Origin of the sequence: Pseudomonas sp. P129, assembly GCF_020312195.1 — a bacterium.
Taxonomy (GTDB): domain Bacteria; phylum Pseudomonadota; class Gammaproteobacteria; order Pseudomonadales; family Pseudomonadaceae; genus Aquipseudomonas; species Aquipseudomonas fragariae.
The window spans coordinates 1-115,343 of sequence record NZ_JAGPYS010000014.1 but is presented as its reverse complement, the minus strand read 5'-3'; the positions used below and the strand labels follow the sequence as shown (position 1 = coordinate 115,343).

Genomic DNA, 115,343 nt, shown 5'->3' with positions numbered 1-115,343 from the left:
CCGCGTGCAGCCGGGTCGGCAACTGGTGTTCGAGCGGGTCAAGGATTACTGGGGCAAGGACTTGCCGGTCAACCGCGGCAAATACAATTTCGACCGCGTCGAGGTCGAGTTCTACCGCGACAGCGACGTGGCGTTCGAAGCGTTCAAGGCGGGTGAATTCGACATCTACATCGAGCATCAGGCCAAGAACTGGGCCAATGGCTATGACTTCCCTGCAGTCGCCAACGGTCAGGTGATCAAGGCGCAGATTCCGCACCGCATACCGACCCAGACCCAGGGCCTGTTCATGAACACGCGGCGCGCCGCCTTCGCCGACATCCGCGTGCGCGAAGCCCTGGGGCTGCTGTTCAATTTCGAATGGACCAACCGCACGCTGTTCAGCGACGCCTATGACCGCTCGACCAGTTACTACCCCAACAGCGAATTTTCCGCGACGGGCCTGCCGACCGGGGCTGAATGGCTGCTCCTGGCGCCCTACCGTGATCAGTTGCCTGCCAGCCTGTTCACCCAGCCGTTCGCCCCGTCGAAAACCGATGGCGGCGGGATCCCGCGCGAGACCTTGCGCAAGGCCCTGAAGCTGCTTGCCGAGGCAGGCTGGACGCTCTCGGACAAGGGTTTGCTCAATGCCGACAAGCAACCGTTGCGCTTCGAGATTCTGCTGGTCAACCCCAACCTTGAACGCATTCTGCAACCCTACATCGAAGACCTGCGCCGCCTGGGAATCAATGCAGGACTGCGTACCGTCGACCGCGCCCAATACAAGCAACGCCTGGACCGTTTCGATTTCGACATGATTCTGATGACCCTGCAACAGACCCTGAGCCCCGGTCTGGAGCAGTGGCAATACTTCCATTCCAGTCAGGCCGCGATCAACGGCAGCAAGAACTACGCGGGTATCGCCAACCCCGTGGTCGATGCCCTGCTGAACAAACTGCTGGCCGCGCAGACCCGCGACGATCAGGTCGCCGCGGCGCGGGCGCTGGACCGCGTACTGCTGTCTCAGCACTACAGCATTCCCAACTGGTATCTGAACAATCATCGGCTTGCCTATCGCAACCGATTCGCCATGGTCACTACCCCGCCCTATACCCTGGGGCTGCGTGCGTGGTGGCTCAAGACTCTGGAGAAGCCCCGATGAACCCTCTGCACTCCCTGCGCTCGCAGGCAGCCGGCCTGCTGCTGGCCAGCCTCGCCTGCACGGTACAGGCTGCGCCTCAGCATGGCGTGACGCTGTACGACGAAGCGCCGAAATACCCGGCTGATTTCAAGCATTTCGACTACGTGAACCCGGATGCCCCCAAGGGCGGCACGCTGCGCCAGGCAGGCTTCGGCGGTTTCGACAGTCTCAACCCGTTCATCAACAAGGGCGTACCGGCAGACGACATTGGTCTGATCTACGACACCCTGGCCCGCGCTAGCCTGGACGAACCCTTCAGTGAATACGGGCTGGTTGCCGGCAAAATCGAGAAAGCGCCGGACAACAGCTGGGTGCGCTTCTACCTGCGGCCTGAAGCACGCTTCCATGACGGCCACCCGATCCGCGCCGAAGATGTGGAATTCAGCTTCAAGACCCTGATGGAACACGGCTCGCCCATGTACAAGGGCTACTACGCCGACGTCGATCAGGTCGTCGTCGAAGACCCGCTGCGGGTGCTGTTCAAATTCAAGCACAAGGGCAGCCGCGAAATGCCGCTGATTCTTGGCCAGTTGCCCGTGCTGCCCAAGCACTTCTGGGCCGACCGCGACTTCAGCAAAGGCAACCTGGACTTCCCGCTGGGCAGCGGGCCGTACAAGGTGGTCGATGTAAAAGCCGGGCGCTCGGTGAGTTATGAGCGGGTCAAGGATTACTGGGCAAAGGATTTGCCGATCAACAAGGGTTTCTACAACTTCGATGTACTGACCACCGACTACTACCGCGACAACACAGTAGCGCTGGAGGCCGGCAAGGCCGGGCAGTTCGACTACTGGATAGAGACCAGCGCCAAGAACTGGGCGACCGCCTACAACACCCCGGCAGTTCGCGATGGCAGGCTGGTCAAGGAAGAGCTGCCCAACGGTAACCCGACCGGTATGCAGGGGTTCGTTTTCAACTTGCGCAAACCGGTATTCCAGGACGCGCGGGTGCGCGAAGCGCTGACCTTGCTGCTGGATTTCGAGTGGACCAACAAACAGCTTTTCAACGGTGCCTACAGCCGTACCAAAAGTTATTTCGACAACTCGGAAATGGCCTCAAGCGGCCTGCCCTCTGCCGAGGAACTGAAAATCCTCGAACCGCTGCGCGGCAAGATTCCGGATCGGGTATTCACCGAGGCTTTTCAGTTACCGGTTAACGACGGCAGCGGCATGATTCGCCCACAACAACGTCGGGCATTCCAGCTGTTGCAGGAAGCGGGCTGGAAGATCGTCGACGACAAGATGGTCGACGCGCAGGGCAACCCGGTAAAACTGGAGTTTCTGATCGCCCAGACCGAGTTCGAGCGCATTCTGCTGCCTTACAAGCGCAACCTGAGTGACCTGGGTATTGAACTGGTGATCCGCCGGGCCGACGTGTCGCAATACATCAACCGCCTGCGCTCGCGGGACTACGACATGATCGTCACGGGCTATCCGCAGTCCAGCTCGCCCGGTAACGAACAGCGCGTGTACTTCGACTCCTCCAGCGCCGACAACCCGGGCAGCCGCAACTTCATGGGCCTCAAGGACCCTGCGGTGGACTCTCTCGTCAACGGCCTGATCAACGCCGACTCACGGCAAAGCCTGATCACCCATACCAAGGCGCTGGACCGCGTGCTGCTGTGGGGCTTTTACGTCGTCCCGAACTGGCACATCAAGACTTGGCGGGTGGCTTACTGGAATCACCTCGACCATCCCAAGGCCGAAGCGCTTTCCGATATCGGCCTGATGACCTGGTGGGCCAAGCCGGATGTCAAACCGGTGACCGCGACCCCGTCAGCCCCTGATCAGGCCAAGCCTGCGAACGCGGAGCAATAAACATGCTGGCTTATATTCTGCGACGGCTGCTGCTGATCATCCCTACCCTGCTGGGCATCCTGATCATCAACTTCGTCATCATTCAGGCCGCCCCCGGTGGCCCGGTCGAACAGATGATCGCCAAGATCGAAGGCTTCGATGGCGCCACCAGCCGGATTGCCGGAGGCGGCGCCGAAGTATCGGTGGCAGGCTCCAACTACCGCGGCGCGCAAGGCCTGGACCCGGCACTGATCAAGGAAATCGAACGCATGTACGGTTTCGACAAGTCGGCGCCGGAACGTCTGTGGATCATGATCAAGAACTACGCCACGCTGGATTTCGGCGACAGCTTCTTTCGTGATGCCAAGGTCATCGACCTGATTGTCGAGAAGATGCCGGTGTCCATTTCCCTCGGGTTGTGGAGCACCCTGATCATGTACCTGGTGTCGATCCCGCTGGGGATTGCCAAGGCCACCCGCCACGGCAGCCAGTTCGACGTATGGACCAGTTCGGCGATCATTGTCGGCTATGCCATCCCGGCGTTCCTGTTCGCCATTCTGCTGATCGTGGTGTTTGCCGGGGGCAGTTACTTCAACTGGTTCCCGCTGCGTGGGCTGACCTCCAACAACTACGACGAACTGAGCACGCTGGGCAAGGTATTCGATTACTTCTGGCATCTGGTATTGCCGGTCACCGCGCTGGTGATCGGCAACTTTGCCACCATGACGCTGCTGACCAAGAACAGCTTTCTCGACGAAATCAGCAAGCAATACGTGACCACGGCCAAAGCCAAGGGTCTGAGCAACCACAAGGTGCTCTACGGCCATGTGTTTCGCAACGCCATGCTGCTGGTCATCGCTGGCTTCCCGTCGGCGTTCATCGGCATCTTCTTCACCGGCTCGCTGCTGGTGGAAGTGATCTTTTCGCTGGACGGCCTGGGCCTGATGAGCTTTGAAGCCGCGATCAACCGCGACTATCCGGTGGTGTTCGGCACGCTGTTCATCTTCACCCTGCTGGGGCTGGTGGTGAAGCTGATCGGCGATATCACCTACACCCTCGTAGACCCGCGCATCGACTTCGAAAGCAGGAAGCATTGATATGAAGCTGTCTCCTCTCAATCGCCGTCGCTTCGAACGCTTCAAGGCCAACAGGCGTGGCTGGTGGTCATTGTGGCTGTTCCTGATTCTGTTCGGTCTGAGCCTGGGCGCCGAACTGATCGCCAACGACAAACCACTGGCCGTGCGTTATGACGGCAGCTGGTACTTCCCGGTATTCGAGCGTTACCCGGAAACCACCTTCGGTGGCGAATTCCCGCTGGAGGCCAACTACAAGAGCCCGTACATCAAGGAACTGCTCGCCGCGAAGGATGGCTGGACCCTGTGGGCGCCCATCCCGTTCAGCTACCAGAGCATCAACTACGACCTGAAAGTCCCTGCCCCGGCGCCACCTTCACGGGAGAACCTGCTGGGCACCGATGATCAGGGCCGAGACGTACTGGCACGGGTGATCTACGGTTTCAGGATTTCGGTACTGTTCGCCCTGACCCTGACCATCCTCAGCTCGATCATCGGCGTCATCGCCGGTGCCTTGCAGGGCTTCTATGGCGGCTGGGTCGACCTGCTGGGCCAGCGCTTCCTCGAGATCTGGTCGGGCCTGCCGGTACTGTATCTGCTGATCATCCTCGCCAGCTTCGTACAACCCAACTTCTGGTGGTTGCTGGGCATCATGCTGCTGTTTTCCTGGATGAGCCTGGTGGACGTGGTACGCGCCGAGTTCCTGCGTGGCCGCAATCTGGAATACGTAAGGGCCGCGCGGGCGCTGGGCATGGAAAACGGCGCGATCATGTTCCGCCATATCCTGCCCAACGCCATGGTGTCGACCATGACCTTCCTGCCGTTCATTCTCACCGGGGCCATCGGCACCCTGACGGCGCTGGACTTTCTGGGCTTCGGCCTGCCCGCCGGCTCACCGTCACTGGGCGAGCTGGTAGCGCAGGGCAAATCCAACCTGCAGGCGCCCTGGCTGGGCATCAGCGCCTTCGCTGTACTGGCCATCATGCTGAGCCTGCTGGTGTTCATCGGCGAGTCCGCCCGCGATGCTTTCGACCCAAGGAAATAAGATGAACAATGACAATCTGATCGAAATCCGCGATCTGGCGGTCGAGTTCGTGACGGGCGACTCGCGGCAACGCGTGGTCGAGAACATCAGCTTCGATATTCGTCGCGGTGAAACGCTTGCGCTGGTCGGCGAAAGCGGTTCGGGCAAGTCCGTCACCGCGCACTCGATCCTGCGCCTGCTGCCCTACCCCATCGCCAGCCACCCGAGCGGCACGATTCACTACGCGGGTGAGGACCTGCTGAAAGTGGAAGAGAAAAAACTGCGCACGATCCGTGGCAACCGGATCGCCATGATCTTCCAGGAGCCGATGACCTCGCTCAATCCGCTGCATTCGGTGGAAAAACAGATCAACGAGGTGCTGGGCCTGCACAAGGGCCTGACCGGCAAGGCGGCCACCGAGCGCACGCTGGAGCTGCTCGATCTGGTCGGCATCCCTGAGCCGCACAAACGCCTCAAAGCATTGCCACACGAGCTGTCAGGCGGCCAGCGGCAGCGGGTCATGATCGCCATGGCCCTGGCCAACGAACCTGAGCTGCTGATTGCCGATGAGCCGACCACCGCGCTGGATGTGACGGTACAGCTGAAAATCCTCGAATTGCTCAAGCAGTTGCAGGCTCGCCTGGGCATGGCACTGCTGCTGATCAGCCACGATCTGAACGTCGTAAGGCAAATAGCCAACCGAGTATGTGTCATGCAGCGCGGTTGCATCGTCGAACAGGCATCGTGCGAAGAATTGTTCCGTTCGCCGCAACATCCTTACACCAAAGTGCTGCTCAGCGCCGAGCCCAGCGGCGGTCCTTCGACCAACCCCGCAGGTGCTCCGCTGCTTGAAATCGAGGACCTGAAAGTCTGGTTCCCGATCAAAAAAGGCCTGCTCAAGCGCACCGTCGACCACGTCAAAGCGGTGGACGGCATACGTTTCAGCCTGCCGCAAGGGCAAACACTGGGTATTGTGGGTGAAAGCGGGTCGGGCAAATCGACGCTGGGCCTGGCGATTCTTCGACTGATCGGCAGTCAGGGCACCATACGGTTCAAGGGCAACGCGCTAGAATCCCTGTCGCAACAGCAGATCCGTCCGCTGCGCAGGCAGATGCAAGTGGTTTTCCAGGACCCGTTTGGCAGTTTGAGCCCGCGCATGTCAGTGGCTGAAATCGTTGGCGAAGGCTTGCGAATCCACGGCATGGGTACGCCCGCCGAACAGCAGACGGCGATCATCGAAGCACTCAGGGAGGTTGGTCTGGACCCGGATACCCGGCACCGCTACCCTCACGAGTTCTCCGGTGGCCAGCGCCAGCGGATCGCCATTGCACGTGCGCTGGTCTTGAAGCCGGCGCTGATTTTGCTGGACGAGCCGACCTCGGCCCTCGACCGGACCGTACAGCGTCAGGTCGTCGAGCTGCTTCGCTCGCTGCAAACCAAGTACAACCTGACGTATTTGTTTATCAGCCATGACCTGGCTGTCGTCAAAGCGCTGAGCCACCAGTTGATGGTGGTCAAGCAAGGCCAAGTGGTCGAACAGGGTGCAGCGCAGGATATCTTCGCCGCACCGCAACATCCTTATACACAGCAGCTGCTGGAGGCCGCCTTCTTGGCGCCGGTAGCTGTCGATTAACCTGAAGAGGAACAACACATGGGTTTTCTCGCCGGTAAGCGCGTCCTGATCGTCGGTGTCGCCAGTAAACTGTCCATCGCATCCGGTATTGCCGCCGCCATGCATCGTGAAGGCGCAGAGCTTGCCTTCACCTATCAGAACGACAAACTCAAGGGTCGTGTCGAAGAGTTCGCCGCAGGCTGGGGTTCAGGCCCTGAGCTGTGCTTCCCTTGCGACGTGGCCAGCGACGAAGAGATCAACAAGGTCTTCGAAGAGCTGAGCAAGAAGTGGGACGGCCTGGACGTGATCGTTCACTCGGTGGGCTTCGCGCCTGGCGACCAGCTCGATGGCGACTTCACCGAAGCCACCACGCGCGAAGGTTTCCGCATCGCTCATGACATCAGCGCCTACAGCTTCGTGGCCCTGGCCAAGGCCGGTCGCGAAATGATGAAAGACCGTAACGGCAGCCTGCTGACCCTGTCGTACCTGGGCGCAGAGCGCACCATGCCCAACTACAACGTCATGGGCATGGCCAAGGCCAGCCTGGAAGCCGGCGTTCGTTACCTGGCCGGCAGCCTCGGCCCGGAAGGTACTCGCGTCAATGCTGTATCGGCCGGCCCGATCCGCACCTTGGCGGCGTCAGGCATCAAGAACTTCCGCAAGATGCTGGCTGCCAACGAAGCGCAGACCCCTCTGCGCCGCAACGTCACCATCGACGAAGTCGGCAACGCCGGCGCGTTCCTGTGTTCCGACCTGGCGTCGGGCATCAGCGGTGAAATCATGTACGTCGACGGCGGCTTCAACACCACCGCGATGGGCAGCATGGACGAGTAATACGGTAAACGCCGCTCCTCGCGAGCGGCACTTTCCCGGACTTAAAAAGAAGGCCGCTCAATGAGCGGCCTTTTTGTTGTCCTGAATTATCCGACTGCTTCGCCTTGCCCTTTCACGCTTTGGCAAAAATGGATGAAACTCCACATCAGCTATGAAAATGCCCTTTCGCTGATCCGCGATATCGCTGGAACCTCTGCTGTGATCATTAACCGATTTCCAGTGCACTGATCAGTCCGTCAGTCACTGCGAAGCTGAACCTCACCACGGCAGGGCTTCCAGGAAATGTTCCGCTAAGCCTTACCTTCACGATAACCAGTCCATCGCTTTCCAGGCTCTCGACAGGCTCGACGGTATATTGATATTTGTGTTTCGCCGCTCGCTTCCACGCCTTGATCGCTTCAATCCCGCAGACCGTCACTCCCTCGTCAGTGACGCGGGCGTCATGGGTGAACAGGTCCTCCAGCACGTCCACGGCTGTGCCTGCTTCGCTGGCAAAATATGCTTCAATGACCGGGTACCGAGTGATATTCATCGAGATGCCTCATTATCAAATGACGAGACACTCATGATCATCGCCAAGGGGTAACCCCACAAGAACGCACGAAAAAGTAAGTGACAGCAATGAGCCATCGAACGTTGTATACACCGGACTCTGCTGCCGAAGACGTCAACAGCGTACTCGCGCTGTTGCGCGGCAGGTGGAAACTGGTGATTTTGTTCCACCTGTTCGACGGGAAGATTCAGCGCTTTTCAGATCTCGAACGCCGAGTGACAGGCATATCGCAAAAAATGCTCGCTCAACAATTACGTAGCCTGGAAAGCGATGGGCTGGTCATTCGAACCCTCCACGACTTCAAACCCCCTCAGGTTGATTATCGCCTTACGCCATGGGGACAACGGCTTTGTCCAGTGCTGGACAGCATGCTTGGATGGTCAGAGTCTCGTGAGTGAATACGAGTCATGACTTACCCTGACGCAGGTACGTAACTGGCCCACCGCCATCCAAAAAAAAGGCCGCTCAATGAGCGGCCTTCTTTGTTTGCGCGTTTCGAGATTAGAACTTCTCGATCTTCGCCTTGCTTTCCAACTGTGCACGGTACGCCGCGAAATCCTGTTGCCCCTCACGCGAGGAGAGGAAGCGACGGTATTGCGCCTTCTCGGCGTCAGTCGGTGCAGCCGCCTGATTGACGCCATTGAGACGGACGATCACGAAGCTGCCATCCGAAGCAGTGATGCTGGCGAATTCCGGCTTGTCCTTACCTGTCGGCTTGGGCATGCGGAACAGCGTCTGCAGCACTTGAGGGTCAACCCCTTCCTGACTGCGCGTGACCGCTTCCATCACCTTCCAGTCACGACCTTCCTGCTTGGCAGCCAACGGGATCTTGCCGTCACGCAGACCGGCCAGCAGCGCCTCGCCCTTGGCCTTGGCAGCGGCCGAAGCATGTTCCTTGACCAGTTGAGCGCGAATCGAGCTGGCAACGCTCTCAAGTGGCAACTGCTGCGGCTGCAGGTGCTCTTTGGAGCGCACCACCACAACGGTTTCCGGATCCAGCTCCAGCGTATTGCTGTTGGCGCCCTCTTCCAACACTTCAGGGCTGAATGCCGCCTGGATGACCGCACGGTTGGCCGTCAGGCCTTCGCCGCCTTCACGACCGAACGGTGCAGTGGTCTGAACCTTCAGGCCCAGGTCCTGTGCCGGCTGGGACAGGTCGGACGATTCGAACGCCGAGTCTTCCAGTTGCTTGGTCACTTCGACAAACTTCTGCTCGACCAGCTGCGATTTCAAATCGTTGGTCAGCTTGCCTTTCAGACTGGCAAAGCTCGGCACCGAAGGTGCTTCAACGCCCAGCAGCTTGATCAGGTGCCAGCCGAAGTCGGTGCGCACCGGCTGCGAAACCTGGTCCTTGTTCAAGGCATACAGCGCCTCTTCGAAAGCCGGGTCATAGACACCCTTGCCTGCGTAGCCCAGATCACCGCCCTTGTTCGACGAACCAGGGTCCTGCGAGTATTCCTTGGCCAGTGCCGCGAAATCCTCACCCTTGGCCAGACGCTGTTGAATTTCTTCAATCTTCGCCTTGGCCTGCTCGTCATTCAGCTTGTCGTTCACTTCGATCAGGATGTGTGCTGCACGACGCTGTTCGGACAGATTGGCGATTTCCTTCTGATAAGCCGCCTGCAAGTCCTCGTCCTTGACCTGCACCTTGTCGAAGAAGGACGACTTCTTCAATTCGATGTAGTCGAGTACGACCTGCTCAGGGCTCATGAACTCCTTGGCATGCTCGTCATAGTGAGCCTTGACTTCGTCATCGGTCACTTTGACCGCCGAGGTATCGGCAGGCAGGGTCAGCGAAGCGAAATCACGGGTCTGCTTTTCGAGGCGTGCAAAGGCTTCAACCTGTGCGTCGGTTACAAAGGCGCTGCCGGCAACACCAGCACGCACCTGACCGATGAGCATTTCCTGACCCAGCATCTGGCGGAACTGCAGACGGCTGTAGCCTAGCTGGCGAATCACCTGATCGAAACGGTCTGCGTTGAATTTGCCATCCACCTGAAACTCAGGCGTCTGCAAAAGCTGCTGATCCAGTGCCGCGTCGGAAAACGAGAACCTGGCATCCGCCGCGCCTTGCAGCAGCAGCTTGCGGTCGATCAGGCCTTTGAGGGCTGATTCGCGCAACAGTTTCTCATCCAGCATGGCCGGATCGAAATCCTTGCCCAGCTGTTGCGAGAGCTGTTGAGCCAACTGACGGCGCTGCATGTCCACGGCCTGGCTCAACTCATTCTGAGAGATGTCCTCGCCGTTGACTTCAGCTGCGTTCTGTTTGTTGCTGGTAGCGGTAAACATCGCTTCGATGCCGGTGAAGGCCATCAAGGCGATGATGAGTCCGATAATTGTCTTGGCAATCCAGCCTTGTGAATTGTCCCTGATGTTCTGCAGCATTGCGTCCCCCAAAACGGTTGTACTGACTAACCAACCGCGGAGCGTGGGTAGAAAGCGGATAGAAGAAAGGCGCATCCGAGGATGCGCCTTCTCGTAACTGACGAAGCGGTAGGGCTCGAACCCCTCGGTGTCGCAACCGAATGCACCACCGCTCCGCTACTGGATCAGGACAGGCCCGATCCAGCGGGCAAAGGCATCGAGAGGCTTAGTTGACAGCTTCTTTAAGGGCTTTACCGGCTTTGAAACCTGGTTTCTTGGCAGCAGCGATTTCCAGCGTCTTGCCAGTCTGAGGGTTGCGACCGATGCGAGCGGGACGATCAGTCACGGAGAACGTACCAAAGCCAACCAAAACAACCGAGTCGCCAGCCTTCAGAGCGCCAGTGACGGATTCGATCACTGCGTCCAGCGCACGGCCAGCAGCAGCTTTCGGGATATCAGCAGATGCAGCGATAGCATCAATCAGTTCCGACTTGTTCACTCTAAGTCCCCTTATCTCTATATTGAGTATGTTTCTAAGTTTTAGGTGTTAAGCAAAACGAGCGCTGGAAGGCTTGCCGGTGATTGCTTTAAAGAGCCGCTTTATAACAAGGGCTCCAAAAAGCTGTCAAGGAAGCCTGCCCAGACTTAATGCGTGCTAATTCTGTCCTTAGAGTCAGACTCGCGCTTTTCTTCCTTGGCGACCAGATCTGTAGCCACGTCCGGCAAAGGCTCCGGCGCGTATTGCAGCGCAATTTGCAGGACTTCGTCAATCCATTTAACGGGCTTGATCTGCAGATCCTGCTTGATATTGTCAGGAATCTCCTTCAAATCACGCACGTTTTCTTCTGGAATGATCACCGTCTTGATTCCACCACGGTGTGCGGCCAGAAGTTTTTCCTTCAAACCACCAATCGCCAGCACTTGACCACGAAGGGTAATTTCGCCCGTCATTGCCACATCTGCCCGCACCGGAATCTGTGTAAGCGCCGAGACAAGTGCAGTGCACATGCCCACGCCAGCACTCGGCCCATCCTTCGGCGTAGCACCTTCCGGCATGTGGATATGCGTGTCGTGCTTCTCGTGGAAATCAGCTGGAATGCCCAGGCTGCGCGCACGGCTGCGAACCACGGTCTGGGCTGCGGTAATGGATTCGACCATCACATCACCCAGCGAACCGGTCTTGATCAACTGGCCCTTACCCGATACGACAGCCGCTTCGATGGTCAGCAATTCACCGCCCACCTGGGTCCACGCCAGACCGGTCACCTGACCAATCTGATCCTGCTGCTCTGCCAGCCCGTAGCGGAACTTGCGCACGCCCAGGAAGTGCTCGAGCATGTCGGCCGTGACCTGCACCGCAAAACGTTTTTCCATCGCGTGCTCTTTGACCGCCTTGCGGCAGACCTTGGCAATCTGACGCTCAAGCCCGCGCACGCCCGCTTCACGGGTGTAGTAACGAATGATGTCGCGGATCGCTTCCTCGTCAAAGCTGATCTCGCCTTTCTTCAAGCCATTGGCCTGAATCTGCTTGGGCGAGAGGTATTTGACCGCGATGTTGATCTTTTCGTCTTCGGTGTAGCCCGGCAGGCGAATGACTTCCATCCGGTCCAGCAACGCTGGCGGAATGTTCATCGAGTTCGACGTGCAGAGGAACATCACGTCCGAAAGATCGTAGTCGACCTCAAGGTAGTGATCGTTGAAATTGTGGTTCTGCTCGGGATCAAGCACCTCGAGCAACGCCGACGCCGGGTCGCCACGCATGTCGCTGCCCATCTTGTCGATTTCGTCAAGCAGGAACAGCGGGTTGCGAACGCCCACCTTTGTCATCTTTTGTATCAATCTTCCTGGCATCGAACCGATGTAAGTCCGGCGGTGACCACGAATTTCAGCCTCGTCACGCACGCCACCGAGTGCCATACGCACGAATTTGCGATTGGTCGCGTTGGCGATGGACTCGGCCAGGGAGGTTTTACCCACCCCCGGCGGACCTACCAGACACAGCACAGGGCCGCGAATCTTCTTCACGCGCTTCTGCACGGCGAGGTATTCGAGGATGCGTTCCTTGACCTCGTCCAGACCATAGTGGTCGGCATCGAGAATCGCTTCGGCACGCGCAAGGTCCAGACGTACTTTGCTCTGCGCCTTCCACGGCACCTGAACCAGCCAGTCGATGTAGGAGCGCACCACGGTCGCTTCAGCCGACATCGGCGACATTTGCTTGAGCTTGTTCAGCTCGGCATTCGCCTTGGTCAGAGCATCCTTGGGCAGGCCCGCAGCGTCGATACGCTTTTTCAGCTCTTCGATTTCGTTGTGGCCTTCGTCGCCATCGCCGAGCTCCTTCTGAATGGCCTTCATCTGCTCATTCAGGTAGTACTCGCGCTGGCTGCGCTCCATTTGCTTTTTCACACGACCGCGAATGCGCTTTTCGACCTGCAGCAGGTCGATTTCGGCATCCAGCAAGGCCAGCACGTGCTCGACACGGGCTGACAGGTCGATAATCTCGAGGATTTCCTGCTTCTGCTCGATTTTGAGCGCCATGTGCGCAGCCATGGTGTCAACCAGGCGACCCGGCTCATCAATGCTGTTAAGCGACGACAGGACCTCTGCGGGGACTTTCTTGCCCAGTTGCACGTACTGCTCGAACTGAGCCAGCAGGCTGCGCACGAAGACTTCGGATTCACGGTCCGGCGCATCGATTTCTTCGATCAGCGCGACGTCTGCGCGGTAGTGGCCATCGACTTCGATGAAACGCTCTACCGAACCGCGCTGCTCGCCTTCGACCAGCACCTTGACGGTGCCATCGGGCAGCTTGAGCAACTGCAATACGGTGGCGATGGTGCCGACGCTGTACAGAGCCTTTTCATCAGGATCGTCGTCAGCCGGGTTTCTTTGCGCGAGCAGCAGGATCTGCTTGTCGCCTGTCATTGCCGCTTCAAGGGCTTCGATAGACTTCTCGCGCCCCACGAACAGCGGGATCACCATGTGCGGATAAACCACGACATCACGCAATGGCAAGAGAGGCAATTCAATAGTGGTCTTCATGATTTCGCCTCTACGGCGGCCCATTGGCCGGGACAGATGGAATTAGCTTGAAGCCAAGATGGGGGTAGCGTCCAAAAAAAACAAGCTCTAGAGGCGCGACCCGCCAAGATCAGTTTCTTCATACCAAACGAATGAACGACTTAAAAATGCAAAAGGGGACCAAAAAGGCCCCCTTCAGTATTACTTCACACGCCTATGAACATGCGTTTATGCGTCGGGAGCAACCTTGGCAGGCGGCTCGCTGTTTTCGTATATCAACAGCGGCTTGGACGTGCCATCGATGACGCTTTCGTCGATCACCACCTTGCTCACATCGCTCTGCGACGGGATTTCATACATGGTGTCGAGCAGCACGCCTTCCAGAATCGAACGCAGGCCACGGGCACCGGTCTTGCGCTCCAGCGCGCGACGGGCGACCGATTTCAGCGCATCGGTCCGGAACTCGAGGTCCACACCTTCCATCTCGAACAGCTTGGCATACTGCTTGGTCAGTGCGTTCTTCGGCTCGGTGAGGATCTGTATCAAAGCAGCCTCATCCAGCTCGTCCAGCGTTGCCAGCACCGGCAGACGGCCCACGAACTCGGGGATCAGACCGAACTTGACCAGATCGTCAGGCTCGACTTCACGCAGCGACTCGCCAACCTTCTTGCCCTCCTCCTTGCTGCGAACCTCGGCGTTGAAGCCGATGCCGCCACGGGTGGAGCGGTTCTGAATGACCTTTTCCAGGCCCGAGAAGGCGCCACCGCAGATAAAGAGGATATTACGCGTGTCCACCTGCAGGAATTCCTGCTGCGGGTGCTTGCGACCACCTTGCGGCGGAACGGAAGCCACGGTGCCCTCGATCAGTTTCAGCAAGGCTTGCTGCACGCCTTCACCGGACACGTCACGAGTGATCGAAGGGTTGTCGGATTTGCGCGAAATCTTGTCGATTTCGTCGATGTAGACAATACCCATCTGGGCCTTCTCTACATCGTAATCACATTTCTGCAACAGCTTCTGGATAATGTTTTCGACGTCCTCACCCACATAACCGGCTTCGGTCAGGGTGGTGGCGTCAGCGATGGTGAACGGTACGTTGAGCAGGCGGGCCAGTGTTTCGGCCAGCAGCGTCTTGCCGGAGCCCGTAGGGCCGATCAGCAGGATGTTGCTCTTGCCCAACTCCACATCGTCGTTCTTCTTGTCACGCTGGTTCAGACGCTTGTAGTGGTTGTACACCGCTACTGCGAGAACCTTCTTGGCACGTTCCTGACCGATTACGTACTGGTCAAGGATGCCGCTGATTTCTTTGGGCGAAGGCAATTTATGCGCGCTGCTTTCGGCCTGGGCTTCCTGCACCTCCTCACGGATGATGTCATTGCACAGGTCGACGCACTCGTCGCAGATAAAGACCGAGGGGCCGGCAATCAATTTGCGCACTTCATGCTGGCTTTTGCCACAGAAGGAGCAATAGAGCAATTTGCCGTTGTCCTCGCCGTTGCGGGTGTCAGTCATTCGATCGATCCAATCCGGTAGGCTTGCAACACAAGATGAAGGCTATTGCGGGCTTTTTCAAGTCCGCAGGCGGTCGGTTGTGCCGACCCCCTACATTTTGAGCCGCTTAGGCAGGCATTTGACGCTTGTTGATCACCGAGTCGATCAGGCCGTATTCGGCTGCACGCTCTGCGCTCATGAAGTTGTCACGCTCGGTATCGCGCTCGATGGTTTCGAGGCTCTGGCCGGTGTGATGCGCCAGCAGCGAGTTGAGGCGATGACGAATGTGCAGGATTTCCTTGGCATGGATGTCGATGTCCGACGCCTGACCCTGGAAACCGCCCAGCGGCTGGTGAATCATCATCCGCGAGTTGGGCAGGCAATGACGCTTGCCTTCTGCACCGCCGGCCAGCAGGAATGCACCCATGCTGCAGGCCTGACCGATACAGATGGTCGAAACGTCCGGCTTGATGAACTGCATGGTGTCGTAGATCGACATGCCAGCAGTCACCGAACCGCCCGGCGAGTTGATGTAGAGATGGATATCCTTGTCCGGGTTTTCCGCTTCAAGGAAAAGCAGTTGCGCCGCGATAAGGTTGGCCATGTAGTCCTCTACCGGACCAACCATAAAGATGACTCGCTCCTTGAGAAGGCGCGAATAGATGTCATAGGCGCGTTCGCCACGGGCGGACTGCTCGATAACCATCGGGACCAGGCCGCCAGCGGCCTGGATGTCAGAGTTCTGCTGAATATAAGAATTGCGGGACATGTCCTGCATTCACTCCCAAATAGTCGAGTCTTGAATACGCACAAGCCAGCGCGAAGGCTGGCTTGTGGGTGTTTTCGCACGAAAAGAGAAATCAGTCGGCTTTTGGAGCTTCCACCGGCTTGACAGCTTCTTCGTAGGAGACCGATTTGTCGGTCACGCTAGCTTTCTGCAAAACAGTATCTACAACTTGCTCTTCAAGCACAACAGAACGTACCTCGTTCATTTGCTGCTCGTTCTTGTAGTACCAGGCTACGACCTGCTCAGGCTCCTGATAGGCGGAGGCCATTTCCTGAATCATTTCGCGAACGCGAGCATCATCAGGCTTGAGGTCGAACTGCTTGACGACCTCGGCAACGATCAGACCCAGCTCGACGCGACGCTTGGCCTGCTCTTCGAACAGCTCTGCCGGCAGCTGGTCAGGCTTGATGTTGCCGCCGAACTGCTGAACGGCCTGCACACGCAGACGGTTGACTTCGTTTTCCAGCAGCGCTTTAGGCACTTCGATCGGGTTGGCGGCCAGCAGACCGTCCATGACCTGATTCTTGACCTTGGACTTGATCGCCTGACGCAGCTCGCGCTCCATGTTCTTGCGAACTTCGGTGCGGAAGCCTTCGATACCGGTTTCCTTGATACCGAACTGCTTGAAGAACTCTTCGTTCAGCTCAGGCAGCTTTGGTTCGGACACGGTGTTGACGGTCACGGTGAACTCGGCAGCCTTGCCGGCCAGCTCGAGGTTCTGATAGTCCTCAGGGAAGGTCACGTTCAGAACGCGCTCTTCACCGGCCTTGGCGCCAACCAGACCGTCTTCGAAACCAGGGATCATGCGGCCGGAACCCAGAACCAGCTGAGTGCCGGTAGCGGAACCGCCAGCGAACACTTCACCGTCGACCTTGCCGACGAAATCGATGTTCAGCTGGTCTTCGTTCTGGGCAGCACGATCAGCCACTTCGAAACGAACGTTCTGCTTGCGCAGCACTTCAAGCATGTTGTCCAGATCGCTGTCGGCCACATCGGCAGACAGGCGCTCTACGGAGATGCTATCGAAGCCGGCAACGGTGAATTCCGGGAATACTTCGAACGTAGCCACGTATTCCAGATCTTTGCCTTTTTCGAACGACTTGGGCTCTACAGCAGGAGCACCGGCCGGGTTCAGCTTCTGCTCAACCACAGCTTCATAGAAAGTAGCCTGAATCAGATCGCCCAGTGCTTCCTGACGTGCGCCGTCCTCGTAACGCTGACGAATCACGCTCATCGGCACCTTGCCAGGGCGGAAGCCCGGGATCTTGGCTTTGCGCGCGGTCTGTTGCAGACGCTTGTTGACTTCAGTCTCGATGCGCTCGGCAGGTACGCCAATGGTCATGCGGCGCTCAAGAGCGGAAGTGTTTTCAACAGAAACTTGCATGGATATTCCTCGTTGCACAGACGTTAGCCGGCCGTTTCCGACCCCAGAATCAAGGGCATGCATTCTAGTGGGTCAAACTCAAGAAGTCACCCTACTGAAAAAGGGCGGGTTAACAAGAAGGAATCGGCCTACAGCCGGAGGAGAAAGGAAAACACCTCGCATCACTCGCGACGTGTCTGGCACGGCCCCTATATAAGGAAGCATCTGCACCGGACGATGACCGAATCCATCTGCATAGCACGCCTCACTCGACCGGCGGCAACAAGGTCGCCGGACCCGCGAGGCGATGGAACGAATACGCCAAAACAGAAAAAGCCGCACTAGGCGGCTTTCTTTTGTAGCTTTTTGCAACCGAAGCATTGATAGTCGGCTACATTTATCCTGGTGCGGACGGAGAGACTCGAACTCTCACACCTTTCGGCGCTGGAACCTAAATCCAGTGTGTCTACCAATTCCACCACATCCGCATTTCAGACTTTTAAAGCAAAGGCGCCAGACTATGAATCTGGCGCCCTTCTTAATATGGGGTGGACGATGGGGTTCGAACCCACGACCGCAGGAGTCACAATCCTGTGCTCTACCAACTGAGCTACGCCCACCATATTGCATGTGACGGTACAACTTACTTGCTGTGCCAAAGCTGCCTTGAATGGCGCACCCGGCAGGACTCGAACCTGCGACCATCCGCTTAGAAGGCGGATGCTCTATCCAGCTGAGCTACGGGCACTTATATAATTTGTATTCTTGCGATAACAAACTAAAAGGCTTTCAATCGATCACACCGAGCTGATTTGCAACTCTGCCTGACCGAATCAACCAGTGCTAGCTTAACCAGTGCAGGGCTCTGCCCGGCAAGTGCGACGAATCTTATAGACGGCCCCTGAGGTCGTCAACCTTTTTTTGAAAAAAATTCAGCTAGATAAAGGAGTTAGCTGAATATGCAAAGCAATCGCCTTTGCCCTCGCGCCATGTCATGAGAGAATGCGCGCTCATTTTTTTCCTCTCGATGGTTAATCACGCGTCATGACTGCAAAACTAATCGACGGCAAGGCGATCGCCGCCAGCCTGCGCCAGCAGATCGCCAAACGTGTCGCCGAACGTAGCCAGCAAGGTCTGCGTACGCCGGGCCTCGCGGTGATTCTGGTCGGCAGCGACCCCGCCTCCCAAGTCTATGTCTCTCACAAGCGCAAGGACTGCGAGGAAGTCGGCTTTATCTCCCAGGCTTACGACTTGCCCGCTGATACCACTCAGGCAGCACTGACCGATCTGATCGACCGCCTCAATGAAGATGCCGCCGTCGACGGCGTCCTGCTGCAACTGCCCTTGCCCGCGCACCTCGACGCTTCGCTGCTGCTGGAGCGCATTCGCCCGGACAAGGACGTGGACGGCTTCCATCCTTATAACGTGGGTCGCCTCGCTCAACGCATTCCGCTGCTGCGCCCGTGCACTCCCAAAGGCATCATGACCCTGCTGGAAAGCACCGGTGTCGACCTGTACGGCCTGGATGCCGTCGTCGTCGGCGCATCCAACATCGTCGGCCGCCCGATGGCAATGGAACTGCTGCTGGCGGGCTGCACCGTCACGGTGACCCATCGTTTCACCAGGGATCTGGCAGGCCACGTGGGTCGTGCCGATCTGGTGGTGGTTGCCGCCGGCAAGCCGGGCCTTGTCAAAGGCGAATGGATCAAGCCGGGCGCGATCGTCATCGACGTCGGCATCAACCGCCAGGAAGACGGCAAGCTGGTAGGCGATGTGGTTTACGAGACCGCCCTGCCCCGCGCTGGCTGGATCACTCCGGTTCCGGGCGGCGTCGGCCCCATGACCCGCGCCTGCCTGCTGGAAAACACGCTGTACGCGGCAGAAACCCTGCACGACTGATCAGGCTGTTCTGCTCCCATAAAAAACGGCACCTGAGGTGCCGTTTTTTCATTCCCGAAAAAACTTACTTCCTGGCTGCTTCCCAGCTTTTCAGCAAGTCCGCATAGGCGATGGTTTCACCCTTGGGTTTCTCGTTGGCCAGCTTGCGCTGTGGCGCGAGGAACTCGCCGTTGCTCTCTTCGGCCTTCTTGTACCAGACTTCCGCAGTGGTTTCCTTATTCATCTTCGGTGCACATTTGCTGGGTTCCTGCACCTCAGAACGCTGGATGCGCATCATGATCGCATCCTGGTCCTTGGCCAGACCGTCGAGGGCCTCCTGCGCAGTCTTCTCGCCAGTGACCGCCTCGGCCACATGGCTCCACCACAGCTGTGCCAGCTTCGGATAGTCAGGCACGTTGGTGCCGGTAGGCGACCATTGCACGCGGGCCGGGCTGCGATAGAACTCCACCAGACCACCCAGCTTGGGCGCCAGCGCGGTCATTTCCTTGGAGTTGATGTCCGACTCGCGAATCGGCGTCAGGCCGACGATGGTTTTCTTCAGTGAAACGCTCTTCGAAGTCACGAATTGCGCATACAGCCACGCCGCCAGACGCTTTTTCTCGTCAGACGACTTCAGGAAGGTCCACGAACCCACGTCCTGATAGCCGAGCTTCATGCCTTCTTTCCAGTAAGGGCCTTTTGGCGACGGTGCCATGCGCCATTTCGGCGTGCCATCGGCGTTCATGACAGGCAGACCCGGCTTGGTCATGTCGGCAGTAAAGGCGGTATACCAAAAGATCTGCTGCGCAACGTTACCCTGCGAAGGCACCGGACCGGATTCGGAGAAGGTCATGCCCGCCGCTTCCGGCGGTGCATAGGCTTTCAGCCAGTCGATGTATTTCTGCGTGGCGAACACTGCCGCTGGCCCGTTGGTGTCACCACCGCGGGTGATGCTGGAACCGACCGGATGGCAGTCTTCGACGCGAATACCCCACTCGTCCACCGGCAGACCGTTAGGCAAACCCTTGTCGCCGCTGCCCGCCATGGAGAACCAGGCATCGGTGAAACGCCAGCCCAGTGACGGGTCTTTCTTGCCATAGTCCATGTGCCCGAAGACTTTCTTGCCGTCGATCTCCTTGACGTCTTCGCTGAAGAATTTGGCGATGTCTTCATAAGCCGACCAGTTGACCGGAACACCCAGCTCGTAACCGTATTTGTCCTTGAATTTCTTTTTCAGATCAGGACGCTCGAACCAGTCGGCACGGAACCAGTACAGGTTGGCGAACTGCTGATCGGGCAATTGGTAAAGCTTGCCGTCTGGAGCAGTGGTAAACGAAGTGCCGATGAAGTCTTTCAGGTCCAGCGTCGGCGAGGTGACTTTACTGCCTTCCGGACTGGCCATCAGGTCGGTCAGAGACAGGGCCTTGCCGTAGCGGAAGTGCGTACCGATCAGGTCCGAGTCGTTGACCCAGCCGTCGTAGATGCTTTTGTCAGACTGCATGGCGGTCTGCAGCTTCTCGATGACATCACCTTCCTGCAGCAAGTCATGGGTGACTTTGATACCGGTGATTTCGGTGAACGCCTTGGCCAGGGTCTTGGACTCGTATTCATGAGTGGTCAGAGTTTCCGACACCACCTTGATGTCCATGCCACGAAACGGCTTGGCCGCTTCGATGAACCACTCCAGCTCTTTCAACTGCTCGGCATCGGAGAGCGTGCTCGGCTTGAACTCGCTCGCCGCCCACTTCTTCGCCGCATCTTCGTACTGATCCGCCCATGCCGACACACTCAACCCGCTGAGCATGATCATGGTTGCCAGCGTCACGCTATGTTGCAGCTTGTTTTTCTTATTGAACATAGTCATCTCCAGGTTGCTTTCATGTAGTCCCGCTTTTTCAATACTGCCGACCGGATCACCCCGGCAACCACGCCCGGCCGCTCTCTACCCCCAACGCATCACCACCAACAGCCACACCAGGGAAGCCCCCGAAGCGATCCAGATGCTCCAGTCCGTCGCGCCGATCACCAGCAGATGCAGATAAGCGCTGCCTAGAAGCCCGATGAAAAGACGGTCGCCACGCGTGGTGGCAATCGGCAGAAAACCGCGACGCTCGATGCTCGCCGAGCGCAATTCCCATACCGTCATACCCACCAGCAACAACCCGATACTGATGAAGAACGCCGCAGTGGGCAGTGTCCAGGACATCCACTCCATTTTTTCGACTCCTCAGACACGACCAAGAGCAAAGCCCTTGACCACATGGTTGCGAACGAACCAGATCACCAGCATGCCCGGCAGAATGGTCAACACCCCTGCCGCCGCCAGCACCCCCCAATCGATACCCGATGCCGACACGGTGCGGGTCATCACCGCAGCGATCGGCTTGGCGTTCACCGAAGTCAGGGTGCGCGCCAGCAATAGCTCGACCCAGGAGAACATGAAGCAGAAAAAGGCGGTGACACCGATACCCGAGCCAATCAGTGGAATGAAAATCTTCACGAAAAACTTGGGAAAGCTGTAACCGTCGATGTAGGCCGTTTCATCGATCTCCTTCGGAACGCCGGACATGAAGCCCTCCAGAATCCATACGGCCAGCGGAACGTTGAACAGACAGTGCGCCAGTGCCACGGCGATGTGCGTGTCAAACAGGCCGATGGACGAATACAGCTGGAAAAACGGCAGCAGGAATACTGCCGGTGGCGCCATGCGGTTGGTCAGCAGCCAGAAGAACAGGTGCTTGTCGCCGAGAAAACGATAGCGTGAAAACGCGTAGGCTGCCGGCAGTGCGACGCTCAGCGATATCACGGTATTGAGGCACACGTAATACAACGAGTTGAGGTAGCCGCTGTACCAGCTTTCGTCGGTGAAGATCACCTTGTAATTGGCCAGGGTGAAATCCTGCGGCCACAGGGTCAGACCACCGAGGATCTCGGTATTGGTCTTGAACGACATGTTGATCAGCCAGTAGATCGGCACCAGCAGAAACAACAGGTAAATCCACAGCGGTATGATTTTGCGCAGACTCATGACCAGCCCCTCAATTCTTTTCGCTGTGAGTCATGGCGGTGTAGAACACCCATGACACCAACAGAATGATCAGGAAATACACCAGCGAGAACGCCGCCGCAGGCCCCAGGTCGAACTGCCCGAGCGCCATGGTGGTCAGGGTCTGACTGAGGAAGGTGGTGGAGTTGCCCGGCCCGCCACCGGTCAGTACGAACGGCTCGGTGTAGATCATGAAGCTGTCCATGAAGCGCAACATCACCGCAATCAGCAGCACGCTTTTCATCTTCGGCAACTGGATATGCCGGAAGATCGCCCAGCCGGACGCCCGATCGATGCGTGCCGCCTGGTAATACACATCCGGAATCGCCCGCAGCCCCGAATAGCAGAGCAAGGCCACCAGCGAGGTCCAGTGCCAGACGTCGATGACCAGCACCGTCACCCAGGCGTCCGAGGCATTGGCGGCGTAGTTGTAGTTGATGCCCAGCACGTTGTTCAGCGTGTAACCCAGCAAGCCGATATCACCGCGGCCGAAGATCTGCCAGATCGTGCCGACCACGTTCCACGGGATCAGCAGTGGAATGGTCATCACGATCAGGCACAGCGACGACCAGCGGCCCTTGGTCGGCATGGTCAGGGCAATCGCGATACCCAGCGGGATCTCGATCAGCAGTACACAGCCCGAATAAATGAACTGACGCAGCAGCGAGTCGTGCAGACGCGGGTCCTGCAGGACCTGCCGGAACCAGTCGGTGCCGACGAAATAGCGACTGGACTGGTCGAAGATGTCCTGCACCGAATAGTTGACCACGGTCATCATCGGGATAATCGCGCTGAATGCCACCAGCAGAAACACCGGCATCACCAGCCACCAGGCCTTGTTGTTCTGAACCTTACGCATGGGACACCTCACTGGCAGGGCCGGCTTCGAGCAGGTAATCATCTGCATAGAGCATCAGCCATTGCCCCGGAAAGCTGATCCAGGCCTGGCCTTGCGGTACCGGTTTGTCTTCCTGCAGACGCACCTTCAGCAGTTGTCCGGCCAGTTTCAGAGTGATGATCTTGTAGGTGCCGAGGTCTTCCACATAGGTCACGTCGGCGCACATCGCATCGTCGTAAGGTCCGTCCCAGACATGCACGAACTCAGGACGAATACCCACTTTCAGAGTTTTCCACGGCGTATTGGCCAGTTTTTGCTGCAACGACTCAGGCAACGGCAGGTGAATATCGGAAAAACCGACACCGCCCGGCTGCGGCGTAACGTCAATCAGATTCATCCCCGGGCTGCCGATGAAATAGCCGACAAAAGTGTGCGACGGCTTTTCGAACAGCTCCCGCGGCGTGCCGAACTGGACGATCTGTCCGCCATACATCACGGCGATCTTGTCGGCGAAGGTCGACGCCTCCAGTTGATCGTGGGTGACGTAAACCATGGTGATATTGAACTGCTCGTGGATCTGCTTGAGCTTGCGCCGCAGTTTCCACTTCAGGTGCGGATCGATCACGGTCAGCGGTTCGTCGAAGAGGATCGCCGACACGTCATCGCGCACCAGCCCGCGACCCATGGAGACTTTCTGCTTTTCATCCGCGCTGAGGTTGCGCGCCTTCTTTTTCAGCAGCGGCTGCAGGTCCAGGACATCGGCAATTTCGTTGACCTTGATGAGAATCCGCGCCTCGTCCATGCCCTGATTGCGCAGCGGAAAGGCCAGATTGTCGAACACGGTCATGGTGTCGTAGATCACCGGAAACTGGAAAACCTGAGCGATGTTACGGCGTTCCGGGGGCAGCTCATTGACGACTTTCGAGTCGAACAGCACCTGGCCCTGCGACGGACTGAGCAGACCGGAAATGATGTTGAGCAGGGTTGACTTGCCACACCCGGAAGGCCCGAGCAGCGCGTAAGCACCACCCTGCTCCCAGACGTGGCTCATCTCGCGAATTGCATAGTCGTCAGGACCAGGCTTGGTACTGTAGCTGTGCGCAAGGTTCTGCAAGCGGATCTCGGCCATCAGGCAACCCTCGCCATACGCAGGCCCGGCGCCTGAATCAGGCCGCCCTGCTGATCGAATACAAACAATTTGTGGGTCGGGATGTACACCCGAATCGCCGCATCGACGTCATAGGCATGCACGCCTGGCAGATGCAGGACCAGCGAGAACAGCTCGTTGCGCACATGCAGGAAGGTTTCCGAGCCGCTGATTTCCGCCAGTTCGACAGTAACCGCCAGTTCCAGGTCGTCATCGTTGGACGGCACCAGGCTCAAATGGCTGGGGCGCACGCCGAAACGATACTCGCCATCGCCGACGGCCCGCAGGTCGACGTTGAGCGGGAAATGCACGAAGTTGGCGAAGCTGACTTCATTGCCTTCTATACGGCCCGGCATGAGGTTGATCGGCGGTTCGGAGAACAACTCGGCGGCCAGCACAGTCGCGGGTCGATGATAAACCTCGGGGGTCTTGCCGCTCTGCACCACCCGCCCTTCATGCAGGATGGTGGTGGTGCCGCCCAGCGCCAGCGCTTCATTGGGCTCGGTAGTCGCGTAGATAGCGATGGTATGGCGCGCGGCAAACAGCTCGCGCATTTCCTGGCGCAGCTCTTCGCGCAGCTTGTAATCGAGGTTGACCAACGGTTCGTCGAAGAGGATCAGTTCGGCGTCCTTGACCAGCGCCCTGGCCATCGCGGTGCGCTGCTGCTGCCCGCCGGACAGTTCGAGGGGGTGGCGTTGCAGGAATTTTTCGATGCGCAGCATCTTCGCGGTTTCCTGCACCCGGCTGTGGATCACGTCTTTGGAAAGACCCGCCTGACGCAGCGGCGAAGCGATGTTTTCGAACACCGTCATGCTCGGGTAATTGATGAACTGCTGATAAACCATCGAGACGTTGCGCAGGCGAACCGGACGATGGGTGACATCGACCCCGTTCATCAGCACTCGCCCGCTGTCCGGCTTGTCCAGCCCGGCCATCAGGCGCATCAGGCTGGTTTTGCCGGACAGGGTGCGCCCCAGCAGAACGTTGAATGATCCCGGCTCAAAGCTCAGGGAAGCGTCGTCGATCCAGACCTGGCCATCGACGGCGCGACTGACATGCTCCAGCGTGAGTGACATGGCGTGCCCTTTGTTGTTTTTTTCTTAAGGGTGAATGCGTGACTGTTTGCAGATAGCGACATTCGTGCCAGCTCAGCCAGCTTGCCGGTGAAGCCCGGGACAGAGCGTTCGCCCGTATTCAGGGGACGAAACGCCTTTCACAGCTGAACAATAATGAACAGAAAATACTGAACACTTGAACAAAATGAACATTGACTTTGAACACAACTGAACGACACTGGACTGACGTTGCGGGCAAGGATGGTCACGCCGACGGGACCTAAAAACAAAAACAATACGTCACATTCGCAGGCATCCTCATGTCTCAAACCAGCGCTTCGCTTGCTCACGACATCATCATTCAGGATTCATGGACCCGCTGCCGGGACTTCGGCCTCAATCATCAGACGCGCCCCTCATTCGGCCAATTGCCGGGGACGGAGGTTTCCAGGCTGCTGGAGCGCCATCACGGACTGGTACAGACCACCCATCAGGAGGTCCTGCCGGTCTACGAAAACATTCTCAGCAACTCCAGCTGTCTGATTCTGCTGGCCGACCCTCAAGGTCAGTTGCTCAAGTCATGGGGTGCACAACGCTTCGTCGAATCGTCCCAGGCTCAAGGCTTCATGCCAGGTGCCAGCTGGAACGAACGCGGCACGGGCACCAACGCCATCGGCACGGCGCTGGCCTGCGAAGAGGCCATCCATATTGAACCGGACGAGCATTTCCTCAAGGCCAACCGTTTCATGACCGGTTCGGCCTCACCGATCTTCGACGCAGACAGGCGCATCATCGCCGTGCTGGATGTGTCCAGCGACAGCTTCCTGCCACCCTCGCACACGCTGGGCATGGTCAAAATGATGAGCCAGTCGGTGGAAAACCGCCTGATCCTCGACCAGTTTCGCGATTCCCACTTCCAGCTGATCTTCAATACCGGCCTGAACAACCTCGACAGCCAATGGGCTGGCCTGCTGATTTTTGACGAAAGCGGCCAGATCCTGTGCGCCAATCGGCGTGCCGACGCCTTGCTGGGGACGACTCCGGCCGGTGCCAGCATCGAGACGCTGTTCAAGTGTCCGATCCTGCAACTGCTCAGCGAGACCGAAGCGCGTCCGTTTGCGCTGCATGCATTTGGCAACAATCGCTTTCAGTGCCTGCTCAAACGCCCGACTCGCAAACCATTGAAGCTGCATTGCGTCCAGGCTGCGCAGGTGCCTGCAGCACCATCACGAAACCTTGACCTGCAGGCCATCAGCATGGGCGATGCGAAAGTCGAGAAGGCTGTGCGTCAGGCCCAACGGCTGCTGGAAAAAGACATCCCGCTGCTCATTCATGGTGAAACCGGGGTCGGCAAGGAAGTGTTTGTCAAAGCCCTGCATCAGGCCAGTGTGCGCGCCAGCCAGCCGCTGATCGCGGTCAACTGTGCAGCGATCCCGGCCGACCTGGTCGAGGCCGAGCTGTTTGGCTATGAAAGAGGCGCCTTCACCGGGGCCAACCAGAAAGGCAGCATCGGCCTGATCCGCAAGGCCGACAAAGGCACGCTGTTTCTCGACGAAGTGGGCGACATGCCGATGCCGGTACAGGCGCGACTGCTGCGTGTGCTGCAAGAGCGCTGCGTTCAGCCATTGGGCAGCAGCGAGCTGTATCCGGTCGATATACGGCTGATTTCAGCCACCAACCGGGGCCTGCGCGATCAGGTCCAGGCGGGGCTTTTTCGCCAGGATCTTTATTATCGGATCAGCGGCCTGAGCATCGAACTCCCGCCCCTGCGCGAGCGGACTGACAAACATGCGCTGATCCAGCGAATCTGGGAGCGGCACCGTGATGCTCACCAGCGCGCGGGCTTTTCCAGAGAAGTGCTTGAATTATTCGAGCATCACCCCTGGCCGGGCAACCTGCGTCAGCTCAACAGCGTGATTCAGGTGGCGCTGGCACTGGCCGACGAACAGCCGATCGGCACTGACCATCTGCCCGAGGACTTTCTGCTCGACGCTCACGCGGATGAGGAATGCCGTGCCCCGGTCAGGACTCAGGAGTCGGCCACGCGCCTTCACTCGAGCGAAGACCTCGGCCAATTGTTTCAAGCGGCAGGCGGGAATATTTCACAGCTGGCCAAACGTCTGGGCGTCAGCCGTAACACGCTGTACAAGCGGTTGCGGGAGCAGCGGATCGTTTAGTGTTTGACGCTCGGCAGGCAGCACATCATCGAGGACAGGACGCGGAGCGTCCAGAACAGCATGCCCATGCGGAGCATGGGCACAATAGTGTTTCAGGAACAGTCCTTGATCAGTCCGCCAGACGCCAGGTCGTGCCGCCCTTGCCGTCTTCCAGAAGCACACCCATGGCAGTGATCTGGTCGCGGATACGGTCGGACTCGGCCCAGTCTTTTGCGGCACGCGCCGCCAGACGCGCTTGAATCAGCGCCTCCACTTCAGCCGCATCGACCCGTCCTTCCGCGCCAGCGCGCAAAAAGTCGTCGGCTTCGAGCTGCAGAACACCCAGCACGCTGGCCAGTTGCTTCAAACGTGCCGCCAGACCCGCCGCCGCTGCGACATCGGATTCGCGCAGACGATTGATCTCGCGAACCATCTCGAACAGCACCGCACAAGCTTCAGGCGTACCGAAGTCATCGTTCATCGCCGTGCTGAAACGCTCGACGAACGCCTCGCCACCCGCAGGTTCGGCGACCGGCAGGCCCTTGAGCGCGTGATAGAAACGCTCCAGTGCCGCCTTCGACTCACGCAGGCTGTCTTCGGAATAGTTGATCGCGCTGCGGTAGTGACTCGATACCAGCAGGTAACGCACCACTTCCGGGTGGTATTTCTCCAGCACGTCGCGAATAGTGAAGAAGTTGTTCAGGGACTTGGACATCTTCTCGCCATTGATACGAATCATGCCGCAGTGCAACCAGGCATTGGCGTAGGTCTTGCCGGTGGCCGCTTCGCTCTGGGCGATTTCGTTTTCATGGTGCGGAAACTCCAGATCGCTGCCGCCCCCATGAATATCGAAAGTCTCGCCCAGGCAGCAGGTCGACATCACCGAGCACTCGATATGCCAGCCTGGACGCCCTGCACCCCAGGGCGATTCCCAGCTCGGCTCGCCCGGCTTGACGCCTTTCCAGAGGACGAAGTCCAGCGGATCTTCCTTGGACTCGTCCACTTCGATACGTGCGCCGATGCGCAGGTCTTCGATCTTCTTGCGCGACAGCTTGCCGTAACCCTGAAACTTGCCGACCCGGTAATACACATCGCCGTTACCCGGCGCGTAGGCATAGCCCTTGTCGATCAGGGTCTGGATCATGGCGTGCATGCCAGGGATATGGTCGGTGGCACGCGGCTCCATGTCCGGCTTGAGGATGTTGAGGCGCGCCTCGTCCTCGTGCATGGCCTCGATCATGCGCGCGGTCAGTGCGTCGAACGACTCACCGTTTTCCCGCGCCCGGTTGATGATCTTGTCGTCGATATCGGTAATGTTGCGCACATAGGTCAGTTCATAACCGCTGAAGCGCAGCCAGCGCGTCACCAGATCGAACGCAACCATACTGCGGCCATGGCCCAGGTGGCAGTAGTCGTACACGGTCATCCCGCAGACGTACATGCGCACCTTGTTGCCATCCAGCGGCTTGAAAACTTCTTTGCTCTTGGTGAGCGTGTTGTAGATAGAAAGCACGTGCTCCCCCTCAAACGTACAGCATCAGGTCCAGGAATCCCGCAACGTCACGGTGCGGTTGAAGACAGGTCGACCGGGTCTGGAGTCCTTGATGTCCGCGCAGAAATAACCTTCGCGTTCGAACTGGAAACGGTCTTCCGGTTGCGCTTGCGCCAATGAAGGCTCGGCGCGACAACCGGTCAGTACTTGCAGGGAGTCCGGGTTGATGTTGTCCAGAAAGCTTGCGCCCTCTTCGGCTTTTTCAGGGTTCGGCGAACGGAACAGACGATCGTACAAACGCACTTCGCACTCTACGCTCTCGGCTGCCGGCACCCAGTGCACGACGCCCTTGACCTTGCGGCCTTCAGGGTTCTTGCCCAACGTTTCCGGGTCGTAGGAGCAACGCAGCTCGACGATGTTGCCGTCGGCATCCTTGATCGCTTCATCGGCACGGATCACATAGCTGCCACGCAAACGCACTTCGCCGTTGGGCTCAAGACGCTTGTAGCCCTTCGGCGGCTCTTCCATGTAATCGTCGCGATCGATGTAAAGCTCCCGCGAGAACGGCAGCTCGCGCATGCCCAGGTCTTCTTTCGGGTGGCGCGGCAGCTCCAGCTTCTCGACCTGGCCTTCCGGGTAGTTGGTGATGACCACTTTCAGCGGGCGCAGCACGCACATGGCGCGCGGCGCGCTGTGGTCCAGGTCGTCGCGGATGCTGAATTCGAGCATGCCGAAATCGACAACGCCGTCAGAGCGGTTGGTGCCGATCATTTCGCAGAAATTGCGAATCGATTTCGGCGTGTAGCCACGGCGACGGAAGCCCGACAGCGTCGACATGCGTGGGTCATCCCAGCCATTGACGTGTTTCTCGTCAACCAGTTGCTTGAGCTTGCGCTTGCTGGTGATGGTGTAGTTCAGGTTCAGGCGCGAGAACTCATACTGACGCGGCTTGCACGGCACCGGCAGGTTGTCGAGAAACCAGTCGTACAGCGGACGATGGCTTTCGAACTCCAGGGTGCAGATCGAGTGGGTGATGCCTTCGAGGGCATCCGACTGACCGTGGGTGAAGTCATAGATCGGATAGATGCACCACTTGTCGCCGGTCTGATGGTGATGCGCATGGCGAATGCGGTAGATGATCGGGTCACGCAGGTTCATGTTCGGCGAGGCCATGTCGATTTTGGCGCGCAGTACGCGAGCGCCATCCTCGAACTCACCGGCTTTCATGCGCGCGAACAGGTCGAGGTTTTCCTCGACGCTACGCTCGCGGAACGGACTGTTCTTGCCCGGCTCGGTCAGGGTGCCGCGATATTCGCGCGCCTGCTCGGGGGTCAGATCGTCCACATAGGCCTTGCCTGCCTTGATCAGCTCGACCGCCCAGTCGTGCAACTGGTCGAAATACTGCGAGGCGTAGCGCACTTCGCCCGCCCACTCGAAGCCCAGCCACTTGACGTCACTCATGATGGCGTCGATGTATTCCTGGTCTTCCTTGGCCGGGTTGGTGTCATCGAAACGCAGGTGCGTATCGCCACCGAACTCCTGGGCCAGACCGAAGTTCACGCAGATCGACTTGGCGTGACCGATGTGCAGGTAGCCGTTGGGCTCCGGCGGAAAGCGGGTCACGATTTTGCTGTGCTTGCCCGAGTCCAGGTCTGCCTGCACGATAGGACGCAGGAAATTGGTCGGTACGGCTGGACCTGCCTTTGAATGGGCAGCGGGTTCTGGAGTGGGCTTGCTCATAGGATCCTTGGACATACGTGCGCGGCCAGGGTAGGCCGACTAAATCAAAGCGCTTATCATAGCCGAAGCTGTCAAGTCCCTGACAACAGACTGCGTATTTGAAGGCATAAAAGCTGCAAAAGCGCTGAAAAATGTAACCTCGTCTGTAAACTGCGCGTCAGGGTCATAATCCGCCCATTCATGCATGACTAGAGAGCGACTTCCCAAATGCCTAATGTAAAGCTGACTACCAACCACGGCGACATCGTGCTGCAACTGAACGAAGAAAAAGCGCCGCTGACCGTTGCCAACTTCATCGAATACGTTAAAGCCGGCCACTACGAAAACACGGTTTTCCACCGTGTGATCGGCAATTTCATGGTTCAGGGCGGCGGTTTCGAGCCTGGCATGAAAGAAAAGAAAGACAAGCGCCCGAGCATCCAGAACGAAGCCGACAACGGTCTGCCGAACAAGAAGTACAGCGTCGCCATGGCCCGTACCATGGAACCGCATTCGGCCTCTGCGCAGTTCTTCATCAACGTCGCTGACAACGCCTTTCTGAACCACAGCGCCAAGACCGTTCAGGGCTGGGGTTACGCTGTGTTCGGTGAAGTGATCGAAGGCACCGACGTGGTCGACAAGATCAAAGGCGTGGCGACTTCCAGCAAGGCCGGCCATCAGGACGTCCCGGTAGAAGACGTGATCATCGAGAAAGCCGAGATCGTTGAGTGATACTGCTGATCTCCGATCTGCATCTTGAACAGGAGCGCCCGGACATTACCCGGGCGTTTCTGGATCTGCTCGCAGGACGCGCTCGCGAAGCCGAGTCGCTGTATATCCTCGGGGATTTCTTTGAAGTCTGGATCGGTGACGACGCGATGTCGCCGTTCCAGCTTTCGATCTGCAAGGCCCTGCGCGAATTGAGCGACAGCGGCACACGAATTTTTCTGATGCACGGCAACCGTGATTTCATGCTCGGCAAGGGTTTCTGCAAGGCAGCGGGCTGCACGCTGCTGAGCGACCCGAGCGTTGTGCAACTGAACGGTGAGCCGGTGCTGCTGATGCACGGCGACAGTCTGTGCACCCGCGATGAAGGCTATATCCGGATGCGCCGCTATCTGCGCCATCCGCTGACGCTGTTTATTTTGCGCCATTTGCCGCTGGGTACTCGGCACAAGCTGGCGCGCAAGTTGCGCAATGAAAGCCGTGCACAAACCCGTATGAAGGCCAATGATATTGTCGATGTGACGCCGGACGAGGTGCCGCGGATCATGCAGCAGTTCGGTGTGCGTACGTTGGTCCACGGCCACACTCATCGTCCGGCTATTCATAAGTTGCAGATTGGCGATCAGGCGGCCAGGCGCATTGTGCTGGGTGACTGGGATCGTCAGGGCTGGGTGTTGCAGGTGGATGAGCAGGGTTTTAATCTGAGTTCGTTCGACTTTGTGCCCGAGACGGTCGCGCTGTTGAATTGATGGTGCGGGATCGCGTGAACTGACCCCGAAAAGCTGGACGGTTGACTATCGTTCCAACGCTCCGCGTGGGAATGCAGTTCGTGACGCTCTGCGTCACACAGCGGTTCTGCGATGTCAGGTGGATTGGGGTTCGGCTCAGGTCACCTTTGGATTGGGGCTCGACACAGACTCTCGTTCCCACGCTCCGCGTGGTAATGCCTTTCGTGACGCTCTGCGTCACACGGCGGTTCTGCGATATCAGGTAGATTGGCAGTAGGCTCAGGTCACCTTTTCGCCCCTCGGCGACTCACTTTGAGGGACCAAAGTGAGCAAAGTCCCCGCTCCTGTTTCCGGCCCGACTTCGTCGGGTTCCTTCGTCCTGACACTGATCCGGGGGTCGCTGCAACGGGCCATCCCTGGCCCGGTGCAGCTAACTCGGCATCCTTGCCGAGTTTCCCCCGGATCAATGTCAGGACTCAGCCGTCACTTACGTCGCAATCTGTGTCGTCAGTGCCATCGTGGTTGAAAAACACTTTTGCGGCAGTGGCTGCGGGTAAGGCATGAGATTGTTTTGACTATCGTTCCCACGCTCCGCGTGGTAATGCCTTTCGTGACGCTCTGCGTCACACGGCGGTTCTGCGTCGTCTGTGCCATCGTGGTTGAAAAAGCACTTTAGAGCAGTTTGGCCATAGACACGGTTCAGATAGGCGCACAAGAAACTAGTGCCCGCCGCCTGCCGCAGGCCCGGCCTTGGCGGCGAATGGGGGTTTGGCCAGCCAGACGAGCAGGATCAGTCCGGCGAATATCCAGCCCAGCAGGTAGAAGTAATCCACGGTGGACATCATGTAGGCCTGTGCGTTGAGGGTCTGCTCCAGTTGCGCGTAGGCTTGCGGGCTGGCGCCGCCCAGGCTGTCGAGGGCGTGGCGGGTGGCGGGGTCGAAGGTGCTGATGTTTTCGCTCAGGTAGGCATGATGCTGGTTGGCGCGGCGGATCCAGATCCAGGTGGTCAGCGATGCTGCGAAGCTGCCGCCCAGGGTGCGCAGGAAGGTTGCCAGTCCGGAACCATCGGCGATCTGATCAGGCGGCAGGTCGGACAGCAGAATGCTCAGGGTCGGCATGAAGAACAGTGCCACGCCGATGCCCATGAACAACTGCACCATCGCCACGTGTTCGAAATCCACATCGGTGTTGAAGCCCGCACGCATGAAGCAGCTCAGCCCCATCGCCAGAAACGCCAGCCCGGCCAGCAGACGCAGGTCGAACTTGTGCGCGTACTTGCCGACAAAGGGCGACATCAGTACCGGCAGGATGCCAATCGGCGCGACAGCCAGCCCCGCCCAGGTCGCGGTATAGCCCATCTGGGTCTGCAACCACTGCGGCAATATCAGGTTGATGCCGAAGAAGCCGGAATAGCCGCCGATCATGACCAGCGTGCCGATGCGGAAATTGCGGTAGGCAAACAGGCGCAGATTGACGATCGGGTGCTTGTCGGTCATTTCCCAGATGACGAAGAAAACCAGCGCCACCAGCGAAATTAGCGAGCCGAAGATGATGAAGTTCGACTCGAACCAGTCCAGATCATTACCCTTGTCGAGGACTATCTGCAGCGCACCCACACCGACGATCAGCGCCAGCAGGCCAATGTAGTCCAGCGGTTGGCGAGCCGTGCTGACCGGTCTCTTGGCCAGCTGCGTACGCACTACCAGCACAGCGAACAGACCGATGGGAATGTTGATGAAGAAGATCCACGGCCAGCTGTAACTGTCGGTAATCCAGCCACCGAGGATCGGCCCGGCAATGGGTGCAACTACCGTCACCATCGCCAGCAATGCCAGAGCCATGCCCCTTTTGGCGGGCGGGTACACCGCAATCAGCAGAGTCTGACTCATCGGGTACAGCGGCCCGGCGACCATGCCCTGCAGCGCCCGGAAGCCCACCAGTTCCGGCATGGACTGGGAAATGCCGCACAGAAACGAAGCGATCACGAACAGAATGGTGGCCCACAGGAACAGCTTGACCTCACCGAAGCGGCGACTGAGCCAGCCGGTCAGTGGCAAGGCAATCGCGTTGCTGACCGCAAACGAGGTGATCACCCAGGTGCTCTGCTCTGAACTGACTCCCAGGTTGCCGGCGATGGTCGGCAGCGCCACGTTGGCAATCGTGGTATCGAGCACCTGCATGAAGGTCGCCAGCGACAGACCGATGGTGCACAGCAACAGACTTGGCGGGGTAAAAGAAGCGGGGGCGTTGTTGCTCATCGCGAATCCCTGAAGACGAATGCGACACCCCGGCCAGCAGGCCGGGGCTCACGGATTGGCGGTTCAGCGCTGAACGGCAGTCTTGCCACCGGGCGCACTGTTCTCGTGAATCAGGCGGGCGATCAGCGCGTCGGCGTCAGCCAGTTGCTCGGTGTACACCTGAGTGCTGAAAGCGGCCTGCTTGCGCGGCTGTTGCGCCAGGACCGGACCGCTCTGGTCGTGCAGGTTGACCTCAACCGTGGTCGACAGGCCGATGCGCAACGGGTACTTCGCCAGCTCTTCAGGATTGATGTGCACCCGCACCGGCACACGCTGGACAATCTTGATCCAGTTGCCAGTGGCGTTCTGCGCCGGCAGCAACGCAAAGGCACTGCCGGTACCGGCCCCCAGGCTGTCGATGGTGCCGCTGTACTTCACATCGCTGCCATACAGGTCGGAGCTGATCTCCACCGGCTGACCGATGCGCATCTTGCCCAACTGGGTCTCCTTGAAGTTGGCATCGATCCACAACTGATCCAGCGGGATGACCGCCATGGTAGCGGTGCCCGGCTGAATGCGTTGCCCCAGTTGCACGGTGCGCTTGGCCACGTAGCCGGTGACCGGTGCCACGAGTGTTGAACGTGCGTTGGTCAGGTAGGCCTGACGCAACTGCGCAGCCGCTGCCTTGACGTCCGGGTGCGAGGACACCACGGTGTCATCGACCAGCGCCACGCTGGTGCTCAATTGCTGCTGAATATTGTTCAGGGCGCTCTGCGCGCTGGTCAGGCTGTCCCTGGCGTGCGACAGCTCTTCCTGGGAAATCGCCCCGCCGGCTGCGAGGCTGCGACGGCGGTTATAGTTGTCCTGAGCGGTCTGCACGGCAGCACGCTGCGCGGCCAGTTGCGCCCTCATGCCATCGACATTGCTATAGAGGCCACGTACCTGGCGCACGACCTTGCCCAGATTGGCCTCGGCGCTTTGCAGCGAGACTTCGGCATCGCTCGGGTCGAACTTGAGCAGAACCTGCCCTTCGTGCACCAGATCACCATCGTCCGCACCAATACTGATGACGGTTCCGGTGACCAGCGGGGTGATTTCGACCACGTTGCCATTCACATAGGCGTCGTCGGTCTCTTCGCTCCATTGGCCGTAGATCTCGTACCAGGCCCAGATGCCCAGTGCGAGGATCACCACGACAATGGCAAGCCCGATCAGCATGAACGTGCGCTTGCCGGACTTCGGCTCCTGTTCAGGAGCCGGGGCAGATGTGTTTTCAGCGGCAGCAGTGGCCATGGCAGTTACCTTTAATCAGCGAAGCGACGGAACGACGGCGATCAGGCTCACGCCTGCCAACACGTCGGCCGCTCAGCGTTTAGCTTTGGGGTTGAAGCTCAAACGAGTCAGAGTGATGTGGTCATCAGCAGCCACCAGCACTTTGGTGAGAATTCTTTTCAGGCTCTCGACCTCTTCACTGTCGAGCGCCGCGAACGTGTCGTTCATCGCGTCCGCGCCAATCTGCGGCAGCAGATCGGAGAGCGCCTGCCCCTGCTCGGTCAGCGCCAGACGCACCTGACGGCGATCGGTCGCGGAGCGCTGGCGCACCACCAGCCCCTTCTGTTCCAGGCGATCGAGCATGCGGGTCATCGAACCACTGTCCAGCGACAGGTGCCGACACAATTCCACGGGGGTATCGGTAGAAAACTGGGCAATGATGATCAGCACCTTGAATTGCGCGAACGTTACGTCATAGGGCAGCAGGTACTTGTCGAGCATGCGGTCTTTGAGCGCATTGGTACGACCGACCAGCAGCCCGATGAGGCTGGATTCAAAATTGTCGGGGCTGAAATGTTTCATGGATTGACCCAGATAGCTGCCTAGGCAGTGATTGCAAAATATTACTGCCTAGGCAGCCGTTGTCAAAGCATTTATTAGCTTGCTTACTAAATGCCCATAAAAAAACGACCGCTGGCAAGGCGGTCGTTTTGGAGGGAACGCGAGAGCAATCAGGCGGCGACAGGTACGCCACTGTGAAAGCGGAACTCTTCGTCAGGGCTTTCGATCAGCTCACGCTCGGCCAGACGGATCTCCTCGATCTTGGCATCGACATCAGCCTTGTCGCCGTAGCTGTAAGCCAGCTTGAGGTAGTCCTGAAAGTGCCGCGCTTCGGACTTCAGCAGGCCGCCATAGAACTTGGCCAGCTCTTCGTCCAGATGCGGCACCAGCGCGGCGAAGCGTTCGCAGGAACGCGCCTCGACGATGGCACCGACGATCAGCGCATCGGTCAGCCGGTACGGGTTGTGATTGCGCACCAGCTTGCGCAGCGCTCCGGCATAACGGGCCGAGCTGATATTGGCCATGGGGATCTGGCGCTTTCTGATGATGCTGATGACTTGCTCGAAATGGCGCAGTTCTTCCCGGGCCAGACGTGACATCTTGCTCAACAGGTCGAACTTGTCGTTGTACTGAAACATGAACTGGAACGCGGCCCCGGCGGCCTTCTTCTCGTTGTTCGCATGGTCGATCAGCAGGATGTCCAGATTGCGCAGCGCGGCCTGGACCCAGCTGTCGGGGGTGCGGCAAAGCAGGAAGGCTTCGATTTCAGGGATCGGGTACATAGGCTCACAGAATGACGGAGAGGCACGGCCGGGCATTATACGAGCAGCAACGATGCCCCGCGACACAAAAGCATGCCGGGTTTGTCAGGCGCCGAAGGCGTCGCGCAAAAAGCCTGGCGCGATGTAACGCTGATAGTGCGCCTCGGACAGCAGGAAAAACTCGCGGTCGATCGCATCGCGCAGTTCCGGCAGCGTCCAGTCGCGGAACTCCGGCAACAGCACAAAACCATAGGCCTCGACCTGGCTGATGACCCGGGCACCACGGGCGATCAACTGGTAAGCCCAGCAATATTCGGACTGGTGCGGCACAAAGCGGATCTTGCGCTGGATGAGCTGCGCACGCAGCCTGTCGGCATCGAAGACTTCGAGCTTGGCAGTCATAACCTGGACCAGCAGTTGCTCCAGACGCAGCCAGACGGCTCTTTTTTCGTCTTCGTTATAGCCGTTCCAGTGGATGACCTCGTGGTGGAACCGCTTGCAGCCACGGCACACCAGATCCCCGTAAACAGTGGAGCAGAGGCCGACGCAGGGAGTTTTGATAATGTAATCGGGCATGTCAGGCAGGACTGCGGAAGGCGAAACAGGGACTCATGTTAGCCCTTTGTCTAAGCAAGTTCACCCCCGAAGATGTAGGGGCTAACTTACCTTTGGCAAAGTTTTGGCGTAGAATCAGCGAGCCTTTTAAGGCGCCAATGTCCGTTGGAAGCTGTTTTCAAAGCGTCACGAGCACAGTCAAGTTAATCCCGCAGTGCGGCGTCGACAGGCCATTCCCTCATCACGAATGGCCGTGTCGACCGCCACTCCCCCCGCCCTGCAGGCGTAAAACTTTGAAAACAGCTTCTGTTAGGAATCACCGATACCCTGCCAACAAGGCTCAATAAGCCTTGCGTGGGTACGGGCGATTTCTGGATGAGCGTCCCGGACACCCATTTGGGACCACTGATGAGGGTTAATACTGTGCTTGAAGCCTACCGTAAACATATCGAAGAGCGTGCCGCCCAGGGCATCGTGCCCCAGCCGCTTAACGCCGAACAAACTGCAGGCCTGGTCGAACTGCTGAAGAATCCCCCGGCTGGCGAAGAAGCTTTCCTTGTCGATCTGATCACCAATCGCGTTCCGCCAGGCGTTGACGAAGCTGCCTACGTCAAGGCCGGTTTCCTGTCTGCCCTGGCCAAGGGCGAAGCCACTTCTCCCCTGATCGACAAAAAACGCGCTACCGAACTGCTCGGCACCATGCAAGGTGGCTACAACATCGTCACCCTGGTTGAACTGCTCGACGACGCCACCCTCGCGCCAGTCGCTGCCGAACAACTCAAGCACACCCTGCTGATGTTCGACGCCTTCCACGACGTGGCCGAAAAAGCCAAGAACGGCAATGCCCACGCCAAGGCTGTGCTGCAGTCCTGGGCTGACGGCGAGTGGTTCAAGAAGCGCCCGACGCTGGCCGACAAGATCAGCCTGCGCGTCTTCAAGGTCACCGGCGAAACCAACACCGACGACCTGTCCCCTGCCCCTGATGCCTGGTCGCGTCCGGACATCCCGCTGCACGCCCTGGCCATGCTGAAAATGGCCCGTGACGGCATCGTCCCTGACGTTCAGGGCGCAATCGGCCCGATGAAGCAGATCGAAGAAATGCGCGGTCAGGGCTTCCCGATTGCCTACGTCGGTGACGTGGTCGGTACCGGTTCCTCGCGTAAATCGGCAACCAACTCGGTACTCTGGTTCTTCGGCGACGACGTCCCTTACGTCCCGAACAAGCGTGCCGGCGGTTTCTGCTTCGGCAGCAAAATTGCTCCGATCTTCTACAACACCATGGAAGATGCCGGCGCTCTGCCAATCGAATTCGATGTCTCGAACATCAACATGGGTGACGTGATCGACGTCTACCCCTACGCCGGCAAGGTCTGCAAGCACGACAGCGACGAAGTCATCACCACCTTCGAAATGAAGACCCCGGTGCTGCTCGACGAAGTCCGCGCTGGCGGCCGTATTCCGCTGATCATCGGTCGTGGCCTGACCAGCAAGGCGCGCGCCGAACTGGGCCTGCCGGAGTTCGACCTGTTCAAGACCCCTGACCAGCCAGCCGAAAGCACCAAGGGTTACACCCTGGCGCAGAAGATGGTCGGCAAGGCGTGCGGCGTAGCGGGCGTTCGTCCGGGCACCTACTGCGAACCGAAGATGACCACCGTCGGTTCCCAGGACACCACTGGCCCGATGACCCGCGACGAACTGAAAGACCTGGCGTGCCTGGGCTTCTCGACCGATCTGGTCATGCAGTCGTTCTGCCACACCGCGGCCTATCCGAAGCCGATCGACGTCAAGACGCACCACACGCTGCCTGACTTCATCATGACCCGCGGCGGCGTTTCCCTGCGTCCGGGCGACGGCATCATCCACAGCTGGCTGAACCGCATGCTGCTGCCCGACACCGTCGGCACCGGTGGCGACTCGCACACCCGCTTCCCGATCGGTATCTCCTTCCCGGCCGGTTCCGGCCTGGTGGCGTTCGCTGCTGCAACGGGCGTCATGCCGCTGGACATGCCTGAATCGATCCTGGTTCGCTTCAAGGGCAAGATGCAACCTGGCATCACCCTGCGCGACCTGGTTCACGCCATTCCTTACTACGCGATTCAGGCTGGCCTGCTGACCGTAGAGAAGAAAGGCAAGAAGAACGCATTCTCCGGTCGCATCCTGGAGATCGAAGGCCTCGACAACCTGAGCATCGAACAGGCTTTCGAGCTGTCCGACGCCTCTGCCGAGCGTTCGGCTGCCGGTTGCACCATCAAGCTGGCCAAAGAGCCAATCATCGAATACCTGAATTCGAACATCACCCTGCTGCGCTGGATGATCGAACAGGGTTACGGTGATCCTCGCACCCTGGAGCGTCGTGCTCAGGCGATGGAAGCCTGGGTTGCCAACCCGGAGCTGCTGGAAGCCGACAAGGACGCCGAGTACGCCGAAATCATCGAAATCGATCTGGCCGACGTCAAGGAGCCTGTGCTCTGCGCGCCGAACGACCCGGACGATGCCCGCCTGCTGTCTTCGGTACAGGGCGAGAAGATCGACGAAGTGTTCATCGGTTCCTGCATGACCAACATCGGCCACTTCCGCGCTGCGGGCAAGTTGCTGGATCAGGTCAAGGGCCAGCTGCCAACGCGTCTGTGGCTGTCGCCACCGACCAAGATGGATGCTCACCAACTGACCGAAGAAGGCTACTACGGCATCTATGGCAAGGCTGGCGCACGCATGGAAATGCCGGGCTGCTCGCTGTGCATGGGTAACCAGGCACGCGTCGAACCGAACGCGACCGTGGTGTCGACCTCGACCCGTAACTTCCCGAACCGTCTGGGTGACGGCGCGAACGTCTACCTGGCCTCGGCCGAGCTGGCGTCCGTTGCCTCGATTCTGGGTCGTCTGCCGACGGTCGAAGAGTACATGGGCTACGCCAACCAGATCGACACCATGGCAGCGGACGTGTACCGCTACCTGAGCTTCGATCAAATCGCCGAGTTCCGTGAAGCCGCAGCGAACGCCAACATCCCGGCCGTTCAAGTGTAAGCACGAAAGCAGGCATCAGAAGAACCCCATCCTCGTGATGGGGTTTTTTTGCTTTCGAGCATGCCCGTACATATATTTTTCACATTCACATGGCTATAGTGGCGGCCCTTGTTGGGGAGTAGCCTGCTCGTGACTCCGGTCACAGAGCGTTCGTATCAACATTCTCGGCAGCATGCCGTGGTGCGAACACCTTCTGGTTGGCGAGACCAACGATGCATCCATGCCTAAAGTCGGGCGTGTGGTTGCGTCGTTGACTCATAGCCCGACTGGATATAACCGTGAACCCGATTTCCCTCCTCTTTCTCGCGCTTGCCATGTCCACGGACGCCTTTGCTGCGGCCCTTGGTAAAGGAGCAAGCCTGCATAAACCGCGCTTTCTCGAAGCGTTGCGCACGGGCCTCATATTCGGCGCCATCGAAACCATCACGCCGGTCATCGGCTGGGGCATTGGCCAGGTGGCTGCGCGCTTCGCCGAGAGCTGGGATCACTGGATCGCCTTCACCCTGTTGCTGGTGCTAGGCCTGCACATGATCTACAACGGCATCAAGCACGACGATGACGAAGAGCAGGAAAAGCCGGGGCAGCATTCTTTCTGGATTCTCGCCGTCACCGCATTCGCCACCAGTATCGATGCACTGGCGGTCGGCGTAGGCCTGGCGTTTGTCGACGTCAATATCGTGGTTGCCGCCCTGGCCATCGGCCTGGCGACCACGGTCATGGTCACCATCGGCGTGATGCTGGGCCGGGTGCTGGGCACCATGGTCGGCAAACGCGCTGAAATCATTGGCGGTATCGTGTTGATCGTGGTGGGTGCGACGATTCTTTATGAGCACCTGTCTGCGGCGGCCTGATTGACGGCCCGAGACCTATAAACGCAGAATCGAGTAGGGGGCGGGTTCACACCCGCCGTCCTCTCACACCACCTTCCCCCCCACGGCCAGCCAGACTCTTTCAGGCACTAAGATTTGCTACCACTACGACGATGTCACCCACCACAGCCAGAAATATAGATGAGATCCCGATCAGATTCTCAGGGCACCACGCGAAAATTAAGACTTCTCCTACAGACCGCCTTTCACGTCTCCGATAGCCTCCCATCCGTCAATTAAACGCTGATTATTGTCAACGGATCAAAGACACAAGGACGGCCTGCAATGATTTCTTCAGCTCGATTGGGCGACAAGCACGCCTGCCCATTGCCGGGTCACGGTACAACGCCGATCGCTTCTGCATCCGGTGACGTCAACATCAACGGCATGGGCGCGGCACGCGTGGGTGATACCTGTGGGTGCGGGGCGGTCATCACTTCAGGTTTCCCATCTATTCAGGTGAATGGCCGTCCTATGGCCCACTTGGGAAGCCCAACCAGTCACGGCGGGACAATCATCACGGGCTCCAGTAATGTCGGTGGCGGCTTCGTCATGGGTGACCCTGGTGGCGCGACCATTATTAACTTCATGGCGCTGGGGGCCTTCCGGCCAGACGGTTCCGTGGACGACGAGAAGATGGCGACCTTGTTGGCTGACCCGAAGCTCACGGAGAAAGCCTTGGCGGCAAACGCTTTGGTAAATCCAAATGCGGCCCGTGAGAAACCTGAAGAGGAAGCTGTACCAAATGATGGACCTGAAGGCTGTACGCATCCGAACATGATGGAGAAGCTGGCGACCTACATCGCAGACGAGATGAACAACAATATCCACCACTCCTCCGTCTTGAAGATGAATGAGCTGCTCAGCTATGACGTTGCGGAAGAGACTCGTAAAAAAATGGACCTGCCTTGGTACGCCCAAATAGGGAACACCAGCCCTCAAGCTATCGGCGCTTCAAACATGGCGGCAGCCATGATCCTTTGGACTGAGCGAGTAGGCCAGGGTCGTGATTGGGACCACAAACCAAAGATCCACGCGAAGTTTGGCAGGTATCGCCATAGGCAAGGCAAGTACGACTACTACTACGATATTTGGTCCAACATTCATTACGGCTATGTGGGCATGGCCGGAGGACTCAGTGAGAGCGTCCTTTTAGACGGCGCGGGTGTCGAGCAGATTGTTTCAGATCAATTACGACGGTGGGGAGAGCAGATATTCGAAGCCAAAGAAGATCAGAGACTCAAAGGACCTCATGCCACTGAGGGCGTGGAAGGGATGCGCGCATGGGATGACGTCCCGGATCGGATTTCTATTAGCATTGGCGTTAAACTCTTCTATGAGAATCCAAACGGAGGCGTCACGGCAAGAATGATCATGGACAAAGTACTCGCGGTCACACCGTCAGAATGGGGAGATGGCGCCAGTGTCCATGTCTGTGAAAAATATTAAGGCCCGGTATCTTATTGGGGCATTCATAATTCTTCCAGCGCTGTTCTGGTACGTGGCGACCCCTATCGTTCGTGTCCATTATTCTAAAGAAGCTACAGACGAGCTTCGTGTGATCTGGAACACCCAGCACAACACTCATAAAGAAGGAATGCTTCCGGGTCAAGGCACATACGATATCGGGCATATCTTCCCCAATGAGAAGTTTTTTATGAACTTTGATTGGTGGAATGAAAAGAGTCTGCGGAGGTGTATAGCAATTACGCCAAAATGGGGCAGCGTGATAGACATCTACCTCGATGACAGAGGCCGCATCGAAACTGCTAAAACTGGCCCTGACGTTATTGCTCGCTTGAAGAGATGTGAGGGTGACGCTGATCCTTTCCGGCCTTAAGGTGCCCAACCAGCCGCTCAAGAATAGGTAGCACATGTTATTGAGCACAAATGCAAAGAAAATTAAGGCCCGTTACTTGTTCCTTTTCCTATTGATAGCTCCGCTGGTGGCTTGGTACCTTGCTGCTCCAGGCGTAATTGTCCACTACCCTAAAGAAGCCACGGACGAACTGCGCTTAATTTGGAACACTCACGACCAGATTACACGGCAGCGAATGCTACCGGGGGAAGCGACATCGGAGTTTGGTCATGTATTCCCTGATGAGAACTTCTTCATGGTGTTCTTTTGGTGGACCGACAGAGGTTTACGAAAATGCATGGACATCACACCTAAGCGCTGGGCAACGATAGACATCTACCTTGATAGGGCTGGTAGGGTCGATATCGAAAAAACATCTCCTAAGGTTATTGCCCGGTTGAAGCAATGCGTGGGTGAATCTGCCCCCTTTCGGTCCTAAAGCGCCCTGCCAGCAACACAAAAAAGACAATCAGCACGGCCACCATGCAGACCGAGACGACTTACTTACGGAAACATTACGCACGACGGCAACAAGTGAGTTTCTTGCAATAACGCGAGGAGAATGGGGGGGAAAGGCACCAGTGAAAAAAAGGCGAATAACGCTAAGTTCAGATATGGCCGATGGGTGCTTGGCGCCTTATTAGTCTGCCCAATTGCATTTTGGTACTTGGCATCTCCAGTCGTAGCTGTCAATTTTTCACATGAAGGAAAGGAAGAATTTCGGTACATCTGGAACACGCAGCATCGAATCTATAAGGGTGACATGCCCAAAGGGGGCGGTTCAGCCGTTGAGTTCAGCTACATATTCCCTGACAAGGACTTTTTCATGATGTTCGATTGGTGGACCGACAAGGGTTTTCAGAGGTGCATCGACATCACGCCTGAATGGGGAAGTACGATAGACATCTATCTTGATGATATCGGCAGGATCGACACAGCCAAAACAGCGCCTGACGTCATTGCTCGTCTGAAACAGTGTGTGGGGCGACCAGCCCCCTTCCGACCTTAACCGGCACTCCAGAACCGCAAGTGTCAAACGTTATGGTCCCCGAGGCGTGCCCATAGCCCCGAATTCACTGGGTTAGCCTGCGTCTTCCACAAGTATCCGGACACCGATTCCACGGCCATCCGGACGCTTTCAGGCAGGCAGCAACGCAGGATTATTCATTACCATCGACCTCTTTTATAGCCGGCAGCCACCAAGTAGCACGCAGACCACATCCTAAAGGAAGCGTCACGGCCAAGATGATCATGGACGAAGTGCTTACAGTACCGCCCCAGACATGGGGTGAAGGCCTACTGGCGGCATAACCTGTTCAGCCCTTGATGACGGGGTTATTCGTCACTTAATAGGCTTCAGCTGACTCCTGCACGCTCATCCCGTCGCCTCTCGACGCTCGGTAGCACAATGGCAAGCGTGCAGATCTCCCAAGGTAATTCGCGCGACCTTTCTGCTTGTGCCTGTCGGAGTCACAGCGTCCGTGCAAGTATCGGGCTTTGACGATTGTGGCCGCCTTACCCCGCTGTGCCGCCCCATCCGCCTCCTGTTCATCAGGCCAGCATTTTGCCTCGGGCTTCCTTCAGATTCGCAGTCACCCGCGACACCCTTGCCTCCGACTAACACTTCCCCTTGCCGGGTGTGTAGAGAACTTGCACCTTAAAGTCACCAGCGTGGTCACCACAGCCAAGCTGGTTGCGCTTAGGCGCAACGCGCCATGCTTGGCGCACCACAAAAAAACCGCATCTCTCGATGCGGTTTTTTATGGATCAACCTGTTACAAGCGGATCAGACCGTGATGCCCTGCCCGCTCATAGCCAGGTCCAGCAGTTCGCGGTTGGCAACGGCGTACATGGCGTAATCCGTGCCGCTTGCCGCACGCAGCTCGACCAGCATGGCACGCCAGCGCTCGACCATCAGTGTGTGCTGCTCCAGCCACAGAGCCAGACGCGCATCGATTTCCGAAGGACCGTCGGCCATCTGCAGAACCGACACGGTGATTGCCCGCTGTTGCCAGTCGACATCGTCACGGAACGCTTCACGTGCCAACGCCTGCCAGTTGTTTTCCACCGGCAGACTGCTGATCTGCTGCAGGTACCAGGTGATGTCCAGCGCGCTGCCGACGGCGAAGTACGCCTTGGCCACGTCCGCAGCGTTCTGCCCGGTGACGTCGGAGGCTTCGATGATCGGCAACAGCGTATACAGATGCGTCGTACCGGCGACCATGCGCGCCAGCAGTTCCGGCACACCGGCTTCGACGTACGCCTGATAACGCGTTTGCCAGATCTCGCGGGTCGGGCCTTCCAGCAGTTCGTCAAGCTTGAGACCCAGTGCAGCGAGGTGCGGACCGAAGTGCGCCACGTCACGACCAGCGTCCAGCTCGTTGCGACGGCTGCGCAGGAACCAGCGTGTGGCACGACGCCCCAGGCGCATGAGCTCATCCATCAGCGCCAGCTGGATTTCGGCCGAAACCTTGTAGTCCAGCGCCTCGATCTGACGGAACCAGTGCGGCAGGTGGAAGATGTCACGCACGATCACGTAGGCACCGGCCACCGCAGCAGCGCTCATGCCGGTCGACTCCTTGAGCCGCTGCACGAAGGTAATGCCCATGTGGTTGACCAGATCGTTGGCGATCTGCGTGCTGACGATCTCGCGCTTCAGGCGATGGCCGCGCATGGCCGTGGAAAACTTGGCGCCCAGCGACGGCGGGAACGCGGTTTCCATGTCTCGCGCCAGATAATCGTCATCCGGCACACGGGATTCCAGCAACGCTTCCTTGAGGTCGATCTTGCTGTACGAGATCAACACCGACAGCTCGGCACGACTCAAGCCCTGCTTGGCCGCAATCCGCTCGGCAATCTGCTCTTCAGCAGGCAGGAACTCAATGGCACGATCAAGCTTGCCACGCGCCTCCAGGTCACTCATCAGGCGCTTGTATTCGGCAATCCGCTCGTAAGCACGACGGGCTGCCAGCGACAACGCCTGGGTCTGTTTGTAGTTGTTGCCCAGCACCAGGTGGCCGACTTCGTCGGTCATACTTTCGAGCAGCTGATTGCGCTGCTTCTCGGTCATGTCACCGGCCTGCACCACTTCGTTGAGCAGGATCTTGATGTTCACTTCGTGGTCGGAACAGTCCACACCGCCTGCGTTGTCGATGAAGTCGGTGTTGGTCGCGCCGCCATTGAGGCCGAACTCGACACGGCCCAGTTGGGTCATGCCCAGGTTGCCGCCCTCGCCCACCACCTTGCAACGCAGCTCGTTGCCGTCGACGCGCAGCGCATCGTTGGCCTTGTCGCCTACATCGGCGTGCGACTCTTCGCTGGACTTCACGTAGGTGCCGATACCGCCGTTCCACAACAGATCGACCGGTGCCTTGAGCAGCGCATGCAGCAGTTCGGTCGGGGTCAGCTTGTCGGCCTTGATGTCGAAGCGCGCCTTCATCTGTTCGGTGATGGCAATGCTCTTCAGGCTGCGCGGGAAGATCCCGCCGCCGGCGGACATGATGCTGGTGTCGTAGTCGGTCCAGGACGAGCGCGGCAGATTGAACAGGCGCTGACGCTCTGCAAAGCTGCTGGCCGGGTCCGGGTTCGGATCGATAAAGATGTGCAGGTGGTTGAATGCTGCGACCAGTTGCAGCTTGTCAGACATCAACAGGCCGTTGCCGAACACGTCACCGGCCATGTCGCCGATACCGATCACGCTGATGCTGTCCTGCTGCACATTGATGTCGCGTTCGCGGAAGTGACGCTGCACGCCCACCCATGCGCCCTTGGCGGTGATGCCCATCTTCTTGTGGTCGTAACCGGCAGAACCACCGGAAGCGAAGGCGTCACCCAGCCAGAAGCCGTAGTCGATGGCAATGCCGTTGGCGATGTCGGAGAACGTCGCCGTGCCCTTGTCGGCGGCCACCACCAGATACGGGTCATCATCGTCATGACGCACGACGTTGACCGGCGGCACCAGTGCGCCTTCCTTGAGGTTGTCGGTGATGTCCAGCAGCCCGGAGATGAAGATGCGGTAGCAGGCGATTGCCTCGGCCTGCACTTCGTCGCGGTTGCCGGTGGTCGGCAGGCGACGCGGCACGAAGCCGCCCTTGGCACCTACCGGCACAATCACCGAGTTCTTCACCTGCTGGGCTTTTACCAGGCCCAGCACTTCGGTACGGAAGTCTTCCTCGCGGTCCGACCAGCGCAGGCCGCCACGCGCCACATTGCCGAAGCGCAGATGCACGCCTTCGACACGCGGCGAATAAACGAAGATTTCAAACTTGGGCACCGGCTTGGGCAGTTCGGGAATCAGGCGCGGGTTGAACTTGAAACTGAAGTAGCTCTTGCTCTGCCCGTTGGCATCGGACTGATAGAAGTTGGTCCGCAGCGTGGCTTTGATCAGGTCCAGATAGCGACGCAGGATGCGGTCTTCGTTGAGCACCTGCACGTCATCCAGCGCAGTCAGAATCGCCTGCTCCAGACGCAACTGCTTGTCGTCGAGATCGTCGGAACCCAGCTTGCGCGCCAGATAGAACCGGGTCTTGAACAGACGCGTCAGCTCGCGGGCGATGTCGGTGTGGTTGTTCAGTGTGGTGGCGATGTAGCCCAGGTCAAAGCCCAGACGAATCTGCTTCAGATAACGCGCATAGGCACGCAGCAGCGCCACGTCGCGCCACGGCAGGCCGGCGGTGAGTACCAGACGGTTGAACGCATCGTTTTCGGCATCACCGCGCACGATGTGCACGAACGCATCCTGCAGGGTGTCGTTGAGCTGCTGGATATCGAGGCTCAGGCCTTCGCCGTAGGTGAAGGCGAAATCGTGAATCCAGAACTCGCGACCATTAGCATGGTGCAAGCGGTACGGGAACTCGCCCAGCACGCGCAGGCCGAGGTTTTCCAGAATCGGCAACACGTCGGACAGGGCCAGCGGTGTATCGGCGTGATACAGCTTGCAATGCAATTGCTGGCGGCCACCGGCCAGTGGCTGGTAGAAGCTCATCACCAGCGGATTGGCTTCGCTGAGGCTCAGCACGTGCTGCATGTCGACGACTGCCGAATGCGCCGCAAAGCGCTCGCGGTAGCCGGCCGGGAAACCTTTCGGGAAGTCGGCCAGCACGTTGGTGCCGTGCGCTTCACCGAAGCTTTCGACGACCAGACTGGCGTAGTCGTCCTTCCACGAACGGCACGCCTGAATGACTTCGTTTTCCAGCTGGGCGACGTCGATGTCCAGATTGATCTTCGGGTCCACGCGCAGAATCAACTGCACCCGCGCCAGCACCGATTCGGAGAAGAACGTCCAGAACTCGCAATCGCTGGCCTTGAGGCGGTCCATCAGGACCTGCTGAATCTTCTGGCGTACTTCGGTGGAATATACGTCGCGTGGCACATAGGCCAGGCAGTAGCAGAAGCGGCCGTACGGGTCCTTGCGCAGGAACACGCGAATCTTGTTGCGCTCCTGAATCTGCACGATGGACATGACCGTGGTGAACAATTCGTCCACCGGCGTCTGGAACAGGTCGTCACGTGGCAGCACTTCGACCACCTGCGCCAGCTCCTTGCCCAGGTGCGCCTTGGCGTCGAAGCCGGAGCGACGCTCGACCTCGGCGACCTTGCGACGGATGTACGGAATCTGCCGCACGCTCTCGCCATACACCGACGAGGTGTACAGGCCCATGAAGCGACATTCCTTGATGACCTTGCCCGACGCGTCGATCTGCCGGATCGAAACGTAATCCGGATAAGCCGGGCGGTGCACGCGGCTTGGATGCGCCGCCTTGGCAAACGAAAGCAGCACCGGTTCCTGCAGGTATTTCACCGCGTAGTCTTCGATGTGCAGTTCTTCGCGGGTAAGGCCGGGGCGCAGCAGTCGGGTCAGCCCCAGGAAAGACGACTCGTCGTAGACCAGCTGGCCGCCTTCGGCGTCGTTGCGCACTTCGAACTCTTCGTAGCCGAGGAAGGTGAAGTGGTTGTCTACCAGCCATTGCAGGAAGACCTTGATCTCGGCCTTTTCCTCGACATCGGTGTTCGACTCGTTGGCATCGATACTGGCCAGCAGTTCGTGCAGACGCGCTTTCATCGGCCCGAAATCTTCGACGACGGCGCGTACTTCGCCAAGCACCTGCTCCAGCTCGCGCGCCAGCACGTTCAACTCGCTGACATTGGCGCAGCGGTCGATCTCCAGGTACATCAGCGATTCCTGCAGCACGTCTTCGCCGGTGGTGCCTTTGGGCAGCAGCTCGAGCAATTCGCCAGCAGCGCCGCGACGCACGCTCAGCACGGTGGTCTGCAGGGTGTGGATGCTGTAGCCGCGGCGGTTCAGCTCGGTACGTACGGAGTCGACCAGAAACGGCAGGTCATGATGCAGCACTTCAACGGCAGTATGAGTCGATTGCCAGCCGTGGCGCTCGTAATCGGGGTTGTAGACACGGACCTGCGGGTGAGCATGTTCGAAACGCTCCAGCAGGCGCCACGCGGACAAGGTGCAGCCTGCCAGGTCGGAAAGCCGCCGCTGGGTGAGTTCGTCGAGGGAAATGATGCCGAAGAATTGCTCGGCGAACAGCGCCACTTGTGGCAGTGCCTGTTCGCTGATGTGCTGAGCCAGTGCCGCTTGCAGTTGATGCTGGAAGTCGGCCTTGCTGGCTGCGGTGAAGAACGCCATCTGTGGTACTCCGCTTTGGCTTTTATTGGGGAGGCTTGAAGAAGGTGTTGAAACCGGTGTGCCCTTGCAGTCAATCGCGTGGGCATCACCTGATCGAGTGTAAAGCTAAAGTAGTAACGCGCGCTGTGTCAGGGTAGTCACATTTGTATATCGTGGTGAAAAAACGCTACGCGCACCCGACACCGTACACCACTCGTCTGTCATGCAGCTTAACGAGAGCTGAGCGCACACTGCTTACGAGGCTGCGACATATTCGGTCATCAGGTCGCGATACACTGCGTACGATGGTGCCAATATCGCCCGACATAATTTGCCCGGGACTGGCAAAATCCCCTCACGCCTTACCTGGACAGACCCGGAGCCACCCATGCAAATCAAGACCGCCAGCCTCATCGCCAACCCGTGCGACGACGAATACGACGATATGGCACTGCTCTGCTGCCACGCAGAAAACGGCATGCTGTTTTCCCTGACCCGTTTCCCGGACGAGAACGAAGTGGAAATCACCGTCAGCGACGACAAGTCACTGAACGTGTCCAGCCTGAAGGTCACCTTCAGTGCCGAGCGCCTGCTGGTGGAAATCGAACCGCAGGACGCCAAGCAGCTCGATGGCCACCATCAGTACGAAATTCTCCATGCCACCGACGCAGGCGAGTTGCAGGACGTTCACCAGACGTTACAGATCATTCTCGAAAACGTCGGTGAGTACACCAGCACAATCAGCTGATGGGCAAAAAGCGCTAAAGTGAGCACTTCGCCAAACAGGAGTGTGTCATGAACCGCATTTTCGACGCCCACTGCCACATCATCGATCCTGGTTTCCCGCTGATCGCCAATAACGGTTATCTGCCGGAGCCGTTCGCTGTCAGTGACTACCTTGCGACGGTCCAGCCGCTGGGCGTTCAGGGCGGCGCGGTGGTATCGGGCTCCTTTCAGGGTTTTGATCAGGGCTATCTGCTTCAGGCGCTGCGTCTGCTGGGACCGGGCTTCGTCGGTGTCACGCAATTGCCCGCCAGCGTCACCGATGCGGAACTGGACACCCTGAATGCCGCAGGCGTGCGCGCCTTGCGCTTCAACCTCAAGCGCGGCGGCTCAGAGCAGCTCGACCAGCTGGAGGCCCTGGCCGTGCGTGTCCATGAGCACGCAGGCTGGCACTCCGAGCTGTACATCGACTCGCGGGAACTGGCGCCCATCGAAACACGCCTGCGCAAACTCCCGGCCATCAGTATCGATCACCTGGGGCTGAGTGCCGAAGGGCTGCCCGTGGTCCTGCGCCTTGCCGAGCACGGCGTAAGAATCAAGGCCTGTGGTTTCGGGCGTGTGGACTTTCCGGTGCGCGAGGCCCTCAGGGATATCCACGCCGCCAACCCGAATGCCCTGATGTTCGGCACCGACCTGCCGTCGACCCGCGCACCCCGCCCCTTCCGGCCCGACGATATCGACCTGTTGATCGACGCACTGGGCGAAAGCGGCGCTCGTCAGGCGCTGTGGGATAACGCGGCGAGCTTCTATCGACTCTGACGCCGCGGCTCCGGGAGCCCGAGCCAGTCGTCCTACATGGACACCCATGGATCATGTAGGACAATACCTGCATAAATGACAGGCACTTCTCTAAATGCAATAAAAAACGCGGGAGTCGTTAGTCGATACCTGCCTGGATGGATTAAAGTATCGCCCCCAGCTCAGCAGTCATCAGACACCGCTGTTCGCCCTGCCAGGAACCGTCACCGATGGAACATCGTGAAGCGCTGATTGCGCTGCGAACTTTTCTTTCAACGCAGATCCTTGGCCAGGAAAAGCTGATCGAACGTCTGCTCATCGCCCTGCTTGCCGACGGCCACATGCTGGTCGAAGGCGCTCCCGGCCTGGCCAAGACCAAGGCGATCAAGGAGCTGGCAGAAGGTATCGAAGCCCAGTTCCACCGCATTCAATTCACCCCCGACCTGCTGCCTGCCGACATCACCGGTACGGAAATCTATCGCCCGGAAACCGGCAGCTTCGTGTTCCAGCAAGGGCCGATCTTCCACAACCTGGTGCTGGCCGACGAAATCAACCGTGCGCCGGCCAAGGTCCAGTCGGCGCTGCTCGAGGCCATGGCCGAACGGCAGGTCAGTGTCGGGCGCAGCACCTACGACCTGTCGCCGCTGTTTCTGGTCATGGCGACCCAGAACCCTATCGAGCAGGAAGGCACCTACCCGCTGCCCGAAGCCCAGCTCGACCGCTTTCTGATGCACGTCAAGATCGGCTTCCCGGATGCCGCCGTCGAACGCAAGATCCTTCAACAGGCACGGGGCGAAGCCTTGAATGGCGAAACCAAGCCGGAGCGCCGCGTCAGCCAGCAGGCGATCTTCGCCGCACGCAAGGAAATCCTTGGCCTGTACATGGCCGATGCGGTCGAGGAATACCTGGTGCAACTGGTCATGGCCACCCGCACCCCGGCCAAGTTCGACCCGGAACTGGCCGAATGGATTGCCTACGGTGCCAGCCCGCGGGGCTCCATCTCGCTGGACCGCTGCGCCCGTGCGCATGCCTGGCTGGCCGGACGCGACTTCGTCAGCCCCGAAGACATTCAGGCAGTGCTGTTCGATGTCTTGCGCCACCGGGTCATTCTGTCGTTCGAGGCCGAAGCTGCCGGTATCGATCAGGATCGCGTGATTCAGCGCATCCTCGACGTCGTGGCCGTCGCCTGACCCCATGCAACCCTACCTGATCCCCCAGCCGGGCATCCGCGTCAGCCTCAGCGAGCTGATCGAGATGCGTCATCGGGTGCGGGAAGTGCAGCTGTTTTCCACCCCGAGCCAGCGCAGCCCGCTGATCGGCCTGCACCATTCCAAGCTGCGCGGGCGTGGCGTGGATTTCGATCAGGTGCGGGTCTATCAGGCCGGTGACGACGTGCGCAGCATCGACTGGCGCGTGACGGCACGTACGCAGGAGCCGCACACCAAGCTGTTCCATGAGGAACGCGAACGGCCCATTTTCATCCTGGTGGAACAGAGCCGACGGCTGTTCTTCGGCTCCGGCCTGATGTTCAAGTCGGTACTCGCCGCTCAGGCGGCGGCGCTGATCGGCTGGGCGGCGCTGGAACACAATGACCGGGTCGGCGGGTTGGTGTTCGGCGATAACGAACACTACGAGATCAAGCCCCGGCGCAGCAAACAAAGCCTGCTGCAACTGCTCAACCGGCTGGTGCGGGTCAATCAGTCGTTGCATACCGAGATTCCGCCAGACCGCGATGCGTTCGGCACTGCGCTGCGTCGTGCCCGGGAAGTGCTGCGCCCCGGCAGTCTGGTCATCGTCCTGTGCGACGAGCGCGCCCTGTCCGATGCCGCCGAACAACAACTGAGCCTGCTGTCACGCCACAGCGACCTGCTGTTGCTGCCGCTGTCCGACCCACTGGACCGCGCCCTGCCCGCTGCCGGTCTGCTGCGCTTTGCCGAGCGCGGCGCGCAACTGGAGATCGACACCCTCAACCCCGAACTGCGCCGCGCCTACCGGCAACAGGGCGAGGAGCGCACGGCGCGTTGGGAGTTGCTGGCGCAGAAGCTGCGGGTATTGCTCATGCCCTTGAGCACCCAGGCGGAGCTGGTCGAACAACTGCGCGAATACCTCAATGCGCGTCGTCCGGTAAAGCGCAAATGAATCCCCTCGATCAGCTGGAGCCGCTGATTGCGCCCGAAGCGATCGGCTTCTGGCCGCTTGCGCCGGGCTGGTGGCTGCTGCTGTTGCTGATCCCCGTGGCGGGCTGGGGCCTGTGGCGCTTGCGCAAACTGCTGCCGGCCAAAGCCCCCAAAGTGCGCAGCGAACAGCCGCTGGACCCGGTTCGCCTCGCCGCGCTGGCAGAGCTGGCGAGCCTGCCGAAACCCTACGACGGCGCGCCGGCCGGTGCCTGGCTGCAGCAGATCAACGGCCTGCTCAAGCGCCTGTGCCGTAACCATTACCCGCACAGCCAGAGCCATACCCTCAACGGCCGCAAATGGCTGGCGTTCCTCGACAACCGCTGCCCGGCTGCCGGTCTGACGCGCTGGATGATCCTGGTCGAAGGCGCTTACAAGCCCGAGTGCAAACTGGACGACAAGGCCATCACCGGCCTGACTCAGGCGGTCGATACCTGGATTCGCAAACATGTTTGAGTTCGCCTGGCCGTGGGCTTTCGTGCTGCTGCCTTTGCCGTGGCTGATGCGCGCCCTGCTGCCCATGGCCGACAGCGGCGAGCCGGCGCTCAAGGTCAGCTTTCTCAGTGAACTCGAAGGCCTGAGCGGTCGCCGCGCCAAAGCCAATCTGCCGGTCTGGAGACAGCGTGCGCCGTTTCTGTTGATCTGGCTGTTGCTGCTGATCACCACAGCGCGACCGCAGTGGCTGGGCGAGCCACTGCCGGTCGCCGCCAGTGGCCGCGACCTGCTGGTGGCGGTCGACGTGTCCGGCTCGATGGACTACCCGGACATGCAATGGAAAAGCGATGAAGTCAGCCGGCTGGTGCTGGTGCAACAACTGCTCGGTGATTTTCTCGAAGGCCGCAAGGGCGACAGGGTCGGCCTGATCCTGTTCGGCACCCAGGCGTTTGTCCAGGCGCCACTCACCTATGACCGCCGCACCGTGCGCGTCTGGCTCGACGAGGCGAGGATAGGCATTGCCGGCAAGAACACTGCGCTGGGCGATGCGATCGGCCTGGCCCTGAAACGTCTGCGTATGCGTCCGGCCACCAGTCGTGCGCTGGTGCTGGTCACCGACGGCGCCAACAACGCCGGTCAGATCGATCCGATCACCGCCGCACGGCTGGCTGCCGAAGAAGGCGTGAAAATCTACGCCATCGGCATCGGCTCGGACCCGGACAAGGACGCGCTGCAAAGCGTGTTGGGCCTCAACCCCAGCCTTGATCTGGACGAACCGACGCTCAAGGAAATCGCCAGCCTCAGCGGTGGCCAGTATTTCCGCGCGCGCGATGGCGACCAGCTGGAAAAGATCCGCGCCACCCTCGATGCCTTGGAGCCGGTTGCACAGCAGCCCACCCAGGCGCGCCCGGCGCAAGCGCTTTATCAATGGCCACTGGCGACAGCCCTGTTGTTGAGTGTGCTGCTGGTGCTGCGCGAGTTATGGCCGAACAACGCACTGCAACGCCTGCTGGCGGTGGTGCGTTCCATCAACTGGCGCGAGCGCTGCAAAAGCCTGTGGAGGTCGCGATGATCAGCGGACTCTGGCCGCACTGGTTTCGCCCGGAATGGCTGCTGATCACGCCCTTGCTGGCGCTGCTGATCTGGCGACTCTGGCACCGGCAGAAACGCGCCGGACGCTGGCAAATGCTGCTGCCCACTCACTTTCATGAGGTGTTGCTCAACGGCGGGCGCGGCAGCAACAGCAAACTGCCATGGATCGCGCTGGGGCTCGCCTGGTTGCTGGCCCTTTTCGCCTTGCTGGGCCCCAGTTGGCAGCGCGTCGAACAGATCAGCCAGAAACCGGTCGATCCGTTGGTGGTGATTCTCGAGCTCACCCCGCAGATGCTCGCCACCGACACGCCGCCTACCCGCCTGGAACAGGCCAGACGCAAGCTGCTGGACCTGTTGCAAAAACGCAGCGATGCACAGACCGCCATCGTCGTCTACGCAGGCAGCGCACACACCCTGGTGCCGCTGTCCGATGATCTGGTCACCAGCCACAACCTGCTGGAAGCCATCAGACCGTCGATCATGCCGGTGACCGGCCAGCGCGCCGATCTGGCCGTGCAGAAAGCGCTGCACCTGCTCAAACAGGGCGCATTGGGTCAGGGGCGGATTCTGCTGATCACCTCGTCGCTGAGCGAACAGGAACGTCAGGGCATCCGCGCCGCGTTGCGCGGGCAATCGCCGCCGCTGTTGATTCTCGGGGTCGGCACAGCGGAAGGCGCACCGGTCACGCAGGAAAACGGCAGCCTGCTCAAGGATGATCAAGGTGCGATTCTGGTGCCGCGTCTGGACAGTACCAGCCTCAACGACTTCGCCGATCAGGTGGGTGGCAGCTATCGTCAGGCACGCGGCGATGAAGAAGACTTGCGCAGCCTCGGTCTGCTGGCCAGCCCCCGACACATGACCCGCGACGGTCAGGTCGTGCAGCTCGACACTTGGGCTGACCAGGGCCACTGGTTGCTGCTGCCGCTGTTGCTGATCGCGGCACTGGCCGGCCGGCGCGGCTGGCTGTTCTGCCTGCCGCTGCTGTTCATGTTTCCGCAGAACAGCCAGGCGTTCGAGTTTCAGGACCTGTGGCTGCGTCCCGACCAACAGGGCCAGCGCCTGCTGGAACAGCATCGGCCGGCCGAGGCCGCGCAGCGCTTCGAAGACTCGCGCTGGAAAGGCGTGGCGTTGTACCAGGCGCAAGACTACGCCAGCGCCGCCCGGCAGTTTGCCGAAGGCAACAGCGCCGCCGACCACTACAATCGTGGTAACGCTCTGGCCCGCGGCGGTGAGCTGGCAGCGGCACTGGATGCCTACGAGCAGGCCCTGGACCGGCAGCCCGACTTCCCTGCGGCGCAAACCAATCGGGCACTGGTGCAAGGCCTGCTGGATCAGGCCGATGAGCAGAAGCCTGCCCAGGATGAACAGAACAAGGCCGATCAGGGCGAAGAAGGTCAACAGGCGTCGCAAGACCCCAACAGCAGCGCATCACCCGCCGAGCAGAACCCGTCCCGATCGGATCAACCCGGCACCAGCGAAAGCCTGCCGCCAGACACCAGTGGTAAGGCCACCTCGGGCGAGTCGACCGACGACGAACAGACCACCCGCCCGCCGCTACAGTCCGCCGACAGCCCCATGACCGGCGAGCGGCGTCAGGAACTGGAGCAGTGGCTGAGGCAGATTCCGGATGATCCGGGCGAACTGTTGCGGCGCAAATTTCGCTACGAACAGCAACATCAGGAAAAGACCCGATGAGTCGCGTGTACACCTTATTGATCAGCCTGCTGCTGAGCCTGGTCACCTTGTCGCTGCAGGCTGCGCAACTGACCGCCAGCGTTGACCGCACGCGCCTCAACGCCGGGGAAACCGTCGAACTGACGCTGGAAACAGACGATGTGACGCAGTTCGGCAAACCGGACATGAGCGCGCTGGAAAGCAGTTTCGAGGTGCGTGACACGCGTCAGCTCAACAGCCTGAAAACCCTGGATGGCAGCAGCCAGGCCACGACGCGCTGGATCGTCACTCTGCTGCCCCGCGAGACCGGAAGCGTGTTGATTCCGTCGCTGCAACTGGGCGAACTGAAAAGCCAGCCGCTGACCCTGCAGGTCCTGCAGAGCGAACCCCAGGAGCCAGGCAACCATCTGGCATCGATCTTCATCGAAGCGAGCCTGGATCAGGACAGCGTGTATGTTCAGGCCCAGGCCGTGCTGACCCTGCGCGTCTACCACTCGGTGTCACTGTTCGACGACAGCAGCCTGAGCCCTCTGCAAGTGCCGGACGCACGGGTCGAAAAACTGGGTGATTCGCGCACCTACGAAAAGCTGATCAACGGTGTGCGCCATGGGGTGATCGAGACACGCTACGCGATCTACCCGCAGCAGAGCGGCGTACTGAAGATACCGGCGCAAGTGTTCAGTGCCACGCTGGTGCAGACGCCTGCCGAGGGTTCGCAAGCCCAGGACGCCAATCCGTTCGGCCCGCAGCCGGGCCGGTCGGTGCGGGTCAAATCCGCCGAAGTGCCGTTGACCGTCAAGCCCAAGCCTGCCGACTACCCGGCCGATGTCGCCTGGCTGCCGGCACGCAGTATCAATCTGGAAGAAAACTGGAGCCCGGAGCCCGGCACTACGCAGGTCGGCGATTCGCTGACCCGCACCCTGACGCTCAAGGCCGAAGGGCTGGCCGGCGCGCAGCTGCCCCCCTTGCCGCCCACAGAAGTACCCGGCCTGCGGCGTTACCCGGATCAGCCACAACTGCGCAACCTGCCCAGCGAACGCGGCCTGATCGGCACGCGCGAAGAACGCGAGGCCCTGGTGCCCGCCCGCGCCGGCGCAATCGACCTGCCTGCGGTTGAAGTTACCTGGTGGAACACCCGCGAAGATCATCTGGAGCACAGCAGCCTGCCCGCGCGCACCCTGCAGATCAGCAGCAACCCCGGTCTGGCGGTGGACACACCGGTGAACAACGACATGAGCGGTGTGACCGTGATCGGCCCGCCAGTCTGGCCGTGGCAGATGAGCACATTGCTGCTGGCCTGCACCACTCTGCTCGGTTTCGGCCTGTGGTGGCGCGCCCGTGGACAGCCGGCAATCGCCCGGGCCGTGCAGACCGGGCCCAGCCCGCGTACCGTACTGGATGACCTCAAACGCGCCTGCCTGGCCAACGACCCGCAGGGCACCCGTCAGGCGCTCGACGCCTGGGCACGTCAGCAGCCGGAAACCCTGGCCGAAATGGCCGCGCGTTTCGTGCCGCTGTCCGATGCTCTGGACGGTCTCAACGGTGCGCTGTACAGCGAAACCGGCAAGCTGTGGCTGGGCGAGGACCTCTGGCGCGCGGTGCGCAAACTGCCCGCCGCCGAACATATTCAGGACCCGGCAGGTGATGCCGGGTTGCCGCCGCTGTATCCCAAATAAGGATGCAGCTCAGGCAACACCCCTACACGACAAGGTAAACCAATGCGTCTGTTTCACACCTCTGACTGGCACCTGGGTCAGAACCTGCACGGCCAGGAGCGGGATTTCGAACACGCCTGCTTCCTGACCTGGCTGCTGGCCCGTCTGGCCGACCGTAAACCGGATGTACTGTTGATCGCGGGCGACATCTTCGACACCGTCAACCCGCCGGTCAAAGCGCAGGAGCGCCTGTACGACTTCATCGTCAACGCCCACGAACAGCAGCCATTGCTGACCATCGTGATGATCGCCGGCAACCATGACTCCGGCTCGCGTATCGAACTTCCCGCCCCGCTGATGCGCCGCTTGCGCACTCACGCGCTGGGCCGGGTGATGTGGCTGGACGACGGCGTACTGGATGCCGAACGCCTGCTGTTGCCATTGCCAGACGCCAATGGCGACATCAAGGCCTGGTGCCTGGCGCTGCCCTTCCTGCGTCCCGCCGAAGTCACCGGCCCGACCCTGGGCGATGACTACCTGCGTGGCATCGGCCGGGTGCATGAGCTACTGATCGCGGCGGCTGACCTCAAGCGCCAGCCCGGTCAGGCATTGATCGCCATCAGTCACGCCCACATGGCAGGGGGCTCGGTCTCGGAAGACTCCGAGCGCAGCCTGATCATCGGCAACGCCGAAGCCCTGCCGGCCAGCCTGTTCGGGCCGAGCATCACCTATGTTGCGCTGGGCCACCTGCACAAACCGCAGCGCGTCAACGGCGAAGAGCGCATTCGCTACAGCGGCTCGCCGATCCCGCTGTCCTTTTCGGAAATCAGCTACCAGCACCAGATTCTGGAGATCAATTGCGACGGCGAGACGCTGACCAGTGTCGAACCGTTGCTGATCCCTCGCGCCGTCAACCTGCAACGCCTCGGGCCTGCGCCATTGGCCGACCTGCTGGTGCAGCTCAAGGCGCTGCCGGACATCGACCTGCTTGCCGATCCGGATCGCCAGCCGTGGCTGGAAGTGCGCGTGCGTCTGGATGAACCCCAGCCGGACCTGCGCAACCAGATCGAAAACGCCCTACAGGGCAAGGCCGTGCGGCTGGTGCGCATCGGTGCCGAATACGCCGGCAAAGGCAGCGCGGACGGCAGCGAGGGTGACGCCACGCTGATCGAACTGGACCAGCTCACGCCTCAGGAACTGTTCAGCCGTGCCTGGCAGGACAACTTCGGCAGCGAGGTCGACGAACAGACGCTGACCGATTTCGCCACGCTGCTGCGTGAAGTCCAGCAGGAGAGCGAGCAGCCATGAAAATTCTCGCCATTCGCCTGAAAAACCTGGCCTCGCTGGCCGGACCCTTTGAAATCGATTTCACTGCCGAGCCGCTGGCCAGCGCCGGACTGTTTGCCATCACCGGCCCGACTGGCGCGGGCAAAAGCACGCTGCTCGATGCCCTGTGCCTGGCGCTGTTCGGGGCGATTCCGCGGCTGAGTAATATTGGTCAGTCCAAGGTCCCGGACATCGACGGCGACATCACCACCAGCGACCCACGTACCCTGCTGCGCCGCGGCACGGGCAGCGGTTACGCCGAGGTGGACTTCATCGGCATTGATCAGCGGCGTTATCGCGCGCGCTGGGAAACCAATCGCGCGCGCGACAATGCGACCAAAAAGCTGCAGGCCAGCCGCCAGACCCTGACCGATCTGGACAGCGAGCAAATCCTCAGCAACCAGAGCAAACGCGAATTCGAGCAACTGATCGAAAACCGCCTGGGCCTGAACTTCGAGCAGTTCACCCGTGCCGTAATGCTTGCCCAGAGTGAGTTCAGCGCATTCCTCAAGGCGGATGACAAGGAACGCAGCGAACTGCTGGAAAAGCTCACCAACACCGCGATCTACAGCCAGCTCGGTCGACGCGCCTACAGTAAAAGCAAGGAAGCCGAAGACGCCCTGAAAACCCTGACCGCGCAGGCCAGCAACATCATCCCGCTGGCCCCGGAACTGCTGGCTGAACTGGAACAACGCCTGAGCGACGCACAGCAGCAGCTAAAGGCCCATCAGACACAACAACGGCAACTGGAAATCAAACAGCAGTGGCTGACCGAGCTGCACCGTCTGCGTGACGAACAGCTCGCTGCCCAGGAAGCCCTGAACAGTGCGCAACAGGCCTGGGACGAGCACAGCGGTGCACGCCAGACCCTCGGCCAGCTGGAACGCCTGGGCCCGCAGCGCCATCGCTTCGCGCGTCGGGTAACACTGAACGCTCAGCTTGATCCGCTGGCTGAACAGATTCGCCAGCATCAGCAACAGCAGACCTCGCTGCACGACCAGCAGCAACAGCTGGAAAGCCGCCGTACTCAGGCGCAGACCAGTCTGCTGGAAGCACAGCAAGCGCACAGCAGCGCCAAACCGCTGTTGCTGCAGGCTTTCGAAGCACAGAACACTCTGAACCACCTGGCCCAGGAACTGGCCAAGGCGTCCGACCTGCACCAGCAGAGCGAGCAGCTCTGCATCCAGGGCCAGACCAGCCTGCAAACCCTGCTCGATCAGCAACAGCAGGTGGCTCAACGTCTGGAGCGTATTGCCGGGCAACTGCAGCACAGCAGCGAACTGGCACCGCTGGCTCAGGCCTGGAACGCGTGGCGTGACCGGCTGAAATCCCTCACGCTGATCGCCAATCGTCTCAAGCACGGCCACAGTGAGCTGCCGGCGCTGCAGCAGCGTGCCAGCACTGCCGATCAGCAGTTGACCGAGCAACGCAGCGCGCTGGAGTTGCTGTACCGCGAAGCCGATTGCGAAGTAGAGGCAGTGGCCGAGCAGGTGCAGATTCTCGGCAGCCTGTTGCAGGACAACCGCAAACAGCAACGTGCATTCGAGGAGCTGGCCCGTCTATGGGCCAGTCAGCAAGACGTCGACCGCCAGCTTGCCGACCTCTCCCAGCAACAGCAGAGCGCCCAGCAGCAACGCGAACAGCTCAACAGCGAAGGCCTTCGCGTTCGTGATGAACTGACCGTCGCCGAGCAGACCCTGACCGTCACCCGGCAACTGCTGGAGCGCCAGCGGCTGGCCCGCAGCGCCAGTGTCGAGGAGTTACGCGTGCAGTTGCAGGACGACCAGCCCTGCCCGGTCTGTGGCAGCATTGAACACCCCTGGCATCAGCCGGAGGCGCTGCTCGAAAGCCTCACGCAACACGACGACAACGAGCAGGCCAGCGCGCAGAAAGCCGTGGACCTGCTGACCGAGCAACGCAATCAGTTGCGTGAACAGGTCGGCGGCGTAATCGCCCGGCAGAAAGAGCTGCTGCGCCAGCATGAGCAGCTCACAGTGCGCCATCAGGCTTTGGCACCGGACCTGGAGTCACACCCCCTCGCCGCCCAATTGCTCGACCGCGACGCCGACAAGCGCGACGGCTGGTTGAGTCAGCAATTGAGTCAACTGAGCGAAGTCATCAGCCGTGACGAGCAACGTCAGCAAGCCTTGTTGACCCTGCAAAAAGACGCTGCGCGCCTGCAGCAGCAGCTTCAGGCGGCGACCGAAGCCAGCCAGACCGCTGCGGGTCATGTTGCCGAGCAGCTCAAACAACTGGAGGCCGACGGGCAGCGACTGGAAGAAGAACTGACGGCATTCACGCCGCTGGTATCACCGCAGGTGCTTGAAGGGCTGCGCAATGATGCATCGGCGACCGTGCTGCAGCTCGAACAGCAGGTGACCCAGCGTCTCGATCAGCTGGAGCAGCAACACGAAGAGCAGCAAGAGCAAACCGAGCGTCAGCAGAAGATCGAGAAGCAGCAGGTCGAGCAGCAGACGCGTCTGCACCGCCAGACCGAACTGGCGCAGGAACTCACCCGGCTCGGCGAGCAACAGCAGACCAGTCAGCAGACGCTTGCCGGTCTGCTGGGCGACCACGCCAGCGCAGAGCAATGGCAGCAGACGCTGGAGCAGACCATCGAGCAGGCCAGGCAGGCGGAAAGTCTGGCGGCGCAGGCGCTGCAGGACATCCACAATCAGCTGATTCAACTGGCTGCCGAACTCAAGTCCGGACAGCAACAACAGCAGTCCCTGCAACAGGAACTGGCTGAACTTGATGTGCAGATCAGCGAATGGCGCGCTCAGCATCCTCAGCTGGACGATAGCGCGCTGGACACCTTGCTGACCTACGACGATGCGCATGTCGAGCAACTGCGTGTGCAATTGAATAGCACCGACAAGGCGCTGGAACAGGCAAAAGTGTTGCTGCAGGAACGCGATCAGCGTCTGCAACAGCATCAGGCGCAACACAGTGACCTGACCGACAGTGCGCAACTGGCGACAGCGCTGCAACAGGCCCTTGAACAGTCGGCGCTCAGCGAGCAGCACTGCGCCGACCTGCGGGCCGAGCTCAGTGAAGATCAGCGCCGCAGCAACGCCAACAGCGAACTGCAGGCGCGCATCGCCGACGCCAACAGCGAATACCTGCGCTGGGCACGTCTGGCCTCATTGATCGGCTCGGCAGAAGGCGACAGGTTTCGCAAAATCGCCCAGGCCTACAACCTCGACTTGCTGGTCCATCACGCCAATGCGCAGCTCAGGCAACTGGTGCGCCGCTACCGCCTGAAACGCGGCGGCAGCATGCTCGGTCTACTGGTCATGGACACGGAAATGGGCGACGAACTGCGCTCGGTTCACTCGCTGTCCGGCGGGGAAACCTTCCTTGTCTCGCTGGCACTGGCGCTGGGCCTCGCTTCCATGGCATCCAGCACCTTGCGCATCGAGTCACTGTTCATCGACGAAGGTTTCGGCAGCCTCGACCCGGAGTCGCTGCAACTGGCGATGGACGCTCTCGACGGCTTGCAGGCACAGGGTCGCAAGGTCGGCGTGATCTCCCACGTCCAGGAAATGCACGAACGAATCCCGGTGCAGATCAAGGTGCGTCGTCAGGGCAATGGATTGAGCACCATCGAGGTGGGGCACTGAGAGACCTGTGACGCAGAACGTGAGGCACGGCAGTTGACTATCGTTCCTCACGCTCCGCGTGGGAATGCCGTTCTGGACGCTCTGCGTCCGCTCTTGAATGTTGTGCCATCAGCGCTTTCGCGAACAGGCTCGCCTGACAGTCTTCAGCTTTTGATTCTGCCCGGGAGGGCGTAGGAGTGGACCGGGCGACGCTTCGCTTGTTCGCGAAAGGGACGTTAAATTCAGAGAAAATGTAGCGCCCGAAGTACCGCCTTCGCGAACAAGTTCGCTCCTACGCCCGCTGGGCAGAAGCCTTGTTTCCAGGCGCGGATGTGCCGCCATCAGCGCTTTCGCGAACAGGCTCGCCTGACATTCCATGCTTGGTCTGCCGCGCATTGGGCAGTAAGTCGCAGGGACCTGTGTGGGCGAACATGCTCGCGAAAGCGTGACGGCTGATCAATCATTGAGCGGATTTGTGGTCCAGCGCTGCGTAGAAATTAGCGCTCTGTTGCAGGTATTTGGTGGTGTAGGTCTGAGTCGAGTGGGCTTTCTTGTCGTTCACTTCGACGCTGGCGCTGGCCGGGAGAGCGACGCTTGCCGAGATTGCAGATGCAGCGATGATGGAGAAAAGATTGAAATTCATGTCGGTCACCCCTCTTGTCTGTCTGTACGCTGGTTTGAAGTCCTGACCGTTATGGCCGTGACTCAAACTTACGCCCGAGGGTGGTTCAGCAGAAATCTTTTGTAGCACTAACCCATATCATCAAGAATGATAACGGCCCCAGCCCTTGTATCGTGCGGGCTGGAGCCAAAGCGTATTACTTGTCGGTCAGAAAACGCAGGTAAGAAGGTGCATCTGCATCGAATTTCTGTACCGTTTCACCGATCTTGCCGCTCTGCGGATCACGGCGTACGGTCACGATCTGGTTGCTCTTCTGATTGGCGAACAGCATGAACTGGCCGGTCGGATCGAAAGCGAACTCGCGGGGCTCCTTGCCTTCCAGGGAACGACGCTGAATTTCTTCAAGCTTGCCGCTGGCCTGATCGATGCGGAACACCACGACCTGATTCGCGTCACCCCGATTGGTCACGTACAGAAATTTGCCATCCGGTGAAGTGTGCAAGGCGCCACCACCGTTTTTCTCGTCCACGCCCTTGTTCTTCATGTCGACCAGTTGGGTCTGCTTGAAGACGCCGTCGTGGTAGTCGAACACCACGACCTGAGCCGTCATTTCCAGCACCAGCCAGGCATGCTTGCCATCAGCGCTGAAGAGCGTATGACGGGGTCCGGAGCCGCCCGGCAACTGCACGAACGGCACCTTGGCTGGCTGCAATGGCTTGGCTTGGCTCGCGTCGTAGTGATAAACGAACAGCTTGTCAGCGCCCAGGTCGGCAGTCACTACGTACTTGTCATCCGGCGTCGGCACGGCCAGGTGCACATGTGAGGACATCTGCCGCTCACTGTTGACCTTGCTTCCAGGCCCCAGCGGCAGGACCTGAACGGCTTCGCTCAAGGTGCCGTCCTTGCCTACCGGCACCACGGTCAGCGCGCCGCCCGGGTCAGGGTTTACTGCGTAGTTGGCCACGAACAGGTAGCGGCCGTCGTAGCTCAGGCTGGAGTGCGTCGGTTCTTCACCGCGGCTTTGAACCTGATTGATCGGCGTGATCTGACGGGTTTTCGGGTCGATCGCAAAGCTGCTGACCTTACCGACCACGTCTTTCTGTCCGGGGCCGTTTTCATTGACTGCGAACAGATAGCGCTGGTCTCTGGAGACGGTCAGCCACGACGGGTTTTCGGCTTTGACCACTTGCAGCGGCTTGGCGCCGATCATTCCGGTTTCGCTGTCGAAGGCAAAACGATAGATCCCTTCACTCTTGCCTTGCGTGTAGGAACCGATCAGCAATTCAGTATCTGGCATGGCTTGGGCCTGCAGGGTAAATGTGCTCATGGCACTGGCAATCGCCAGCCACGGCAGAAATTTATGGGGCATGGGGGCATCCATCTTGTTGAGGTTATTGATGCCTGTTACGGCACGGTCGGGTCTATGACAGCGCCAGCCCGCATTTACTCAATCCTGCGCGGAATCATCTTCATCGGAGGGGGTAAAGGCATCCAGGCAGCAGATGATCCGGTGATCGGCGTTGCCGTCATTGATCACCCAGCTTTGCAGGGATTCATCGAAGGTCGCAGCGTCGATTTGCGCCGTGGTGAAACGCCATACCTTGCGCTCGCGGCCGTCCATGCATTCGACGTTCAGTTCCTCGCCCAGAGAGAAGTCCCAGGCGTGCAGGCCGTCGATTTCCAGCATGGTGGTGGCTTCGAGGGCGGCGAGCAGTGTGGTGGGTATGGTAGTCATGAAATTCATCCGGCCAGCAAAAGCGCGAATGATAGGGCAAAAGGCAGGCGCAGATACAGTCGGAGCGCAAGTAGAGCCGTACCAGCGCCGAGCGCTGGCACGGTGAGCAATCAAACAGGTATGGCGCGTCTGCGCTTACAGCTTGCCGATGCCGCCCGGCTGAAACACCGGCTCGCTCGATGCCAGGCCGTTGACCAGCGGCTGACCGAACTCGGCCTGACTGATCTCGAAACGATCGCCCGGCTGGGTGCGCACGCCATCGGCGAACGACAGGGTGGCGGTGCCGAAGAAATGCACATGCACGTCACCCGGCCTGAGGAATTGCGCGTACTTGAAGTGGTGGTATTCAAGGTTTTCCAGGCTGTGGCACATGTTCGCTTCGCCACTGAGGAACTCTTTCTCCCACAGCACCTTGCCATCGCGCCAGACCCGACTGGTGCCCGACAGGCTTTGCGGCAAGTCGCCCACGCGCAACTCCGGCCCGAACGAACAGGCGCGCAGTTTCGAATGCGCCAGATACAGGTAGTTGCGACGCTCCATGACGTGATCGGAGTATTCATTACCGATGGCGAAGCCCAGGCGATAAGGCTTGCGATCATGACCGATCACATACAGGCCGCTCAGCTCGGGCTCTTCCCCGCCGTCTTCGGCAAAGGGCGGCAGCGAAAACGAATGTCCGGGACGCACGACAATGCTGCCGTCACCCTTGTAGAACCACTCGGGCTGAACACCGGCCTGCCCCGCCGTCGGCTTGCCGCCTTCGACGCCCCATTTGAAGATACGCATGGTGTCGGTCATCGTGGCTTCGTCGCCGGACTGCTGGTGCATCTTGTCGCGTGCCGACGCACTGCCCAGATGTGTCAGCCCGGTGCCGCTGACCAGCAGGTGCGCCGGATCAGGATGGTCGAGCGGCGGCAGGATCCGCAACTCCTCAAGCAACTGCAAATAGTCGTGCGTCTCGCCAACGCCACGCTGCTCGACCTGATGCGCCAGAGCCGACCCTGCCTCGATAGCCACCAGCGCCAGCTCGCGAACACTTTCGACACCCTGGACCTCACGCACCTGATCACCATCGACCAGCCCGACCCGGCGCTGACCGTCGCTCAATTCAAACTGTACTAACCGCATGAAATTCTCCTTCCAGATAATGGGCCGCTGAAAACCTATCTCGCCCTGGCACTCGCCGCGAAGTCGGACGCTGGCAGCGCATGCTTGCGCTCCAGCACGTGATAAACGATGCCGGTCAGCAGCAGCCCGAAGACCATGACGCCCGACAGGAAATACAGGCCTGATGCCAGACTGCCGGTGATTTCCTTCAACGCGCCGATCACGAACGGACCGATGTAGCCGCCCAGGTTGCCGACCGAATTGATCAGCGCGATACCGGCTGCGGCACTGGCACCGGCGAAGAACCGCCCCGGCAAGGTCCAGAACACCGCCGTGCAGGAAAACAGCGCGAACGCCACGACGCACAATGCAGCCAGCTGCGCCACCGGCATGGTCAGCCAGGCGCTGCAGAACAGGCCGATGGCCCCCAGCACATAAAGCACGGCCAGATGCCCGTAACGGTCGTTGAGGCGATCGGAACTGCGCGGCACGATCAGCAGGCCGATGATGCCGAAAATGTAAGGCACCGATGACACGAAGCCGGTGGTCAGGTCACTGCCGCCAAACTGTTTGATCAGCGTCGGCAGCCACAGGCCAAGACCGTAAATGCTCAAGGTCACCGGCAGGTAGAACAGCGCCAGAAGCAACACACGCTTGTCTTTCAAGGCATGCAACGGATTGCCGTGGCGAGTCTGGCCGTACTCTTCAAGGTCCTTTTTCAGCTCACCGGTCAGCCAGTCCTTCTCGGCCTGGTCCATCCATTTGACCTGCTGCGGACCATCCGGCAACCAGCGCAACACCGGCCAGGTCAGCAGAATCGCCGGCGTGCCGATGACGATGAACAGCCATTGCCAGCCATGCAGGCCGAGTATGCCGTCCATGCCCAGCAAACCGCCGGACACGGGCCCGGTGATCATCATGGCGATGGGTTGCGAGAGGATGAAAAGGCCAAGGATCTTGCCGCGATGGCGCACCGGAAACCACTGGGTGATGTAGTACAGCACACCGGGAAAGAAGCCCGCCTCGGCAGCGCCCAGCAAAAACCTCATCACATAGAAGCTGTGCGGCCCCTGGACGAAGGCCATGCCGATGGTGATCGCGCCCCAGGTGATCATGATCCGCGCGAACCAGCGACGTGCGCCGAAACGCTCGAGCATCAGGTTGCTGGGGATCTCCAGCAGGAAGTAACCGATAAAGAACAGCCCGGCACCCAAACCATAGGCCGCGTCGCCGATACCGATGTCCGCGCCCATGTGCAGCTTGGCGAAGCCCACGGCAGAGCGGTCTACATAAGCGATCAGGTACAGCAGGATGAGGAAAGGAATCAGTTTGAACGTGATGCGGCGTATAAGCCGCAGTTCCTGGCTCATGTAGGCGGTCTCCCATTGTTTTTGTTATGGAACCTGCGGGGATCGCCTCTGTGCCTGGGGGCTGAATAACACTGCACATGCGCCAGGATGATCCCTCGTCTACGACCGACTATATAGTAATACTATTTAAACTGACAACTCTTCCAATACGCGTTTTTTAGGCTTACCTTAGCCAGCAGTATCGCCATTAAGTCTTACAATAAGAGAGCCGATCATGTCTGACTCCGATAAAAAACCGACCCTCCGTTCTGCCCAGTGGTTTGGCACTGCCGACAAGAATGGCTTCATGTACCGCAGCTGGATGAAGAATCAGGGTATTGCCGACCACCAGTTTCAGGGCAAGCCGATCATCGGCATCTGCAATACCTGGTCGGAGTTGACCCCCTGCAACGCGCATTTCCGGCAGATCGCCGAGCATGTCAAACGTGGCGTGATCGAAGCAGGCGGCTGGCCGGTCGAGTTTCCGGTGTTTTCCAACGGCGAATCCAACCTGCGCCCTACCGCAATGTTCACCCGCAACCTGGCGAGCATGGACGTTGAAGAAGCGATTCGCGGCAACCCTATCGATGGGGTCGTGCTGTTGACCGGTTGTGACAAGACCACCCCTGCCCTGTTGATGGGGGCTGCCAGCTGTGACATCCCCGCCATCGTCGTCACCGGCGGACCGATGCTCAACGGCAAGCATGAAGGCAAGGATATCGGCGCCGGCACCATCGTCTGGCAGATGCACGAGTCCTACAAGGCCGGGACCATCAGCCTGGATGAATTCCTGTCCGCCGAAGCAGGCATGTCGCGCTCGGCAGGCACCTGCAACACCATGGGCACGGCCTCGACCATGGCCTGCATGGCCGAAGCGCTGGGCACTTCGCTGCCGCACAACGCGGCCATTCCGGCGGTGGATTCGCGACGTTACGTGCTGGCGCACATGTCCGGCATGCGCGCCGTCGATATGGTCCGTGAAGACCTGCGCCTGTCGAAGATTCTCACCAAGGCCGCATTCGAAAACGCCATCCGGGTCAACGCGGCCATCGGTGGCTCGACCAACGCCGTGATTCACCTGAAGGCCATCGCCGGACGCATCGGCGTCGACCTGGACCTGGATGACTGGTCACGCATGGGCCGTGGCATGCCGACGATTGTCGACCTGCAACCTTCGGGGCGCTTCCTGATGGAAGAGTTTTATTACGCCGGTGGCCTGCCCGCCGTGCTGCGGCGCATGAACGAAGCCAGGCTGCTGCCCAACCCGGATGCCTTGACCGTCAATGGCAAAAGCATCGGTGAAAACACCTGCAACTCCCCCATCTATGGCGAAGATCAGGTGATCCGCGCGCTGGACAACCCGATCCGCGCCGACGGCGGGATTTGCGTGCTGCGCGGCAACCTCGCGCCGCTGGGTGCCGTGCTCAAGCCCTCGGCCGCGACGCCGGCGCTGATGCAGCACCGTGGACGCGCAGTGGTGTTCGAGAATTTCGAGATGTACAAGTCACGGATCAACGATCCGGATCTGGACATCGATGCCAACTCGGTCATGGTGCTGAAGAACTGCGGCCCCAAGGGTTATCCGGGCATGGCCGAGGTCGGCAACATGGGCTTGCCAGCCAAGCTGCTGGCGCAGGGCGTGACTGACATGGTGCGCATTTCCGATGCGCGCATGAGCGGCACAGCTTACGGCACCGTGGTTCTGCATGTGGCGCCGGAAGCCGCAGCGGGCGGACCGCTGGCGGTGGTCAAGGAAGGCGACTGGATCGAGCTGGACTGCGCTGGCGGGCGTCTGCATCTGGACATCCCGGAAGCCGAACTGGCATCGCGCCTCGCCGACTGGCAGGCACCGCAGCAGCTGTTGCTCGGTGGCTACCGTCAACTGTACGTAGACCGGGTGATGCAGGCGGATCAGGGCTGTGATTTCGACTTCCTGGTCGGCTGCAGAGGTTCCGAAGTGCCCCGCCACTCGCACTGACCAAAGCGGCGGTTTGCCTGACGCAGGCAGCCGCCGCAAGTGTTACGCAATGGTATGATGCCCAGCAATTACCGCCAGGACCGACCAGCGTTCCCATGGATTATCGAAAGCCTTCCGACCGAAAAAGCATGCACGCCCGTATTGTCCAGGAACTGGGCATGCAAATCGTGTCCGGCCGTTTCAAGCCTGACGAAAAGCTGCCTGCCGAAGCGTTGCTCTGCGAAGAGTATGCCGTCAGCCGCCCGGTCCTGCGTGAAGCCACGCGGGTTCTGGTGGCCAAGGGTCTGGTTTATTCGCGGCCGCGTGTCGGCACGGTGGTCAAGGCGCGTCGCGAATGGCATCTGCTGGACCCGGACGTACTGCACTGGGTCATGCAAAGCTCGCCGCAGAATGATTTCTTCAATCTGCTGACCAGCGTACGCGCTGTCATCGAACCAGCAGTTGCAGCACTGGCCGCGCAGCATGCCACCGACGCAGAGATCGAGTCGATCCACGAAGCCTACCTGCGCATGGAAGCCGCACCGACGCCGGAAGACCTGTTGCAACCCGATCTCGACTTCCACAGCCGCATCGCCGACGCCACCCACAACGACTTGCTGGCGCACCTGTGCAACATGCTGTCACTGGCGTTGCGCGAAGCGCTCAAATACTCCAACAAGCGTCCCAACCTGCACGAACTGGCCATGCCGCGTCACAAGGCGATCCTCACCGCCATCCAGAACCGCGACGCGCTGGGCGCACGCCACGCCTCGCTGGTGCAACTGGACGATGCACGCAACGCGCTGAGTGTGGTGCTCGGCGGAGGCTGATGGGTTACCAGCGCGAGGATCAACTGTTCCAGGCGGCTGAAGTTCTCCCCCTCTGGATGCAGCCTATCGCCAGCACGTACATCAACAGGCTGACCAGAAAGGGAGCGCCCAGCCACAGGACATGCTGGCCTGAGCCAACGTTACCCGCAAATATCAGGGCGCCAATCACTGGCGCTACACCGCCCACCAGACTCAACAGAGATGTCAGCCCGCCCTGCAACTCGCCCTGATGCCCTGCACTGGCATGACGCGAGAGCTCACTGCGCAATGCCGGCTCGGCGATCAGTCCGACAGCATGGAAACACATGCCCACCACCGTCAGCCAGACGCTTGCAGCAGCCGTATAGAAACCATAACCCAGCAGGCAACAGGCATAACCTGTAACGATGATCCGCTGGTTGGACATGATTGGCGTCAGCTTGCGTACCAGTACGCGCTGCGCGAACGCCATGCCCAGAGCGAGTGCCGCCAATGCGTACGACACTTCAAGCATGCTCCAGCCATAACGCATCTGATTGGCCAGCACAAAGCAGCTTTGAAATATCCCGTAGGCGAACCAGGAGCACGTCGCAGCCAGCAGATACGGCCGCAGGCCTTGCGTACTCCAGAGTCCTCGCAGGCTGCCAAACGGGTTGGTTCGCCGCCATTCGAAGGCACGCCGATGCTCGGCCGCAAGGCTTTCCGGCAACCTCATGTAGCCATACAGCAGGTTGATTGCCGCCAGGCCGCCAGCGACCAGAAAGGGCAAGTGCGGTCCGTAAGACGCAAGTCCCCCGCCTATGACCGGGCCGAAAACAAGCGCTATGGCGATGACACTGCCCGCTGCACCGTAGAAATGCGTGCGCTGCTCACCCTCACTGATGTCCGCAATATAGGCCATCGCAGTGGCGATATTGGCGGCAGTGATTCCTGCGATGGCACGGCCTATCAGCAAGACCGTCAGGCTGCCGGCGAAGCCAGCCATCAGATTGCCCAGGCACATGCCGGCCAGCGCCAGAAGCAATATCGGTCGACGCCCATGGCAGTCGCTCAGCGCCCCCAGCAGCGGCGCACACAGAAACTGCATCGCTGAATAAAGTGTCAACGCCACACCCAGCGCCAACGAGACATGCTCGGTAGACGATGGCCAGATAGTCGCGATCAGCGTCGGCATGACAGGGATCGCCAGACCGATGCCAAGCACATCGAGCCCCAATATCAGAAGAATGAAGCGCATGGGTGGACGGGTGTCACCTTTTGAGTAACCTCCAGACATATGTAGACCTCAGACTGATTAATGTAGGCGAGCAGGCGCTGAGCCTGCTCGCCATGTTCCGCAAAGAACGGGTTATCGATCACACTCGGCGAGTTGCTCGATCAATACATCGGCAATTTGCCGGGCGTGGACGGACAGGCAGGTAAAGTGGTCTCCCGAGACATCGACCGTTCTTACCTTCGCCGCACTGAACGACTCCCAGCCCCAGGCATCCGTGTCGCGGATCTCGGGCAGGTTGATGCCGGAGGGCATCGAGTCGACCGCGCGAAACAGCACCAGCGAGGCATCAAGCGCAACTTTGGGCGGGTCATAGCGCATACCGAATGCGGCAGCAGCCTTGTACACGTTGAACAGCCCCCGGATGCTTCCCTCATCGCCACGCGCATCCAGCAACCCGTGACTTTCCAGTGTGTCTTTCAGGTAGCGGATCTTTTCCTCATCATCCAGATGCTCGAGCGCCTGCAACTCCTCGCGGCTAAGCTTGATCGGCTTGTCGAAGTAATGCCCGAAGATACTCAGCAGCGAACCCAGTACCTGAGCATCAGTGGGCACCTGCATTTGCGTATAGGGAGGTGCCGCCGAGTCGAACAGCGCCAGCAAGCCCACCTGGTCGCCACGCGCTTCGAGACGCCTGGCGATTTCATACGCTACTTTTCCGCCAAGTGAATGCCCGCCCAACAGATACGGCCCGTGCGCCTGAACCGATTTCATGCAGCGAATATAGTGTTCGGCCATATCCTCGACGCTGAGGTGAGGCTCAGCCTTGCCATCGAGCCCAAGGCATTGCAGACCGTAAAAAGGCCGCTGCGTACCCATGGCCTTGGCCAACCCAAGCACTTGATTGACGTTGCCCCCCATGCCCGGCAGACAGAAGAATGGTCTCCCCTCGCCGTTTCGCTGCACCGGCACCAGACAGTAGCGGACGGCGGCTTCATCGGCATCGATGGGCGTATCGTCGGCGCCACTGCCCAATGAACGGGCGATTCGCTCGATGGTCGGCTCATCGAGAAACTCGGCCAACGTCAGGCACTGCTGAAAGCGCGAACGAATTCGCGAAATAAGCTGGGAGCCCAACAGCGAGTGCCCGCCCAGATCGAAGAAGTTATCCAGCACACCCGGCATATCGCCGCCTAGCAGCTCTTGCCACAACTGCGCGACTTCCTGTTCCACCGCATTGCGTGGCGCAACACGCTCGGCCCCGGAGTCGAACAGCGGTGTTGCACGGCCAGCCGATGTCGCGCCGCCGCGCTGCAGTTGCTCGATCAGTTGTTGCAGATCCTGCGCCTTGCTCACGATGACCTGAGCCGTGTTCTGCGCCAGGGCCAGCTCGAACAACTGGCAACCTTCTGCGTTGGTCAGCCCGCGCACATCGTCAATCGGCGCCTGCTCGGGGTGTGCCCTGTCATAGGCAACACGCATACCTGCCTGCGCCCATGCATCCCAGTTGAGCGAAACCACAGGTATGCCCTCCTGACGACACGCCTGCGCCCGAGCATCCAGGTAAGCGTTGGCGGCGGCGTAATCCGCCTGGCCCAGACCACCCAGCACCGACGCCAACGACGAACACAGGAATATGAAATCGACAGGTTCCTGGCGCAAAACCTCTATCAGCACATCGGTGCCGACTACCTTGCTGCCCATGACCTGTGCCCATGCAGTTGCCTGGCTCAGTTGAATGAGACCGCTGGCTTGCACGCCTGCCGCGTGTATGGCTCCAGAGATACGTCCATGCTGAAGTCTGACCTGGTGCAGCGCTGCAGTGAAAGCCTCGCGATCAGCGCAATCGACCGCCATGTGTTGAATCCGCGCGCCCTGCTGTTCCAACGCCTGCAGCGCTTGCCCGACCTCATCCGTGACTGTCGCAGAACGGGACATCAGGACTAACGTGACGGCTTTTGCCTTCGCAGCCAGATGACTGGCCAGCGCAAGCCCCATGCCGCCCAGACCACCGGTAACCACGTAGGTCCCGCCCTCCTCGAACGGCTGCGAAGGTGGCGAGACTTGCAGCGCTCGCAGGCAAGGCTCATGGAACGTCTGTTTGCGCAACGCCAGGGTCGAAGCAAGCGGAGATGCCTGGTCTGGATCGATGTGCTGGAGTGCCTGAAGCAGCAGCGTCTCGTTCTCCGCCGCATTGGCAAGCGGCAGATCGAAATGACGGCACTGAATCTGTGGCAGCTCCCACGCAAGTGTGCGAACCACACCAGACAAGGTCGCTACACAGCTGTTGACCGGCTCATCGTCATCCACCTGGCAGGCACCTTCGGTCACCAGTGACAACACAGTGGTGTTTGCGGCATGAGGGATGTACGCCTGTACCAGCGACATAAGATCGGTAAACAGCCTGATGGCAGCGTGTTCGCCGTGCGTCGGTTGCGCCTGACCAGCCATGTAAATGATCTGACTCGGCAAGGCATCTTGCGCCGCCAGTGTATTGAACAGTTGCTCATACGCCTGAGCATCGCCGCGAGCAATTGTCGCGACCGCAGTGCCGGAATCACCGGCATCTGCTATGCAGACACTGTCCGGCGGCAGCGAGAAGAGCATGCTGTTATCGGCTGCAACGCCGCGCATCACAACCAGCCAGGGCCCTTGTAATGGCGAGTCGCTCCTCGGCGGCAATGCCGGGCGCCATGCAGGCGCCTGGCACCAGTCCAGGGGCTCAGTGCGCTGTGCTTCCGATGCCACTCGCTCCTCGCGCAAAGTGAAGCCTGTCACCTCGGCCAGCAGCGCCCCGACTCCGCCGTCGCTGTCGACTTCGAACAGTTGCACATCATAAACATTACTGCGGACCCGCCGTGCGTGGCTGTAAAGCCGGGAGCGCAGTGGTGCATGAATAGTCAGGCGCTGGTAATGGAACGGCAATCTGCGGGCGCGGTTTTCCATGATCGAGAGAAAACCAGTCGCCATGTCGAGCAACGCCGGATGCAGCGCAAAGTGCTCAACATCAGCGGCAAACGCCTGATCGAGTTCCAGGAGCGCCAACCCCTCATCCTCACTAAGCCAGATAGAACGAAAGCACTTCCAGCGAGGCCCGAACAAGCCGAGACGCGTGTTCAATGCCGCATGTTCGACTTCATCGGCAAGACAGTCAGCATGGTCGGCCTGAAGCTGCATCAACGCTGTGGGTACGGAACGCTCCCGGTCGTGGCGCTTGATGAAGCCCTGGGCGTGCAGCATCGTGCGCTGCTGCGGACCGTTACCCTCGTCCGATACCGACTCGAGGAAAAACTCGGTGCTCTCGGCGTGATCCTTGAACGTAATCAGCACGCGTTGCGAGGCCTGCTCATCTTCCAGAACCAGAGGTGTCGGGAAGTAAACATCACTCAGCTCGATCGACTCGACACCTTCCATACGCGCATAGGCATTGCGCACCAGTTCGACGCATCCGGTGCCGGAAAGCACTGGCCTTCCTTCGAAAACCCGGTGTTCGTCCACCAGCCAGAGTTGCGGCGAAAGGCTCAACCGGAACTGCCGGCGATTACCATTCATACGCTGCCAATGCAGGAACAACGGTGCCTCGTGCTGCGCTGAAGAAGCCGTCCCGGCAGCCTCGATCCAGTGGCTGTCCCGCGCGAACGGATAGGTCGGCAGCGGCACGCGTGCGCCGTCTGTACACCCTGTGGCCTGCGCCCAACCGAAACGTGCCCCCTGCCTCCACAATGACGCGATGCCTTGCGCCAATGCCGCCTCGTCCGACCGGCTGTCCCGTGCATGCCGAGTGCAACCAAGCACGCACAAGGGCTCAGCATAGGATTTCAGTGCACTCTGAAGAGCACGGCCCGGGCCGACTTCGAGAAAAATCGGGTCTTCCAGTTCGTCGGCAAGCAGCCCGATACCGTCAGAAAAGCGCACGGTTTCCAGCAGATGAGACGCCCAATAATCACTCTGGCTGCTCGAATCGATCGAGAACCAACCACCGTTGTGGTTGGACACGAGCGCGATAGTCGGGGGCTGAACAGAGAACCCGTTAACAACGGCCTTCAACGCGTGCGCAGCTGGAGCCATCATGCGGGAATGAAAAGCGTGCGAGGTATCCAGTACACGCCCTACGAGCCCTTCCTCGGCCAGTTGTCGCTCGACCCGCGCAATGGCTTCAAAATCACCCGCCAGGACACATTGCAGCGGCCCATTGACGGTAGCCAGCTCCACGCCGGGCTCCAGAAAACGCGCGCAGTCTGCTTCCGAGAGGCCAACGGCAAGCATCGCACCGGGCGCTTGACGTTGCATCAGGCGGCCCCGCTCGACAACCAGTTTCAAGCTGTCTTCAACACTGTAGACCCCGGCAAAACAGGCAGCCACCAGCTCCCCAAGGCTATGGCCTATGAGCGCCTGCGGGTGGATACCGCGGCTTTGCAACAACAGGGCGCACGCGTACTCGACCACAAAAAGTGCCGGCTGCGCGATCTCCGTCCGGCTCAGGGCGTCGCCTGTTTTGCTACCCGCTGGCGGGTACAGACAGGCCAGAATGTCGACGCCATAACGCTGCAATATGACTGCACAGCGGTCAACTGTCTGCCGAAATACTGCCTCACTGTCGTAGAGGCCCTTGAACATTCCCGCGTACTGGCTGCCCTGCCCGGAGAACATGAACACGATCGGACGGTCCTGCCTGCGTTCCATTAGCGCTGTGGACGAAGGCGCCTGCAGCGCGTGCAAGGCTCCGGCAATACTCTGGCTGACGACGCTGTCCCTGAAGGCAAAACGTGTACGACCCTCTCCCAGCGTGAAGGCGATATCGCGTAGATCGGCTGCGGGATTCTGCAGACAGGTGATCAGTTGCCGACGCTGATGATCCAGCGCTGCTGCGGAGCGTGCAGAGAACGGCAGTATGTACCAGCGTTCGCTATCGTCATGCGGGCGTACCGACGGTTGAGGAGGTTCCTCGACAATGACATGCGCATTGGTCCCGCCGATGCCGAAGGAGCTGACGCCTGCCCGACGTGGCGAGGCCGCTGCCGGCCACGGCCTGGAGGTCGTGTTGACATAAAACGGGCTGTCGCTGAAATCGATTTCGGGATTGGCCCGCGTGAAGTTCAGGCTTGCAGGCAGCACGTTGTGTTGCACGGCAAGTATGGCTTTGACCAGCCCGGCGATGCCTGAGGCCGCATCAAGATGACCGATGTTGCTCTTCAACGAACCAAGGGCACAAAAGCCCGGCGTGAAATGTGGCAAAGCGCTGGTATAGGCCTGCGTCAGCGCACGGACTTCTACCGGGTCACCCAGACGAGTGCCGGTGCCATGCGCCTCGACGTAACCAATGGAATCTGCGCTGATATTCGCTGCATCGAGTGCAGCGCTCACCACCTGGGCCTGCCCATGAACACTGGGCGCGGTGTAACTGACCTTACTGGAGCCATCGTTATTGATCGCCCCGCCCTTGATCAAGGCATGAATATGGTCGCGATCTTCGATTGCCCTGTCAGCCAGTTTGAGGACCAACACTGCACAACCGCTGCCGCCAGTGGTGCCACTGGCCTGGGCATCGAACGGCCGGCAATGGCCATCGACGGAAATGATGCTGCCCGGTGCCGCCTGGTAACCGTAGTATTGAGCTTCGACCGAAGCACCGCCGACGATCACCATATCCGACTCGCCTCGCAGCAAGCTTTCGCAGGCCATCTGGACCGCCACCAGTGACGAGGAGCAAGCCGTTTCGACGGTAATCGCAGGTCCCGCGAGATTGAGTTTGTAAGCCACACGCGAAGCCATGAAATCGCGGCCATTACCCAACAACCACTGGATGTTCTCCAGTTGCAGCTCCTGGCGCCTCGGGTAAACGTGATCGAGCAGGTAATGGCTGGTGCTCGCGCTTGCAAATACGCCCACACGCAAATCGTTCAGAGCGCCGCCGTAACCGGCGGCTTCCATCGCGGCCCACGCGCATTGAAGAAAGATACGCTGCTGAGGATCCATCAGCTGTGCTTCACGCGGTGAAAAGCCGAAGAACTCGGCATCGAACTTGTCGACGTCCTCGAGACGATTGCCACACTTGACGAAATCGGCACGCTCCAGCAGATCAGGGTTTACGCCATGCGCGAGCATGACCTCATCACTGAAGTAAAGAGTCGACTCCACCCCTTCGGTGATGTTCTGCCAGAACTCGCTCAGGTCGGCGGCGCCCGGAAAGCGCCCGGCCATGCCGACGACCGCCAGCGTGCGATTCCCTGGATCAATGGCAGGTGATGCCTCGCTGGCTTGGCCAACCTCCGGCAGCGGCCCATGCAAGCGTTCCAGGTGAGCGACCAGACCACGCAGCGTCGGGTATTCGAAAAGGTCTGTCATGGCCACGGGCGCCTGCAAAAGCTCGCTCAAACGTTTTTGCGTCTCGACGATGCGTAACGAGTGGCCACCGAGATCGAAAAAATTGTCGTCCGAATCGATTTCCTGGCAATCGAGCACTTCCTGCCAGATCGTTCTGACCGTGTTGTGCAGACGTTTTCCAGCAGGCCTGACGGCTGCAGGAAGGGTCGCCGGCGTCCCGACCGCAGTGCCTTCCTGAGCGCGCTGATCAACGCGATTTTCGAGCGACTTGCGATCGACTTTGCCAGTACGGCTAAGCGGCAGCTCGGGCAAGCAGACAAGACGCTCCGGCACACTATGTGCCGGCAGCACCCTGGCCAGCTCTGCACGTACCTGTGCCACGCTCGGTGTGCCGACGTAATACCCCACCAGAGCCTTGTGCCCCTGGTCATCCTGTTTGACCACCACGACCGCCTGCTCCAGCCCGGCTATCGCGTTCAAGCGCGTTTCGACGTCGCCCAGCTCAATGCGAAAACCGCGAATCTTGACCTGATTATCGATACGCCCGACATAGCTCAGGCTTCCGTTGAACTGACGCACGACAAAGTCGCCAGTGCGGTACAGCCGCGCCTCGGGCGAAACGCCGTATGGGTCGGGAAGAAACGCTTGCGCGGTGCGCTCATCCAGATTCAGATAACCCTGTGCCACCCCGCTCCCGCCAATGTAAAGCTCGCCGGGTACACCGCAGGGAAGAGGGTTCAGATACCGGTCAAGGACATACATTCTGACGTTGTCCAGAGGCCGCAATACCAAGGCACCTCGTTCATCCCAGTAATCCCGGGCAGATGCATACACCGTGGTTTCGGTCGGACCGTAACCATTGAGGAAACGTCTGCCGGCTGCCCAGGTCTGGGCGACATTGGCCGGACAGGCTTCACCGGCGCTGATGATGACTTTCAGTTCGGCAAGCTCGGCATGGGGGAGCAAGCGCAGGGCCGTCGGCGTGATCTGCAGATGGGTGATACGTTGCTCGCGCAGAAGCGTCACCAGATCCGGCCCCGGGAGCAGCTGTTCAGAGGCTGCAAATACCAGTGTGGCGCCGCTGATCAGTACCGGAAACACCTCGCCACAAACCCCGTCGAAGACTGGCGAAAAGTACTGCAGCTGGCGCGACTGACCAGTCAGTTCCAGTGTTCGCGCAAATGCATTCGCAGTGTTATCGATATTGCGCTGCGAAACCATTACCCCCTTGGGCTGCCCGGTCGAGCCAGAGGTGTAAAGAATGTAGGCCAGATCCTGAGGCTCACGCTGGCAGGCCGGAGCAGACCATTCGCCCTGGTCACCTTCGAAGTCGTCGACCAGCAACGTCTCCAGCCCCAGAGCGGCAAGCTCGTGTGCCAAGCCTCGATGACCCACCACGCGGTGCAATGCTGCGTCTTTGATCATGTAGCCCAGCGCACCTTCCATCGAATCCTGCGGATTCAAGGGGACAAAGGCACAGCGCGCCTTGAGGATGCCAAGCATGCCTGCCACCAGATAGGGATGCCGTCCAGTGAACAGGCCGATGTGCTCACCGGCTTGCACACCCTTCTTTATCAACGCGTGGGCGATGCCGTTGGCTAACCGGTCCAGTTCGGCGTATGTCCAGCAGCGTTGTTGCAACTGAAGGGCAATAGCCTGGGGAGTCTGACGTACACGCTGTTCAAAACGGCTGACGACATCGCCATCGCCAAAGTCGCGCGCCGTATCGTTGAACTGGCTGATCAGCCTCTGCTGTTCGGTTGCAGACAGCATCTTCACCTGCGCGACGGTCTGCTCGTCATTAGCCAGCATATTTTCCAGCAGACACTGGAAATGCCCTGCCATGCCCGAGATAACAGAACGCTCGAACAGCGACGTGCGATATTTGAATACCCCACTCACCCCTTCGCCTTTGACAGCACGCAACTCCAGCATCAGGTCCAGCTTCACCTCAGTGGAGGCCAAGGAGATTTCTTCCGATTTCACGTGCGGCAAGCTAAGCGGTACGGCCGTCGTACTCTGCACCACCAGGCCTGCCTGGAAAAAAGGATGCTTGCCCGGCAGCCGCTGCGGGTTGAGCACTTGCGCCAGGTAATCGATCGGCACCGACTGATTTGCCTCGGCGGCAAGCAGGGCCTGACGACTCTGTTCGATAACCTGCGCCACACGCAGAGGGCCTCGCAAACGCAGCCGTAACGGAAGCAGGTTAACGAAAAACCCGATCAGGTTCGTACTTTCATCATGGTCCCTTCCCGAGAATGGCATGCCGATCAAAATGTCGTCCTGCCCGGTGTAGCGATGCAACAGCAGCGCGAACGCGGCGTGCATGACCATGGCCGGCGTGCATTGCAGACGCAGGCAAAGCTGATCGAGCCTTGCCGAGCAGTCGCCAGGCAGAGTCAGCGCAACGTAGTCGCCAGCCAACGGATTTCCTTCTCGCGGACTGGAACGTACAGGCAGTACCAGAGGCGGCGGCAAGTCCTGCAGCGATGCCTTCCAGGCATCGATTTGAGTCGTGAAGGCCCCGGTTTCGAGTTGATTTCGTTGCCAGGCCGCATAGTCCTGATACTGAGCCTCCAGTGGGCTCAGTGTGATGCGCTCACCTTGCGTCAAGTGCCGATAGAACACTGCCAGCTCCTGACGAAGCAAGGCACTCGACCAGCCGTCGTAGGCGATGTGATGCAGCGTCAGGCACAGAACATGCTCATCCGACGCCGTCTGCAGAAGCAACGCGCGTATCGGCAGTTCCTTGTCCAGCACGAACGGCGTGTGCACCTCCACCTCCAGCGCAGCCGTGAGCGCTTCGCGAGCGATGGTTTGCAGCCTGAACGGTACACGTGCGCTGTCAGCGTGGCTTGTCACAACCAACGGCTCTTTCTGCGTGACGCCCTGCGTGTCTACAAACGTTTCAAGCTCACGGGTGAAATGCGTGCGCAAGACTTCATGGCGCTCAAGCAGCAGATTCAATGCACCTTCCAGCGCAGGAATATCCAGTTGCCCGGTCAGCCGGCATATTTCCGGCATGTTGTAGGCAGTGCCCGGTTCACTGTGCTGGGTCAACCACAGTCGGCGTTGGGCAAACGACAGACGTTGACGCTCGATACCGCTGCTGCGACCGATCGCCGCCGGCCTGGAAGCGACACTGGCCCCTTGGGAGATCTGGATCATACTCAGCATAATCTTTTCGGCGACCTGGGCGACGGTAGGCCCTTCGAACAGGTTGGCAATGCTGAGCGCCACACCAAAGCGTTTTTTGATCTGCGCAATGACCTGGGTGACCAGCAGAGAATGCCCGCCACTCTCGAAAAAATTGTCGTCAATGCCCACACGCGGCACGTTGAGCAGGTGTTGCCAGTCTTCGACAAGCTGCTCTTCCAGACTGTTACGCGGTGCGGCATAGGCGCGTGAGTCCTGCGTCCAGTCGGGCTCCGGCAGGCTCTTGCGATCGATCTTGCCGTTTGCGGTCAAGGGCAGTGCCGCCAGGACCACCAACAGGCGCGGCACCATGTGGCCCGGCAGGCGCTCGCCAAGGTAGGCATTGAGTTGCTGCGCTGTAGCGCGGGTTTGTACATAACCGATCAGCTCGGCCTCAGCGCCTGGTGACTGGCGGGTCACCACCGCGCATTCATTCACGTCCGGATGGTCGGCAAGTACGCTCTCGACTTCCCCCAACTCGATGCGGAAGCCACGAATCTTGACCTGGTTGTCACTGCGGCCCAGAAACTCGATGGTGCCGTCGCGCATGTGCCGACACAGATCGCCGGTGCGATAGAACCGCTGCTCGCCGACGCCAGGTAAAAACCGTCCGCTGGCCGAGAACGAACCTGTCAGGAAGCTTTTCTCGTTCAGTTCAGGGCGATTCATGTAACCGGACGCCACTGCGCCGCCACCAATCAACAATTCGCCGGGGACAGTGCGCGGTACCAGATTCAGCGTTGCGTCGACCAGGTACAGGGACGTGTTCGGCAACGGACCGCCGATTGGCAAGCTGCGCTCAGGGTCATACCACCCCGCATCGGGCTCGAACGTAGCGCTTTCGCAGGTTGCCTCGGTGACTCCGTAAACACTGACAACCCTGGTCTGCGGTCCACACAGCGTCTGCATTTTCCGATACTCGTGGACGAACCAGACATCCGCGCCACAGGTCAGCGTACGCAGGGTATCCAGACGCCGTCCCGTCTCTTCCAGGTAACGTATCATCTGCCGCAGGACCGCCGGCACGAACTCGAGCAACGTCACCCGTTCAGCCGTGATCAGCTCATAGAGTTGTTCAGGGTCAGCCAGACTCTGCCGCGGGCACATTATCAACCGTGCGCCAACCGCCAGCGCGCGGACCACATCGCTCATGAATACGTCAAACGTGAAATTGGCCATCTGCAAAATGCCGGTGACACCTGGCTCGGTCTGACCGTAAGTCTGCTCCAGCGCCTGGAGCAGACTTACCCAACTGCCGTGGGAGACACTGACGCCCTTGGGACGCCCGGTAGAACCGGAGGTAAAAATAATGTAAGCGATGTCTTCCGGCTGTGTGTTGCGCCCCTCGAATTCGTTCTCGTGCAGTGTGCCGGTGGCCTGCGGCAAATCATCCTGCACAAGGCATGGATAACCCCTCAGTTGCTCCTGACAGGCGCTCAGTGTGAGCACCAGTCTGGGCTCGATGTCCTTGAGCAGATCAGCATGACGGGCATCGTCGATCGCCAGCGGCACATAAATGCCCCCGACCTGATTCACCGCCAGTAACGCGATGATGACCTCTGGCCCATAGCGTTGCACCACTGCAACCCGGTCACCACGCCGAACGCCGGCAGCATGCAGGTGGCCCGCCAGTACCCGGGCCTCTGCATCCAGTTGCGCATAGCTGTAACGACGGTTTTCATAGACCAGCGCATCCGCCTCGCCCCACTGCGCGGCACTGCGTTTGAACCATTGATGAAAAGGTGCAAAGGGCGCCTGCGGCGCTGCGGGCTGATGATTGGCCAGGCGCAACGCCTGCTCCACAGCTTCGCACGACAGTAGCGAAAAATCGTCAATGGCCCCGTCCGGGTTGCGCGACACCTGCTCCATAATGATCAGCAGGCTATCAATCATCCCCTGCACTGCGCGCTCATCCAGCAATGCGGTGTCATACTCGATTGCGCCGCTCATGCCGCGCGCCGTCAGTGCCAGGGTAAGACTCAGGTCATATTTGGCGGTACAGGAGTCGAGCGTATAAACACGAGTGCGCAGGTTTTCCAGCTCGACCGAAAAATCTTCGTTGGCCATATCGAACAGCACCTGAAACACCGGCGCATGGCTCAGGGAACGTGGGGGCTGAATGGCCTCGACAATCTGATCGAAGGGCACATGGGCATGCTCGAACGTATCGAGCACCGAGGCACGAACTCTTTTGAGCAACTCGACGAAAGAAGGAGAACCCGATGCATCGATCCGGTTTGGCAGCGTATTGACGAAGAAACCGATCACGCCTTCCAGGTCAGAGGACTGCCGATTCGACATCGGCGATCCGATGACCAGATCCGCCTCTTGCGTATAGCGATACAGCAGCACGGAAAAGGCCGCGAGCCCTACCATATAGGGCGTGACGCGACACTCCCTTGCCAGGTTTTTCAGCGCGTCCGAGACGGCTTCAGGCACTTGAAAATGACAACGCTGGCCTGCGTAACGCTGAACGGCCGGACGCTTGTTATCCAGCGGTAATGGCAATACCGGCGGCGCACCGGCCAATCGCCGCTGCCAGTGGTCGATATCGGGAGCCCGTTCAGCGTTCGATGGGCTCAGACTCAAATAATCGCCAAAGTCGAAGTTCAACGGCTCCGCGTTTACCTCGCTGCCCCGCACCAGCGCCGAATAGGCTGAGGCCACTTCGGAGAGGAAGATCTGCATCGACCAACCGTCGAAAACGATGTGATGAACATTGATCAACAGAACATGCTCGTCGGTCGCACAGTGCAGCAACGTCGCGCGCAGAAGCGCTTCATGCTCAAGATCGAAAACATAACGCGCTTCGCTTTGCTCGAACGCTTTCAGCGCGGCTTCGCTGTCCGGTTCGGCTCGCAGGTCAACCTTGCGAATCAGCAGTTGCTCATCGACAAGGCGAATCACCGGCTGCCCATCGATACAGGGAAAACGATAGCGCAGTGCACTCTGGCGCTGATAGACACTGTCCACTGCCCGCTCGAGGGCCGCGCGATCCAGTGCCCCGTCAATACGCAGCGCAAAAGGCACATTGTACGTGGCGCTGGCATCTTCCATCTGGTGCATGAACCAGAGGCTTTTTTGCGCAGGCGATAAATTCAGGAACCCCCCGGCTGCCGGGGTCGGCATCCTGACAGCGGACTCGGTGGTTGAAGTGACCGGCTTTTTTTGAGACATGACCATCTCCACCTCGACAGCGACCGATGTCGCTGCGAGGAAGGTAAATTGGGAGGCTGAGAGGTGAGAAAGCGCGTGGGGGTGCTGTTGCTACCCACCACGCGCCTGAAAAACGGTCAGGCCGTCAACGGCTCGGCCGAGCGTTCGATAGCACCTGCAAGCGTCTCGACGCTGGGATACTCGAAGAGCAGATTCAGCGACAGACGAGTGCCAAATTGCTTGCTCAGCCTCGACATGATCCGCATACCGGCCAACGAGTGTCCGCCGATGGAGAAGAAGTCTTCATTTCTACCCACGTCCGGCACGTTGAGGATGTGCGCCCAGACCTCGGCAATGGATTTTTCCAGAGCCGTCGACGGTCGCTCGCTGGTAACCCTTGCACGGCCGTTTTGAGTCGCCAGTTCAAGCAAGGCACGCTTGTCGACCTTGCCGCTCGCATTGACCGGCAGTTGCTCGATCACATGCACTTCGGCAGGCACCATGTAGTCGGGCAGGCATTCTCTCAACGCCACACGAATCTGTTGCTCATCCAGTGCAACGCTTCCGTCCAGACTGACGAAGGCGACCAGCTGTTTGTCCAGGTTCAATGTGCGCAGAATCAGTGAGCACGCTGTGACACCCGGCAATTGACGTATCGCCTGCTCGACCTCACCCGGTTCTATACGCAAGCCACGGATCTTTATCTGACTGTCACTGCGTCCAAGGAACTCGATACCGCGGCCCGGGGTCCAGCGCGCCAGATCACCGGTGCGGAAGAGTGTTTTGCCGGGGAACCGCTCCAGCGTCACAAACCGCTCCTGGCTCAGTTCCGGACGCTTGAGGTAGGCACCGGTGATCCCTGTGCCGCCGATGAATAACTCCCCTGGAACACCGGGCTCGGCAAGCTGCCCGAAAACATCCACGATGTAGGCATCGGCCTGTGCAATCGGCCATCCGATCAAGGGTTTGTCAGTCACTTGTTCGACCTTGTCCATGCTGTAGGCCGTGGTAAAGACCGTGCCTTCAGTCGGGCCGTAACAGATGGTGAGCGTCCCGGTGGAGCGTGCCAGCAAACTGCGCATGCTTTGCGGCGAAACAACGTCACCGCCGGTCAGTACATGCCTGACGCCAGCCATCGCCTGAGGATATTGATCGACCATCTCCTGGAACAATGCGGACGTCAGCCAGAGCACACTGACCTGCTGATTTTCCAGTGTGTGTGCCAGGTCATCCAGTCCGCCGGCTTCGCCAGGCTGAACCACCAACTGCGCGCCGTTCAGCAAGGCGCCCCAGATTTCAAAGGTCGACGCATCGAACGCGAGGGGCGCGAAAAACAGGAAGCGGTCGTCACCCTTGATATCGATATAGTCCGTACCCTTGACCAGACTCACCACCGCGCGGTGGGTACTGGCCGTGGCCTTCGGAGTGCCCGTGGAACCCGATGTAAACATGTAATAGCAGCGAGCATCCGCGCTGATGACAGGTTTGGCCAGCGGCGACACGCGTGGGTCGTCCTGCTCATTCACCAACTGCCCTATCAACAGTGTTGAGGTTGCATCACGTAAAGCCGGAGCACTCTCATCGATCAGTGCCCACTTGACGTCCGCCTCCTCCAGAAGCCAATTACGACGCTCTGCAGGCAATGCACAGTCGATCGAGAGGTAGCATGCACCGGCCTTGAGCACGCCCAACAGCGCCGCAACCAGCAATTCGGAGCGCATCATGCAGATGCCCACGACGTCACCCGGCTGCACGCCCTTGCGAAGCAATGTGTCGGCAACTTTGTCGGCGGATTCATTGAGCTGAGCGTACGTCAGCACTGCATCGCCGCACCGCACAGCGATGGCCTCGGGCTGTGTGGCCGCAAAGGCCTCGACGATGGCGTGCAGGGACGTTTCAGGATAGCTTGAGTCAAGCCCTTCACACTGTGTCTGAATGGCAGCCTGGTGCTGGGCCGATAGACTTTGCGCCAGCGTTTCGTCCAGTGATTCGCTGGCCTTTTCCAGCAACTGGACGTAATGCCCGGCCATTGAAGTGGCTGTTTCCTGAGCGAACAGATCAGCAGCATAGCCGAGTGACAACGAGGCCTTTGTGCTGGAACGGTCCAGGACGAATTCGAGAGGCGAGTGCAGACTGCCCGACGCGCCTCCCTGCTCTGCACGCGCGGAAACACCGTCGCAGAATACCGACTGTATCAATGACTGCGGCGCTCTTCCCGAGGCCGCAACACTGTCATCAAGCGCTTGTTCCAGACCCTGGGCAGAAGATTTGTGCCAGTGACGAGCCTGCTCGCAGTGCTGTTGTGCGCGCAGGAAGACATCGGCAAACGTGTCATGCGCAGCGAGCGTCAACTTGAGTGGCAACGGTATGGCCAGACGCTGTCCATCGGCAGCAGTACCCAGACCGGCCACGACGGTTTGATGCCCGCCATAACGAGCCATGGTTACGGCATAGAGAGAAAAAAGCGCTGCCTCAGGTTCAATGTTGCGCTGCTCACACGCTTGAAACAGGCGCGCAAGGCTTTCATCCGGAAGAGGGATTTCATGACGCGCAAGCGGCCCGCTGACTGCGCGATTAAGCGCATGGTCAGGCAGAAGCCCCGAAGCTTCGAGGTCGAGTGATTGTTTCCAGAATTCCACACCAGGATTGACAGAAGAACTGCCTGACGGCGCGGCCAGCACAGCAGCCTTGCGTACATTGGCGAGACTTTCTGCAGGTTGCTCGAGCCAGGCGCCAGCCAGGTGAAGAAAATCGGCCATCAGCGCTCTGACATCTGCCTCTTTGGCGACAGCGGTGGAGTACTCAAGCATGAAGCGACCACCAGCGGCCGGGTTCACTTCGTCATCGAAAACGCAAATGACGTTGAGGTCGAATTTCGCAGAACCGTTTGCCAGCCCTTCCACCACCTCGACATCAATGTCCGCAAAGTCCAGGGTGCGGGACATGGAGTTATGAAAGCTGAAAGCAACCTGGATGTACGGCAATTGCTGAGTGACACGATCCGGACTCAGATCGGCAACCATTGTTGAAAACGGTACATGCGACTGCAGGCAAGCCGTGCGGATTTCTTCTTTCACGGCTGCCAGTAAAGGCGCCCAGGACGTATTCGCATCAATGTCGATGCGCAGCGGCAACATGTTGACCAGCATACCGATGGTGTTTTCGATGCCCGGCAAGTCACGGTTGGCGACGGCGGTGCCTATCAGCTGTTGCGTCTGACCCGAACGCGCCGCTACCACGCAGGCAAACAGCGAAAACATGGTCTCGAACAGGGTGGATTTATTTTCCGACCCATACGCCTGCAGTGCGCTGATCAACTTACCCGGCAGCGGCACCGACACCGAACTTCCGACAAAATCCAATGCGGCTTGCGCGTCCTTCTCTGCCGGAAACGGCGAATGCGTGTAGGCCGGCCAGGTTTCAAGACGTCCGTACCAGAAGTCTCGGCCTTGACGGCCTTCAGCCGAATCCAGCCAGTCGCGCTCCCATTGGCAGTAATCGATGAACTGGATCACCGGCTCAAGGGGCTCCTGATTCGCGCGGCCCTTTTCTTCATTGTAAAAATGATTCAGCTCTTTGAGAAACAGCCGGAATGACCAGCCGTCATGAATGAGGTGGTGTTCGATATGCAGCAATACGTGGAACTGATCGCTGAATTTGAACAGTACCCAGCGAATCAGCGGAAGTTTCGCCACTTCGATCTTCTGGGCAATTTCAGCTTTCACAATAGAATTCATGTAGGTCTGCCGTACCGCTTCACTGCTGGCAGACAGGTCAACGATCGGAATGTTCACGGACCAGGCGTCCTGGATAGTTTGCCGTGGTTCTCCGTCAACCTCATCAAAAACAGTGGACAGTGACTGATGGCGTTCAACCACCCTGTTCAGCGCACGTTCAAGCACGTTGATATCAAGGTTGCCGCGAATGTTCAGCATGGCCTGAAAGTTATAAGCAATACTCTCTGGTACTAACGTCTCAAGAAACCAGGCTTGTTCCTGAGACATGGAGAGTGGCCCTTCAGTACCGGTTATATGCTGTGCGCCGGCCCGCATAGCGAGATCTTGAGAGCGTGACGGTGCGGTATTATTTTTCTCAAAACTGTTCATGACGGCCTCGGATAACATATTGATCAGGTGACATCAACCTCGTAAAAAAACCGGTGTATCCGTTTTTGTTAGCGGTGATTGACTTCTTTAAAAAGACCACACGCCACCGCCAACTGTCTACCTGTAAAAAATAGCAGCTTACGCGGCTCCCCGCCCCTCTCTAGTCTATATAACGCCCTAATTACCAACGCATTGCAGAGCACAACCTGTCGAGGTAAACGATGCAGACCGTCCAACGATTTCACTGTACAAATGCACTAAAACTTGAACTGACGTGTCTTTATAAAAAGAATAACTGGCGATGGCTATTGGGTTGGTCGGGGGATGTTCTTGTCATTGCTTCCGCTGTCGCACTTACCCAATGGTCATTGTATGCTTACCCCCTCAGTGTGCTGATTATCGGTTCACGGCAACGCGCCCTTGCCTCTCTCGTTCATGAAGCAGCCCATTTAACCCTGACCCAAAGCCGCCGCCTCAATTATGCCATTGGCCACTACCTGACCGGATTACCCATCTTTCAGGATTACGAGGCTTATCGACATTCGCATGTGCACATGCATCACCATCATCTCGGTGACGCCGACAAGGACCCGGACTATCGTTACTATATTGAATCCGGGCTGCAGGCGACCGAAGATCGATTCGACTTCATGTTCAACCACCTGCTTAGAACCGTGCTGTTTCTGAATATATTCAGCTACCTGCGCTACCTCGTCATTCATCGGTTGGGCGCACTGTTGAAATCCCCTCGCAAAGCCCTGACACTGATCGCGGTACACGCTGTTTTATTCTCGCTTTTCTATGCCACCACGGGCGTGTACGGTTACTTGATGTTCTGGCTCGTTCCTTATCTGACGGCCTTTCAGGTCATCGGCTGGCTGTCGGAAGTTTCTGAACATTTTGGATTATTCGGCAGGGAGCAGGAGGCCTTGCGTATCACCCGCAACCGTTTTCCCTCCTGGTGGGAGAGGCTGTTTATCGGCATGCACGGGGACAACCTGCACCTGACCCATCACCTGTTCGCAGGCATCCCCTACTGGAACCTGCACAAGGCACACTCCATTCTCCTGCAAGACCCTGACTATGCCGAAGCCAATCTGGCCAAGGGTGGCATCATCTCGGGTCGTCGCGATACGCAATCGGTCATGCGCCAGATACTGAGTATTTATCGCCTGCAAAACAGACGTCATTCGCCATACGGCACTGCACCGCAGACACTGTGCGAACAGTCGGCACGAGAAGGTACGCAGACCACGAATGGCGATGACCGATAGCCATCGCGCGGGCATCCAGATGGGGTCAATGAGCATTCCGATCGGCCTCGCGCTGTGTCGGAATCGCACAAGAAGAATCCAGGCTCACTCAACGCGTTGACTGCCTTGGCGCCCGCCACTCAACCCAGTCGTCATGGGTTCCAAAAACCCCTTACAAAATTCCCATCTTGGTCAGTTGTATGCAGGCCTGGAGTTTGGTTCTGACACCCAACTTCGAGATGACATTGGAAATATGAAAATCTACCGTTCTTTTGGATATATTTAGAATGACGGCAATTTCATTACAGGTCTTGCCGATGGCTGTCCATATGTACACCTCCTTTTCACGGTCCGTAATAGTGAAGTTTTCGTCCGACTCATTGACGCCCATGACCAGGCCCGTCAACTTATGATGAAACTCACGAACTAGCGACTTCACCTCTGCCGCAAGACTGTACTCGCCTTGCGTACTTCCTGTTCCGGTTTCTTTATTTGCAAACCGCAGTAAACTGAATGCCTTCTCTTCGCCGAGGTAGAACGCCGTCATCCCGTCAGAGGTGGTACCGGCGTCGATCATTTCGCCGCGGTCATTTGATGATGTCGGCCTGTTCAGTAAACCGGTAAATAGTGGCTCAGAGCAAGCAACGTCCCAAATCGCATCCGCGACGTCCTGCCGCTCTGCGCAATGACTATTATTTTTCCCTGCCTCCGGAACGCTGATCAGAACAAAGCCATGTTGCTGTACCGCTGGCGCGTGATGATAAAAAAAATAGGTATAGTGATGAACACCCCGCTCACTTGCACTCTGTTCGAACTCCCATTCCAGCTTTTGTCTGCCGGTGCTTTTTTCATGGCCAACCGTATCACCGCGCAATGAAAGTGCCATCACTCTACTCCATGAACTACTTGAAATGGCTAACTCTCAAGTGAGAAGCCCATGCAAATTATGATAACTATGCACCACCCTTCACGCAACTTAAGTAACTCTCAGACTTTAAATACCGGCACATTGCCCCACACTATCACTCGCTTTGCGCGATTATAGTATTTCTTACGACATCTTATTAAGCCGCACACTAATAGCCCCGCCCGACAGAACAATATCTTGATGTTTCTGATAGGCGTCTCATAAAAACCTTAACTCTATCACCCTAAAAACTCTATTTTTCGCCCTTTTTTTCACCCCCTTGTCCCCCTTTTCCAGTGCAAGGCAACCTTGACCCGACACAAGCCGTTCAGCAAAGCAACCGCGCGCTGCGAAACGTTCAGCACAGAGCGAAGACACGTCACCAAGAAGAGGATGGATAACCTCATGTGTGTCTCAATGTGAAAACAACGAATTCCCCACCTTCCCCGCCATCTTCTCCGGCCTGATCAGAAACCGCGCCAGCGCAGGCAGCAGCCACAGTGCGCCGAACATGTTCCACAGCAGCATGAAGGTCAGCATCAGGCCCATGTCGGCCTGGAACTTGATCGCCGAGAAGATCCAGGTGCACACACCGATGGCCAGACACAGGCCAGTGAACAGCACGGCCTTGCCGGTGGATTTGAGGGTTTCGTAATAGGCTTCCTGCAATGGCAGTCCGGCGCGCAGGAAACTCTCGAGACGGCTGTAAATGTAGATGCCGTAATCGACGCCGATGCCAACGCCCAGCGCCACCACCGGCAGGGTCGCGACCTTGACACCGATGCCTATGAAGGCCATCAGGGCGTTGCCCAGCACCGAGGTCAGCACCAGCGGCAGGACGATGCACAGCGTGGCGGCCCATGAGCGGAAGGTGATCATGCACATCGCGGCCACGCAGAGGTAGACCAGCAGCAGAATAACCCACTCGGACTGCTTGATCACTTCGTTGGTCGCGGCCTCGATGCCGGCGTTGCCGGCGGCCAGCAGAAATTGCCGGTCCGGCGTATCGTTCTGTCTGGCGAAGTCCTGCACTGCATGCACCGCCCGGTGGAGGGTTTCGGCTTTATGGTCGTTGAGGAACACCAGCAGCGGCGCCAGCGAACAATCGGTGTTGTACAGGCCGTCGGCGCGGGCGATGGAGTTGTTCAGCACGTCTTTGTTACGCGACAGACTCTCCCATTTCAGGTTGCCCTCGTTCATGCCCTTGATCATCTGTCTCGACACCGTGACCAGGGAAATGGCCGACTGCACGCCCTGGGTGTTCTCCATCTTCCAGGCCAGCTCGTTGATCGCTGACATTGTCGAATACGCCGAGCAACCCTCGGGGCCTGTCTTGACCATGACCACCAGCACATCGGAACTGGTCGAGTAATGGTTGATGATGAACGCGTTGTCCCTGTTGTAACGCGAGTCGGGGCGCAGTTCGGGCGCGCCCTGATCCAGGTCGCCGATCTTCAGGTTCTGGCTGTACCAAAGCCCCCCTCCGAAGGCCAGCAGCGCCAGCACAATCGACACCGGCGCGACTCTGGCGCTGGCAAAGTTCGCCAGCAATCGCCAGAAAGGATGCTCGGAGACCGCATCCTGCTTGCTGCGGCTCACTGCCTTTTTGCTGATGCCCACGTAGGAAATCGCCACCGGCAGCAGGATCAGGTTGGTGAACACGATCACCGCCACACCAATGGAAGCGCCGATGGCCAGCTCGCGGATCACCCCGATGTCGATAATCAGCAGCGTGATAAAGCCCACCGCATCGGCCAGAATCGCAATCATGCCGGGCAGAAACAGCTGACGAAACGTCCGCCGCGCAGCGGTCAGGGCGTTGTCGGCCTCGCTGGATTGCAGGGCAATACCGTTGATTTTCTGCACACCGTGAGAGATGCCGATGGCGAAAATCAGAAACGGCACCAGCATCGAATACGGGTCGATACCGAAGCCGACCACATGCATCAGCCCCAATTGCCAGATCACCGCGATCAGCGTGGTGCTCAGTACTGCCACCGTGCTGCGGATACACCGGGTGAACCAGATCAGCAGCACCAGCGTGATCAGAAAGGCGATGCCAAAGAACATCACCACCATGAACAGACCGTCGATCAGGTCGCCGACCTTCTTGGCGAAGCCGACGATGTGAATCCTGATGTCGGGGTTTTGCGCCTGATACTTGTCGCGGATCTTTTCTTCGAGCTGGTGGGAGAATTGCTGATAGTCCAGCGCCAGTAATTTGCCCTGGTCTGCCGGGTCCGGGTAGGACTCCTGCAGCGGAACATCAATGATGCTCGACCTGAAATCATTGGCGACCAGGCGCCCGACCTGTCCGGACTTGAGCACGTTGTTGCGCAACTGGTCCAGACTGGCCTCCGAGCCGTCGTAGCTCTGCGGGATCACCTCGCCTCCCGCAAAGCCCTCTTCCGTCACTTCGGTCCAGCGCACGCTGGGGCTCCACAGCGACTTGAGCCCGGAGCGGTCCACGCCGGGGACGTAAAACACTTCGTCGCTGATCTGGCGCAGGGTCTCCATGTACTCCTTGGAGAAGATGTCGCCGTCCACCGCTTCGACCGATATGCGCACCGTGTTACCAAGGTTCGCCAGATCGTTACGATGCTTGAGCATGTTCTGAACGAACGGATGAGACAGCGGGATCATCTTCTCGAAACTGGTGGAAGGCCGCACCTGCGTGGCCTGCCAGAACAGAAACAGGCTGGCCAGCAGGCAGAGGAGAATCACTGCCGGGCGATGGTTGAAAATCAGGCGTTCAAGGAAGGTTGCTTTTTCATCCGGATCTTGCGCGTGCTGGTGCGTGCTCATGCCTGAATATCCCGCCCTGAAAGGTCTTATTGTTGGGTCGTATCGGCGCTCGTCGACGAGGTGAGGCGAACGCCGCCCTGTCCTACCAGAATCAGATTGCCCTGAGAATTGCCGGTAACCCCGGCCAGCGAGATGCGATCAGGTCGATTGAAGACCGCGAATGTTTCCCCGTCATCGGTGCTGCGCATGACACTGCCGCCATTGCCGACCAGCACCAGCGAGCCATCGGCCAGCAGCGTAGCGCTGGCCAGGCCGAACTCGAGCGGCCCGCGCGCGCCCTTCAGTTCGATCGGCTGCCAGCTGTCACCAAAATCGCTGGAGCGAAACAGATTGCCGCGCAGACCATAGGCCAGCAACGTGGACGGCTGAGCCGTGCCGATCACGCCGAATAACGAGCCTTGATACAGGCCGTCGATTTTCTCCCAGGTCTGCCCCTCGTCGCGGGAGCGAAACATGCTGCCCGCTTCGCCGACAATGAACAGGCCGGCATCCTTTACCTGAGCAATGCCGTTCAGGTGGTATTGATCCTCGTTGTCCAGCCGGTCGCTGACATCTTCCCAGTGCTGCCCGCCATCGGCCGTGCTCAGCAGCAGGCCGTAGGCACCGATGGCCAGGCCGTTGTCGAGGTCCTTGAACCAGACATCCAGCAGCGGAGCCTCGCGCTTCAAGTCCTCGAACTGCTTGTTCCAGCTCTTGCCCCCATCGCTGCTGGCCAGTACCTGCGCGTCGTGACCGACCGCCCAGCCATGCTGTTCATCCACAAAAAATACGGCCGTCAACAACTGCCGGGTAGGCACGCGGGCCTGACTCCAGGTCTTGCCCTGATCATCGGAAAGCAGAATATGCCCATGGTCACCCACCACGACCAGCCGCGCCCCCGCATGGGCGACGTCCAGCAACAACGTGCGAGAGGCTTTGGCCGACTCGATGGCGTAAACAGGCGTATCTGCAGCGGCGGCAGGGGCTGGCGCCTCGGAACCGGCCATGGCTGGCAGCGCAAACACGGATGACGCAACGGCAGCCAGAAACATGCCCGCGCATAACCGGGTGCGACGATGGAAAGACTCACGCATGGACTTTTCCGCTCTTATTATTATCAGGTGGCTGTTATCGGGTGCGGGTGCCGGATAACTCATATCGATGTCGACGCCCGCAGCGCTATGGCGTTACCTGTCTGGAAGCTCGGCCATCCTAGGCAGCTTTGCAAATGCCTGACAATCGACATGTCGTTATCTTTTGTTAAGCGTGCTGAATGTGATTGATGAAACATAACGACGGTTGATCGGACAGATTGACCAGACGCCGGTCAGCGAATGCTCCTGCGCCGCAAGGCCGCTGGTTTGAAGGCGTTCACGCTGGGTACCGGCTGAGAGAAGTCACTGGTGCCAGGCTCCTGATTGTCGAGGTTCTGCACGTGATAACGCCGCGCCTGCAAGTCATGGAAAACGTCCAGTGCGGACCAGGTGGTCGGCAGTTCGTAATAGTTCTTCAGGTACGCCATGGAGACGCGCCACAACTGCCCCCGAGCGTCGTACTGATCGACGATTGCAGCCTGCCAACTGTCCTCGTCCAGGTACAGCGTGCGTCTTGAATAGACATGACGCGCGGTCGGTTTGAGCGTGCCCTCCACCACCCATACGCGATGCAGCTCATGGCGCGTATAGGCCGGGTTAAGATGCCCTACCTGCAATAATTGGCGATAGGTAATGTCAGGACTGGAAATCCGGTAGTTGTTGTAGGGAATATAGACCTCGCGTTTGCCCAGTAACCTCCAGTCGTAACGATCCGGCGAGCCATTGAACATGTCGGTGTCGTCGGCCGTGCGCAAGCCTTCAGAGGCCGGGATCGGCATGTCGTAAGCCAGACTCGGCGCGCGGCGTACCCGACGCTGCCGCGCACTGTAGGTCCACGCCTGCCGCGGCTCCTGGATCTGGTCCAGTGTTTCGTGGACCAGCACGGCAGAACCGGCCATGCGCGTCGGGCACTGGATAAACGACAGGTAATAGAACAGCACGTTATCCAGACTGGCAAAGCTGCCCGCAGGATCATAGAAACGAAACAGCACTTCCTGACGCGAAGTGTTCAGTTTGAAACTGCCGTCGCGCTGTATGGCAACTTCCGAAGTACGTCGCACCGCATAATGGCCGCGATACCGTGCAATGTGGTTCCACACGGCCTGAATGCCCTTTTCCGGAAGCGGAAATGGAATGCCGCCGTAGGCATCGACAAAACCGTTGCCGCCGCCGATCAACCGGGCTTTCTGCGCATTGCGGCGGGTGTTGTCGTAGACCCATTGCGGCGCCGATCCGGAACGTCGCGTGGGGTATACCGGCATCCGGTAGCTGTCGGGGTAGGTGTCGAACATCGCTACCTGCCCAGGCGTCAGGCGCGTGCGGTAGTGCTGCATATTGGCGTGAGTAATGGTGAACAGGGGTTTGTCAGCGGAATACGGATCGACATGCCGAGTGCCCGAGCCTTTGTACCCGGGCGGGGGCCGGGTGATTCCGCCTGTCCAGGGTGGAATGGTCCCCGTGGCATTACCTGCCATCTCGCCTCCCAGTGGGGTCAAACGACTCCCGAGCAACGTGGCATCCACTGCCTGGCAGGTGTCGATCGCGAACAGCAGCGTCAGCGCGCCGCCCAGCCGAAGTTTCATGAGCATGTGGGCTCTCCTTGCATGGCCACGTCGGGACGCGTGTCTGGCGTCCAGGCCGGGAATAGTTCCGTGTAAACGGCAGGTTGTAAGGGCGACACGGTTATTGACGTTCGGCCAATAACCGTTTGTTTAACAGGCAAACCGAATTGCCCACGTATTCTTACCGCGAACAGGTTATCTATCGGGAATATGTCTGTAGGAAACTTCACAGAACAAGAAGAATCGACAACGCGCTGTTAAACACCAATGAAGCAGGCACCCGGAATAGCCCACAGTAATGCAACGTGAATGCCAACAGGCGATAAAGAACAGATCACACCTTATATAAGGTACAGATCTGAAACGTCGTGCCCCCGCGTTATGACCAGGATTAAAAACAACAACATCGTCTGTTTGATTGTCAGACAGCACACTCATAAAACCACTTATTATCGCTGCTTGATGGCGGGTATATGAACGTGTGGTAACAACAAGAGTGTTACTTGCTTCAAGCCAGTAACACCGGGTGATGACAGGCAGGGCTCAGTCGATGACGACGTGTGGCAGGAAGCGGCTGGTGTCCTTGGTGATCAGGCTGTCGTCTTCACGAATGCCGATCCCGGACGCAAGATCGCCGATGACCCAGGAGCCGATCAGCGTGTAGCTGTCGCCGAATCGCGGAAGCGGCGAGTACGCCTGCAGAATGTAGGGCGCATCGGTGTAGGGCCCATCGACCGAGATCACCTGATCGCCAGGCGTGCGCATTTCGATATTGGCGCCCTCACGGGAAAAGTACGGTTTGCGTACCCAGCCTTTGGGGACCGCTTTGTTCGCGTCCTGGTCGACATGCGCGGGCAGCAGGTTCGGATGGCCTTCGTTGAACTGCCACAACAACGGCAGAATACCCTTGTTGCTGAGAATCGCCTTCCACGCCGGTTCGACAAACTGAGTGCCGCTCGCTGACACGTGCTGACCGAATTCCTCGTGAAAGATATGCTCCCACGCGTGCAGCTTGAACAAGCGCTCGATCCAGCGCCCGTCCAGATCGACAAAACGCCCGTCAGCGCCGAGCCCGATGTCTTCGATATCGATATGCCTCGCATCGATGCCGACGTGTGCCGCCATACGCCGCAGAAAATCGGTGGTGCCCCGGTCTTCGATGGAACCGGACATCGCCGAGAAGTAGAACGGAGTCGTGCCGGGAAACTCGGCAAAGGCCCGAACCAGATCCTCGGCAATCGAGTTGAACTGGGTGGCATGCGCAGGCAGCACGCCGCGCGCCATCTGCTCTTCCAGCCAGAGCAGTTGCACCGCCCCGGCTTCCATCAGACTGGTCGGCGTATCGGCATTGATTTCGTACATCTTTGCCGGGCCCGTGCCGTCGTAGGCAAAATCGAAGCGTCCGTACAGATGCGGATGTCCCTCCTTCCATGAGCTCTGGATCAGGTCGAAGAACGCTTCCGGGATCGCCAGTTGATGGAGCAGCGCTTCGCTGTCCACCACTCGCGCCACGGCATCCATGCACATCTGGTGAAGCTCCTGGGTGGGCGCTTCAAGATCGCGGGTAATCTGCTGTTCGCTGAACAGGTAATACCCGCGCTCGTCCCAGTAACGCTCGCCATCGATGGTGTGAAAGTTGAACCCTTCACGCTCGGCGGTGGTGCGCCAGTCCGGACGTTCCTCGATGCTGATCTTTTTCATGCCGCGAACCGTCAGCCTCCGAAACTGCTGCTGCCACTGCTGCTCTTGCCGCCCCAGCCACTGCGTGCCGAGGCCTGGCTGCCGAAGCCGCCGCGCGAGATGGTCGATGACACCGAAGACGAGCCGGAACCCGAGCTGCCCAGGTTGCGCCCCAGGGTGCTCTTGCCGTAGCTGCGATCCGGGCTGGATTGCGCCTGGGTCGAGCGCCCGAAGGTCTTGCCGCGATCGATCTGACTCGGCAGGGACGAGCTGTAATAACCGCCCCGGTCATCGCGCGTCTGGTAAATGGGCTGCGAGTAATAGCGGTTATTGCCGAAGCCGTTGCTGAGCAGATTGCCGATCAGCAGGCCGGCCATCAGGCCGGTGGTGCCGCTCATGCCCGACGGAGCAGACTGGGTGACTTCCTGATTGGCGCGGTCCAGCGCCTCTTTCGGCACTTGCCCGGAAAAGCCCAGTTCGAAGCCGCCGAGTTTAGGCATGTACTTGCCGTCAGAGGTGACCTGGCAATAATCCGGGACGAAGTCCGCGTCGCAGGACGCCTTGTCATCATAGGTCGGCGCAATGCGGCGATGGTCGGACAGCGCCTGCATGTAGGCATCCGAACAGATATTCACCGGCACCTTGGCATCGACGCATTCCTGCACCGAACTGAAGTTGGCCTTGGCGTTGACGGTGTCCTTTTTCTCGGACGGACCGCAACCGGCAAGGGCCAGCGGCAGCGCACCGGCGAGTACCAGTTTTACTGAACTACGTCTCATCGTGAGTCTCCTTGTTCAAGGCTGCCGTCAGACCGACGGGGTCATGCAGGCCGCGTTGAGAAGACCGACGCTGATCGCGACGCTGGCCGAATAGATGGCCGCCGCCATTTCACCCTTGGCGATACGCGTCGACAGGCCCTTGAGCACCAGGCTGGTAGCGCCGAACGCCAGCAGTTGCACGACGGCGGCGATCACTGCCCAGACGACCACGTCCAGAATGCTGATGCTGTAGCTGATAATGTTACTGGCCGGCAGCGCGAAACCGATCAGCGAGCCACCGAGGGCAACTGCCGCTGCGCTGTTATTCTCGCGAATCAGCGCAAATTCCTTGTGCGGCGTGATCCGGCTGTAGATGAACTGGAACAGCGCGAACAGAATCGCCGCCACCAGGATGTACATGACGAAGCCGAATACAGCAGTGGCATTGAGCGACATACGCAGCGCGTCGATCATGAGGATTTCCTTGTCAAAGAACGTTGATATCAGTGGATTGCAGCGTTATGCCGACCGCCGTGGTGAGCGTGATGCTGCCCTCCTCGTCTTCCTCTACGGAAAACAGCAGAAACTCACGGCGGTTGATCAGTCCTGTTTCGCGGGCGTACAGCATGCTCAGGTGCTTGACACGATAAGTCGCGTCAGGACTGACGATGTTTTCATCGAGTGGCGTCAGCTCGGTCTGGCCGGGTGAAGTCCCCCATTGCCGCTCGAAGACCTCGCCATCGTGCTCGTAGGTCGGCAGGCCGATCTTCGACGACGGGCCGGTCAGGCGCAGCAACTCATCCTTGCTGGTGATCGGCTCGGCGCCGTAGTAGCCGAACAGGATGATGTCCTGTACGTCTTCCGGGTTGGGGCCAGTGCTGACCACTTGCAGAAAATAGTCCTCGTTATCGAGGTAGAAACGATGCAGCGCCATGGACTGGCCGAGATCGATATGCCCCACGGACCAGACCTTTTCATCGCCCGGAACGACCACTTCCGAGTGACCGTCGAGCAACAGTTTCAGCGAACTGTCCAGGCACAGCATCCGTCCGGAGGCCAGCCCCAGCGGACTGACCGTGCTGACCGGTTGTGTGCCGTCCCGGCCTGATGCCTTGGGGGCTTCCAGGCCCATGGCCCGTTTGAACCAACTCATAATCCGTTTCCTTGCAGTGACGGGTGACGATATATAACGCTCTTCAAGCGCAACAGGCGCACTGCCTGCAAGCGCGAGACTGACTCATTTCTGCGCCAGCAATGCCCTGGAATGCATCAGCCAGGCCACACAAACGCCTGCAAGTGCACCCGCGATATGTGATTCGAACGACACACCGGCCACCGGAACGAAGCCGAACACCAGCCCGCTATAAGCGGCCAGCACCAGCAGCGCGATCAGCACACTGGCGATACTGCGCTGATACCACGCCCGCGCCAGCAGATAAGCCCACAAACCAAAAATCAGACCACTTGCGCCGACATGAATATTGCTGCGACCGAAGCTCCAGACCAGCAGTCCGCCCAGCAGGCAAACCAGCCCGGCGACCCATGCATAACGCCTGACACCCTCGGTCGCCACCAGCCAGCTCAGCACAATGAACGGCAACAGATTGCTGAGCAAGTGCTGAATCGACCCGTGCAAAAAGGGGGCAAACACAATGCCGCGCAACCCGGTGAGGCTGCGCGGCATGATACCGAACTGCAGCAGACTGTTGCTGGTCATCGAGTTGAATGCCTGTACCGCAATCAACACGGCCGACAGGACGAGGATGACCTTGAGTCGTCGGGAAAACGCCATGCACCACCCTCGCCTGCCTTGTTGCAGCGCTTACTGAGCCGGCGTCTGACTTTTGGCTTTCAGGCGCGCCAGTACATCTTGCGCACCGCCGCTTTTAGCACCGATTCCGGCATCCTGCAGACGACGCTCCAGATCGCTGCCGCTGGACTGGGTGGCCAGTTCTTCAGCTGCTTCGAGCTTGGCGTCCTGTTCATCCTGGCGCTGCTTGAGACGTGCCAGCGAGCCGACTGCGGTTTCGACGGCGCCACTGGCACCACCGGTTGCAGTAGCCGTTGCAACGCGGGCCTTTTGCACGGTTTCACGGGCCTTGGCCATCTCGACCTGCTGCTTGAGGCTCTTGATTCGCGATTCGGCCTTGATCACCTGATCCTGCAGCAGGTTGACCTGCTTGCTGAACTGGTCGGCCAGTTCCTGCTCCTGATCACGCAGGGCTTCGATTTCGGCGATCTTGTTCGCGCATTCTACGGCCAGGGCTTCTTCACCCTTGTTCAGGGCCTGCATGGCGCGGCCTTCCCAGTTGGCAATGCTGGTAGCGTGCTCTTCAAGACGCTGTGCCGAAAGTTTGTGCTTGGCCTTGATGGTGATCAGCCCGTCGCGGGCCTTGACCAGCGCGTTCTCGGCGTCGCGGATTTCCTGGTCCAGAATGCGGATGGCATTGGCGTCGGCAATCGACTCGCCCACTTCGGAAGCGCCGCCACGAACAGCGGTCACCAGTTTTTTCCAGATACTTGTAGTCATGAATGTTCTCCGCCTGACAGCGCTGTTCAGTAGATGAAATGATCTTCAAAAGCATCGGCCGCACGGATCACGTTGTCCGCGAGGGTGAGAATTTCCTGCACCACGACCGTGAGCGACGATGCCGCGCTCAATGCGCCGAACAGGCAGTAGACTTCCTGACCGCCGCCCAGCTTTTCGATGCCGACCGACGACAGCGGAAACAGGTCGCGGCTGCGCAGGACAACGTCGTTGAACGCTTGCACGTTCTTGATCTTGTTCACTTCGATCAAGGTCGCGTCGGCGAGAATCTGCTCGCCTTCTACGGCGATGTAGATCGGCAGGTCGCCGTAGTCAGCCATGGTCAGCCTGATCCCCGAGGCATCGCCCTCGGTCACGTCGAGCTCGATCTTGCCGTTCGTCACCAGTTCCAGTTCGCTGAGTGCCTTCTGCAGAGAGCTGATGGTCCAGTGGGTATTCTCGGTCATGAAGTCCTCCAGTTTTATTCTGTCGCCCAAAAAGGGCTGTCTTAAGGCTTTTTCGATACCCCGCAGGGCATCGACATTTTCCGGCCGGATCCAGAATTCGCGCTTCACCAGCCCCGCCTCCTTGAGCCGCAGGCGCATTTCACGCATGTAATCGGTGGAACTCTTGGAAACCTTGGCCGGGACCGCTGCGTTATCGCCCTGGGTTTTACGAGGCATTGGCGCTTCCCCTTGCTGCTGGCCGTGAATCAGGTAAGCAACGTAGCAGATGTTTCTGAAGATAGATATGCATCACATGTGAGATTTTTTATAGGAAGGACCGTCCTTTTTGAATAGCACTACGCCGCAGCACTCTGTACGTGCTGATTGATCGCGAGGAGGTAAAGCCCTGACCGTGCAACTGCTGACCGCAGGCACCCGTATTGGCAACTTATTTCAGCGCCAACGTCATTTGAAAACGCCCGAGCGGGCGGAAGGTTCGAACAAGGTTAGAGACAGGAAGGCGGGGAAGAAAAGACCTTCCTGTCGATGGTGTGACCCAGCCTGGTCGTTAACGGACTTGGGGTATCCAGTCGTTGATAGCGGCATTCTTATTGTGAACCTGCATACCTACCGATTCGCCACGAATAAGAAATGCCTCGGCCCCCATAAGCGAGACGATATTATTCTTGAACGTGTTCAGTGCCTGCTGCCTCTCGTTGATGGAAGTGTTGGCTTTATCAAGAAAACCGCCGAGGTACATTTCAATATTACTCACGTACATTCCGGATACGCCATGCGGGGCCAGCCCGGCCAACTCTGTTGCGCTGTCACTGGCCATATCTGCCTGGACGATGCTGACGCCTCCGCGATGCAGGCGCTGCTTTAACGAGTCGAATGACAGATGCTCCTGATTGCGTTGTATCAATAGTTCAAGATGATCTGCATAGCCGGACTTATGCTGGCGTTTCACCTCTCTCAACCATGCCTCTTGACTGCCAGATGATTGAGCAATTGCGAGGACTGATTGCACGCCGGCAAGGTGTGCCTTATCCAGGTCGGCGACAATAACATTACCGTGCCCTTGCCCCATTGCAGCAAGGACTGCCATTGAGTTTGCTACGGATATAACGTCGCCCTGGAACGTCGCGTTGCTTAGAAGGCAAGGAATCTGATTGGCGGCCTTGGTACCCACATAATCAGTGACCTTTGTGGTGTTGGCCCTTACATTTAAATTATCATGCAAACCATACGATTTTACGCCCTCAGAACCTTCATAGGATGCGGAACTTTGAACATTATATGACGACGATCCGGTATTGATCCTGAACACTTTTCACCTTATTTAAAGTCAGTTTAACGGGAGTGAGCGAAAGTACTTTTTCCGCACCAGGCACCGCTGAAAACAGACCTCCGTGATCTTGATTACTTTCAAGACAGGACGGCCTCTACAGCGCTGCCAACACTGTGTGGCCTTGTCCCGAAGACGGTTCCATTACCTAAATTTCATCTAAAAAGACTTATTTTTTGTCCATGAGCCATAAGAACTTTAGCGAGTGCTGAATAAGGCGTGATGCGCGGATAGCAGACAATCGCCCCCCCCATCAACGGGACGCAAAAAAGGCGCTGTCCGCATCAGCAGACAGCGCCTTTATCACCCATGCAGTTCAGGCAATAGGCACAGCACAAACCCTCATTCAGCCAGGCTTTTGCTCACCACTTCATACACGTCCGCCGACAGTTTTCCGGAGGCGAGGATGCGTTCCAGCTCGGCTTTCATCCGCGCCTGACGGGCGCTGTCGTATTTGCGCCAGCGGGTCAGTGGTGCCAATTGACGAGAAGCGATCTGCGGGTTCAGCGCGTTCAGCTCGATCACCAGGTCTGCCAGGAAGCGATAGCCGGAGCCATCTGCCGCATGGAAGTTGACCAGGTTCTGCCCGGCAAAGGCACCGATCAAGGCACGCACCTTGTTCGGATTCTTGATGCTGAAGGCTGGGTGCTTCATGAGTTCCTGAACACGCTGCAGGCCGCCCGGCAACGTGCTCGCCGCCTGAACGCTGAACCACTGATCCATGACCAGCGCATTGCTCTTGAAGTTCTCGGCAAACACGTCAAGCGCCTTGTCGCGCTCGGCAGTGAACGGCGAATTGACCAGCACGGCCAGCGCGGTGAGGCGCTCGGTCATGTTGTCGCTGGTGTCGAACTGGTCGATAGTGGCTGCCAGTACCTCCGGCTTGCCGCTGAGCATCAGGTACGACAGCGCGATGTTCTGCAGGGCACGACGGGCGAAGTGCGCGGCTTCGGCCACATAAGGCGTGACCTTCGACACTTCGCGGTTGGCCTGATAGCGCGCCAGCAGCCCATCGAACAGCCCCTCTGCGAGCTGCTGACGGGCAAATTCGCGAGCGGCGTGAATCGCATCGACATCGGCCACTTCGCTGATTTCGGTCAGATAAGCCTCGCCCGGCAACGACAGCATTTCTGCGACCATCGCCTGATCCAGGCCATCATCCGCCAGCACGGTGCCCAGCGCAGTGATCAGGCGCTGATCCATGAGCAGCGCCTGGCCTTGCTGATGCTGGCCGATCAGTTCCTGTAACACCTGAACCGACAGTTGCTGGCCCGCATCCCAACGGTTGAAGCCGTCGCTGTCGTGCTGCATCAGGAACATCAACTGATCGCGGTCGTACGGGAAGCTCAGCTTGACCGGTGCCGAGAAGCCACGCAGCAAGGACGGCAGTGGCTTTTCAGCGACATCGACAAAGGTGAACGTCTGCTCGGCCTCAGTCACCGAAAGCACCCGCGTGCTGCCGGTTGCGGCGGTTTCGTTGGCCAGACGCAGGGCGATCTCGCCACCTTTGCTGTCAAGCAAGCCCAGCTCGACCGGAATCACGAAAGGCTGTTTCTGATCACCAGGCTGGCCCGGTGTGGTCGGGCAGCTCTGGCGGAAGGTCAGGCTGTAGGTCTTGGCCGCAGCGTCGTACGACTCGCTGACCGCCAGACGCGGCGTGCCCGCCTGACTGTACCAGCGCTTGAACTGAGTCAGATCGACGCCATTGGCGTCTTCCATGGCCTTGATGAAGTCATCGCAGGTCACGGCCTGGCCGTCGTGGCGCTCGAAATACAGATCGCTGCCCTTGCGGAAGCCTTCAGCCCCCAGCAGGGTGTGAAGCATGCCGACCACTTCCGAGCCCTTTTCGTACACGGTCAGGGTGTAGAAGTTGGAGATTTCGATAAAGCTGTCCGGGCGCACAGCGTGAGCCATCGGCCCCGCATCTTCGGCGAACTGGTGAGTACGCAGATAGGCAACGTCCTGGATACGCTTGACCGTGGCCGAGTTCATGTCGGCCGAGAAACCGGCGTCGCGGTACACCGTGAAGCCTTCCTTGAGCGACAGCTGGAACCAGTCACGGCAGGTCACGCGGTTGCCCGACCAGTTGTGGAAGTATTCGTGGGCGACGATCGCTTCGACACGCTGGTGTGCGGCATCGGTCGCCGTCTCGGCACGCGCCAGCACGGCACTGGAGTTGAAGATGTTGAGGCCCTTGTTTTCCATCGCCCCCATGTTGAAGTCGTTGACCGCGACAATCATGAAGATGTCCAGGTCGTACTCGCGACCGTAGGTCTCTTCGTCCCAGCGCATGGACTTCTTCAGGCTGGTCATGGCGTGCTGGCACTTGTCGATGTTTTCCGGCTCGACGTAGATACGCAGGGTCACGTTCCGCTCATTCATAGTGGTGAACGTGTCTTCGATACACCACAGATCGCCGGCCACCAGCGCAAACAGGTAGGCCGGTTTCATGAACGGATCTTCCCACGTCGCCCAGTGCCGGCCATCCTCTTCTTCGCCGCTGGCCACCGGGTTGCCGTTAGACAGCAGGATCGGGAAGCCCTGCTTGTCGGCGCTGACGGTGGTGGTGAACTTGCTCATCACGTCAGGACGGTCGAGGTAATAGGTGATCTTGCGGAAGCCTTCGGCCTCGCACTGGGTGCAGAACATGCCGCTGGACTTGTACAGCCCTTCCAGTGCGGTGTTGGATTCCGGATGGATGCGCACGGTGCTGTCGACCGTAAAGCTGTCAGCCTGCGGGTGCAGGGTCAGGTGGTCGTCGGTCAGCTGATAATCGGCAGCGCCAAGCTCCACATCGCTCAGCTTGACCGAGATCAGTTCCAGATTCTGGCCGTCGAGCACCAGCGCTGGCAGGCCTGCGCCACGCTCTGGGTTGCGGCGCATGACCAGCTGCGCGTGGACCAGCGAGTGGTCGTCGAACAGTTCGAAGGTCAGGTTCGTCTCATCGATGAGGTACTCGGGAGCCTGGTAATCCTTCAGGTAGATCATTTTCGGTTGTTCGGTGCGCATGCTGGAATCCTTCTACTGATGCACGGCCAACTGATAGGCCGTGTACTTGCGAATATTGATCACGCCCGTGTCGAAAATCAGGTATTGGCCCTTGATCCCCAGCAGCGTGCCTTCGGCAATCGGGTTCTTGTCCAGATTGAAGCTGACAATCTTGGTCGGATACGCCTCGACCGGGTAACGAAACTCGACAGGCTCGGCGTCATGTAGCAATTGGATGGCCTGCAGGCCGAATCGTTCTTGCAATCCCAACAGCCCTGCGCCGCAACTGTCGAACAGCTCCCGGCGAATGGCCTTGAGGTCAACGGGTTGAGCGTCGCCCTTGAGCAAGGCACGCCAGTTGGTACGATCGGCCACCTGGCTGCGCAGCAGATCTTCGACGAAGCCGGACTGCTGACGGGTTGCCACGCGCAGGATCGGCAGTGCCTGGCTTGCGCCCTGGTCCAGCCAGCGGGTCGGCAACTGCGTGGAGCGGGTAATGCCGACCTTCACGCCTGATGAGTTGGCCAGGTAGACGATGTGATCGGTCATGCAGAACTGCTCGCCCCACGCCGGATCACGGCAGGTGCCCTGATCGTGATGGCATTTCTCCGGGCTCATGATGCACAGGTCGCACTGCGCCAGCTTGAGCATGCACGGGTAGCAGTAACCCTGGCTGTAACTGGACTTGGTCTTGCGCCCGCAATGACTGCAATGAATGGCGCCGAGAAACTCCAGACGCAGCGTCTTGCCGATCAGCGGGTTGACCGCGATCTCGGTGTCGCCCAGGCGAAAAGCGTATTGCACACACGACGTGTCATCCTGACGCGCCGACATTTTGTTGACTGCTCCGCGACCAATTTCGATCAATGAATTGCATCCGATTTGAACAGGATATTGGGCACCGGGGCCGATTTGGAGGCGCATTCCTGCGGCCCCATGTAGCCGGTGCGCTGGTCTTCCGGCAGGTTCTGCACTTCCCAGGCGATCAGCGCCTGCAGGGACAGCTCACGTTGTTCCTGAGTGAGCTTGCGACCGTCGGACCATTTGCCGATTTCCACAGCCAGTTTCAGGCTCTCGTAGATATCCGGGGTGATGTTTTCGATCATTTCTATAAAAGACGACATGGCGCACTCCAGAAAATAGCGGGTAATTCTAGGCCTTGCGGCGCGCAATCGCACCACCCAGCAGCCCGGTGACACAACCGATGATCAGCCCGCCGACATGCGCACCGTTGGCGATTTCGCCGAAGCCGAGCATGCTCACCAGACCGGACAGGCACAGCGCCAGCCAGACCAGCATCATGATCAACACGCCGCGCGGCAGGCGGTAGACCGGGTTGGGCGCCAGCATCTGGAAAATCCAGCAATGCCCGAGCAGGCCATACAGCACGCCGGACAGTCCGCCAAACAGGCTTGGGCCGCTGAACAGGTATTGCACGTAATTTGAAACCGACGAGAACAGCAGGGTCAGCAACAGCAGCGACAGGCTGCCCTGACGAATTTCAATCCGCCGCCCCAGCTCCCAGAACCACATGCCATTCATGGCCAGGTGCAGGATGCCGAAGTGGATCAGCATGGGCGAGATGATCCGCCACCACTGCCCGGACGCCAGGTTTTCGGACAACGGCAGAAACGTTGCGTACTCGCCATTGATGCGGAAATCCTGAAAGGTCAGCCAGCGGACGGCTTCGAGGTTATCGCCCAGCAGCGTCAGCCCCGCCACCAGCAAGGTGACCAGCAACACCAGGGCCGTCACCGGACTGCTGCGTAACTGCTCGATAAGGCCGGGCGGCTTGTAGGTGGCGCTTCCGCTGTCCTGCGCCAGTTGAACGTGCTCGTCGCCTTCGGGAAAGCGCGTGTACAACTCGCGCACTTCTTCGACCAGTCGCGGCGCGTCCGGCACCCACAGGACTTGCTCGCCAGCCTCTTCACTGACCCGGTGAGGAATCTGCAAGCGCAGCAACAGCCTGACAAAACCGCTCAGGTCGGTGGTCAGCGGCAAACGCAGGACAGCTACAGGACTCATTATCAAACCTCGGGACGCTGCACGTCGACCCAGACGAATTTGTCCGGATCGATCTGTGTTTCCTGGTCAAGCCGATAGGCGACCAGTTTGCCGTAGAGCACGGCGCTGTAATCCAGACAGGCCAGGTTCGGCCGGATAGGCGCAGGGATGCCGCTGCGCCAGTAATGACCGACAAACAGCAGCGGCTCATCGATGCCATACCGCAGCAAGGCGTTCTTTTCCGACGTGGTCAATGGCGTCTTGGCAACCCCTTCGGGCAAGGCGTCCGGCTGAAAGACCACGTCGCCGTAAGTCTGCGGATCATCCTCCCAGAACTTGGTGCGGAAGAATTCGCGGGTCAGGCCATCACCGCCAGTCAGGGTCAGGCCGTGCGGCAGGCGCATGTCGGTGCCACGCAGCAGACGATTGAAGACATTGCTGGCGAAGCTGCCGGGCACTGCCGATGCCTGGACGAAATGCTTGTCGATACACCCCGTACCATGCAGGCCACGCAGCGGATCGATCAGGGTCGCATCCCAGCAGGCGTGCACCACCCTGAAGCGACCGGCATCGAGGTACAGCGGTAACTCGTAGAACCAGTTGACGAACTCGCTCCACTCATCCGGATATTGCTCGAACTGCGCCAGGGTATCGCCGATCAGCCGCGCATGACGCGGGGTGTGCTCGCGCACGAACTGATGACCGCTTTCGGACAGGGCCGGTGTCACCCAGCCCAGCGCGTTGAACTCATGGTTGCCCATGATGCACAACGCCTGACCGGCCTGGACCATGTCGCGCACGATGTGCAGCGATTCGCGGATACGCGGGCCGCGGTCGATGATGTCGCCGAGGAAAATGACGATGCGCTCGGGATGGCGCCACACGCCAGCCTGCAGACGGTAACCGAGAAGCTCCAGCAAGTGCTCGAGGGTATGGGCACACCCGTGCACGTCACCGATCAGATCATAGCCACGCGCCGGATCGAGCATTAATCGCCCCCGCCGCCGAGCTTGCTGCCCCAGCCGAGCTTGGTGCGGCAGACCTCGTAATAGTTGTGATCCAGCGGATGGATCAGACGCAGTTTCTGCGGTTTCTTGCTGACCGTAATGGTGTCACCCGGCGCGCAGGTGAAGTGATTCTGGCCGTCGCACGACACTTGCGGGTAAATGGTCATGTCCTTGGACACCACGATTTTCAGCTCGCTGTTGCCGTCGACCACGATGGGCCGCCCGGACAAGGTATGCGGGTACATCGGCACGATGACGATGGCATCGAGCTTGGGGTGCATGATCGGCCCGCCTGCCGACAGCGCGTAGGCGGTCGAACCGGTTGGCGTGGCGACGATCAGGCCGTCGGCCTTCTGACTGCACACGAACTGACCGTCGATGTAGATCTCGAACTCGATCATGCGCGTGGACTTGCCGGGGTGCAGCACCACGTCGTTGAGCGCATCGCCCTGACCGATGGCCTCGCCGTGGCGACGCACTTCGGCCTGGAGCAGAAAGCGGTTTTCCACCAGGTAATGCCCGTCGAGCACTTCGGCGCATTTGACCTCCAGCTCGTCGGGGCGGATGTCGGTCAGAAAGCCCAGGCTGCCACGGTTGATGCCCAGCACCGGAACGTTATGCCGGGCCAGTGCCCGCGCCGCGCCCAGCAGACTGCCGTCGCCACCGACCACAATGACCATGTCGCAGACCTCGCCGAGCATCTTGCGCGATGAGGTCTGCAGGCCATGACCGGGCAGGACCTCGGCGATCGTCTCTTCGAGAATGACGTGCAGGTGGCGGTCCAGCAGGAATCTCTTGAGTCGGCGAACGGTCTCGAGCACCTGAACACTGCCCAGGCGACCGATGATGCCGATATTGCGAAATTGCTCCATGAGGCTCCTGCTGCGGGTTCGATACGACTTTAAAAACGTGATTATGGGCGAAAGGGCCTGACAGCAGCAAACCGGGGTTTAAAAAGGGTTTCGCGGACCTTACAACAGGGTACGGGCGGCGCGATGAAGTCCGATGGCCGCCTATCGTGTCAGGGCGCGGGTTTTGTCGCATTCCACACTCCCGTGCGCCTGCTGGCCGCCTATCTGCGCACCTCGCCAGAATGCCCGGTCCTTGCCGCCCCGCTTGGCCTTATACAAATTGATGTCGGCGGTCTTGAGCACTGCCGAGCTGTCCGCTGCCGCAGGGATGTCGGCCAGCCCGGCACTGCAGGTCAGCGGGCTGACAGCGAGGGATTTTCTGATGCACTCCAACAGGTCCAGCACATAATCCCGAGCGTCGTCTTCACTGCACATTGGCAGGATCACGCCGAACTCCTCTCCGCCCATGCGTCCGAAGGCGAGACTGCCCACGGTCTTTTGCAGGCAGCCAGCCATCACCCGAAGCGCCTGATCACCGGCGTCGTGGCCGAATTGATCATTGATGGTTTTGAAGTCATCAATGTCGAGCATCAGAAAATAACCCGCGGAGTTATTCAGCACATGATTATCCAGTGCCTGCATCAGTGCCCGGCGATTCAATATAGCGGTCAGGTCATCGGTCATCGACAATTCGCGAAACTGATGTTCCAGACTCAATACCGTACGAAGTGTGCGCGTGTAAGTATGATTCAGCACACTGCCCAGACTGACCGACGTGATAAAGAACAGTGTCATGAACAGCGTCGCGACACTGTCGGTATCGACCCCCTGAGCGGGAGAGAGAATACACCAGGCGAGTACCGCCACCAGCAGATAATCCCGGGTATACACCACTAACAATGTCGAACACAGAATAATCATTACGGCGACCGAGAGTGACCAGTTGATGTCCGTCGCGGTGCGTAAATGGCCCGCCCTTGAAAAGCACAGTGCCACAATGATCACGAAGGCCATGCCCATACATCGCCAGACTCTGAAGTCGACCGCGCGGCATTGCCAGGCGCACGCGCCCAGCAGGCCAAGGGTCAGTAGCACTTCCAGCAGACCGAATTGCAGATACGGCGTAACCGACAGAACAACCAGCCAACAAACGATGGCAATACATTGCACGCGTGCAATGGCGGGTGAGAGCAGTTGTTTTATCCGGGTCTGCATGTCACCGTTCATAGAAAACTCCAGGCATCCGATTTGCCGAGTCGAATATCCGCCGCATGAAGACCACCTATATAAAGCAGCCCACGAGTCGACCGACTGATTGAATGACATTCACCACACGGTGACCACCATTGAGACACACCGGCCAATGAACATCCTTGACTGGCGCCTGAACTGTTTGACGCCAACAATATACTGGATATGAATGACAGTTTGCACAAAGAGAAGGCGCCTGATAATTCTCAATAACCTTTTTATATTCGATGATCATCCTGTCGCACATCGTACGTCATACGTTGTCGTCGAAAGCAAAAACACCGGCGTGCATATGCTGTTTGCGCAACACGCTGTTTGTCGGCGGCGACTCACGCTATCCTCGACACATGACTCTATTCCCCGACCTGATCGATCTCCCCCGCCAATTGCGGCATTCCGAAGTGCGCGACCTTGCCTGGGTGATCCTCGCGCCGCCCATGCTTGAAACCGCGCCCTGGCCGCAGCGCCATCCACTGGCGGGCAGCGACTGGGTAAAAGCGCCACAGCAACTGGCGGACTTTCTCTGGCAACTGGACCGCGACAGCCGCCCGCTCGAAGACTGGCTGGCGCAGGCAACCACACGAAGACTGGGCCGCTATTACGAACGGCTCTGGCAATTCGCCCTGCAGCATGCGCCGGGGGTGGAAATAATCGCCGCCAACCTGCCGATCAGGCTTGGCAGCCAGACCCTGGGCGAGCTGGACATGCTGCTGCGCGATGGTGAAGGCGTGCACCACGTCGAACTGGCGATCAAGCTCTACCTGGGGCCGCAGGACGGCGATGGTAGCGACCCGGCGCACTGGCTGGGGCCTGGCTGTCAGGACCGGCTGGACCGCAAGCTGACGCATCTGAGCCAGCATCAGTTGCCGATGTCGGCACGCCCGGAAAGCCGGGCGACGCTGGCAGCGCTGGGGGTCGAAGCGTTCACTGCGCGGTTGTGGCTGGGCGGCTACCTGTTGTATCCGTGGCCAGGCTCATGCCAGTCCCCTGCCGGCGTTCATCCGCAGCACCTCAAGGGTCGCTGGCTACATCAACGTGACTGGAAGTCGTTCCTGGCGCAAAGCCAACCGGGACGTTGGCAGCCCCTGCCGCGCCATGCCTGGCTGGCGCCGGCACTCTATAACGAGGCATGGAGCGATCAACAGTTGCACGAATGGCTGAGTGAACTCGACCCGCTGGCCCCGGCGCAGCTATTGGTGCGCCTCAGGGAGAATGCCGAGGGCCACTGGGAAGAAGCCGAACGGCTGTTTCTGGTGTCGGACATGTGGCCGAACCTCGCCGATACCAGTCATCCGCTCAACTCAACCGCAATGCCAGCGCAGCCAGTGTGACCAGCAGGACAGGCACGGTCAGCACGATACCGACCTTGAAGTAGTAGCCCCAGCTGATAGTGATGCCCTTGCGCTGCAGCACATGCAGCCAGAGCAGCGTGGCCAGACTCCCGATGGGGGTGATTTTCGGGCCGAGGTCACTGCCGATCACGTTGGCGTAGATCATGGCTTCCTGGATCGCACCGCTGGCATGACTCGCGTCGATGGACAGCAGCCCGATGAGTACCGTGGGCATGTTGTTCATGATCGAAGACAGGAACGCGGTCATCACGCCGGTGCCCATCGCCGCGCCCCAGATGCCATAGCCCGCGAACCAGTCCAGCAGATTGGCCAGGTAATCGGTCAGCCCGGCGTTACGCAGGCCATAGACCACCAGGTACATACCCAGCGAAAAGACCACGATGTGCCACGGTGCTTCTTTCATCACCTTGCGCGTCTTGATCGTATGCCCTTTGGCGGCGATGCCCAGCAGCAACACTGCGCACACCGACGAGATCGCACTGATCGGGATGCCCAGCGGCTCAAGGGCAAAACAGCCCACCAGCAGAATCACCAGCACCGCCCAACCGGCCAGAAACGTGGCGCGGTCATGGATAACCGTTTCCGGCTTGTCCAGCTGCTCGGGCTCGAACTCGGCGGGAATATCCCGACGGAAGTACCACATCAGCACGGCCAGGGTGGCGGCGACACTGGCCAGATTCACCGGCACCATGACGGCTGCGTAACGGTTGAAACCGATCTTGAAGTAATCCGCCGACACGATGTTCACCAGGTTCGAGACCACCAGCGGCAGGCTGGCCGTATCGGCGATGAAACCGGCCGCCATGACGAACGCCAGCGTCGACGCAGGCGAGAAACGCAACGCCAGCATCATGGCAATGACGATCGGGGTGAGGATCAGCACCGCGCCATCGTTGGCGAACAAGGCGGACACCAGCGCACCGAACAGCACGAACAGGGCAAACAAACGGCGCCCGTTGCCCTTGCCCCAGCGCGCCACATGCAGCGCTGCCCAGGCGAAGAAACCGGCCTCATCGAGCAGCAGCGTGATGATGATCAGCGAAATGAACGTCGCCGTGGCATTCCAGATGATGCCCCACACCACAGCGATGTCACTGACGTGCACGACGCCTGTCAGCAACGCCAGAATTGCCCCCAATACGGCACTCCAGCCTACGCCAAGGCCCTTGGGTTGCCAGATGACCAGCGTGATGGTGAACAGGAAAATCAGCGTTGCTATCAGCATTATTTGGTCCGAGGCAGAAGAATCGCGAGGATACCGAGCAGCGGCAGGTACGAGCACAGCGTGTAGACGAACAGGATGCCGTGGCTGTCAGCCAGATAACCGAGCAAGGCAGCGCCAATGCCGCCGAAGCCGAACATCAGGCCGAAGAACAGCCCGGCGATCATGCCCACGTTGCCAGGCACCAGCTCCTGGGCGTAGACCACGATGGCGGAAAACGCCGAGGCCAGGACGAAGCCAATGATCACACTGAGTACGCTGGTCCAGAACAGATCCGCATAGGGCAGCGCCAGGGTGAACGGCGCGGCACCAAGAATCGAGAACCAGATCACCGCCTTGCGGCCAATGCGGTCACCGATCGGCCCGCCGAAAAAGGTCCCCGCCGCCACGGCGCCCAGAAACAGGAACAGGTGCAACTGCGAGCTGGCGACCGACAGGCCAAATTTCTCGATCAGGTAGAAGGTGAAATAGCTGGTCAGGCTGGTCATGTAGAAGAACTTGGAAAACACCAGGAATGCCAGCACTGCCAACGAGGCAATCACGCGTTTTCTGGACAGACCATGAGTGGCTGCCTGACCGGCCTTGAGCTTGAACAGGTTGAGGTGCGTGCGATACCAGCGGCTGATCGCATACAGCAGCCCCAGCGAGAACAACGCAAACAGGCCGATCCAGGCGACATTGCCCTGGCCGAACGGGATGATGATCGCCGCCGCCAGCAACGGTCCGAATGCCGTGCCTGTGTTGCCACCGACCTGAAAGGTCGATTGCGCGAGCCCGTAACGACCACCGGAGGCCAGCCGCGCGATACGCGAGGCTTCCGGGTGGAACGTTGACGAGCCGATGCCGATCAGCGCGGCGGCCAGCAGGATCAAGGGGAAGCTGCCGACCATCGACATCATGACGATGCCGATCAGCGTGCAGATCGATCCGACGGGCAGTACCAGCGGGTTAGGATGGCGGTCAGTGTAATAACCGACCCAGGGCTGCAGCAGCGAGGCCGTGATCTGAAATGTCAGGGTAATCAGGCCGATCTGGGTGAAACTCAGGTCGTAGCTGGCCTTGAGCATCGGGTAGATCGACGGGAGGATGGCTTGAATCAGGTCGTTGACCAGGTGCGCGAGGGCAACAGCACCGATGATGCGCATCACCAGCGGGCTGGCTTGAGGGGTGGTCGAGGCCTTCGCCGTCGCGGGCGGAGCACTGGTCGCCATGGTATTTATCCGTAAAAGGGTTCGCGGGCCGCCCGGTACGAATGATTACAAGATGTGTCACGCGTACCGGGGCGCGCCAATGTGCCATTTTTCGGGGCGACTGTGCCACGTTTTGTTGCATTTTTGCTGACGGAAATGCCTTTCGTGACGCTCTGCGTCACACGGCGGTTCTGCGACATCAGCTGGATTGAGGTTCGGCTCAGATTCTCGTTCCCACGCTCCGCGTGGTAATGCCTTTCGTGACGCTCTGCGTCACACAGCGGTTCTGCGACATCAGCTGGATTGGCGTTCGACTCAGATTCTCGTTCCCACGCTCTGGTGTGACCCCCGAAGGTTGGACAATTATCCACCTACGCTGCCTTGGCGGCCTGCATTCTGTATTCCACAGGACTCAGGCCGTTAAGCTTCAG

General features: G+C 59.3%; 82 protein-coding genes and 3 tRNA genes (1 of these 85 running past the window's edge). 32 read left to right on the top strand and 53 right to left on the bottom strand.

Annotated elements, in window-relative coordinates:
- The 6 genes in view from KBY02_RS23470 to fabI are tightly spaced (at most 18 nt apart) and all read left to right on the top strand, a layout consistent with a single transcriptional unit that may run on beyond the window.
- Positions 1–1,138, top strand: partial view of an extracellular solute-binding protein gene (locus KBY02_RS23470; protein ID WP_011267222.1) — the 3' portion only. Its footprint begins 692 nt before the window's first position; only the last 1,138 of its 1,830 coding nucleotides appear in the window; its start codon lies beyond the left edge, outside the window; the stop codon is at positions 1,136–1,138.
- Complete coding sequence (locus tag KBY02_RS23465) at positions 1,135–2,991, top strand: extracellular solute-binding protein (protein ID WP_011267221.1); 1,857 nt, start codon at positions 1,135–1,137, stop codon at positions 2,989–2,991. Before KBY02_RS23470 ends, KBY02_RS23465 begins: the two co-directional genes overlap by 4 nt.
- Positions 2,992–2,993: 2 nt before the next feature.
- The gene (locus KBY02_RS23460; protein WP_002552742.1) at positions 2,994–4,067 is read left to right on the top strand and encodes a microcin C ABC transporter permease YejB; all 1,074 of its coding nucleotides are present in this window, start codon (positions 2,994–2,996) and stop codon (positions 4,065–4,067) included.
- A 1-nt stretch (position 4,068) separates the two neighbouring features.
- Positions 4,069–5,088, top strand: a complete 1,020-nt coding sequence (locus KBY02_RS23455; protein WP_054091359.1) for an ABC transporter permease — start codon at positions 4,069–4,071, stop codon at positions 5,086–5,088.
- Between the two features lies 1 nt (position 5,089).
- The gene (locus tag KBY02_RS23450) at positions 5,090–6,700 is read left to right on the top strand and encodes an ABC transporter ATP-binding protein (RefSeq protein ID WP_011267220.1); all 1,611 of its coding nucleotides are present in this window, start codon (positions 5,090–5,092) and stop codon (positions 6,698–6,700) included.
- A gap of 18 nt (positions 6,701–6,718) precedes the next feature.
- Positions 6,719–7,513: an enoyl-ACP reductase FabI gene (fabI, locus tag KBY02_RS23445; protein ID WP_054091358.1), complete on the top strand. Its 795-nt coding sequence runs from the start codon at positions 6,719–6,721 to the stop codon at positions 7,511–7,513.
- 205 nt (positions 7,514–7,718) lie between these two features.
- On the opposite strand, the gene KBY02_RS23440 is transcribed toward fabI, so the two are convergent.
- Positions 7,719–8,045, bottom strand: coding sequence for a nuclear transport factor 2 family protein (locus tag KBY02_RS23440; RefSeq protein WP_011267219.1), 327 nt, complete (start codon positions 8,043–8,045; stop codon positions 7,719–7,721).
- A gap of 89 nt (positions 8,046–8,134) precedes the next feature.
- Between KBY02_RS23440 and KBY02_RS23435 the strand changes: the two genes are divergently transcribed.
- On the top strand, positions 8,135–8,464 hold the full coding sequence (locus KBY02_RS23435) for a winged helix-turn-helix transcriptional regulator (protein WP_024639684.1): 330 nt from the start codon (positions 8,135–8,137) through the stop codon (positions 8,462–8,464).
- Positions 8,465–8,567: 103 nt separating this feature from the next.
- Here KBY02_RS23435 and KBY02_RS23430 read toward each other — a convergent pair whose 3' ends face one another.
- Positions 8,568–10,451 carry a SurA N-terminal domain-containing protein gene (locus KBY02_RS23430; RefSeq protein WP_011267217.1) on the bottom strand — a complete coding sequence of 628 codons (1,884 nt, stop codon included), beginning with the start codon at positions 10,449–10,451 and terminating at the stop codon, positions 8,568–8,570.
- Positions 10,452–10,532: 81 nt separating this feature from the next.
- On the opposite strand from KBY02_RS23430, the gene KBY02_RS26200 reads away from it, so the two are divergent.
- On the top strand, positions 10,533–10,664 hold the full coding sequence (locus tag KBY02_RS26200) for a hypothetical protein (RefSeq protein WP_257207138.1): 132 nt from the start codon (positions 10,533–10,535) through the stop codon (positions 10,662–10,664).
- On the opposite strand, the gene KBY02_RS23425 is transcribed toward KBY02_RS26200, so the two are convergent.
- The 8 genes from KBY02_RS23425 to KBY02_RS23390 form a co-directional block, all read right to left on the bottom strand.
- The gene (locus KBY02_RS23425) at positions 10,657–10,929 is read right to left on the bottom strand and encodes an HU family DNA-binding protein (RefSeq protein WP_002552737.1); all 273 of its coding nucleotides are present in this window, start codon (positions 10,927–10,929) and stop codon (positions 10,657–10,659) included. The two genes, KBY02_RS26200 and KBY02_RS23425, sit on opposite strands and share 8 nt — an antisense overlap.
- Before the next feature lie 146 nt (positions 10,930–11,075).
- Positions 11,076–13,472: an endopeptidase La gene (lon, locus tag KBY02_RS23420; RefSeq protein WP_011267216.1), complete on the bottom strand. Its 2,397-nt coding sequence runs from the start codon at positions 13,470–13,472 to the stop codon at positions 11,076–11,078.
- A 207-nt stretch (positions 13,473–13,679) separates the two neighbouring features.
- Positions 13,680–14,963: an ATP-dependent Clp protease ATP-binding subunit ClpX gene (gene clpX, locus KBY02_RS23415; RefSeq protein ID WP_002552735.1), complete on the bottom strand. Its 1,284-nt coding sequence runs from the start codon at positions 14,961–14,963 to the stop codon at positions 13,680–13,682.
- A gap of 106 nt (positions 14,964–15,069) precedes the next feature.
- On the bottom strand, positions 15,070–15,711 hold the full coding sequence (gene clpP, locus KBY02_RS23410; RefSeq protein ID WP_002552734.1) for an ATP-dependent Clp endopeptidase proteolytic subunit ClpP: 642 nt from the start codon (positions 15,709–15,711) through the stop codon (positions 15,070–15,072).
- A gap of 91 nt (positions 15,712–15,802) precedes the next feature.
- On the bottom strand, positions 15,803–17,113 hold the full coding sequence (gene tig, locus KBY02_RS23405) for a trigger factor (protein ID WP_003315274.1): 1,311 nt from the start codon (positions 17,111–17,113) through the stop codon (positions 15,803–15,805).
- A gap of 382 nt (positions 17,114–17,495) precedes the next feature.
- Positions 17,496–17,580: transfer RNA gene (locus KBY02_RS23400), tRNA-Leu, on the bottom strand.
- Positions 17,581–17,636: 56 nt separating this feature from the next.
- A tRNA-His gene (locus KBY02_RS23395) sits at positions 17,637–17,712 on the bottom strand.
- Positions 17,713–17,763: 51 nt separating this feature from the next.
- Positions 17,764–17,840, bottom strand: a tRNA-Arg gene (locus KBY02_RS23390).
- A 296-nt stretch (positions 17,841–18,136) separates the two neighbouring features.
- On the opposite strand from KBY02_RS23390, the gene folD reads away from it, so the two are divergent.
- On the top strand, positions 18,137–18,991 hold the full coding sequence (gene folD, locus KBY02_RS23385) for a bifunctional methylenetetrahydrofolate dehydrogenase/methenyltetrahydrofolate cyclohydrolase FolD (RefSeq protein ID WP_003404473.1): 855 nt from the start codon (positions 18,137–18,139) through the stop codon (positions 18,989–18,991).
- A 64-nt stretch (positions 18,992–19,055) separates the two neighbouring features.
- Here the strand turns inward: folD and KBY02_RS23380 are convergent, their stop codons facing one another.
- The 6 genes from KBY02_RS23380 to KBY02_RS23355 all read right to left on the bottom strand — a co-directional run bounded on the left by KBY02_RS23380 (position 19,056) and on the right by KBY02_RS23355 (position 25,077).
- Positions 19,056–20,828, bottom strand: coding sequence for an ABC transporter substrate-binding protein (locus tag KBY02_RS23380; RefSeq protein WP_011267212.1), 1,773 nt, complete (start codon positions 20,826–20,828; stop codon positions 19,056–19,058).
- A gap of 84 nt (positions 20,829–20,912) precedes the next feature.
- Entirely contained in the window at positions 20,913–21,185 is a 273-nt protein-coding gene (locus KBY02_RS23375) for a DUF2160 domain-containing protein (RefSeq protein WP_003404479.1), read from the bottom strand.
- A gap of 12 nt (positions 21,186–21,197) precedes the next feature.
- Positions 21,198–21,998, bottom strand: coding sequence for a carbohydrate ABC transporter permease (locus KBY02_RS23370; RefSeq protein ID WP_003315280.1), 801 nt, complete (start codon positions 21,996–21,998; stop codon positions 21,198–21,200).
- A 10-nt stretch (positions 21,999–22,008) separates the two neighbouring features.
- The gene (locus tag KBY02_RS23365) at positions 22,009–22,875 is read right to left on the bottom strand and encodes a carbohydrate ABC transporter permease (protein WP_002552729.1); all 867 of its coding nucleotides are present in this window, start codon (positions 22,873–22,875) and stop codon (positions 22,009–22,011) included.
- Positions 22,868–23,983, bottom strand: a complete 1,116-nt coding sequence (locus KBY02_RS23360) for an ABC transporter ATP-binding protein (protein ID WP_024659846.1) — start codon at positions 23,981–23,983, stop codon at positions 22,868–22,870. Before KBY02_RS23360 ends, KBY02_RS23365 begins: the two co-directional genes overlap by 8 nt.
- Positions 23,983–25,077: an ABC transporter ATP-binding protein gene (locus KBY02_RS23355; RefSeq protein WP_003409725.1), complete on the bottom strand. Its 1,095-nt coding sequence runs from the start codon at positions 25,075–25,077 to the stop codon at positions 23,983–23,985. Before KBY02_RS23355 ends, KBY02_RS23360 begins: the two co-directional genes overlap by 1 nt.
- 299 nt (positions 25,078–25,376) lie before the next feature.
- Here KBY02_RS23355 and KBY02_RS23350 point away from each other — a divergent pair, with 299 nt between their 5' ends.
- The gene (locus tag KBY02_RS23350; RefSeq protein WP_032657463.1) at positions 25,377–27,233 is read left to right on the top strand and encodes a sigma-54-dependent Fis family transcriptional regulator; all 1,857 of its coding nucleotides are present in this window, start codon (positions 25,377–25,379) and stop codon (positions 27,231–27,233) included.
- Between the two features lie 109 nt (positions 27,234–27,342).
- On the opposite strand, the gene cysS is transcribed toward KBY02_RS23350, so the two are convergent.
- Both cysS and KBY02_RS23340 read right to left on the bottom strand, forming a co-directional pair.
- Positions 27,343–28,725 carry a cysteine--tRNA ligase gene (cysS, locus tag KBY02_RS23345; protein WP_024639690.1) on the bottom strand — a complete coding sequence of 461 codons (1,383 nt, stop codon included), beginning with the start codon at positions 28,723–28,725 and terminating at the stop codon, positions 27,343–27,345.
- A 24-nt stretch (positions 28,726–28,749) separates the two neighbouring features.
- The gene (locus KBY02_RS23340; RefSeq protein WP_011267206.1) at positions 28,750–30,444 is read right to left on the bottom strand and encodes a glutamine--tRNA ligase/YqeY domain fusion protein; all 1,695 of its coding nucleotides are present in this window, start codon (positions 30,442–30,444) and stop codon (positions 28,750–28,752) included.
- A gap of 207 nt (positions 30,445–30,651) precedes the next feature.
- On the opposite strand from KBY02_RS23340, the gene KBY02_RS23335 reads away from it, so the two are divergent.
- Together KBY02_RS23335 and lpxH are read left to right on the top strand one after the other, a co-directional pair.
- The gene (locus tag KBY02_RS23335) at positions 30,652–31,155 is read left to right on the top strand and encodes a peptidylprolyl isomerase (RefSeq protein WP_003404493.1); all 504 of its coding nucleotides are present in this window, start codon (positions 30,652–30,654) and stop codon (positions 31,153–31,155) included.
- Positions 31,152–31,898: a UDP-2,3-diacylglucosamine diphosphatase gene (lpxH, locus tag KBY02_RS23330; RefSeq protein ID WP_011267205.1), complete on the top strand. Its 747-nt coding sequence runs from the start codon at positions 31,152–31,154 to the stop codon at positions 31,896–31,898. The genes KBY02_RS23335 and lpxH overlap by 4 nt, the downstream gene beginning before the upstream one ends.
- A 698-nt stretch (positions 31,899–32,596) precedes the next feature.
- Here lpxH and KBY02_RS23325 read toward each other — a convergent pair.
- The 5 genes from KBY02_RS23325 to KBY02_RS23305 form a co-directional block, all read right to left on the bottom strand.
- Complete coding sequence (locus tag KBY02_RS23325; protein WP_225650789.1) at positions 32,597–34,156, bottom strand: DHA2 family efflux MFS transporter permease subunit; 1,560 nt, start codon at positions 34,154–34,156, stop codon at positions 32,597–32,599.
- A gap of 42 nt (positions 34,157–34,198) precedes the next feature.
- Positions 34,199–35,407, bottom strand: coding sequence for an HlyD family efflux transporter periplasmic adaptor subunit (locus KBY02_RS23320; protein ID WP_032657457.1), 1,209 nt, complete (start codon positions 35,405–35,407; stop codon positions 34,199–34,201).
- Positions 35,408–35,479: 72 nt separating this feature from the next.
- Positions 35,480–35,968 carry a MarR family winged helix-turn-helix transcriptional regulator gene (locus KBY02_RS23315; RefSeq protein WP_003404499.1) on the bottom strand — a complete coding sequence of 163 codons (489 nt, stop codon included), beginning with the start codon at positions 35,966–35,968 and terminating at the stop codon, positions 35,480–35,482.
- A gap of 149 nt (positions 35,969–36,117) precedes the next feature.
- The gene (locus tag KBY02_RS23310) at positions 36,118–36,729 is read right to left on the bottom strand and encodes a tRNA-(ms[2]io[6]A)-hydroxylase (protein ID WP_003368536.1); all 612 of its coding nucleotides are present in this window, start codon (positions 36,727–36,729) and stop codon (positions 36,118–36,120) included.
- Positions 36,730–36,813: 84 nt separating this feature from the next.
- Positions 36,814–37,284 carry a DUF1289 domain-containing protein gene (locus KBY02_RS23305; RefSeq protein ID WP_003404500.1) on the bottom strand — a complete coding sequence of 157 codons (471 nt, stop codon included), beginning with the start codon at positions 37,282–37,284 and terminating at the stop codon, positions 36,814–36,816.
- 402 nt (positions 37,285–37,686) lie between these two features.
- On the opposite strand from KBY02_RS23305, the gene acnB reads away from it, so the two are divergent.
- The 6 genes from acnB (at position 37,687) to KBY02_RS23275 (ending at position 44,023) form a co-directional block, all read left to right on the top strand.
- Entirely contained in the window at positions 37,687–40,287 is a 2,601-nt protein-coding gene (gene acnB / locus KBY02_RS23300; RefSeq protein ID WP_003409708.1) for a bifunctional aconitate hydratase 2/2-methylisocitrate dehydratase, read from the top strand.
- Between the two features lie 278 nt (positions 40,288–40,565).
- Positions 40,566–41,138, top strand: coding sequence for a manganese efflux pump MntP (mntP, locus tag KBY02_RS23295; protein ID WP_003409706.1), 573 nt, complete (start codon positions 40,566–40,568; stop codon positions 41,136–41,138).
- 303 nt (positions 41,139–41,441) lie between these two features.
- On the top strand, positions 41,442–42,605 hold the full coding sequence (locus tag KBY02_RS23290; protein WP_024640806.1) for a polymorphic toxin type 44 domain-containing protein: 1,164 nt from the start codon (positions 41,442–41,444) through the stop codon (positions 42,603–42,605).
- Positions 42,586–42,996, top strand: a complete 411-nt coding sequence (locus tag KBY02_RS23285) for a hypothetical protein (RefSeq protein WP_024640807.1) — start codon at positions 42,586–42,588, stop codon at positions 42,994–42,996. The genes KBY02_RS23290 and KBY02_RS23285 overlap by 20 nt, the downstream gene beginning before the upstream one ends.
- A gap of 34 nt (positions 42,997–43,030) precedes the next feature.
- Positions 43,031–43,453 (top strand): hypothetical protein, encoded by a 423-nt coding sequence (locus tag KBY02_RS23280; protein ID WP_024640808.1) that lies wholly within the window; start codon positions 43,031–43,033, stop codon positions 43,451–43,453.
- A gap of 123 nt (positions 43,454–43,576) precedes the next feature.
- Positions 43,577–44,023: a hypothetical protein gene (locus tag KBY02_RS23275; protein ID WP_096135783.1), complete on the top strand. Its 447-nt coding sequence runs from the start codon at positions 43,577–43,579 to the stop codon at positions 44,021–44,023.
- 777 nt (positions 44,024–44,800) lie between these two features.
- On the opposite strand, the gene KBY02_RS23270 is transcribed toward KBY02_RS23275, so the two are convergent.
- On the bottom strand, positions 44,801–49,657 hold the full coding sequence (locus KBY02_RS23270) for an NAD-glutamate dehydrogenase (RefSeq protein WP_032657454.1): 4,857 nt from the start codon (positions 49,655–49,657) through the stop codon (positions 44,801–44,803).
- 367 nt (positions 49,658–50,024) lie between these two features.
- Here KBY02_RS23270 and KBY02_RS23265 point away from each other — a divergent pair, with 367 nt between their 5' ends.
- The 10 genes from KBY02_RS23265 (at position 50,025) to KBY02_RS23220 (ending at position 63,136) form a co-directional block, all read left to right on the top strand.
- Complete coding sequence (locus KBY02_RS23265; RefSeq protein WP_003406543.1) at positions 50,025–50,384, top strand: hypothetical protein; 360 nt, start codon at positions 50,025–50,027, stop codon at positions 50,382–50,384.
- A gap of 47 nt (positions 50,385–50,431) precedes the next feature.
- A complete protein-coding gene (locus tag KBY02_RS23260) occupies positions 50,432–51,178 on the top strand; it encodes an amidohydrolase family protein (RefSeq protein WP_032657451.1) in 747 nt (248 codons plus the stop codon).
- Positions 51,179–51,387: 209 nt separating this feature from the next.
- Positions 51,388–52,347, top strand: a complete 960-nt coding sequence (locus KBY02_RS23255) for an AAA family ATPase (protein WP_003342804.1) — start codon at positions 51,388–51,390, stop codon at positions 52,345–52,347.
- A 4-nt stretch (positions 52,348–52,351) separates the two neighbouring features.
- A complete protein-coding gene (locus tag KBY02_RS23250) occupies positions 52,352–53,296 on the top strand; it encodes a DUF58 domain-containing protein (protein WP_003318876.1) in 945 nt (314 codons plus the stop codon).
- On the top strand, positions 53,293–53,787 hold the full coding sequence (locus KBY02_RS23245) for a DUF4381 domain-containing protein (RefSeq protein ID WP_024650796.1): 495 nt from the start codon (positions 53,293–53,295) through the stop codon (positions 53,785–53,787). The genes KBY02_RS23250 and KBY02_RS23245 overlap by 4 nt, the downstream gene beginning before the upstream one ends.
- Positions 53,780–54,838 (top strand): vWA domain-containing protein, encoded by a 1,059-nt coding sequence (locus KBY02_RS23240; RefSeq protein ID WP_104683885.1) that lies wholly within the window; start codon positions 53,780–53,782, stop codon positions 54,836–54,838. Before KBY02_RS23245 ends, KBY02_RS23240 begins: the two co-directional genes overlap by 8 nt.
- Positions 54,835–56,553, top strand: a complete 1,719-nt coding sequence (locus tag KBY02_RS23235) for a VWA domain-containing protein (protein WP_003406536.1) — start codon at positions 54,835–54,837, stop codon at positions 56,551–56,553. The genes KBY02_RS23240 and KBY02_RS23235 overlap by 4 nt, the downstream gene beginning before the upstream one ends.
- Positions 56,550–58,208: a BatD family protein gene (locus KBY02_RS23230; RefSeq protein WP_024650794.1), complete on the top strand. Its 1,659-nt coding sequence runs from the start codon at positions 56,550–56,552 to the stop codon at positions 58,206–58,208. Before KBY02_RS23235 ends, KBY02_RS23230 begins: the two co-directional genes overlap by 4 nt.
- Before the next feature lie 42 nt (positions 58,209–58,250).
- The gene (locus tag KBY02_RS23225; protein WP_003406534.1) at positions 58,251–59,495 is read left to right on the top strand and encodes an exonuclease SbcCD subunit D C-terminal domain-containing protein; all 1,245 of its coding nucleotides are present in this window, start codon (positions 58,251–58,253) and stop codon (positions 59,493–59,495) included.
- On the top strand, positions 59,492–63,136 hold the full coding sequence (locus KBY02_RS23220) for an AAA family ATPase (RefSeq protein WP_032657446.1): 3,645 nt from the start codon (positions 59,492–59,494) through the stop codon (positions 63,134–63,136). The genes KBY02_RS23225 and KBY02_RS23220 overlap by 4 nt, the downstream gene beginning before the upstream one ends.
- Before the next feature lie 439 nt (positions 63,137–63,575).
- Here KBY02_RS23220 and KBY02_RS23215 read toward each other — a convergent pair whose 3' ends face one another.
- The 5 genes from KBY02_RS23215 to KBY02_RS23195 all read right to left on the bottom strand — a co-directional run bounded on the left by KBY02_RS23215 (position 63,576) and on the right by KBY02_RS23195 (position 67,949).
- A complete protein-coding gene (locus tag KBY02_RS23215; protein ID WP_003406532.1) occupies positions 63,576–63,758 on the bottom strand; it encodes a hypothetical protein in 183 nt (60 codons plus the stop codon).
- A gap of 175 nt (positions 63,759–63,933) precedes the next feature.
- The gene (locus tag KBY02_RS23210; protein ID WP_164990127.1) at positions 63,934–65,106 is read right to left on the bottom strand and encodes a lactonase family protein; all 1,173 of its coding nucleotides are present in this window, start codon (positions 65,104–65,106) and stop codon (positions 63,934–63,936) included.
- A gap of 78 nt (positions 65,107–65,184) precedes the next feature.
- A complete protein-coding gene (locus KBY02_RS23205) occupies positions 65,185–65,472 on the bottom strand; it encodes a DUF5629 family protein (RefSeq protein ID WP_162496686.1) in 288 nt (95 codons plus the stop codon).
- 135 nt (positions 65,473–65,607) lie between these two features.
- Positions 65,608–66,600 carry an AraD1 family protein gene (gene araD1 / locus KBY02_RS23200; protein ID WP_122319648.1) on the bottom strand — a complete coding sequence of 331 codons (993 nt, stop codon included), beginning with the start codon at positions 66,598–66,600 and terminating at the stop codon, positions 65,608–65,610.
- Positions 66,601–66,635: 35 nt separating this feature from the next.
- Entirely contained in the window at positions 66,636–67,949 is a 1,314-nt protein-coding gene (locus KBY02_RS23195) for an MFS transporter (protein ID WP_011267191.1), read from the bottom strand.
- Positions 67,950–68,163: 214 nt separating this feature from the next.
- Between KBY02_RS23195 and KBY02_RS23190 the strand changes: the two genes are divergently transcribed.
- Positions 68,164–69,906 (top strand): IlvD/Edd family dehydratase, encoded by a 1,743-nt coding sequence (locus KBY02_RS23190; protein ID WP_024639094.1) that lies wholly within the window; start codon positions 68,164–68,166, stop codon positions 69,904–69,906.
- Positions 69,907–70,001: 95 nt separating this feature from the next.
- Positions 70,002–70,715: a FadR/GntR family transcriptional regulator gene (locus KBY02_RS23185; protein ID WP_003368499.1), complete on the top strand. Its 714-nt coding sequence runs from the start codon at positions 70,002–70,004 to the stop codon at positions 70,713–70,715.
- 19 nt (positions 70,716–70,734) lie between these two features.
- Here KBY02_RS23185 and KBY02_RS23180 read toward each other — a convergent pair whose 3' ends face one another.
- The 3 genes from KBY02_RS23180 to KBY02_RS23170 form a co-directional block, all read right to left on the bottom strand.
- Positions 70,735–71,931: a tetracycline resistance MFS efflux pump gene (locus KBY02_RS23180; protein WP_032657443.1), complete on the bottom strand. Its 1,197-nt coding sequence runs from the start codon at positions 71,929–71,931 to the stop codon at positions 70,735–70,737.
- A gap of 111 nt (positions 71,932–72,042) precedes the next feature.
- Positions 72,043–84,603 carry a hybrid non-ribosomal peptide synthetase/type I polyketide synthase gene (locus tag KBY02_RS23175; protein WP_225650786.1) on the bottom strand — a complete coding sequence of 4,187 codons (12,561 nt, stop codon included), beginning with the start codon at positions 84,601–84,603 and terminating at the stop codon, positions 72,043–72,045.
- A gap of 116 nt (positions 84,604–84,719) precedes the next feature.
- Positions 84,720–88,586 carry a non-ribosomal peptide synthetase gene (locus KBY02_RS23170; RefSeq protein WP_032657437.1) on the bottom strand — a complete coding sequence of 1,289 codons (3,867 nt, stop codon included), beginning with the start codon at positions 88,584–88,586 and terminating at the stop codon, positions 84,720–84,722.
- A gap of 323 nt (positions 88,587–88,909) precedes the next feature.
- Between KBY02_RS23170 and gntB the strand changes: the two genes are divergently transcribed.
- Entirely contained in the window at positions 88,910–89,962 is a 1,053-nt protein-coding gene (gene gntB, locus KBY02_RS23165; protein WP_024660149.1) for a guanitoxin biosynthesis L-arginine gamma (S) hydroxylase, read from the top strand.
- Positions 89,963–90,113: 151 nt separating this feature from the next.
- Here gntB and KBY02_RS23160 read toward each other — a convergent pair whose 3' ends face one another.
- From KBY02_RS23160 to KBY02_RS23070, 19 genes are all read right to left on the bottom strand, one after another.
- Positions 90,114–90,827, bottom strand: a complete 714-nt coding sequence (locus KBY02_RS23160; protein WP_003406511.1) for a LuxR C-terminal-related transcriptional regulator — start codon at positions 90,825–90,827, stop codon at positions 90,114–90,116.
- Positions 90,828–91,262: 435 nt separating this feature from the next.
- A complete protein-coding gene (locus KBY02_RS23155) occupies positions 91,263–93,653 on the bottom strand; it encodes an efflux RND transporter permease subunit (protein WP_122319650.1) in 2,391 nt (796 codons plus the stop codon).
- A gap of 26 nt (positions 93,654–93,679) precedes the next feature.
- Positions 93,680–94,726, bottom strand: coding sequence for a WD40/YVTN/BNR-like repeat-containing protein (locus KBY02_RS23150; protein ID WP_225650785.1), 1,047 nt, complete (start codon positions 94,724–94,726; stop codon positions 93,680–93,682).
- 233 nt (positions 94,727–94,959) lie between these two features.
- The gene (locus KBY02_RS23145) at positions 94,960–96,315 is read right to left on the bottom strand and encodes a DUF1329 domain-containing protein (protein ID WP_011267182.1); all 1,356 of its coding nucleotides are present in this window, start codon (positions 96,313–96,315) and stop codon (positions 94,960–94,962) included.
- A 516-nt stretch (positions 96,316–96,831) separates the two neighbouring features.
- Positions 96,832–97,989 carry a glutathionylspermidine synthase family protein gene (locus tag KBY02_RS23140; RefSeq protein WP_003406507.1) on the bottom strand — a complete coding sequence of 386 codons (1,158 nt, stop codon included), beginning with the start codon at positions 97,987–97,989 and terminating at the stop codon, positions 96,832–96,834.
- Positions 97,990–98,000: 11 nt separating this feature from the next.
- Complete coding sequence (locus tag KBY02_RS23135) at positions 98,001–98,747, bottom strand: DUF1190 domain-containing protein (protein ID WP_011267181.1); 747 nt, start codon at positions 98,745–98,747, stop codon at positions 98,001–98,003.
- Between the two features lie 27 nt (positions 98,748–98,774).
- Positions 98,775–99,200, bottom strand: a complete 426-nt coding sequence (locus tag KBY02_RS23130; protein ID WP_011267180.1) for a DUF350 domain-containing protein — start codon at positions 99,198–99,200, stop codon at positions 98,775–98,777.
- A 13-nt stretch (positions 99,201–99,213) separates the two neighbouring features.
- Positions 99,214–99,879, bottom strand: a complete 666-nt coding sequence (locus KBY02_RS23125; protein WP_003406502.1) for a DUF2491 family protein — start codon at positions 99,877–99,879, stop codon at positions 99,214–99,216.
- 84 nt (positions 99,880–99,963) lie between these two features.
- Complete coding sequence (locus KBY02_RS23120) at positions 99,964–100,518, bottom strand: rhomboid family intramembrane serine protease (protein WP_003406500.1); 555 nt, start codon at positions 100,516–100,518, stop codon at positions 99,964–99,966.
- Between the two features lie 30 nt (positions 100,519–100,548).
- A complete protein-coding gene (locus tag KBY02_RS23115) occupies positions 100,549–101,256 on the bottom strand; it encodes a PspA/IM30 family protein (RefSeq protein ID WP_003406498.1) in 708 nt (235 codons plus the stop codon).
- Between the two features lie 26 nt (positions 101,257–101,282).
- On the bottom strand, positions 101,283–101,936 hold the full coding sequence (locus KBY02_RS23110) for a YjfI family protein (protein WP_003346660.1): 654 nt from the start codon (positions 101,934–101,936) through the stop codon (positions 101,283–101,285).
- Between the two features lie 331 nt (positions 101,937–102,267).
- A complete protein-coding gene (locus KBY02_RS23105) occupies positions 102,268–103,029 on the bottom strand; it encodes a hypothetical protein (RefSeq protein ID WP_225650784.1) in 762 nt (253 codons plus the stop codon).
- A 360-nt stretch (positions 103,030–103,389) separates the two neighbouring features.
- Positions 103,390–106,056 (bottom strand): aminopeptidase N, encoded by a 2,667-nt coding sequence (gene pepN / locus KBY02_RS23100; protein WP_032657417.1) that lies wholly within the window; start codon positions 106,054–106,056, stop codon positions 103,390–103,392.
- Between the two features lie 12 nt (positions 106,057–106,068).
- Positions 106,069–106,902, bottom strand: a complete 834-nt coding sequence (locus KBY02_RS23095) for a DUF2797 domain-containing protein (protein WP_024651739.1) — start codon at positions 106,900–106,902, stop codon at positions 106,069–106,071.
- Positions 106,899–107,159 (bottom strand): YeaC family protein, encoded by a 261-nt coding sequence (locus KBY02_RS23090; RefSeq protein ID WP_002554502.1) that lies wholly within the window; start codon positions 107,157–107,159, stop codon positions 106,899–106,901. Before KBY02_RS23090 ends, KBY02_RS23095 begins: the two co-directional genes overlap by 4 nt.
- Positions 107,160–107,187: 28 nt before the next feature.
- Positions 107,188–108,060 (bottom strand): rhomboid family intramembrane serine protease, encoded by an 873-nt coding sequence (locus tag KBY02_RS23085; protein ID WP_003406491.1) that lies wholly within the window; start codon positions 108,058–108,060, stop codon positions 107,188–107,190.
- A gap of 2 nt (positions 108,061–108,062) precedes the next feature.
- Positions 108,063–109,028 carry a metallophosphoesterase gene (locus KBY02_RS23080; protein WP_116894083.1) on the bottom strand — a complete coding sequence of 322 codons (966 nt, stop codon included), beginning with the start codon at positions 109,026–109,028 and terminating at the stop codon, positions 108,063–108,065.
- Positions 109,028–109,918: an NAD(+) kinase gene (locus tag KBY02_RS23075; RefSeq protein WP_003409651.1), complete on the bottom strand. Its 891-nt coding sequence runs from the start codon at positions 109,916–109,918 to the stop codon at positions 109,028–109,030. The genes KBY02_RS23080 and KBY02_RS23075 overlap by 1 nt, the downstream gene beginning before the upstream one ends.
- A gap of 141 nt (positions 109,919–110,059) precedes the next feature.
- Entirely contained in the window at positions 110,060–111,124 is a 1,065-nt protein-coding gene (locus KBY02_RS23070) for a GGDEF domain-containing protein (RefSeq protein WP_011267175.1), read from the bottom strand.
- A gap of 371 nt (positions 111,125–111,495) precedes the next feature.
- Here KBY02_RS23070 and KBY02_RS23065 point away from each other — a divergent pair, with 371 nt between their 5' ends.
- Positions 111,496–112,479, top strand: coding sequence for a DUF1853 family protein (locus KBY02_RS23065; protein ID WP_011267174.1), 984 nt, complete (start codon positions 111,496–111,498; stop codon positions 112,477–112,479).
- Here KBY02_RS23065 and KBY02_RS23060 read toward each other — a convergent pair.
- Together KBY02_RS23060 and KBY02_RS23055 are read right to left on the bottom strand one after the other, a co-directional pair.
- Complete coding sequence (locus KBY02_RS23060; RefSeq protein WP_003409646.1) at positions 112,445–113,725, bottom strand: arsenic transporter; 1,281 nt, start codon at positions 113,723–113,725, stop codon at positions 112,445–112,447. The two genes, KBY02_RS23065 and KBY02_RS23060, sit on opposite strands and share 35 nt — an antisense overlap.
- Entirely contained in the window at positions 113,725–114,933 is a 1,209-nt protein-coding gene (locus tag KBY02_RS23055) for an MFS transporter (protein WP_011267172.1), read from the bottom strand. The genes KBY02_RS23060 and KBY02_RS23055 overlap by 1 nt, the downstream gene beginning before the upstream one ends.
- Between the last annotated feature and the right edge of the window lie 410 nt (positions 114,934–115,343).

Bases quoted from the DNA above. Each gene is read 5' to 3' on its own strand.
- KBY02_RS23465 (WP_011267221.1), top strand. From the start codon at position 1,135: ATGAACCCTCTGCACTCCCTGCGCTCGCAGGCAGCCGGCCTGCTGCTG.
- KBY02_RS23460 (WP_002552742.1), top strand. From the start codon at position 2,994: ATGCTGGCTTATATTCTGCGACGGCTGCTGCTGATCATCCCTACCCTG.
- KBY02_RS23455 (WP_054091359.1), top strand. From the start codon at position 4,069: ATGAAGCTGTCTCCTCTCAATCGCCGTCGCTTCGAACGCTTCAAGGCC.
- KBY02_RS23450 (WP_011267220.1), top strand. From the start codon at position 5,090: ATGAACAATGACAATCTGATCGAAATCCGCGATCTGGCGGTCGAGTTC.
- fabI (WP_054091358.1), top strand. From the start codon at position 6,719: ATGGGTTTTCTCGCCGGTAAGCGCGTCCTGATCGTCGGTGTCGCCAGT.
- KBY02_RS23440 (WP_011267219.1), bottom strand. From the start codon at position 8,045: ATGAATATCACTCGGTACCCGGTCATTGAAGCATATTTTGCCAGCGAA.
- KBY02_RS23435 (WP_024639684.1), top strand. From the start codon at position 8,135: ATGAGCCATCGAACGTTGTATACACCGGACTCTGCTGCCGAAGACGTC.
- KBY02_RS23430 (WP_011267217.1), bottom strand. From the start codon at position 10,451: ATGCTGCAGAACATCAGGGACAATTCACAAGGCTGGATTGCCAAGACA.
- KBY02_RS26200 (WP_257207138.1), top strand. From the start codon at position 10,533: ATGCGCCTTCTCGTAACTGACGAAGCGGTAGGGCTCGAACCCCTCGGT.
- lon (WP_011267216.1), bottom strand. From the start codon at position 13,472: ATGAAGACCACTATTGAATTGCCTCTCTTGCCATTGCGTGATGTCGTG.
- clpX (WP_002552735.1), bottom strand. From the start codon at position 14,963: ATGACTGACACCCGCAACGGCGAGGACAACGGCAAATTGCTCTATTGC.
- clpP (WP_002552734.1), bottom strand. From the start codon at position 15,711: ATGTCCCGCAATTCTTATATTCAGCAGAACTCTGACATCCAGGCCGCT.
- tig (WP_003315274.1), bottom strand. From the start codon at position 17,113: ATGCAAGTTTCTGTTGAAAACACTTCCGCTCTTGAGCGCCGCATGACC.
- folD (WP_003404473.1), top strand. From the start codon at position 18,137: ATGACTGCAAAACTAATCGACGGCAAGGCGATCGCCGCCAGCCTGCGC.
- KBY02_RS23380 (WP_011267212.1), bottom strand. From the start codon at position 20,828: ATGTTCAATAAGAAAAACAAGCTGCAACATAGCGTGACGCTGGCAACC.
- KBY02_RS23375 (WP_003404479.1), bottom strand. From the start codon at position 21,185: ATGGAGTGGATGTCCTGGACACTGCCCACTGCGGCGTTCTTCATCAGT.
- KBY02_RS23370 (WP_003315280.1), bottom strand. From the start codon at position 21,998: ATGAGTCTGCGCAAAATCATACCGCTGTGGATTTACCTGTTGTTTCTG.
- KBY02_RS23365 (WP_002552729.1), bottom strand. From the start codon at position 22,875: ATGCGTAAGGTTCAGAACAACAAGGCCTGGTGGCTGGTGATGCCGGTG.
- KBY02_RS23360 (WP_024659846.1), bottom strand. From the start codon at position 23,983: ATGGCCGAGATCCGCTTGCAGAACCTTGCGCACAGCTACAGTACCAAG.
- KBY02_RS23355 (WP_003409725.1), bottom strand. From the start codon at position 25,077: ATGTCACTCACGCTGGAGCATGTCAGTCGCGCCGTCGATGGCCAGGTC.
- KBY02_RS23350 (WP_032657463.1), top strand. From the start codon at position 25,377: ATGTCTCAAACCAGCGCTTCGCTTGCTCACGACATCATCATTCAGGAT.
- KBY02_RS23340 (WP_011267206.1), bottom strand. From the start codon at position 30,444: ATGAGCAAGCCCACTCCAGAACCCGCTGCCCATTCAAAGGCAGGTCCA.
- KBY02_RS23335 (WP_003404493.1), top strand. From the start codon at position 30,652: ATGCCTAATGTAAAGCTGACTACCAACCACGGCGACATCGTGCTGCAA.
- KBY02_RS23320 (WP_032657457.1), bottom strand. From the start codon at position 35,407: ATGGCCACTGCTGCCGCTGAAAACACATCTGCCCCGGCTCCTGAACAG.
- KBY02_RS23315 (WP_003404499.1), bottom strand. From the start codon at position 35,968: ATGAAACATTTCAGCCCCGACAATTTTGAATCCAGCCTCATCGGGCTG.
- KBY02_RS23310 (WP_003368536.1), bottom strand. From the start codon at position 36,729: ATGTACCCGATCCCTGAAATCGAAGCCTTCCTGCTTTGCCGCACCCCC.
- KBY02_RS23305 (WP_003404500.1), bottom strand. From the start codon at position 37,284: ATGCCCGATTACATTATCAAAACTCCCTGCGTCGGCCTCTGCTCCACT.
- KBY02_RS23290 (WP_024640806.1), top strand. From the start codon at position 41,442: ATGATTTCTTCAGCTCGATTGGGCGACAAGCACGCCTGCCCATTGCCG.
- KBY02_RS23285 (WP_024640807.1), top strand. From the start codon at position 42,586: ATGTCTGTGAAAAATATTAAGGCCCGGTATCTTATTGGGGCATTCATA.
- KBY02_RS23280 (WP_024640808.1), top strand. From the start codon at position 43,031: ATGTTATTGAGCACAAATGCAAAGAAAATTAAGGCCCGTTACTTGTTC.
- KBY02_RS23275 (WP_096135783.1), top strand. From the start codon at position 43,577: ATGGGGGGGAAAGGCACCAGTGAAAAAAAGGCGAATAACGCTAAGTTC.
- KBY02_RS23270 (WP_032657454.1), bottom strand. From the start codon at position 49,657: ATGGCGTTCTTCACCGCAGCCAGCAAGGCCGACTTCCAGCATCAACTG.
- KBY02_RS23265 (WP_003406543.1), top strand. From the start codon at position 50,025: ATGCAAATCAAGACCGCCAGCCTCATCGCCAACCCGTGCGACGACGAA.
- KBY02_RS23260 (WP_032657451.1), top strand. From the start codon at position 50,432: ATGAACCGCATTTTCGACGCCCACTGCCACATCATCGATCCTGGTTTC.
- KBY02_RS23255 (WP_003342804.1), top strand. From the start codon at position 51,388: ATGGAACATCGTGAAGCGCTGATTGCGCTGCGAACTTTTCTTTCAACG.
- KBY02_RS23250 (WP_003318876.1), top strand. From the start codon at position 52,352: ATGCAACCCTACCTGATCCCCCAGCCGGGCATCCGCGTCAGCCTCAGC.
- KBY02_RS23245 (WP_024650796.1), top strand. From the start codon at position 53,293: ATGAATCCCCTCGATCAGCTGGAGCCGCTGATTGCGCCCGAAGCGATC.
- KBY02_RS23240 (WP_104683885.1), top strand. From the start codon at position 53,780: ATGTTTGAGTTCGCCTGGCCGTGGGCTTTCGTGCTGCTGCCTTTGCCG.
- KBY02_RS23235 (WP_003406536.1), top strand. From the start codon at position 54,835: ATGATCAGCGGACTCTGGCCGCACTGGTTTCGCCCGGAATGGCTGCTG.
- KBY02_RS23230 (WP_024650794.1), top strand. From the start codon at position 56,550: ATGAGTCGCGTGTACACCTTATTGATCAGCCTGCTGCTGAGCCTGGTC.
- KBY02_RS23225 (WP_003406534.1), top strand. From the start codon at position 58,251: ATGCGTCTGTTTCACACCTCTGACTGGCACCTGGGTCAGAACCTGCAC.
- KBY02_RS23220 (WP_032657446.1), top strand. From the start codon at position 59,492: ATGAAAATTCTCGCCATTCGCCTGAAAAACCTGGCCTCGCTGGCCGGA.
- KBY02_RS23215 (WP_003406532.1), bottom strand. From the start codon at position 63,758: ATGAATTTCAATCTTTTCTCCATCATCGCTGCATCTGCAATCTCGGCA.
- KBY02_RS23210 (WP_164990127.1), bottom strand. From the start codon at position 65,106: ATGCCCCATAAATTTCTGCCGTGGCTGGCGATTGCCAGTGCCATGAGC.
- KBY02_RS23205 (WP_162496686.1), bottom strand. From the start codon at position 65,472: ATGACTACCATACCCACCACACTGCTCGCCGCCCTCGAAGCCACCACC.
- araD1 (WP_122319648.1), bottom strand. From the start codon at position 66,600: ATGCGGTTAGTACAGTTTGAATTGAGCGACGGTCAGCGCCGGGTCGGG.
- KBY02_RS23195 (WP_011267191.1), bottom strand. From the start codon at position 67,949: ATGAGCCAGGAACTGCGGCTTATACGCCGCATCACGTTCAAACTGATT.
- KBY02_RS23190 (WP_024639094.1), top strand. From the start codon at position 68,164: ATGTCTGACTCCGATAAAAAACCGACCCTCCGTTCTGCCCAGTGGTTT.
- KBY02_RS23185 (WP_003368499.1), top strand. From the start codon at position 70,002: ATGGATTATCGAAAGCCTTCCGACCGAAAAAGCATGCACGCCCGTATT.
- KBY02_RS23180 (WP_032657443.1), bottom strand. From the start codon at position 71,931: ATGCGCTTCATTCTTCTGATATTGGGGCTCGATGTGCTTGGCATCGGT.
- KBY02_RS23175 (WP_225650786.1), bottom strand. From the start codon at position 84,603: ATGTCTCAAAAAAAGCCGGTCACTTCAACCACCGAGTCCGCTGTCAGG.
- KBY02_RS23170 (WP_032657437.1), bottom strand. From the start codon at position 88,586: ATGTCTCAGGAACAAGCCTGGTTTCTTGAGACGTTAGTACCAGAGAGT.
- gntB (WP_024660149.1), top strand. From the start codon at position 88,910: ATGCAGACCGTCCAACGATTTCACTGTACAAATGCACTAAAACTTGAA.
- KBY02_RS23160 (WP_003406511.1), bottom strand. From the start codon at position 90,827: ATGGCACTTTCATTGCGCGGTGATACGGTTGGCCATGAAAAAAGCACC.
- KBY02_RS23155 (WP_122319650.1), bottom strand. From the start codon at position 93,653: ATGAGCACGCACCAGCACGCGCAAGATCCGGATGAAAAAGCAACCTTC.
- KBY02_RS23150 (WP_225650785.1), bottom strand. From the start codon at position 94,726: ATGCGTGAGTCTTTCCATCGTCGCACCCGGTTATGCGCGGGCATGTTT.
- KBY02_RS23145 (WP_011267182.1), bottom strand. From the start codon at position 96,315: ATGCTCATGAAACTTCGGCTGGGCGGCGCGCTGACGCTGCTGTTCGCG.
- KBY02_RS23140 (WP_003406507.1), bottom strand. From the start codon at position 97,989: ATGAAAAAGATCAGCATCGAGGAACGTCCGGACTGGCGCACCACCGCC.
- KBY02_RS23135 (WP_011267181.1), bottom strand. From the start codon at position 98,747: ATGAGACGTAGTTCAGTAAAACTGGTACTCGCCGGTGCGCTGCCGCTG.
- KBY02_RS23130 (WP_011267180.1), bottom strand. From the start codon at position 99,200: ATGATCGACGCGCTGCGTATGTCGCTCAATGCCACTGCTGTATTCGGC.
- KBY02_RS23125 (WP_003406502.1), bottom strand. From the start codon at position 99,879: ATGAGTTGGTTCAAACGGGCCATGGGCCTGGAAGCCCCCAAGGCATCA.
- KBY02_RS23120 (WP_003406500.1), bottom strand. From the start codon at position 100,518: ATGGCGTTTTCCCGACGACTCAAGGTCATCCTCGTCCTGTCGGCCGTG.
- KBY02_RS23115 (WP_003406498.1), bottom strand. From the start codon at position 101,256: ATGACTACAAGTATCTGGAAAAAACTGGTGACCGCTGTTCGTGGCGGC.
- KBY02_RS23110 (WP_003346660.1), bottom strand. From the start codon at position 101,936: ATGCCTCGTAAAACCCAGGGCGATAACGCAGCGGTCCCGGCCAAGGTT.
- pepN (WP_032657417.1), bottom strand. From the start codon at position 106,056: ATGCGCACCGAACAACCGAAAATGATCTACCTGAAGGATTACCAGGCT.
- KBY02_RS23090 (WP_002554502.1), bottom strand. From the start codon at position 107,159: ATGTCGTCTTTTATAGAAATGATCGAAAACATCACCCCGGATATCTAC.
- KBY02_RS23085 (WP_003406491.1), bottom strand. From the start codon at position 108,060: ATGAGTCCTGTAGCTGTCCTGCGTTTGCCGCTGACCACCGACCTGAGC.
- KBY02_RS23080 (WP_116894083.1), bottom strand. From the start codon at position 109,028: ATGCTCGATCCGGCGCGTGGCTATGATCTGATCGGTGACGTGCACGGG.
- KBY02_RS23075 (WP_003409651.1), bottom strand. From the start codon at position 109,918: ATGGAGCAATTTCGCAATATCGGCATCATCGGTCGCCTGGGCAGTGTT.
- KBY02_RS23070 (WP_011267175.1), bottom strand. From the start codon at position 111,124: ATGAACGGTGACATGCAGACCCGGATAAAACAACTGCTCTCACCCGCC.
- KBY02_RS23065 (WP_011267174.1), top strand. From the start codon at position 111,496: ATGACTCTATTCCCCGACCTGATCGATCTCCCCCGCCAATTGCGGCAT.
- KBY02_RS23060 (WP_003409646.1), bottom strand. From the start codon at position 113,725: ATGCTGATAGCAACGCTGATTTTCCTGTTCACCATCACGCTGGTCATC.
- KBY02_RS23055 (WP_011267172.1), bottom strand. From the start codon at position 114,933: ATGGCGACCAGTGCTCCGCCCGCGACGGCGAAGGCCTCGACCACCCCT.